The following is a 115,343-nucleotide window of genomic DNA, read 5'->3' as shown; positions in this document are numbered from 1 at the left end:
GCACGATCTGTCATCTCTTGCGCGTTAACCGCCCATTGACCCGACATGGCGCAAGCTGGTGTCGGACATCGGGGCCAGTGTCACGTCAGTATCGCGGCCGCGTTGACCCCACAGGAACTGAACCCGGACAGGTCGAAACAGGACCTGTCGCAGGAACGCTGACATGCAGGCTTTTGAACACTTGCGCCGTGACGGGCGCACCGAACTGCGCGCCGTCTACCGCGAGGGCCTGCCTCTGTGCTGGGTCGTCGGGCTGTTCGGCCTGATCGTGAACATGCTGATGCTGGCCGGTCCGATCTACATGCTGAACGTCTATGACCGCGTGCTGGGATCGCGCAGTGTGGAAACCCTGGTCGCACTCACAATCCTCGTGGCATTCCTCTATGTGGCGATGGGGCTGCTCGACGTCATGCGCGGACGGATCATGATGCGTCTGGCCGCGCGTTTTCAGGCCCGGCTGGATGATCGGGTCTTTGACGCCGTTTTGCAGGCGCATGCGTCACAAGCCGCATCGTTGCAGGCACAGACCGGACTGCGCGACCTTGAAGCAGTGCAAAGGTTGATGGCCTCGCCTGCCTTGCTGTCGGCGTTTGATCTGCCATGGATACCCGTTTTTTTCCTGGGAATATTTGTCTTTCACCCGCTGCTGGGCAGTCTCGCCCTGGCAGGCTGCGCCCTGTTGATCGGCGTGGCGGTGATCAACCGATACGTGACGCGCAGGCCGCTTTCGACGGCACAGACCTCGCAGCAAGAGGCTGAAACCCAAGGCGCATACATCCGCAGCGCCAATGAGGTGATCCGGGCGATGGGCATGCGCCGCGACTGTTTCGCCCGGTGGCAGGTCGCGCGCGACCGGGCGCTGGATGCAGCCCTTGTCGCGACACAGGCCAGCAGCACCAGCAACGGCGTGATCAAGACGCTTCGCCTGTTTCTGCAATCGGCGATGCTGGGACTGGGGGCATACCTCGTGCTGCGCGGTGAACTGACCCCCGGCGGGATGATCGCGGGGTCGCTTCTGATGGCGCGCGCGCTCTTGCCAGTGGAACAGATCGTAGCGCAGTGGACCGTATTCCAACAGGGCCGCGCGGCGTGGCAAAACCTGTCAGTCCTGCTGGGCGTCAATCCAGTGCCGCACAGACGCATGTGCCTGCCACCTCCCAGCGCAGATATGCTGGTCGATCAGATGACCGTCGTGCCGCCGGGTGCGCATCACCCGGTGTTGCGTGCCGTCAGTTTCGCGGTCGCACCCGGCCAGGCCGTCGGTGTCATCGGCGCGTCAGGTGCCGGCAAATCGGCGTTGGCGCGTGCATTGACCGGCATTTGGCGACCTGTCGGTGGAACGGTCCGGCTCGGTGACGCAGCGCTGGATCAATATGATCCCGACGCATTGGGCCGGCACATCGGCTATCTGCCCCAGCAGGTGCAACTGTGCGACGGCACGATCAGGGACAACATCGCCCGCATGTCGATGCAGCCGGACGATGCCGCGGTCGTCACCGCCGCGAGGCAGGCGGGGGCCCACGACATGATCCTGCGCCTGCCAGCTGGCTACGACACCCGTGTGGCGACCGATGCCTGCCCCTTGTCGGGGGGGCAAATCCAGCGGATCGGACTGGCGCGCGCGCTCTATGGCGACCCGGTCCTGCTGGTACTGGACGAACCCAACAGCAACCTCGACGACGATGGTTCTGCCGCATTGAACATGGCCATCCGCACAGCCAAGGCCGCGGGCAAGGCTGTTTTCATCATGGCGCACCGACCGGCGGCAATCCGGGAATGCGACCTGTTGATCGTGCTCGAAGGGGGGACGTGCCGGGCGTTCGGCCCCAAGGATTCGGTGATGCGCAAGGTGCTGCACAATGCGCACGACATCCAACCCCTGCCGGCCAGGGCCGCCGGAATGCCATGACCCGGTGCATCATGGATCGCTGGTCCGCGCGTGGTCCGGTGATCACGGGTGGCTTGACCTTGTTGCTGCTGCTGTGCGGCCTGGGCGGATGGGGCGTGCTGGCGCATATCAGCGGTGCCGTCATCAGCCCTGGACAGGTCGAGGTCGACCGCAGTCGGCAGGTCGTCCAGCATCCCGACGGCGGCATCGTTGAGCGTATCCTTGTCCGCGAAGGCGAGGCGGTTCAGGCGGGCGATCTGTTGATCGCGCTGGACCGCGACGGGCTGGCCGGTGCGCTGGCGGCACTGGATGCGCAGATATTGGGCATGCGCGCGCAGCAAGCGCGTCTTGTGGCGGAACGCGACGGCGGCAGCGCCGTCCGGTTTGCCCATGACCTGCTATCGGCGGGCGGCGCAGCGCAAGACGTCATGGAAGGCCAGCGCAGGCTTTTTACGGCAAGGATCGACACGATCAGCGCCCGGACCGCGCAACTGGACCGGCAACGTCAGCAGATTGCAGCGCAGGTCGTGGGTCTGGACGCGCAACGGGCCGCGCTGACCACGCAGCGCGACCTGATTGCCAGCGCCCTCGCCGACCAGCAATCGCTGCTGGATCGCGGATTGGCGCCGGCCAACCTGGTCATGGGGCTGCAACGCGAACAGGCGGAACTGTCAGGACGCCTGGGGCAGGTGATCGCCGAAACCGCACGGGCCGCCGAACGGATGACGGAAATAGACATCCAGATTTCCGGCCTGACGATGACACGCCGAGAAGAGGCGATCACGCACCTGCGCGATCTGCGCGCCGACATGCTGGATCTGGCCGAACGTCGCAGGCTGCTGCAACAGCGTGTTGACAGGCTGGCGATCCGCGCGCCGGTGTCCGGCGTCGTCCACGGGCTTCGGGTCCATGCACCCCGGTCGGTGATCCAGCCCGCAGACCCCCTGATGTACCTGGTGCCGCAGGACCGACCGCGTGTCATCACCATCCGGGTACAGGTCGGGGACGTCGAACAGCTGTTCTTGGGCCAACAGGCAGTCGTGCGGTTTCCCGCCTTTGACCAGCGCCGCACGCCCGAGCTGTCCGCACGCGTGACCCAGATCAGCGCAGATGCCTTTGAGGATGCACAATCAGGCATGCCGTTTTTCCGTGCAGAAGTTGCATTGAACCCCGGTGAAATCGACCGCCTGCCACCTGACCTGATGCTGCTTCCCGGCATGCCGGTCGAGGTATTCGTCAAGACCGCCGGACGGTCAGCGCTGTCCTACCTGATCAAACCGCTGACAGATTATTTCGCCCGAGCTTTCCGCGAGTCGTGATTGCCCTTTACGCCCTGCCCGCGTAGCGTCGGCCCAAACCCGACAGGAGCGTGCGCACATGAGCAAAATCGAAGAAAAACTGGCCCAGATGGACGTCACCCTTCCGGACGCACCGGCCCCGGCTGCAAATTATGTGCCCTATGTCGTCACCGGCAACATGGTCTATGTGTCCGGTCAGATCTCGCAGGGGCCGCAGGGCAACATGTTGGGCAAACTGGGCGAAACCGCATCCATCGAGGACGGCGTCGCCGCGGCGCGTGCCTGTGCGATCAGCCTCTTGGCGCAGCTCAAGGCGGCCTGCGGCGGCGACATCGACCGGCTGGTTCGCGTGATCAAGCTGACCGGGTTCGTGAATTCGACCAGCGGATTTACCGACCAACCCAAGGTCATCAACGGTGCCTCTGATTTTCTGGTCGCAGCCTTGGGTGACAAGGGCCGGCACGCGCGGTCAGCTGTCTCTGCCGCGTCACTGCCCCTGGGTGTCATGGTCGAGATCGAAGCGATCTTTGAAATCGCGTGATGCTGCCATCATCCTTTCTCGCGCGGCCCATCGCGCACCGCGCCTATCATGACGCAGGCAAAGGCCGCGCTGAAAACGCCTTGTCATCTGTCGCTGCGGCCGTGGCGGGCGGCTACGGGATAGAGGTCGATCTGCAATGCGCCTCTGACGGGGTGCCTGTCGTGTTTCACGACTACGACCTGCGGCGCATGACGATCGAAATGGGGCCGATCGCGCAGCGCAGCAGCGCCCAACTGGCCCAAATTCCACTGATGGGCGACGGCGGGACGATCCCGACCCTGAAACAGGTGCTGGATGTCGTGGCCGGCCGTGTGCCGCTGCTGCTTGAAATCAAGGATCAGGACGGCGGCCTTGGCCCCAATACCGGCCCCATCGGCCGGGCCGTCGCTGCGCTGCTGGAACATTACACCGGCGACGTGGCTGTGATGTCGTTCAACCCGCATCATGTTGCGGAAATGGCCCGTCTCATACCCGATGTGCCGCGTGGTTTGACGACCGGCGGCTTTGACATCGCAGGCTGGCCCACGATCCCGCAGCCGACGCTGGAACGGCTGTCGGGTATTCCCGACTACGATCATGTGGGGGCCAGTTTCATCAGCCATGACCGGGCGGAATTGGATCACCCACAGGTGACAGACCTCAAATCCCGCGGGGCGCAGGTGCTGACCTGGACGATCAGATCGCCCGAACAAGAGGCAGAAGCCCGCAAAATCGCGGACAACATCACATTCGAGGGCTATCCGGCTTGACGCCGTGGGCACGCCGCCCACGTTGCACCCCATGACAGAACCCGCCATTGAACTGACCGCCTTGCCATCGCTGGACGGCATCGACGCCGCCGATTGGGATGCCTGCGCCGCCCCCGAGGGCGACCGCCCCGTTGACCCGTTTACAACCTATCGTTTCCTGCGCGCGCTGGAGGATTCAGGTTCGGTCGGCGGCCGGTCCGGCTGGCAACCGCGCTATCTGGTTGCCAGGTCAGAGGGTCAGGTGATCGCGGTCTGCCCTCTCTATGCCAAGGGGCATTCACAGGGCGAATATATCTTTGATCACAACTGGGCCCATGCCTATGAAAACGCAGGTGGTGCCTATTACCCCAAGCTGCAGATTGCCGTGCCGTTCACACCAGCCACCGGGCGGCGTTTCCTGACCCGGTCAGGCCATGAGGTCGTGGGCATGGCCGCACTTGTTCAGGGGGCCGTGCAGATCGCGGCCGACAACGACCTGTCGTCGGTCCACGCCACATTCTGCACCGAAGCCGAGGCACTGGCAGGTGCTGAAATGGGCCTGTTGCACCGGATCGGCCAACAATTTCATTGGGTGAACAATGACTATGCCGATTTCGATGCCTTTCTGAACGACCTGTCCAGCCGCAAACGCAAGAACATCCGCAAGGAACGCGCCACCGCTCAGGGCTTTGGCGGCCGGATCGTGCAACTGACCGGTGACGCAATCCAGCCGCACCACTGGGACTCCTTTTGGCGATTCTATCAGGACACCGGGAACCGCAAATGGGGCACGCCCTATCTGACACGGGCATTCTTTGACCACGCGCAGAACAGCCTGCGCGACGACATGCTGCTGGTGCTGGCGCTGGACGGGGACCGCCCTGTTGCGGGCGCGCTGAATTTCATCGGGCGCGATACGCTGTTCGGCCGCTACTGGGGCAGCACCGAATACCACCCGGCGCTGCATTTCGAACTGTGCTATTATCAGGCCATCGATTTCGCGATCGCGCAGGGCATGAAACGGGTCGAGGCGGGTGCGCAGGGCGAACACAAGCTTGCCCGGGGCTATCTGCCGGTCCCCACCCATTCACTGCACTGGATCGGTGACCCGGGTTTCCGCGACGCCATTGCCCGCTATGTCCAAGCCGAGAAACGCGCCGTCGACGAAGAAATCGAGGTGCTGACCAGCTACGGCCCCTTCCGGCGCGAAAACAGAGAGGAACAACAATGACCGACAAACTGACAGGCACCGACCGTGATGAGGCCCTCGCCCCACTGCTGGCAAATGGCTGGACCGTTCAGGACGACCGTGACGCCATTCACAAGGAATTCGTGTTCAAAAACTTTGTTCAGGCCTTTGGCTGGATGACGCAGGCCGCGATCCACGCCGAAAAACTCAATCACCACCCCGAATGGTCCAATGTCTATAAAACTGTCCAGGTGACGTTGACGACGCATGATGCAGATGGTTTGTCGCCGCTCGACGCAAAATTGGCGAAAATCATGGACGATCTGGCGAGGACTGCATGAACGATCTTTTGACGACCCCCATTCTGAACGGCAGATCGATCGCCGATCTGCTGACGCTTGAATTCCTCGTGTCGATCCTTGGAAACGTGCTGTCGGCCATCGTGATCCTGATCATCGGCTTTGTGATCGCAGGATGGCTCAGCCGTCGGATTTCCAACATGGGGCAGCGCAACGCGCATCTGGACGAGACGCTGTTCACCTTTCTCAGCAACATCGTGCGCTATGTCATCATCGGCTTTGCGCTGTTGTTCGTCCTCAACACGTTCGGCGTTCAGACAACCAGCGTCGTGGCTGTCATCGGTGCCGCCGGTCTGGCCATCGGTCTGGCCCTGCAAGGCACGCTGTCGAATGTCGCAGCTGGCGTCATGATCGTGTTCTTCCGGCCGATCAAACTGGGCGATTTCGTCGATATCGGCGGGCAGATGGGCACGGTGAAATCCATCAACCTCAATTTCATCGAACTGGCCAGCATCGGGAACGTGCAGATCATCGTTCCCAACTCCGAGGTTTGGGGCAACATCATCACGAACTATTCGGTCTATCCGCAGCGACGTGCCGAATGGACGATCGGTGTCGCCTATGGTGCGGATCTGGCTGTCGCCGAAAAGGCGATCATCGACACGATCATGGCGGACCCCCGGTCCCTGTCCGATCCCGAACCGTTCATCCAGGTCACCAACATGAATGCCAGTTCCGTCGATTTCCTGGTGCGCGTCTGGTGCGAACGCACTGAATATTTCCAATATCAGGCCGACATGACCCGCGCGGTCAAAGAGGCGCTGGACAAGGCGGGCGTCGAAATTCCATTCCCGACCCGCACCCTCGTGATGCAAAACGCGGAATGATATGGTCCTGCGCCGGGACTTTCCCCGGCGCAGGAACCACGGCGTTCAACCCATCTGGTCCAACAGGTTTTCGCCGCCGGAAATATCGCACTGACCGGGGCCGGGTTCCTCGTTCAGGATCGTGACGATACCGTCATCAACCAGCATCGCATAACGCTTGGACCGGTCAATGAAGCCGACCGGCGGGGCAGTGAAATTCATGCCGATGGCCTTGGTGAATGACGCCTCGGCATCGCCCAGCATCGTGATGCCCGCATCGATGGCACCCGTCGCTTCGCCCCAGGCCTGCATGACGAACGGATCATTGACGGACAGGCAGATGATTTCATCGACGCCCTTTTCACGCAGTTGCGGGGCGGTGCGGATGAAACTGGGCACATGCGCCGTGGTGCAGGTGCCTGTATAGGCCCCCGGCAAACCAAAGATGACAACCTTGCGGCCTTTGATCTTGTCGTGAATGTCCACGCCAGTCGGTCCGTCCGGCCCCATGGTCAGAACGGATGCGTTTGGCAGGCTGTCGCCAGTGGTGATGGTCATGGTCGCTCCTTGCGAATTGCGTCTGTACCTCAGACATATAAGGTGCGACGCAGCAGAACCAGAGGACGGGACGCATGCGTAGAATTGTCATCATCGGCGGGGGTCAGGCCGCATCGGCGTTGATTGCAAAGCTTGTCGCCGAAAAGTCGGATGACCGGATCACCCTTGTCTGTGCCGAACCACGCCTGCCCTATCAGCGCCCCCCATTGTCCAAGGCCTATCTGCTGGGCGAGATGGCCGAGGACCGGCTCTATTTCAGGCCTGCCGCCTGGTATGACGAACACGGCATCGACGTGCGGTTGAACAGCCGCGCCGACAGCATCGACAAGGCAGCAAAAACCGTCACGCTGGATGGCGGCGAGGTGCTGGCCTACGACGATCTGGTGCTGACCACCGGTGCCCATCCCCGCACCCTGCCCGCCGCCATCGGGGGGACGCTTGGAAATGTCTTTGCCGTGCGCGATCTGGATGACGCGGACGCGATGGAACCCGCCTTTGTCGCAGGTGCGCGCGCGCTGATCGTCGGTGGCGGCTATATCGGGCTCGAGGCGGCAGCGGTCGCGGCCAAGCGCGGTGTCAGCGTCACGCTGGTCGAGGCGGCGGATCGTATCCTGCAACGGGTCGCAGCACCCGAAACCTCTGATTTCTTTCGCGAGCTTCATCGCGCACACGGCGTCGATATCCGCGAAGGCGTCGGGCTGTCAGCGTTGACGGGCGATGATGTCGTCACCGGGGCAACCCTGTCCGACGGCACGACGTTGGACATTGATTTCGCCATCGCAGGCGTTGGCATCGCACCCGCAACCATACTGGCCGAAGGCGCGGGCCTCGTGATCGACAACGGGATTGCCACCGACGTCCACGGGCGCACCTCTGATCCCCATATCTGGGCGGCAGGCGATTGCGCCTCTGCCCCCTATCGCGACGGGCGCGTGCGCATCGAAAGCGTCGGAAACGCCATTGATCAGGCTGAAATCGTGGCCCACAACCTGCTGGGCCGCCCCGTGACCTATACGCCGAAACCGTGGTTCTGGTCGGATCAATACGATGTGAAACTTCAGATTGCGGGGCTGAATACCGGCTATACCGATCTGCATGTGCGCGACGTGGATGGTGCGCGATCGCATTGGTATTACCGTGGCGACACCCTGCTGGCGATCGACAGCCTGTCGGATACCCGCGCCTATATGGTGGGCAAACGTCTGATCGAGGCGGGCAAAAGCCCCGCCCCCGCCGTGGTCACCGCAGCAGAGACCGACCTCAAGGCATTGTTGCGTGCATGAGGATCGTGGCGGGCACGCATCGCGGCGTCCAGCTGGCCGATGTCGGGGCAGGCGATCCGGCGGCGCACCTGCGCCCCACGTCTGACCGCGTCCGCGAAAGCCTGTTCAACATGCTGGACGGAGGACGTTTCGGCAGCCCGCTGCGGGACGCACGCGTGCTGGACCTGTTTGCCGGCACCGGCGCACTGGGACTGGAGGCGCTGTCACGTGGCGCGCGGCATGCAACCTTTGTCGATAATGGTGCCGCAGCGGGCAGCCTGTTGCAGGCCAATATCACCAAGCTCCGGCGCGCGGCCGACACCACGGTGCTCAGGGTCGATGCGACCGCAATTCCGGCCGCCATCACGGCCTGCGATTTGATCTTTATCGATCCACCCTACGGGCAGCGGCTTGGTGCGCAGGCCTTGCTTGCGGCACGGGCGGGCGGCTGGATCGCCCCCGGCGCATTGATCGTCTGGGAAGAGGCCAGCCCCCAGATCGCGCCGATGGGTTTCAAACGGCTGGACCAACGCCAATACGGCAGCACCTGGATCACCTTGCTGGAGGCACCATGACCAAACTGGTGATATTTGACTGCGACGGGGTGCTGGTCGATACCGAACCCACCACCAACCGGATCATGTCCGACAGTTTTGCACGCTATGGTCTGCATATTTCACCCGCAGAGGTGCACGCCTTGTTCGCTGGTGGCACCATGCGCGGTGCGGCAAGCGCGGCAACACAACGCGGCGCGCAGCTGCCCGACACTTGGCTGGACGACATCCACGCCGAAATCCGGGCGGCACTGCGCGACGGCCCACCCGTCATTCCCGGTGTCGTCGATCTGCTGGACCTGCTGGACGACGCCGGTATCGCAACCGCTGTGGCCTCGAACGGTCCGATGTCCAAGATGGAGGTCAGCCTTGCCTCCTCTGGTCTGTGGGACCGTTTCCGCGGGCGCATCTACACCGGTCATGACCATCGCCCAAAACCTGATCCGGCCATGCTGCATCACGCGATGCAGGTGGCGGGCACAGATGCGGGCGGAACGATATTCATCGACGACATGCCGGCGGGCTGGCAGGCGGCGCAAGCGGCCGATGTCTGCTGTTACGCCTATGTCGCCGATGGTGGTCCTGTCCGCGCCACAGGCTATGCCGTCCAGCCCATCACGGACATGATGCAGGTCGCGCGCGATCTGGGCCTGACGGGCTAGCGCCCCGCCAACATTGTCAGCGGGGCGCGCGCAATCACGCATTGCGGATCAGTTCAGGTTGGTGGCCACAGCTGCCTCTGCTGCCTGAACCAGTCCAGCGCCGTCCAGCCCACGCGCATCCATGTCCGCGATCCAGTCGGCCCGGACCTCTTGGCCCAGCGCCTTGATCGCGTCGGTTTCCAGCTCTGACAGAACAGCGATCTGGTTTCCGCCGTCCTCCATCAGGTCACGCCCTTCGGAATCGCCGGTGTCGTGGGCACCGCCCGCCCATTCGGCGGCCATCTTGCCGGAATTGGCGTCGATGACAGCCTTGAGGTCGTCGGGCAGTGCCGCATAGACGTCTTTGTTCATCGCCCAGACGAAAAACAGGTTATACAGCGCGCGGTCGCCTGCGACATCGGTGTGGCTGTCGGTCAGCTCGTCCAGTTTCAGCGACGGCGACATTTCCCAGGTGATCACGCCTCCATCCACGACACCGCGCGACAGCGCCTCTGGGAATGCGGGAACAGGCATGCCGACGGGTGTGGCCCCCAGCTTTTCCAGCAGCAGCGTCGCAGGGCGCGACGGGCCGCGCACCACCTTGCCGCGCAGATCATCGACCGTTTCGGGCGCTGGACCCTTCAGGTGGATGATGCCGGGGCCGTGCATGTGGGTTGTAATCACATGCACATCTTCGAAATCGTCCATCAGGTAGTCTTGGGTGAAATCCCATGCGGCACGCGACGCCTCTGCGCCCAGCTTGCTGGTCATGAACGGCAGTTCCAGCGCCTCGGCCTCGGGGAAACGGCCCGGCTCATAGCCCGGAATGACCCAGCCACCATCGATGGCACCGTCGCGGATCAGATCATATTGCGACGCGGCGGACCCGCCCAGCTGCATGAAGGGATAAAGCTCGACCTTGATCCGGCCGCCCGATTGTTCCTCGATCGCGTCGGCCCAGGGCTGCATGAAATAGGTCGGGTTCGCCGAGGCAGGCGAAACGAAATGCTGGAAACGCAACGTGACCTCTTGGGTCAGGGCAGCGGTGGGCAATGTCAGACAGGCCGCGACAGCGGCAATCAGTGAACGGTGCATAGCGTGCATCCTCAAATCGAATTTTCATGGGGGGATGTCACCGCTAGTGACGCAGTTGATATGGTTTAGATGCGATCCGTTCGCAAGTGCGCCGGGCAAATTTATCCACTGATGCGCCGAGACAAGGTAATATGTCCCAGCGCCAGCAACCCCAGCAATCCGCCCGTCACCCCCAGCGCCATCAGCCCGCCCAGAGCAATGGCCCCCGATCCCACGGCCGATCCCAATGCCGCCCCGATGTAGATCGCCGCAGCATTGAGCGCGAGAAGAACCGGTGCCGCCTGGATACGCAAAGCGATGATCCGCATCTGCTGGCCCGCCAGGAACGACCACCCCGTCGCGGACCAGACGGCCACCAGCAGCGCCAGCACAATCCCCGGCAGGGGCAAGAGCGAGAAAAGCGGCAGCAGGGCAATCTGCGCGATACACAGGATCGTCAGCGTCCGCGTCGGACCGATGCGGTCGGCCATCCAGCCGCCCATCAGGTTGCCCAACACGGCGCCCACACCAAACATCAGCAACAGCGCCGTGATCCCGTCACGCCCGTAACCCATCCCGTTTTCCATCAGGGGGGCAAAATAGGTATAGACGACATAGACCGCCGCCAGGAACGTCGCGGTGAACGTGACCGCCAGCATCATCGGTCCGTTGCGCAGGATCGCGCCCAGTTCGCGCAGCGAGACCGGCTGAAAATTCAGTCCCCGTGGCACGATCCGCCAAAGCAGCGGCAACATTGCCAATGCCAGCACCGCCACGATCAGCATCGCGGCGCGCCAGCCAAAGGTATAGGCGATGAAACTGCCGGCAGGCACGCCCAGCACCTGCGCCAATGTCAGACCGAACACCACCCAGGCCAGGGTCTTGCCTTGGGTTTGCGGTGTGGACAGGCGTGCCGCGACCGATGCGCTGACCGGGGTGAACATGCCCGCGCCCGCCGCCGCAATGATGCGCGTCAGATGAAGCGTGAATTCAGTCGGTGCGACCGCCGACGCCACATGCGCCAGCGCAAAGATTGCCATTGCGATCGTCAGGATGCGCCTGCGCCCGATGCGCCCCGTGGCCGACACCAGCAAGGGCGAGAGCACGGCATAGGACAAGGCATAGGTCGTCATCAACCATCCGGTGCGACCCGGCGAGATACCAAAGCTGTCGCCCACAGGCACCAGCATCCCGATCAGGACAAAAGCACCCATACCGATGGCGAAATTTGCAACACTCAGGACACCGATCAGACGGCGGCCCGCGCCGGCCTCGGTCACTCGGGCATCGTGGGGTGAAACCGTCCGGCAGGCGACAGCGTGAAAATCTCGCACCCCTGCGCGGTTATCCCGATGGAATGTTCGAACTGCGCGGACAGGGACTTGTCGCGCGTCACGGCCGTCCAGTCATCCGCGAGGATCTTGGTTTCCGGTCGGCCAAGGTTGATCATCGGCTCGATGGTGAAAAACATGCCTTCTTCCAGCACGGCACCGGATCCGGGGCGACCGTAATGCAGCACGTTGGGCGGGGCATGAAACACCCGACCCAGCCCGTGACCGCAAAAATCACGCACGACGGACATGCGCTGCTTTTCCGCGTAGGTCTGAATGGCGTGACCGATATCGCCAAATGTATTGCCCGGCTTGGCTGCCTCGATCCCCAGCATCAGGCAATCGTGCGTCACCTGCACCAGACGCTCGGCCTTGCGGCTCATCTTGCCGGCCCAATACATGCGCGAACAATCACCGAACCAACCGTCGACAATCACGGTTACATCAATGTTCAGGATATCGCCGTCCTTGAGCACCTTGTCACCAGGAATACCGTGGCAGACCACGTGGTTCACGCTGATGCAGCTGGCGTGCTGATAGCCGCGATACCCGATGGTGGCAGAGGTCGCACCAGCAGCCGTGACCCAATCGGTGATCAGTTGGTCAATCACACCGGTTGTCTGACCGACGAACACATGTTCCGCGATATCGTCAAGGATCGTTGCAGCCAGCCGGCCTGCCTTTTCCATACCTGCGAAATCGGATGGTTCATACAGACGGATCCCGTCCTTTGTCACACTCTGCGAAGAGGTCGTCACGTCGTCACCTATCATTACCTGCGAAGCCACATAGGACGTTTTAGCCCTGCATGCCACCCCGGCCCAGCGGCAGCACGCGACCCAGCGCGATCCCGTCGCGGTCCATTGTCGCATCCATGACGATCACCTCGACCCCTGCGGCCACTGCCGCATCAAAGGCCGCGCCGTAAACCGGGTCGATATCGCGGGCCACGTCAAAGGCGTCGCAGTCGGTGCGATTGACCAGAAAAAAGACCGCCGCGCGGTCTCCCGCCGCGACCCGGTCCGCCAGATCCGCCATGTGCCGCGCACCGCGCGCCGTGGCCGTGTCCGGAAATTCGGCGAGACCGGGCGTCCGGCAGACCGTCGCGCTCTTGACCTCGAGCCACAGGGCGGGGCCATCCCCCGTCAGCAGGAAATCGACACGTGAGTTGGCCGCATATTTCACCTCTGACCGGATGTCGGTGTAGCCTGTCAGGCCCGGCACGCGGCCTGCCCGCAACCCTTCGCCCACCACGCGGTTGGCCTGCGCCGTATCCACGCAGACCAATGCACCCCCATCGTCGACCAGCCGCCATGCATACTTCAGCTTGCGCTTGGGGTCGTCATTGGTTTCCAGCCAGACCTGCATGCCCGGTTCGGCCAGCCCCGTCATCTTGCCGGGGTTTGCGACATGCGCCGTGACCTCGGTCCCGTCATCCAGCGTCACATCCGCCAGAAAACGTTTGTAGCGGCGGATCAGCGTGGCGGGGATCAACGGTCTGGCAAAGTTCATGTCGGCAGTTATACCGGGACAAAACGGAGTTTAGAATGACCAATCCCACAGCTGCGATGCTTGTCATCGGCGATGAAATCCTGTCGGGCCGCACCCGCGACAGCAACATGAACCATCTGGCCAAGGTGCTGACCGAAGCCGGGATCGACCTGTGCGAGGCCCGAGTCGTGAGTGACGACCAGCCCGCCATCGTTGCGGCGGTGCAGGCGCTGTCTGCGGCCTACGATCACGTCTTTACGTCCGGCGGGATCGGCCCCACCCACGACGACATCACCGCCGATGCGGTGGCCGCCGCATTCGATGTGCCGATCGACGTGCGCGACGATGCCCGCGCGCTGCTACAGGCGCATTACGATCGCGCCGGAACCACGCTGAACGATGCGCGCCTGCGCATGGCCCGAATCCCTGACGGTGCCACCCTGATCGACAACCCTGTCAGCACGGCACCGGGATTCACCCTGGGCAACGTCAACGTCATGGCAGGCGTGCCGGCGGTGTTCGAGGCAATGGTCGCCAGCGTCGTGTCCAAACTGGCCCACGGTGCGCCCCTGTTGTCACAAAGCTGGCGCGTCATGCGCGGCGAAGGCGATGTCGCTGCCCCGCTAGCGCAGGTCGCTCAGGATTTCCCCGAATTGTCACTGGGCAGCTATCCGTTCCAAAAAGACGGCGTCTATGGCACCAATCTGGTGGTGCGCGGCCGCGATGCATCACAGGTCGATGCGGCCATGGCCCACTTGCAGGCGCTGTTTCCCGCATGACTGATTGGGGCGCGGTGATAGATGCGACCTGGCCCGCCGCCCGGACGCAGCAGGTTGGTCCCTGGCTGATCCGGCAAGGCGACGGCGGCGGCAATCGCGTCAGTGCAGCGACAGCGACCGGCCCCGTCACCCGTCAGGATCTGGCGCTGGCCGAAACCGCGATGCGTGACCTGGGCCAAGAGGTCGTGTTCAGCATCCGGCCCGGTGACGACAGCGCCGACGCAGCACTGGCGGATGCAGGATACACCATCCGCGATGAAACGATCGTCTATGCCTGCCCTGCCGCCGCTCTTGCGACTCCGAAACCGCCCCCTGTCTGCGCCTTTACCGTCTGGCCACCGCTGGCGGTGCAACGCGATATCTGGGACCAGGGTGGTGTCGGCCCTGCCCGCCTTGCGGTGATGGACCGTGTGACGGGGCCGAAAACGACGATCCTTGGCCGCATCGACGACCGCCCGGCTGCTACCTTGTTCGTGGCGATCCATGACGGTGTGGCCATGTTGCACGCGCTGGAGGTCAGCAAATCCCACCGGCGCAAGGGGTTGGCCGCGACCCTGACCCGTGCCGCCGCGATCTGGGGACAGGCGCATGGCGCGCCAACCTTTGCATTGCTGACCACGGTTGCGAACGCAGGCGCGAATGCGCTGTATCAGGGGTTGGGGATGACAGAGGTCGGGCGCTATCATTACCGGGCACAGCCAAAGGACACATCATGACCGAACAGCCGACCGCCCTGGACCTGCCGATGGTCGACCCGCTGCCAGACGCCACGCAGGCCTATTTCGACATCTGCCAGGACAAACTGGGAATGGTGCCCAATGTCCTGCGGGCCTATGCCTTTGACATCGAAAAACTGAACGCCTTTACCGCCCTCTACAACGATCTGATGCTGGCACAATCCGACCTGACCAAGCTGGAACGCGAAATGATCGCGGTCGTCGTCAGTTCGGTGAACAAGTGTTACTACTGCCTGACCGCCCATGGTGCCGCCGTGCGGCAGTTGTCCGGCAACCCGGCCTTGGGCGAAATGATGGTCATGAACTGGCGTGCCGCTGATCTGGACACCCGCCAGACCGCCATGCTGCGGTTCGCCGAAAAGCTGACAGAAACACCATCACGGATCGAGGAAAGCGACCGGCAGGCCTTGCGCGACGCAGGGTTCAGCGACCGTGCCATCTGGGACATCGCCAGCGTGGCCGCTTTTTTCAACATGTCCAACCGCGTCGCGTCAGCCACCGAAATGGTGCCCAATGCCGCATACCACGCCCAGGCCAGATGAAGACACTCACGCTCTGTCTTGGGCTGATCGCAGGCCCGCTGGCCGCACAGGAACTGGCGCTGCCCGGCAACGCGTCGCTGACCTTTGAGACCCGGGACGCCGACGTCCGCTACCTGCTGCCGACGGGGCCTTGGGTGGATGGTGTCCTGCCCAGCCGCCCCGTCGAGGGGGCGCAGCAGATCGAGGTCTGGCGGATCGACGCACCGGGGCTTGATACCTTGCCGATCCTGCGCAGCCTCCGGGATCAATTGACCAACGCGGGTTTTGACGTGATCCATGAATGCGCCGATGTGGATTGCGGGGGCTTTGATTTCCGATTTGCGATCCCCGTGACGCCACCTCCTCAGATGCAGGTCGATCTGGGAGCCTTTCGCCACTTGTCCGCCGTAAACGGGGAAAATGCTGTCAGCCTGCTGGTCAGTCACACGCCGCAGGCGGGATTTGTCCAGATCACCCGGATTGCACCCACATCGGATGACCTGCCGACCCTCACGACCGCGGCACCGACCCTGCGCGCCACCACCGTGAATGGCGATCTTGGGGAAAAGCTGATGGCGCAGGGACGGGCTGTTCTGGACGGCGTCACATTCGCGACGGGGGCGACCGCCCTTGCAAGCGGTGAGAGCGCTGCACTACGTGCGCTGGCCGACTTTTTGGCGGACAACCCGGATCTGGCGATCAGCATCGTGGGCCACACCGACGCCGAAGGCGCGCTGGACGGCAATATCGCGATTTCGCGCAGCCGTGCTGCCGCTGTCGTGGAACGTCTGGTCGCTGATTACGGCGTGCCCCGCGCCCAACTGACACCGGCTGGCATGGGCTACCTGTCACCGGTGGCCAGCAACCTGACAGACGACGGTCGCCGTGCGAACCGTCGTGTCGAGGCCGTGGTCACCGGGACCCGTTGATTACCAGGATTCAGGGCCTTTTTCCGCAAAGGCATTCACCAGAAAATCAATGAATGCACGCACCTTTGGCTGTGTGAAACGGCCGGGCGGATAAACGGCATAGATGCCTTGGGTTTCAACCGGCAGATCGGGGATCGCCTCTTCGACCAGACCCTTGCGCATCGCATCAGCGTAGAGAAAGCTAGGCAGATAGGCGATGCCCAGACCGCCGACGCAGGCGTTCAGCAGCGACTGTCCGTCGTTCACGGTCAGCCAGCCCGCCGTCCGGACCTGCCGCTTTTCGCCCGATGGCGCTGTCAGTTTCCAGACTGCTGAATTGGCGGCATTGGAATAATGCAGCAACTTGTGTTCGTTCAGATCGTCGATTTTTTCGGGCCGGCCGTATTGTTCGAAATAGGCAGGCGAGGCAATCATACGTCGGCTGGTTTCCGTCAGCTTGCGCGCGCGCAGGGTGCTGTCCTCCAGCTCACCGATGCGAATGGCCATGTCGAACCCTTCGGAAATCAGTTCGACGTAGCGGTTGTTCAGCACCATGTTCACGGTAATGTCGCTGAATTCGGACAGGAATTCACCCAGGACCGGTGACAGGTGGTTCACCCCGAAATCCGTCGCGACCGAAATCCGCAGCAGGCCCGACGGGGCGGATTGCATGGATGTGACCAGTGCGTCCGCCTCGCCTGCGTCATTCAACACCCGGCGGGCGCGGTCATAATAGGCCAGGCCGATTTCCGTCGGACTGACCCTGCGGGTCGTGCGATTCAAGAGCCGGGCACCCAGTCGCGCCTCGAGTGACGAGACGTGCTTTGACACGGCGGATTTAGAGATTCCCATCTTCTTGGCGGCGTCGGTAAAGCCACCCTGATCCACGACCGTGGCAAAGGCTTCCATCTCGGTAAGGCGATCCATGTCCGGTCCTAACACTGTTAACTGTTGGACCGTTCTTGCCTGTCAAATCGGGCGGGATTGGGTCACGCGCCTGACAATACCGCGATTTCTCAGCGACTGGCCTCTATTTGGAAACGCCCCGCAGCCGGGTCCGCCATGGCAATGGCGCGGGCAATTTCGCTACCTATCCGCGCACTGCCCAGCGCGGAGGGATGCACCAGATCACCCGCATAGAGGTCAAGGTCTGCCGGGTCGATCGCATCCTTGGCATCAACGAATAGAATGCGCGGATCGCCTTGGGCCAGGGCGGCCAATCGGGTCGATAGTGCGGCCAATTCGTCCGCGCAATCCGCCAGCGGACCACCGGCAACGGATGTGCCGTAATATCCCAGCACCACGACGCGCGGCCCCTGATCCGCGACATCCCGCACAAAGCGGGGCATGGCCCCGGTCTGCCCATTGGCAGAGATCAACGCGTCCAACGTGAAATCGCAGCCATCACAGCCGCAGTCCTGCGCCAGGTCGTTGGCACCACCGTTCACGATGACCCAATCCCAATCAGCCGCGCGGTACTGGGCCGGGATCGCGGTCAGGAACCGCGCCCCCGGAACGGACCGGTTCGCGACCCCACGATCCAGCGCGGCTGCCGCAACGCGCGGAATATCCTGCCCCGAAAGACGGTTCCACGACAGCACGGAATCCCCCACCGCCGTGATGGTGACGGGGCCCGTCTGCGGCGGCGCACAGCCCGCCAGCAGCGCACAAACGACGCAGGCCCCCGCCCGGATCACAGTGTTGCAGCCAGCCGGGTGCCCTGATCGATGGCCCGCTTGGCATCCAGTTCGGCCGCGACATCCGCGCCGCCGATCACGTGATGTGTCACGCCGCGCGCGGCCAGATCAGCGGCCAGCGCATTTTCCGGCACCTGTCCGGCACACAGCACGATGGTATCGGCGGGTATCACGCGCGGATTCTCGCGGGCGGTGCCTTCGCTGATGTGCAATCCTTCGGCGTCGATTCGTTCGTAGTTCACGCCGCCGACCATCTGCACCTGTTTCATCTGCAGCCCGGCGCGGTGAATCCAGCCCGTGGTCTTGCCCAACCCCTTGCCCAGCTTTTGCGCCTTGCGCTGCAACAAGGTGACCTGCCGCGCGGGCGCATGGGGCTGCGGTCCTGCTGGTGCCAGACCACCGCGATGATCGCCGGGATCCGTCACGCCCCATTCCTTCATCCAGTCGGGCAGATCGGTTGTCGGGCTTTGATCCGTGACCAGCGTTTCGGCCACGTCGAACCCGATCCCGCCCGCACCGATGATGGCGACGCGCTGACCGACCTCGGCCTTGCCGCGCAGCACGTCGATATAGGACAGGACATTCGGGCCGTCCTGACCGGGAATCTGCGGGTCGCGGGGGGCCACACCCGTGGCAACGATCACCGCGTCATAGCCGGTCAGATCGTCCGCGCCGACCCGCGCGCCCAGTTTCAGTGTAATGCCCGCAGCTGCGACCGCGGCGCGATACCAATCCACAAGGCCCCAGAATTCCTCTTTGCCCGGCACCTGTTTGGCCATGTTGAGCTGGCCACCGATTTCATGCGCATCATCAAAGATCGTGACAGCGTGTCCCCGTTCCGCCGCCGTCAACGCAGCCGACAGGCCCGCAGGACCCGCGCCGACCACGGCGATGGATTTCGTCTGCGCTGCCGGGGTCACCACCAGTTCGGTTTCGTGGCAGGCCCGCGGGTTGACAAGACAGGACGACAGTTTCCCGCCAAAAGTGTGATCCAGACAGGCCTGATTGCAGGCGATGCAGGGTGCGATCAGATCGGCCTGCCCTGCCTGTGCCTTGGCCACGAAATCGGGATCGGCCAGAAACGGGCGCGCCATGCTGACCATGTCGGCGCAGCCTTCGGCCAGCACATCCTCGGCGACCTGGGGCGTGTTGATCCGGTTCGAGGTGATCAGCGGAATCCCCACCTGCCCCATCAGTTTTTTCGTCACCCAGGCAAAGGCCCGGCGCGGCACCGACGTGGCAATCGTCGGAATCCGCGCCTCGTGCCAGCCGATACCGGTGTTGATGATCGACGCACCCGCCGCCTCGATCGCCTGCGCCAGTTGCACGACCTCTTCGTAGGTGGACCCGTCGGGGACCAGATCAATCATGGACAGCCGGTAGATCACGATGAAATCGGGGCCCACAGCCTCGCGCACGCGGCGCACGACCTCCACGGGCAGGCGCATCCGGTTCTCATACAACCCGCCCCAGCGGTCAGTGCGGTGGTTGGTGTGTTTCACCAAAAATTGGTTGAGGAAATATCCCTCTGATCCCATCACCTCGACACCGTCATAGCCAGCCTGCCTGGCGCGGCTGGCGGCCGTCACCATGTCGCTGATCTGCTTTTCGATACCGGCCTCGTCCAGTTCCGTGGGCACAAATGGCGAGATCGGTGATTTGATAGCCGAAGGGGCGACACAATCCTTGGAATAGGCATAGCGACCTGCGTGCAGGATCTGCATCGCGATCTTGCCGCCTGCATCGTGCACGCGGTCGGTGACGATGCGGTGGTTGGCGATATCGGCATCGCTGAACAGGCCAGCCGCCCCCGGAAACACGCCGCCTTCCTTGTTCGGGGCCATCCCGCCGGTCACCATCAGGCCGACACCACCACGCGCACGCGCCGCGTAAAATTCTGCGACCCGGTTCCAGTCACGGGTTTCTTCCAGCCCGGTGTGCATGGACCCCATCAAAACGCGATTTTTCAGCGTCGTATGGCCCAGGTCGAGAGGCGACAAAAGGTTGGGATAATTCGTCATTGGCGGGTTCCTCCGGTTTGGAGCTACATTACCCACCCGATTGTCTGCGTCACCCCCAACGCCGCGTCAGTGCATCAGTTCCCGGCGGTTTCCACGCAATGCCGCCGAAACGCGCGCTTGAGCATGTCCAGCTCGCCGCGCAACAGGTCCAGTTCCGCGCGAATATCGTTCGACAGCGCCTCGCCCCCCAGAAAGGCAAAACTGGCGAGTGTGTCCCCGGTATCGCGTGTGCTGATCACAAAGGTCTGCACGCCGTCCCCCAAGCGATCAGCCGGAATGGGAACATCAACCAGCCATTTGCCGTCCTCCAGCCGGTTCAGCGTCGGCGCGGGCAAGGCCTCTGCTCCCTGCGACACGATCAGCGCGGGCGGGGTGTCCCCCGTGACACCCGACAATTCGCCCTGCCACAGGCCGGCAATCATCCGCAGCTTGATCAGTTTCAGTTCCGACATGACGGTGGCTCCTTACAGTTCGGCGCGCGGATAACGGCACAAGGTGACGTCGCGCAGGGTGATCTGGTTCATCTCGGCCCCTTCGAAAATCAGGTCCAGCCAGGCTGCCTCGATCCGCCGCTCGTTGATGTCGCTATAGGCAAGGTCGAATTCGACGACCATTTCACCATCCGCATTCTTGATCTCTTGCACCATCTGTTCGGTGTTCGGACCGTGACGGACGTTCAACCGCGCAAAGATTTCCAGCGGCTGTTCCAGTTCCACGTTGACTGCCAACCGGATGATATGCCGTTTCAACAGGCCGTCGATTGCCTCTGCGGGCAAATCCAGCACCAGACTGAGGAAACTGCCGTCAAACCTGAAAACGTCCAGTCGCAGACCATAGGGTGCCATGTCACTGGTGCGCGTATTTCGGATCTGGCGAAGCGTCAGTTCACTGATGTCGCAATCATGAAACACCGTCAGATGATCGCCCAGGCTGGCGCGGTTGCCGACGGCGGCAATGCCCATTTCCGGCAACGGCCCACGCCAGGCACGCGGTCGCCACGACCAGAGTGTACCGCCTGGTCTGACAAATGCGTTTGTGCCGACACGCGGCAAGGCCAGTCGACTGTCGGCAACGAAATTCAGTTCAGACAGGCGCGTCATCAACTGGCTCGCCATCAAGCGCTGCTGATGCAATTTGTCCAGGTCGGCCGTTTCAGCCGCGCGGGCCAGCCGGGTCCAGCGTCGCAGGCTCCACCGATGCAAGAGCCGTCCGATTGCCTGTCTGCCTAAACCCACCAAACGCTCCTTCAGTCTTCTGGGCCGAACTGCGCATGTGCGGCCATGGGACGATCTGCACGACTATTTCCAAAATAGAAACAATGCCAAGTCATCACGTCGTCGATTGTTGCACGCTATTGGCCGCCCGCAACTGCTGCAACATCTGGTCCAGCACCTCGCGCGACTGAACCTGCGTCAACGGAGCCTGGGTCAGGCCGCGCACCGTGATCGTCACGACCCGCCCGCGCAGGTCGGTGAACAAACGCCAGCTTTCGGGTTGGCTGCCGACGATATCGGGGGGGGCCGTGTCGCGGGTATAGACGGTCACGGCATTTGTCGCGGCACCCGTGTTCAGGACCTCGACCGGCCCACCGATGTCGGACACGCCCAGCAGGGTCGCGCCCTGCTGGGTTTCCAGAAAGGCGCGAAAGGCAGGTTCGGACCCTGCCACCAACGCGCTGTTTGCGTCACCGACCTGAACGGTAATCAGCGCCATCAGGTCCGGCAGGGGCCTGTCCGATGCCGCATTGATCGCGGCGCAGGCCGCAAGGAATGCAAACCCGCGCTGCGGGCGCGTCACCTGCGGATCGATGCAGTAACCCTGCGGCGCCGCCACCACGACGCCCCCGGTCAGGCGCAATGTCGTGGCGTCCGGCCCGGAAACTGTCCCCGGCAGGTCGCAAGCTGCAAGTGCGGCCAGCGCCACCGCCAGGATCGATCCGCGCAACACCGCGTTACAGGTCCATGTAAACGTGGGTTTCCGCCTTTGCACCGGGATGGGTCACGGCGCCCTTGCGGGCACCACCCACCAGCTGCGCAAATTTCCAGACCGCACCAGAGGCATAGTTCGTGGGCCGCGGGCCAGGCCAGGCCGCGCGGCGCGCATCCATGTCGGCATCGCTGACATTAACAGACAATTCGCCGGTCAGCGCGTTGATGGTGATGACGTCGCCGTTTTGCAGCAAGGCAATGGGACCACCATGCGCGGCCTCTGGTCCGACGTGACCGACGCAGAACCCGCGTGTCGCGCCCGAAAAACGCCCGTCGGTGATCAGGGCCACCTTCTTGCCCATGCCCTGACCGGACAGGGCGGCGGTGGTCGCCAGCATTTCACGCATCCCCGGACCGCCGGCGGGGCCTTCGTTGCGGATGACGAGGACTTCGCCTTCCTTGTATTCGCGCGCCTTGACGGCGGCAAATGCCTCTTCTTCGTTCTCGAACACACGGGCCGGACCGCTAAAGACCTGCTCTGCATCGGACATGCCCGCAACCTTGACGATTGCACCATCGGGGGCCACGTTGCCGCGCAGGCCGACGACGCCGCCGGTCTTGGTGATCGGGTTGTCGATAAAGTGGATCACTTTACCGTCCGGCTCACCTTTGATCATGTCCAGCTCTTCGCCGATGGTCTTGCCGGAGGATGTGATGCAATCCTCGTGGATCAGGCCGGCCTTGCGCAGCTCTTTCATCACGACGGGAATGCCACCTGCGTCGAACAGGTCCTTGGCGACAGCCTGACCGCCGGGTTTCATGTCGACGAAATACGGCGTGTCCTTGAAGATGTCGCAGACGTCCCACAGGTCGAAATCAATCCCTGCCTCGTGCGCCATCGCGGGCAGGTGCAGACCGGCGTTTGTCGACCCACCGGTGCAGGCGACGACGCGCGCCGCGTTTTCCAGACTCTTGCGGGTGACGACATCACGGGCACGGATGTTTTCGTTGATCAGGTGCATCACGGCGCGGCCCGACGCCTCGCCGTATTGCGCGCGGTCCTTGTAGGGGGCGGGCATGCCAGAGGAATTCAGCAGCGCCAGACCGATCGCCTCGGACACGCAGGCCATCGTGTTGGCCGTGAACTGGCCGCCACAGGCACCAGCGGACGGACAGGCCACACGTTCCAGGATTGCCAGCTGTTCTTCGGTCATTTCGCCGGACTGATAACGGCCCACGGCCTCGAACATGTCCTGCACCGTCAGATCGCGTTCGCCGAAATCGCCCGGCAGGTCCGCACCGGCGGGGGCCTTGCCCGGCAGGATCGACCCGCCATACATGAAGACCGACGGCACGTTCAGACGGATCATCGCCATCATCATGCCCGGCAGCGATTTGTCGCAGCCTGCCAGACCCACCAGCGCGTCATAGCCATGACCGCGCATCGTCAGCTCCACCGTGTCGGCAATGGCTTCGCGCGAAGCAAGCGAGGACCGCATGCCTTCGTGGCCCATCGCGATTCCGTCGGTGACGGTGATCGTCGTGAACTCACGCGGGGTGCCAGCCGCTTCCTTGACGCCGCGCTTGACGGATTGTGCCTGCCAGTTCAGCGCGATGTTGCAGGGGGCTGCCTCGTTCCAGCAGGTCGCAACGCCGACAAAGGGCTGGGCGATGTCCTGCTCGGTCAGATCCATTGCATAGTAATAGGACCGGTGCGGCGCGCGCGCGGGGCCTTCGGTCACGTGACGGCTGGGCAGCTTGGATTTGTCGGGGCGATTGGCGGTCATTGCATTCTCCTCAGGGGCTCGGCACGGGTCTAATTTGCGGACCCCTTCCTGACAAGTCGCAACTGCTGTTGCAGGACCGTGCAGACGCAGCATAACGTGGCGCATGATCTGGCACCGACCTTACCTTGCGATGGCGGCATTCACGGCCCCTGCCCGTCCCGCAGGCAGCCTGTTTCGCATCATCGCCGTCCTCATCATCTTCGAGATCGCCTTTGCGATCATGCCGCAGATCTATTTCGGCCTGCTGGGTCCGGACGCCGATCTGTCGACACCGGCGGCGACGGTGCTGGATTTCGGACTGTTCATCCTGCCCGCCGCCGTCCTGATCCTTGCCGTACGCCTGCTGCACCAACGCGGCCTTGCCAGCATGATCGGTCCGCGCAATCTGGCACTGCAGCAAACCGTCGTGGCAACGCTCGCGGTCTCGCTTGTGTTGCTGGCGCAGGAACCGGCCCTGCTGTGGTTCGACCTGTCCGAGGATCTGGGGCTGCGCAATCCCGCGCTCTGGCTGGTCTGGCTGCTGCCCGGCCTCGTTGCAATCACGATCCAGTGCGCAACCGAAGAGCTGCTGTATCGCGGTTATCTGCAACAGCAACTTGGGGCGTTGTCATCCAGTCGCTGGGTCTGGATGGTGCTGCCTTCGGTCTATTTCGGTTTTGGGCATCTCTATAATGGTGACACGGTGGCTGCCGGCGTGCTCTGGGCCGGCTGGGCCACATTGCTGGGACTGGCCTGCGCCGATCTGACGGCCCGCACCGGCACCTTGGGCGCAGCCGTGGGACTGCATGTGGCCAACAACGTCTTTGCCACCGTCATCATCGCCGAGGCACAGACGCCCTCCAGCGGGCTTGCGCTGCTACTTTACCCTTATGCGGGTGATCTGCCGCCCGATGACGCCGGATTGATGGCACTGCTGACGCCGTTCACATTGTTCGACATCGTGGTGTCGGTCATGGGTGTGCTGGTCATGTGGCTGGCCGCGCGGGTCGCGCTGCGGGTGTAGATTGCATTCATGACGCACGGTCGCTATTTCCAAGTCAATCAAGAGAGGCCGCACCCCATGAACTGGATCACCAATTACGTCCGCCCCAAGGTCAACGCCCTGTTTTCACGGCGCGAAACCCCGGACAATCTGTGGACGAAGTGTGATGACTGCGGCACGATGCTGTTTCACCGCGAACTGGCCGACAACCTGAATGTCTGCGGAAACTGCGGCAATCACATGCCGATCGGTGCCCGCGACCGCCTGTTGTCCTTGTTCGATGGCGGCATCTACACCGAGGTTGCGGTACCGGAACCCGTCACTGACCCGCTGAATTTCCGCGATCAGAAAAAATATACCGACCGTCTGCGCGATGCCCGCCGCAAGACCGGTGAAAAGGACGCCATGCTGGTGGCCGAAGGCGAAATGGGCCGCACGCCCGTCGTCGTCGCGGTGCAGGATTTCAGTTTCATGGGTGGGTCCATGTCGATGTACGTCGGCAACGCCATCATCGCGGGGGCCGAACGCGCCATCGAGCTGGGTCGCCCCTTTATCCTGTTTTCCGCTGCTGGCGGTGCCCGGATGCAAGAGGGCATCCTGGGCCTGATGCAGATGCCGCGCACGACAATCGCGGTGCAGATGCTCAAGGAGGCAGGCCTGCCCTATATCGTCGTGCTGACGCACCCGACGACAGGCGGCGTCACGGCGTCCTATGCCATGCTGGGTGACGTCCAGATCGCGGAACCCAACGCGCTGATCGGCTTTGCCGGGGCGCGGGTCATCGAACAGACGATCGGTGAACAGCTGCCAGAGGGTTTCCAGCGTGCCGAATACCTGCTGGACCACGGGATGCTGGACCGTGTGACACCCCGCACCGAGCTGAAGGAAGAACTGGTCACGATCCTGCGGATGCTGATGAAGATGGAACCGCCCGTTGCAGGTGACCTGCCAGCGCCGCACCTTCCCAGCGAAGCCGAGGTCGCACTGCCGGCCACACCCACAGATCTGGCCGAAACCGAACAGTCCAAATAGCGCGGACGGCCGGCCGCCAGCCGGCCCCGCGGCAACACTCCCCCACAGGATGCGGCCATGACATCTGATCTGATCCTGCAACGGATGATGACGCTGCACCCCAAGGTGATCGACCTGACGCTGGATCGCGTCTGGCGGCTGCTGGCGGCGCTGGACAATCCGCAGGACAGGTTGCCCCCCGTGGTCCACATCGCAGGCACCAATGGCAAAGGCAGCACGCAGGCCATGATGCGGGCTGGTCTGGAACGCGATGGCGCTGCGGTCCACGCATATACCTCGCCGCATCTGGCTCGGTTTCATGAACGCATCCGGCTAGCGGGCGATCTGATTTCCGAAGACGCGCTGACCCGCGTGCTGGACCGCGCCTATACGGCCAACGGCCCCGCACCGATCACCTATTTCGAGATCACGACCGTTGCAGCACTGCTGGCCTTTGCCGAAACACATGCCGACTGGACCTTGCTGGAGGTCGGATTGGGCGGACGGCTGGACGCGACCAATGTGATGACACCGCGTCTATGCGTCATCACGCCGGTCGATCTGGACCACCAATCGTTTCTTGGCGACACCATCACGCAGATCGCGGGCGAAAAGGCAGGTATCCTGAAACGCGGCATCCCTTGCGTTGTCGGCCCGCAACATCCTCAGGCGCTGGAGGTGATCGAGGACCGCGCCGCCCGGCTGGGCGCGCCGCTGCTGGCCTACGGCCAACACTGGCATGTCGGCGTGGAACGCGACCGGCTGATCTATCAGGATGAAACCGGACTGCTGGACCTGCCGCTGCCGAATCTGCCCGGACCGCATCAGATCACCAATGCCGGGGCCGCGATTGCGGGGCTGCGTCATCTGGGGGCGACCGATGCCGCCTGCGAGGCCGCTGTCACCCGCGCCTATTGGCCTGCACGGATGGAACGCCTGACCACCGGCGCGCTTGTCGATTTGGCCGCCCCCGCAGAGCTGTGGCTGGACGGAGGCCATAACCCCGCCGCGGGCCGGATGATCGCCCAGACGCTCGCCGCCTTGCCCCGCAAACCCACGCATCTGGTCTGCGGCATGCTGAACACCAAGGACATCGCAGGCTATCTGTCCCCGCTGGCCGCTGTCGCGGACAGCCTGACAGCCGTCTCCATTCCCGACGAGGCGAATACGATCCCCGCCGATGAAACGGCCCGCATCGCAGCATCAGTCGGGATGACGGCACGCAGCGCCGACAGCGTGCAGGATGCCTTGTCGGGTTTTGCAGGTGGTGATCCGGTGCGCGTTCTGATCTGCGGGTCGCTTTACCTTGCCGGGCATGTGATGCGTCTGAACGATGCGGGTTAGTCTGTTTGCCCTTGCGCTGCTGGCAGGCCCGGCCACCGCCGAGACCCTGAATTTCTGCTGGACCGGTGCGAACGGCTATACGATGACCGGACGCATGACGATTGCGGAAACCGCGATGGCCCGCACCATCGTCACGGAACGCGATGTGACAGGGTTCAAGATTGCGGGCTATCACCGCGGCCAGCTGCTGGGCACATGGGACATGGCAACGCGCGCGCCCACTGCCACCTGGCACCTGCGGTTTGATCCATTGTCGCTGACATTTCTGACGGGCGGCAGTTTTTCGGGGACAAATTCGCAAGGCTGGAATGCCGACGGCAACGTCGAAAACTGCGGAAATCCAGGATTTGGTTTCAATTCAGGCAATTACGCACAGGATATCTGCCTGAACGGGGTCTATGTCGCGGACAGCTCGATCGACCCCACAACGCCACTGCGGGCCACCCGCGCGGCTGTATCACCCCGTTGCCAGGCCGCCATGTCACTGAGCAAGACACGTGACACTGAAAAATAGATTGACTGCGAATCACTCATGATTCACAAAAGTGTCAACGGGACAGAATGGCAGTGAATGTCACGCAGGTCCGGCGATCTTGGCAGGGCGAGGGGCAGGCTTTTGGCCTGCTTTTTCGTCTCAGGCCGCTGGGTTTTCGCCCCATCCATCGCTTTGCATTTCGCGCAACCGACTGGCGGTGCGTTCGAATTCAAAACTGCCCTCGCCTTCGCGATACAGAAATTCCGGCGCGGCGGCGGCAGAACAGATCAAACGCACGCGCCCCTCGTAGAGGGCGTCGATCAGGGTCACGAAACGTTTGGCCTCGTTGAAGTTGTCCCGCCCCAACGACGGAATGTCCTCGAGGATCAGCACCCGCACGGCATCTGCCAGCGCAAGGTAATCCGCAGCGCCCAACGGCCGCCCACACAAATCAAAGAATGACGCGCGCGCGACACCGTTGTGATACCCCGGCAAGACAACCTCGCGCCCCTTGACGTGCAGGGTCAGCGGGTTGTCCGCACCTTGGGTCAGATCCTGCCAGACCTTGGCGATGGCGCTGCGCGCCGCCGCATCAACCGGCGTGAAATAGGTTGGCGTGCCCGCCAGCCGACCCTGTCGATAATCCGTTTCGGCGGCCAGTTCGTGAACCACCAGCCGCGTCTTGAGCAGGTCGATGAACGGCACGAACAACTGACGGTTCAAACCGTCCTTGTACAGGTCGTCAGGCGGCCTGTTCGATGTGGTGATGATTGTCACGCCAGCGGCGAACAACCCCTCGAACAGCCGGCCCACGATCATCGCATCTGTAATGTCCGTAATCTGCATTTCGTCAAAACACAGCAGCCGCGTCTGATCGGCCAGCGTGGCCACCACGGGTTTGATCGCGTCATCGACCCCCTGCCTGCGAGCCTGCGCGATTTCACCGTGCACCCACTGCATGAAAGCATGAAAATGGCGGCGCAACTTTGGCGCATCAATCTGCGCATAGGCCAAGTCCATCAACATGGATTTGCCGCGCCCGACACCACCCCACATGTACAGCCCCGGAACAGGGTCCGGCGCCCGGCGGAACAAGCCACGCTTGACCGGCAGGGCAAGTGCCGTGGCAATACGATCCAGTTCGGGCAAGACCGCACGCTGGGCCGGATCATCATTCAGCGTGCCGTCCCGGACCGCTGCATCATAGGCATCTGAAACACTCATGCCGCATGAAATACGCCGCGACCGATGAATTGACAAACAGGTGTTATAGCCCGTTGGAACCGGTCTGGTTCGATTAAATATTTCTACAGTTTTCGCAGCGATTGTCCGCTCAGGCTCACGAGGGGACCCATGACCGAACTTGTCCGGATTTTCATGACGCTGTTTCAGCCGGTCGGGATCGCGCTCTCTATGGCCTATGTTTATGGCCTGATCGCCCGCCACAAACTGGACGGTGTCGCTGTCCGCCCGATCATGGGGTTGGTGCTGGGGCTCGCGGCGGTCGCATCAATGTCGTCTCCGGTCGAAATTTCGGATGGTTTCCTCATTGATTCCAGGCTCGTGTTCGTTGCGCTGGCCTTTGCCTATTTCGATGTGCAGGGTGGCATCATCGCGCTTGTCATTGCGGGTGTGACCCGTTTCGCGATTGGCGGGGACGGCATGACTGTCGGCTTGACCGCGATGTGTTCGGTCGCGGCATGCGGCCTGGCGTGGTCGAAATTCATCCGATCCAGGGGCGTCCCGAACGTCGCTGCGACCCTCTTGCTGGCAACCGTGGTCGCAATGCACGCGCTGATTGGTCTGCTGCTGCCACAGGCGGCGCGACAAATCTACATGGCCAATATCGCGCCATTTTCCTTTGTGGTTCAGTTTGTCGGGACACTGGCCCTGGGCCTGTTGCTGACCCGTGAACGGCTACAGATCATCCGGGTGCAAACCCTGCAAACGGCCTCTCAGACGGACGGGCTGACAGGTGTTCTGAACCGTGCCGCCATTCGGGAGTTCGTCGACGGCCTGAACAGCCGGCCACAGGCCCCCCGCGGGCGTGCCTTGTTGCTGATGGATATCGACCGGTTCAAAATCATCAACGACACCTATGGCCATCCGGCGGGCGATGCCGTCCTGGTTCAATTTGTTCAAAGGATCCGTGATTGCCTGCGCGAGGGGGATCTGTTCAGCCGCCTTGGGGGTGACGAATTTTCAGTCCTACTGCCGGATACGGCCGCAGGCACAGCGGAAATCATTGCCAACAGATGCAGAAAGGCCGTCAGCGACACGGCCTTTGAGATTGACGATCAGATCCTCGATCTGACCGTGTCGATCGGTGTCTCATGGACTCCGCTTCAGGCGAGTTTCGACCATCATAGTGCCAGCGCGGATCACGCGCTTTATCACGCGAAACGCAATGGACGGAACTATACCTGTGTCGGATCACCGCTTTTGGTGCCAGCAGCCGTTTCATTGGACGCAACGGCCTGACCGTCCATCCAGTCCCGCATCAGATCCGCAACGACGTCGGCGTGTTGCCACGGCAGCGCGTGGGTAGCGTCGGGCACGACCTCGTGGACGACCTTGCGGTTCCACTGTGCCAATTTTCCCATCGCGACGGCCGGGATCGTCGCATCCATGCCGCCCCAGATGGCGAGGACAGGGATTTCGGCAACGGCGACGGCGCGATGGGCATCCTGCATCTGCGCTGACAACGCGCCCCGTAGGCTGGACAGAACAGCGCGCAGATACCCCCTGCGCATCAGTTGATCGTGTTGCACCCGACCGATCGCCGTGCCCGTCGCTGCGACCTGACGCAGATTACCCGCACCGAACCCGCGCGCCAGCCAGTCCCCGACCACAGGCGTATCACGCGCAAACCGCCAGAATGGCGTCAGGTTCAGCCCCATGCCCGCCGAAGCAAGCAGGACGATCCTCTCGACACGCGCCGAATCCCTTGCCGCAAAGAGCGTCGCGATCGTGCCGCCCATGGAATAGCCAACCAGCGTCATGGGGCCTGTCACATCCTGATCGCGCAACAGATCATCCAGCTGTTTGAGAAAAAACGCACCATCTTGCGGTCCCGCAACACCGTCAGACAGCCCCCGACCATACAGATCATAGCAAAGCACGCGATAACCTGACTGCGCCAGATGCCCCGCCAGATCATCGAACACGGGGCTGGGTGTGGTCAGGCCATGGATTGCCACCACCACTGGGCCACGCGATGGCCCGGTCCAGCGATACCACGTGCGCCCCTGTGACAACGCAGCCCATGTGCCGTTCCCGCGAATATCCGCTGTCAAAGGCGGCTTGCGCGCCTCGCTGAGGAATGGCCAGCACGCCAGCATCAGCAGAACCACAAGGACGGTCAGCCAGATCATGCCGCGCCGACCTGACCCAGAATGTAATGCGCCGTCATCAGATCAAGATGCGCGCCGCCGCCGTTCTTGAACAAGGTGATGTCCCCCGGTTCGCGGTCAAACCGGTCAAGGTCGTAAAAATCCGCCAGAACATCATCCGGCCCGATCACACCGCGCGACAGCGGGTCGCGCAACTCGCCGATGTGGTCCATCGTCGTGCTGCGATTGTCGACAAAAATCCGCGCACGTTTCAGGGCCAAGTCATCGGCCTCGCGCATGTCGGGGCGATAGGCCCCGATCAGATCGACATGCTGGCCGGGCTGCAACCATGCGCCGCGCAAAACCGGTTCGGTCGTCATCGTGGCACAGCAGATGATATCGGCGGCCCGCACGGCGGTTTCCAGATCATCGGCCACCCGCGCCCCATGATCGCGGGCAAACCGCGCGGCCCCGTCGGAGGACCGGTTCCAGATCGTGAACGACGCATGCGCGAACACGGCACCATAGGCCTGCACCAGCGACGCCCCCACGGTTCCCGCGCCGATGATCAGGATATTGCGGCTGTCCGGGCGCGCCAGTCGTCGCGCGGCCAGCAGGCTGTCCCCGGCTGTTTTCCATTTCGTGACCAGCCCGAAATCCAGAACGGCCGATAGACTGCCATCCGCGTCCGACATCAGATTCACGGCACCGCCGACCATCGGCCGCCCCTGCGCGGGGTTGTCCGGAAACACCGTTGCCGCCTTGACCAGCACGCCCAACCCCGCGATCCAGGCGGACCGGTTCAGCAGCGTCCGGTTCCCCTGATAAAGGAACACATCCTTGATCTCTGCCGGCGGCAGGTCGTGACCTGCGGCCAGCGCATCCGTCAGCCCCACCCAGTCAAGCCTTGCCTCGGCTTCTGGTCCGATCATCAGGGTCATTGTGCCTGCTCTGCCGTCAGCAATCCTTCGGACACCAGACGATCTGCAAAGGCCTGCGGCCCGTCGAACAGATGCGTCTGCCATCCGCGTTCGGTCGCGGCAGCGATATTGTCGGCGCGGTCATCGGTGAACAACAGGACAGCCGGATCGACGCCGCAATCCACCTCGACCCGGCGGTAGATCTCGGCGTCCGGTTTGATGACGCCCATGTGGCCGGAAATATAGCGACGGTCGAAATCGTTCAGAAAAGGATACACCTTTTCGGCAATCGCAAAGGTCTGAATGCCGAAATTCGACAGGGCGAACACCGGAACACCTGCCGCGCGCAGGGCATGCAGCAACCGGATCGAATGAGGGATTTCGGGGCTCGCCATCTGCGCCCAGTTATCGTGCCACATCATGATTTCGGCATGCCAGGCGGGATTGGCCGCGGCAAAGGCCGTGACGGCCTCCAGAAAGTTGTCGCCACGGTCCACACCGTCATTCATGCCGTGCAGGTCGAGGGCGGCGAACATCGCGCGGCGACGTTCCTCTCCGATCTGCGCGTCATAGAACCGTTCCGGCTGCCATTCGATCAGCACGTTTCCGATGTCAAAGATGACGGCCTCTACAGGCATGGGGGTGTCCTTTCAGGATTGGGCAGCCTTGCGCAGGCTGCGTTCAAGCGCGTCCAGAAAACGGGACCGGTCGGCCTTGGAAAACGCGCGACCACCGCCCTGACGAAACGGATCGGCGGCACGCATGTCAGCCATCAGATCGCGCGTCGCCAGCACATTGCCGATATTGGCCTGCGTCAGCGGCTCGCCATTGTGTTTGAGGACCTGCGCACCGTTTTCCACGCAGCGGGCCGCCAGCGGAATGTCACCCGTAATGACGACATCGCCCGGCCCTGCCCTGTCCGCGATCCACATGTCAGCCACGTCCGGCCCGTCCGGCACCACGATGGTCTGCACCAGCGGGTTTTGCGACGGGCGGATACCGCCGTTGCTGACCACGAACATCTGCACCTTGTGCCGCGTGCCGACGCGTTCGACCTCTGCCTTGACCGGGCAGGCATCGGCGTCGACGTAAATGCTCATGCGTAGAGGGCCCGCGCGTGAAAATCGACGTGGTCCGCGATAAACGACGCGATAAAGAAATAACTGTGGTCATACCCGCTTTGCAGGCGGATTTGCGCGTCTGCACGGGCGTCGGCACAGGCCGCCGCGAAATCGCCGGTGTTCAGCTTGTCATAGAACTGATCCGCGGTGCCCTGATCGACCAGCACCGGCTTGTCGTAGCCCTTGGACCTCATCAGCAGCGTTGCATCGTGACCTGCCCAAGCGTTCTTGTCGGACCCCAGATAGCCCTCGAACTGACGCTGGCCCCAGTCTGACGCCGTAGGATGGCAGATCGGTGAAAAGGCAGACACGCTGCGGAACATGTCGGGGTGTTTCAGTGCCAGCGTCAGGGCACCGTGCCCCCCCATCGAATGACCCGTGATCGACACGCGGTCCATATCCAGCGGGAAATCAGCAAGCGCCTGCATCAGGTCGCGCGTGATGTAGGTTTCCATCTGGTAATGCGGTTTCCAAGGGTCCTGCGTCGCATCGACGTAGAAACTGGCGGCCAGCCCCATATCGAACCCTTCGGTATCGGCCACCCCGTCTCCGCGCGGCGAGGTATCGGGAAAAACCAGCGCAATGCCCTGTTCGGCAGCATAGGCCTGCGCGCCGGATTTGGTCATCGCGTTTTCATGGGTGCAGGTCAGACCCGACAGATAGATCAGGACAGGCACAGGGCCGTTCGCGGCCTCTTCCGGCAGGAACAGGCCGAATGTCATGGTGCCACCCGTAGCCGCTGACGCATGGGAATAGACGCCCTGCGTCCCGCCGAAACACTTGTTTTCCGAAATGGTATCCATCGTCGTCTCCTTGGTTTGCACCAGTGCTAACGCGCCCCCGGCCCGGTGTCACGTCACCAGCGCGATGACCACGGACACGGTGATGATCGACAGCGTCGTCGATACCAGGATTGCCGCTGACACGCGCTGGGGTGCGACCCGGTAATGCTGCGCCAGCATATAGACGTTGCCGGCCACAGGCAGGGCTGCCAGCGCGATCATCACACTGGCCTCGTAGGCATCCACGGTAAAGATCAGCAGCGCAAACACCGCCACCGCAGCCGGATGCAGCACCAGTTTGCAAAACGTCAGCCATGACGCGACCGACAGTTTTTCCGCCGATTTGCCAGCGAGCGATGCACCGATGGCAAAGAGCGCGCCGGGCGTTGCGGCCCCCCCCAGCAGCGTCACGAATTCATTGACCGGCTTTGGCAGGTCCCACGCCAGTGCGGATACCGTGAGGCCCAGCGCAATCGACACGATCATCGGGTTGGCCAGCAATCCCAGCGCCACGGTTTTCAACACACCCAGCTGGATGCGCCCGTCACGGCTGCCGGTGATCAGAATGACAATCAGGCTGCCGAACACGATCAGATCGACCGCCAGCACCATCATGTTCGGGCCAATCGCGGCGGGTCCCAGCAGCAAGGTCAGCATCGGGATCCCCAGAAAACCCACGTTGCCGATCACGGCGACCTGCGCCTCGACCGCCGCCTCGGCCACCGGCAATCGGCGGACCATCGCGACAATGGTGGCCAGCACGTAGATCAACATCGTGCCGCACAGATAGGCCCCGACGAACGACCAGTCCCAAACCTCTGCCAGCGACAGGTTCGCGGAAAACCGGAACAGCATCGCCGACAGCGCAAAATAGAATACGAATTTCGTCAGATAGGCCGTCGCCTCGGCGCTGAAAAATCCTGACCGCCCCGAGGCATAGCCCAAGCCGATGATGGCAAAGAATGGCAGTGTCTGGATGAAAATCGCGATCATCAGTCGAACACGCCGCTGACACGCGCCACGATCATGAACGCCCGCGCCGACCGCGTATCGGCCAGCGCGATCATCTCGGCATCACTGGCATCCGGTTCGACCTGCGCCAGCATACGGTCGAACAGCCGCAGAAAATGATGTGCGGCGTCGCGGAAAATCACGTCCTCGCGCATCCGTCCTGCCGTCAGCGCAAGGCTGGACCGGTCCCGGATGCCACCAAGCGCCGCGACCGCCCGACCCCGTTCACCCTGCGCGAACCTGCGCCACAGATCGGGTTTTGCGCGGTCCGGTTTCAGGTCATCCATATAGATGCCGTCCTGGCTGAGCAGCGTCAGCACGTCCTGGCTGGCCTTGATGAGCTTGCCCGCCGACCGATCCTTGAGCGCGCGGCGCAGCGCGCCGAAACCGGCGGTGTCGCGCTCGTCCTCGGGGAAATTGAGCGCGCGGATCAGCTCGGCCGTTTCCAGGGGAACGGCCATGTCCTCGGCCGAGGTGCCCAGCGCCAGCGTTGGCTGGTCGTCCGGCACCGTCTTGATCGAGGTGATCGCCAGCTTGGACCGTGCCATGTCCCGTGAACTGGTAAACGTTGCGACCGTCGCTTCGGTCTTGCGCGCTGTCTGGGCGATTTCCTCCAGCCGTGCCTCGACCGTCTTGGGGGACATGGCCGACGATTGCGGCGTGACGCGCAGTGCCGCCAATGCATCATCCAGACGGTTGATGCGCCGTTTGGTTTCGCGCTGCGCGTCCATGATCAGATGACACACCGCCAGCAGCGCGGGCGGCAGGACCAGCGCCAGCAAATAGAACAGCGTGACGGCCCCGCTGAACCCCTCGGGTGCGGCTGGCTGCAAGACCCAGATTACCAGAACAAGGACGACCCAGACAACGCCCAGCCCCGCCAAGAGAGGCCCGGCGACACCGGATTCCTCTGGCTCTGGACGAAATTGCGGCATGTGTTTGCTACTTGTATTCGATTTTCAGGATTTCATAGGACCGTTCGCCACCCGGCGTGCGGACCTCGACGCTGTCGCCCTCGTCCTTGCCGATCAGGGCGCGGGCCAGTGGCGATTTCATGTTCAGCAGACCTTTTTCGATATCGGCCTCGTATTCGCCGACGATCTGATAGGTCTTTTCCTCGTCCGTGTCCTCGTCCACCAGATGCACGGTCGCGCCAAATTTGACGTTGCCTGACATCTTGGCCGGATTGATCACGTCCGCCAGCGACAGCACGCCCTCGATCTCCTTGACGCGGCCTTCGATGAACGACTGTTTTTCCTTGGCGGAATGGTATTCGGCGTTTTCAGACAGGTCACCGTGTTCGCGCGCCTCCGAAATGGCGCGAATGATGGCCGGGCGTTCAACCGACTTCAGGTGCTTGAGCTCATTGTCCAGTTTTTTGAAACCGGCAGCGGTCAGCGGAATCTTGTCCATGTTGGCACCCTCTTGGCCTGTGCGAATTCATCGCACGTTCATAGCGTATTCGCGCGTGGTAAAGTCAAGCGCCCGCCAAAACGCCGCGGCGGAACCGCGCCTTTGACGCATCGTTGTGATTGCGACGCCCCGGCGCGTCCTGTAACCCTTCGCGCAACTTTATTGCTGCACATGCAAAAGGATGGATCATGGCTGAACGCGAATCAATGGAATATGATGTTGTCATCGTCGGCGCCGGCCCTGCCGGGCTGTCGGCGGCCATTCGCCTGAAACAGATGGACCCCGATTGCAATGTCGTCGTTCTGGAAAAAGGGTCCGAGGTCGGCGCGCATATTCTGTCTGGTGCCGTTCTGGACCCATCGGGCCTGGATCGCCTGATCCCCGACTGGAAGGACCGCGGCGCGCCGCTGAATGTCCCCGTCACCGACGATCATTTCTACATGCTGGGCGAGGCCGGAAAAATCCGCGTGCCCAATATGCTGATGCCACCGCTGATGAACAACCACGGCAACTACATCGTCAGCATGGCAAACGTCTGCCGCTGGATGGCAGAACAGGCCGAGGAACTGGGCGTCGAGATATTCCCGGGCATGGCCTGTTCCGAACTGGTCTGGGGCGACGATGGCCGTGTGGCGGGCGTTGTGGCCGGTGAATTCGGGCGCAACCCCGATGGAACCGAGGGTCCGGGCTACGAGCCGGGGATGGAACTGCTGGGCAAGTACGTGTTCCTGTCCGAAGGCGTGCGCGGATCGTTGTCCAAGCAGGTGATCGATAAATTCGACCTCGACGCCAAGAGCGATGTGCAGAAATACGGTCTCGGCATGAAGGAAATCTGGGAAATCGACCCGGAAAAACACAAGCCCGGCACGGTCGTGCACACGATGGGCTGGCCGCTGAACGAATCCGGTGCCGGTGGCGGATCGTTCATCTACCACCTCGACAACAATCAGGTGTATGTCGGTTTCGTCGTGCATCTGGGCTACAAGAACCCGCACACATTCCCCTACATGGAATTTCAGCGGTTCAAGCATCACCCGATGGTCAAGGACCTGCTGGAAGGCGGCAAGCGTGTCGCCTATGGCGCGCGCGCGATCTCAGAAGGCGGGTTCCAGTCCATCCCGCAGACGGCGTTTCCCGGCGGCTGCCTGCTGGGCTGTTCCGCAGGGCTGGTGAACGTCCCCCGCATCAAGGGTAACCACAACGCCATGCTGTCGGGCATCCACGCAGCCGAGGCCGCGATCGAGGCGATGCAGGCCGGACGCAGCGGCGACACGCTGACCGACTACGACAAGGTGCTGAAAACAGGCCCCGTCGGCATCGACCTGAAAAAGGTGCGCAACGTCAAACCGCTTTGGTCGCGTTACGGGCTGACGACCTCGCTTGCGCTGGGTGGTTTTGACATGTGGACCAACACGCTGACCGGTATTTCGGTCATCGGCACGCTGTCGCACGGCAAATCCGACGCCGAGGCGACGGAACCCGCAGATCAGCACAAGGTCATCGACTACCCCAAGCCGGATGGCAAACTGTCGTTCGACCGACTGACGAACGTGGCCTTCAGCTTTACCAACCACGAAGAAAGCCAGCCCGCGCACCTAAAGCTCAAGGATCCGTCGATCCCTGTTGCGGTCAACCTGCCGAAGTATGCAGGCCCATCTGCACGATATTGCCCGGCCGGGGTGTACGAGTTTGTGGGCGAAGGAGCCGAGACCAAGTTCCAGATCAATTTCCAGAACTGCGTCCATTGCAAGACCTGCGATATCAAGGACCCCAGCCAGAACATCGTCTGGACCGTGCCGCAGGGTGGTGACGGTCCGAACTATCCCAACATGTGAGCGCGGCGGCGGTGACCCGCACGTTCAACCGCTCGTGACATGTGATTGATTGCACGCCATTGGACCTGCGCCTACGGTGCAGGTCCAAACGTTCTTGCAGGCGAGTGTCATGACGAAACGCATTTCCATCGCGGCCCTGATGGTGGGTCTCATGTCGTTCGGCCCGCCAGCGCAGGCACAGGTCGATCCGGGGGCTTATCTGGCCGCACGCAGCGCCGCCGGCGTGCGCGATTATGCGCCCGCTGCGGAATTCTACGAACAGGCCCTGGTCGAGGATCCCCAGAACGTCGCCCTGCTGGAAAGTGCTGCCGTGTCCTATGTCGCACTGGGCGATTTCGAACGCGCGGCCATTTTTGCAGACCGTCTGCGCGAGGCAGGCATCAGCTCCCAGGTCGGTGCTGCAATCACGGTCAGCGTCAATGCGGTCAATGAAAACTGGGATGCGATACTGGACGCGGACCCGCTGGGCGTCAGCCCGCTGTTCGACGCGCTTGCCCGGGCGTGGGCGCTGGTCGGCACGGGGCAGATGACGGACGCGCTGACCGCCTTTGACGCGGTGGCCGACACCGACGGCATGCGCAGCTATGGCCTGCTGCACAAGGCTTATGCACTGGCGACCGTCGGCGATTACGAAGGCGCGCTTGCCATTCTTGCGAACCCCGGTGACGGCACCAGCGCATTCAGCCCCCGGGCGGCCATCGCGCAGGCGCAGATCCTGTCCCAGCTGGACCGAAACGATGATGCCGCGGCCGCGCTGACTGACGTGTTCGGCGCGACGCTGGATCCGGGCATCGTGGACATGCAGGGCCGTTTGGCCGCTGGCGAAACACTGGCCTATGATGTCGTGACCAGCGCAACAGAGGGCCTGGCCGAAGTTGCGTACATGATCGGCAGCCTCCTCGCAGGTGAGGCGCGCGACGACTATATCCTGCAATACGCCCGGATGGCGCAGTTCATGGCCCCCGACAATGTCGATGCCGCCATGCTGACCGCAGCCCTCTTGCAGGAAATGCGTCGCTACGACCTGGCCGGAGAGGCCTTTGCAACCGTCCCCACCGACGATCCTGCCTATCCCTCTGCCGAATTGGGACGCATCGACAGTTTGCGGTTGTCCGACCGCAACGAGGCCGCGATCGAGGTCGCACAAGCCCTCGCGAGGGCACATCCCGATCTGCCATTTGTGCAATCCCGGCTGGGTGATGTCCTGCGGGACAATGATCAGCTGGATGCAGCCCATGACGCCTATTCCCGCGCCATCGACCTGTATCCGCAGGATGACCCCAATCTCTGGATCGTCTATTATTCGCGCGCCGTGGTGTCGTTCGACAGCGACAACTGGCCTGCCGCCGAGGCTGATTTCCGCGCGGCACTGGCACTGGAACCGAACCGCCCAGAGGTGCTGAACTACCTTGGCTACAGCCTTGTGGAACGCGGTGAAAAACTGGACGAGGCGCTCGACATGATCGAACGCGCCGTCGAGGGACGCCCCGACAGCGGGGCCATCATCGATTCACTCGGATGGGTCTATTTCACGCTTGGCCGCTACGAAGAGGCCGTCGCACCGCTGGAAACCGCCGCAGCGCTCGAGGCGACCGACCCGATCGTCAACGATCACCTGGGCGATGCCTATTGGGCAGTGGGTCGCAAACGCGAGGCACGGTTTCAGTGGCAACGCGCCCTGTCCTTTGATCCCGACGAGGCGCTTGCCGCGCGGATCAGGGCGAAACTGGCGGACGGCCTGGATGCCGTCCGCGCCGCCGAAGGCCAGCCCCCCATCACACTGGCCGACGATCCGACCCAATGATTCCGAATGCGGCGCTGGCCCCGGCCAAGATCAATCTGACCCTGCATGTGACAGGACGCCGCGATGACGGCTATCACCTGCTGGATTCGCTTGTCGTGTTCGTCGATCTGGGCGACCGCCTGCGGGTTGGCCCTGCACCGGACCTGCGCCTGTCCGTGACGGGACCGTTCAAACCCGGCGTGCCGACCGACGGACGCAACCTTGTGATGCGGGCGGCCCGTCTCTTGGCACAGGTGACGGGCACGACACGTGGCGCTGCACTGACCCTGGACAAGATCCTGCCGCACCCTGCCGGAATTGGCGGTGGATCGGCCGATGCCGCACTGGCGCTGCATTTGCTTGCGGATTTCTGGAAAGTCGATCTGGATCAGCTGACACGTGATGACGTCCTTGGCCTTGGGGCGGACGTGCCGGTCTGTCTGGCGGGGCCAGCCCCCATGCGGATGCGCGGGATCGGCGAAGATCTGTCCAGTGTGCCGCGCCTGCCGGATTGCGCGCTTGTGCTGGTCAAGCCTGATGTCGATGTGCCGACGCCCGCAATCTTTCGCGCGCTGGACCGGACGGACCTTGCGCCAATGGACGCGGTGCCACAGGGGTTGGATGTCGCAGGTTTCGCAGCCTGGCTGGAAACGCAGCGCAACGACCTTTTGCCACCGGCACAGGCGATGGCCCCCGAGATTGCGCAGGCGCTGACGGATTTGCGTGGCCTGCCACAGGTCAAGGCCGTGGGCATGTCCGGATCGGGTGCGACCTGCTGGGGCCTTGTCGCGCATACCGCGGATGCGAAACTGGCGGCGAAATCCATGCAGCTCCGCCATCCGCGCTGGTGGGTCGCACCGGGCGGGGTGTTTCAGACCAGCCGTTCCACCACGTAGTCGGCGAGATCGACCAGCATTCCCTTGATCTCGTGATCCGGAATCGGGTCCAGCGCCGATTTGGCACGCGCGGCCCATGCGATTGCCGTGTCTTTTGTGCTATCCAGCGTGCCATGCCGCGCCAGGATGTCCTGCGCCTGTGCCAGATCGCCGTCCTCTTGCACGCGTTTTTCCAGCGTGCGGGTCCAGAACACGCGCTCGTTCGTGTCACCTGCCGCAATGGCGCGGATGACCGGCATGGTCAGCTTGCCCTCGCGGAAATCATCGCCGACGTTTTTGCCGATGCCCGCCCCGCCCTGCCAGTCCAGCAGGTCGTCGACGATCTGGAACGCAATGCCCAGCGCGTCGCCATAGTCGAACAAGGCCCTGACCTGATCCGCGGGCGCATCCGCGATCACACCACCAACCTCGGTCGCGGCGGAAAACAGCGCTGCTGTCTTGCCGCGCACCACCTTGAGGTATGTGTCCTCGGTCGTGGCAATATTGCGGGCGGCGGTCAATTGCAGCACCTCGCCTTCGGCGATGGTCGCGGCGGCGTTGGACAGGATGCGCAGCACGTCCATGTTGCCGGTTTCCGTCATCAGCTGAAAACTGCGGGCGAACAGATAATCCCCAACCAGAACCGAGCTGGAATTGTCCCACAGCAGGTTGGCCGTCGGTTTGCCGCGGCGCTTGTCGCTTTCGTCCACGACGTCGTCGTGCAGCAGCGTGGCGGTATGGATGAATTCCACCGTTGTCGCCAGATGCACGTGATAGGGCCCCGCGTAGCCGCACAGGTTGGCCGCGGCCAGCGTCAGCATCGGGCGCAGACGTTTGCCACCGGCGCCGATCAGATGAGCGGTCACCTCGGGGATGCGGGGTGCGTTTTCCGACGCCATGCGCGCCGCGATCATGTCATTCACAGCGGACAGGTCCGCAGACAGGGCCTGCGCCAGTCGTTCGTGCGGCTTGGTGGCGGCGTGGTCGAGGCTCATGTCGTGTTCCCGTGTTGTGGGTGGCGCAGATGCGGCTATGGTGGCGTCATGAAGGAACTGCTGCGCACAAACGACCCCACGGTCATCGCCCTCGCCACGGCCCTGCTCAAGGCCGAGGAGATACCCTGTTTCACCTTCGACGTAAACATGAGCGTGCTTGACGGCAGCTTGGGCATCTTGCCACAGCGGGTCATGGTCGCCGACCGCGATCTGTTCATGGCACGCGCCGTCATGCGTGACGCAGAGATCCACACATCGCCATGACCGATGCCGACACGGGCGTGACCCACGATGCCTTTCTCGGGGGGCGTCTGACGCTGCGCCAGCCCCGGCAGGGATACCGTGCCGGGGTCGATCCTGTGCTGCTGGCAGCCAGTGTTCCGGCCGCACCGGGGCAACACATCCTGGATCTGGGATGCGGCGTGGGGACGGCGATGCTGTGCCTGCATGCGCGTGTGCCTGACCTGTCACTGACGGGGGTCGAGGTGCAGGCGGATTATGCAGCACTTGCGCGTCTGAATGCCGCTGACAGCGGCGCAGATGCCGTGGTGCATACGGCCGATCTGACAGACCTGCCGGATGCCGTGCGCCAGCAAACCTATGATCACGTGATCATGAACCCACCCTATTTTGACCGCGCTGCGGGCGCGGCCGCCGCAGATCCGGGGCGGGATCTGGGGCGCGGTGGCCCCGTCGGTCTGTCCGCCTGGCTGGACTGCGGCATCCGCAGGGTCAGGCCCAAGGGCATGTTGTCGGTGATCCATCCTGCCGGGCAGTTGGATCTGATCCTGTCAACACTGTTCGGACGGCTGGGGTCCATGCAGGTCAGGCCGCTGTCAGCACGGGCTGGTCGCGCCCCCAGTCTGGTCATCGTTCAGGCCCGTCACGGTGGTCGTGCGCCGCTTGCGCTTGCCGCACCTCTCGTCCTGCATGCCGGCGCGATACATAAGGATGATCGCCCGGATTACACCCCGCAGATCGCTGCAATGCTGCGGGATGGCATAAAATTGCCGATGCAGGATTAATAATTTGGCAAGAATTGCGCAGCAGGCTGGCTCTGCGCAACGCATCTCACGAAACAGATGACAAATCGATGACGCTGTGCTGAACTGACATTGTTCTAAATCAACCAAAGGAGCGGATCATGAGCCTCACTTCCCACATTGCAGAGTTGAAGAAGAAGCATCAAACCCTGTCGGACAGTGTCGAACAGTTGCAGCGCAGTGCCGGTTCGGATGACTTGGAAATCGCGCGCCTGAAAAAGGAAAAGTTGATGCTGAAAGAGGAAATTTCCCGTCTTTCGGCCTAACCTCGCGCGGCGCTGGCCCGTGCTGCCAGCGCCGCCCCGGCCATGATCAGGGCGGTCGCGCCCGCCAGTGTCCACGTCGCGGGCGACAGGCCCGCAACAACCAGTGCAACGGTCGACAACAGCGGTGCTGCATAGGACGCAGCACCCAAAACCTGAATGTCGCCGCGTTTCATCCCGACGTCCCAGACAAAAAACGCGATCCCGACAGGTCCCAGCCCCAGCCCCATGATCGCCAGCCAGCCGCTGGCCGTTGGTGTGACCCAGCTTTCCGTCAGCAGATGCACGCCACCCGACAACACCGCCGTCGCTGCGCAAAAGACGGTGACACTGACTGTCGGCACATCACCGAACCTGCGGGACAAAACCGAATAGCCAGACCAGAACAACGCGCAAAGCAGCGCCAGACCGTAACCGACAAAGGCCCCGCTACCCGGTGTGCCGCGCCCTGCCCCGATGATCAGCGCGGCCCCGGCGAACCCCAATATCGCCCCGACGATATGACCCCGACGCAGCACCTCGCCCGGCAGCAGACCAGACAACAGGACGATCAGCAGCGGCCAGAGGTAGGCGATCAGCCCCGCCTCGGCTGGTGGGGCCAGCCGCAGAGCCGAAAAATATAGCGCGTGATAACCGAACAACCCCACGGTGCCAAAGACATAGATGCGGGCAGGCACCCGGGACAACTGGCGCAGCGTGCCGCTGCCCCAGCCCCAGCCCCACATCAGTCCGACACCGGCCCCGATGGCAAACGTCAGCGCGGTCAGCTGGAACGGCGGGACCGGATCGGTCGCAACCGTGAACAGCGCCAAAAGTGCCCAGAGAAGGACGGCAACGAAACCGGTCAATGTGGCAGTGCGACGTGTCATGAAACCAAACGCAAAAGAGCCGGGGGTCAGTCCCCCGGCTCTCTTGGCATATGCGGTGCGCCTGCGAAAGCGTCAGGTCATGTATTGGCCGCCGTTGGCCGTAATCGTCGATCCGGTGATGAACCCCGCGTCATCAGAGGCCAGGAACACGACCGCGCGGGCGATCTCTTCGGCTTCGCCCAACCGACCCACGGGAATTGCACCAACGATGCTGTCCATGACCTTTTCGGGGATCGTGCTCATCATGTCGGTGTTGATGTAGCCCGGTGCAACGACGTTCACGGTGATGCCGGCGCGCGCGCCCTCTTGTGCCAGCGCCTTGGTGAAACCGATGTCACCGGCCTTGGCCGCGGCATAGTTTGCCTGCGCGAACTGGCCCTTTTGGCCATTGATCGACGAAATGGTGATGATACGACCGAACTTGCGTTCGCGCATGCCCGGCCAGACAGGGTGGGTCATGTTGAACACGCCGGTCAGGTTGGTGCCGATCACCTCATTCCACTGGTCTGGTGTCATCTTGTGAAATGGCGCGTCGCGGGTGATGCCGGCATTGTTGACCAAAACCTCGATGGGACCGACCTCTTCGGCGACCTTTTGCAGGCCGGCAGCGCAGGCATCATAGCTGCCTACGTCCCATTTATAGGTCTTGATTCCAGTTTCATCGGTAAAGGCCTTGGCCTTTTCGTCGTTGCCCGCATAGGTCGCGACGACCGTGTATCCCGCCGCCTTGAGGGCATGACTGATCGCGCCCCCAATGCCCCGCGTGCCACCCGTCACAAGTGCTACTCTCGCCATGTCTTTTCCTCCCTTGAGTCGATCTCCGCCCCTATCGTAGTGGATCAGCCCATCAGGTCTATCACCTTATGGGCAAGTCCATGGAAAAATTAGGTTTTTGCTGCACCTGCAAACGAAATCCGGCCGCCAGACAGCTGGCGACCGGATCATGTTCAGGCTGATGGGGACGGCGGGCGCGCCCCGACGTGTTGTCAGGGACGCTCTACACAGAGCGCGACACCCATGCCGCCGCCGATGCACAGCGTTGCAAGGCCCTTTTTGGCACCGCGACGCTGCATTTCGAACAGCAGGGTGTTCAGGATACGCGCGCCAGAGGCACCGATCGGGTGACCGATCGCGATGGCGCCACCATTGACGTTCACGATTTCGGGGTCCCACCCCATTTCCTTGTTGACCGCACAGGCCTGGGCGGCAAACGCCTCGTTCGCCTCGACGAGGTCGAGGTCCGACGCTTTCCACCCGGCCTTTTCCAGCGCCTTGCGGCTCGCATGGATGGGACCCACCCCCATGATCGTGGGGTCCAGCCCGGCAGTTGCATAGGATACGATCCGCGCAAGCGGCGTGATCCCACGTTTTTCCGCCTCGGCATCGGTCATCAGGATCACACCGGCTGCACCGTCGTTCAGACCTGACGCGTTGCCGGCCGTCACTGTCCCGTCCTTGGTAAACGCGGGGCGCAGTTTCTGCATCCCCTCGACCGACGCGCCGTGGCGGATGTATTCATCCTCTTCGACGACCGTGTCACCCTTGCGGGTCTTGACCGTAAAGGGGATGATTTCGTCCTTGAACTTGCCAGCCTTCTGCGCGGCCTCGGCCTTGTTCTGGGATGCCGCGGCAAAGGCGTCCTGGGCGTCGCGCGTGATCTCGAACTTTTCTGCGACGTTTTCAGCCGTCTGGCCCATGTGATAGTTGTTGAACGCGTCCCACAGACCGTCACGGATCATGGTGTCCACGAATTTCGCATCACCCATCTTGTAGCCGGCACGCAGATGGGCGGCATGGGGGGACAACGACATGTTTTCCTGACCACCCGCTGCCACGATATGCGCGTCACCCAACTGGATGTGCTGGGCACCCAACATCACGGCACGCAAACCGGACCCGCAGACCTGATTGATGCTCCACGCCGAGGATTCGATCGGCAGTCCAGCGTTGACATGGGCCTGACGGGCAGGGTTCTGACCCTGTGCCGCGGTCAACACCTGCCCCAGGATCGTCTCAGATACCTCCGATTTGTCGATACCGGCACGCGCGACGATCCCTTCAAGCATTGCCGTCCCCAGATCATGGGCGGGGACATTGGCAAATGCCCCGTTAAAGCTGCCGACGGCCGTCCGCCCTGCGGATGCGATCACAACATTGGTCATTTCATACCTCTTTCACTGGACTGCCCGCGCATCGCGCGCGCATTTCCACTGGACGGTATGGCGACAGCAAACCAGAGGCAAACCAAAAGCGGTCACACCAGACGGAAATTGGGCACGCCAGTATGATACCCCTGCAGGCAATCCACGCCGATTCGGGTCAGGATCTGCGCGTCGCGTTCCGATTCCACCCCCTCTGCCACGACAAACATCTCGAATTGGCGGGCGACGTTGGTCAGCGCCTCGACCAGAACCTGATTTTCGGGATGCTGCGCCAACTGCGCGGTAAATCCCTTATGCACCTTGGCCAGATCGAAATAAAAATCCCGCAGATGCAGAAATGACGTCAGCCCGCCGCCAAACCCATCCAGTGCAAAACATACGCCGCGCGGCTGCATTTCGATCATGAACCTGATCACCACCTCGTGCAGCAGCATCGCGGATTGTTCGCTGATTTCCAGTATCAGCCGGTCACCCAGATTGCCCCGCGCCGCCAGCGCATCGGCCATCGTGCTGCGCCAACGCCAATCTGCCAGCGACCGGGCCGAGACATTGATGGACAGACGCGCATGTGGGGTGTCTGCCAGCAATCGCAGCGACAGTTTCAGTGCCAGCGTGTCGATGCGCCGCCCGACGTCGGTATCGGCCACCTGCGGCATGAATTGTGCAGCTGGCAAGACGCGCCCACCGTCGTCCAGCAAACGGATAAGCCCCTCGTAGAAACAGACCCTGCGATCTGTCGTCGCCGAAACCACGGGCTGAAACGCCAGTCGCGCGCGCCCCGCATCCAGCGCCTCGGACACAAGGGTCTGGATGTCGGCATCACGACTGGCAAAAGCCGCCATCAGCGGGTCCGAAAATTCAGGTACGCCCCCGTCGGCGTCAATGATGGCAAGCATGGCTAAGTCGTCCGGTTTAGGTGATGTCATCCTGACGCACCACGGGCTAAGATGGCGTTAATGCGACACGAGGACTGCGAAATGACCCTACGACGCTGCGACTGGGCCGGGGATGACCCTGTTTATCAGGCCTACCATGACACCGAATGGGGGGTGCCGGACTACGACAGCCGCGCCTTGTTCGAAAAGCTGATCCTGGACGGGTTTCAGGCGGGGCTGTCTTGGATCACCATCCTGAAAAAGCGCGACAATTTTCGCGCTGCTTTTGCCGGGTTCGATCCTGACATCATCGCCCCCTGGGGCGATGCAGAGGTCGCGCGACTGCTTGCCGATCCCGGCATCGTGCGTCACCGCGGCAAGATCGAGGGGGCGATTAAGAACGCCCGCGCCTACCAGAAAATCGAGGCGGATCAGGGCTTCAGCACATTCCTTTGGTCCTATGTCGATGGCAAACCGCTACAAACCTATCGTGCAACCATGGCGGATGTGCCTGCGCAGACCGAGTTGTCGCAACAGATGTCAAAGGACCTCAAAAAGGCCGGCTTCACGTTCTGCGGTCCGACGATCGTCTATGCGTTCATGCAGGCCTGCGGCCTCGTGAACGATCATATCGTTGACTGCCATTGCCACGCGGGCCTCACCAACGATTAAGCGCCGCCTCGTCGGCATCCTTGGCAGCGACCCAATCCGCACCGTCGGCGGTCACTTCCTTTTTCCAAAAGGGCGCGCGGGATTTCAGATAGTCCATCAGAAAATCGGCTGCCGCAAAGGCATCAGCCCGGTGCGCCGAAGCGGTCGCGACCATCATGATCGGATCACCGGGGGCCAATTGCCCGAACCGGTGTATCACCAGCGCGTCGGTCAGGTTCCAGCGGGCCACGGCCTCGGACACCAATGCTGTGATCGCGCGTTCTGTCATGCCGGGATAGTGTTCGATCAACATGTGTCGCAGACCGCCGTCCACATCGCGCACCACGCCCGTGAAACTGACCACGGCACCGGCACCGGGCGCATCGGCCGTGAACCGGTCCAGTTCGGCACCGGCACCGAATGCCGCCTCTTGAATGCGGACCGCCATCAGCCGCCTGTCATCGGCGGAAAGAAAGCGACCTCGCGCACACCGGCCAGAGGCGCATCAAAATCGGTCAGCTCCTGATCCAGCGCCACCCGCAGCGCCGTGATATCGGCAAAGGCCACCGCATACCGGTCCTCGCGGGCGCAGAGTTCCGCCACCAGATCGGCCACGGTAGCGGCCTCGGTCTGGATCGTCTCGCGTGGCAGGCCGATGCGTTCGCGCACCCATGCAAAATACAAGATATCCATGTCAGCTGTCCTTGAGATGGGGCAATGCCTTGCGGAAGTAATCCCATCCCGTCAGCAATGTCAGCAGTGCCGCGATCCACAATCCCGTGATGCCCGCATACCATGACAGCATCATGCCCCAGTATTTCCAGACCAGGCCCAGCTCGTCCGGCAGATCACCCGTCAGCACCGCGTCACGGGTCTGGGCATCCATGCCAAAGGTCTGCATCCCGAGATAGTGCTCGAACGCGCCCGTTGCGAACAGCAGGGCAATCGCGATCATCTGCGCGGTGGTTTTCCATTTCGCCATCTGGGTCACCTTCAGCGTCCCGGCGGTATCCCCCAAAAATTCACGCAGCCCCGATACGAAAACCTCACGGAAAATGATCAGCGTGGCAGGCAACAGGATCCACGGATTCATACCTGAAAATCCGGTAATCACGACCAGGGCAATCACCACCATCGCCTTGTCCGCGATCGGATCCAGCATCGCACCCAGCTTGGTTTCCTGCCCCCAGGCCCGCGCCAGATAGCCGTCCAGAAAATCCGTCAATGCTGCGCTGCTGAACAACAACAGCGCGAACCAATCCGCCCAAGGCCGGTTGAAATACAAAAACATGATCGCCACGGCAGGTGCCGCGAGCAGACGCAAGATCGTCAGGATATTCGGCAGGTTCAAGGTCATGGCGTAGTCATAGCCGGACCTGCCCACTTACGCCAGATCACGCAGCGGGTCAGTTATCGCTGTTTTCGAAATATCCCGGGGGGCGGCCGCAGGCCGGGGGGCAGCGCCCCCTCACCCGTTTTCGTGAAAATAATCATAGATCGTCTGGGCGATATTCTGACTGATCCCGTCAACGGCCTGCAAATCAGAGACATTGGCGCGCGTCACCGCCTTGGCCGATCCGAAATGCGCCAGCAGCGAACGCTTGCGCCCGGCACCCACGCCCGGCACGTCGTCCAGCGGCGTGGCCCCGATCGCCTTGGACCGTTTCGCGCGGTGCGTGCCGATGGCAAAACGGTGCACCTCGTCCCGCATCCGCTGAATGAAATACAGCACCGGATCGTTGTGGCGCAGCGCCATGACAGGTTTGCCGGTGCGGTGGAATTCCTCCTTGCCGGCATCGCGGTCGATGCCCTTGGCCACGCCGACCATAGGCACATCGCCGACGCCCAGATCTTCCATGATCTCGCGCACGGCGCTGACTTGCCCTGCCCCGCCGTCGATCAGCAAAAGGTCGGGCCAGCTGCCTGCCTGCCGGTCGGGATCCTCTTTCAGCAGACGCTGGAACCGGCGGGTCAGCACCTCTTTCATCATGCCGAAGTCGTCACCGGGCGTCAGGGCATCGCCACGGATGTTGAACTTGCGGTACTGGTTTTTCTCGAACCCTTCTGGCCCCACGACAACCATCGCACCCACCGCATGCGCCCCCTGGATGTGAGAGTTGTCGTAAACCTCGACCCGCTGCGGCACCTTTGGCAGATCGAATGCGTCAGCCACGCCTTTCAACAGCCGGCCTTGCGTCGCTGTCTCGCTCATCTTGCGGGCCAGGCTTTCGCGGGCGTTGCGCAGCGCACCTTGCACAAGGTCGGCCTTTTCACCGCGCTGCGGCACGATGATCTCAACCTTGCGGCCCAGGCGGTCGGACAACGCCTGCACCATCAGATCGTCGTTATCCAGACCGTGGCTCAGTATCAGCGCGCGCGGCGGGTCACGGTCGGAATAGAATTGCCCGACAAAGGCCTCGATCACCTCTGACGGGTCCTCATCGCCGCTGATCCGGGGATAATAGTCGTGATTGCCCCAGTTCTGACCGGCGCGGATGAAAAACACCTGCACGCAGGCCTGCCCGCCATCGATGTGCAGGCCCATGACATCGGCTTCTTCGACATTCTTGGGGTTGATGCCCTGGGTCGATTGCACCTGCGTCAGCGCCTTGATCCGGTCGCGCATGGCCGCAGCGCGTTCGAATTCCATCGCCTCGGATGCGGCGTTCATGTCCGCGGCCAGTTTTTCCTGTATTCCCTTGGTCCGGCCTTGCAGAAATGCCTGCGCGTCCTTCACCGACCGTGCGTAGTCCTCAGGGCTGATATGCCCGACACAAGGACCGCTGCACCGTTTGATCTGGTATTGCAGGCAAGGTCGCGTGCGCGTCTCGAAATCCTGATCGGTGCAGTTGCGCAGCAAAAATACGCGCTGCAACTGGTTCAGCGTGCGGTTCACGGCACCAGCCCCCGCAAAGGGACCGTAGTAGTCGCCCTTTTCCTTTTTCGCCCCGCGATGTTTCTTGATCTGCGGATAGGGGTGGCCTGTCGTGACCAGAATGTTGGGAAAGGATTTGTCGTCACGCAACAGCACGTTGTAGCGCGGCTTGAGCTGCTTGATCAGGTTCTGCTCCAGCAGCAGCGCCTCGGTTTCCGTCTTGGTCGTCAGGAACATCATCGACGACGTTTCCTGGATCATCCGGGCGATCCGGCGTGAATGCTGCGGCGACGGTCGGGAATAATTGCTCACCCGCGCCTTGAGATTGCGCGCCTTGCCGACATACAGAACCCGGCTTTCGTCATCGAGCATGCGGTAAACGCCGGGCGAGGAATCCAGCGTCCGCAGATAGGATGCGATCAGATCATAGCCGGTCTTGGCGGGTTTGCTCTTGGCGTCGGTCATTCCGGGATCCGTCAGATGGTCTGCGATTCGAGGCCGCCATGTAACGATAACCGCGACATCGCAAGATGAAAGGCATCCACCGTTTCTGTGGATAACTCCGTGGGCAAAAGCCTGTGAGGTGGGAAAAAGTTAACGATTACGTCGACTTCAGCAACCTGCCTTATTTTGAGGCACAGATTTAATACATTGAAATTAAAAGTATTATTTATCACAGATTTGTAAACTGCTGTTGTTAAACAGAATTTATTAACGCCACGGAAGGCTGCTATCCAAAGTGCACAACTCAAGTGTCAGACTACTCTGACACCATCGCGTCAGGCGTTTCCCAACCCAGATGCTGACCGCCGTCCACGGTCATCAACTGCCCGGTGACGGCGCGTGCGTCCAGCAGATAGCCCAGCGCTGCGACGATTTCTTCGGGGCTCGCCCCTCGCGACAGCACCGTGGCAGCGCGCTGCTGCGCGAAATCCGATGCGGATTGCCGTGCGCCCTGCAACGTCGGTCCGGGTGCGATTGCGTTGACCCGAACGCGGGGGGCCAGCGCCTGTGCGCTTGTCTGGGTCAGGGTCCACAATGCGGCCTTGGCCAGCGTGTAGGTCGTGAACTGGGGCGTCAGTTTCAATACGCGCTGGTCGACCATGTTCACGATCAGCCCTTGCGCCAGCGGCTCGCCCCGGTCGTCGGGTTGCGGTTCCGCAACCTGGGCTGCGAACCCTTGGGTCAGGACGAACGGCGCGCGCAGATTGCTGCCCATGTGCCGGTCCCAACTCTCGCGCGTGGCGGTTTCGAAATCGTCACCCTCAAAGATCGAGGCATTGTTGATCAGCACCGTCAACGGCCCGCCCAAGGCGCGGGCGGCATCCGGGATCAACGCCGCTGTCGGCCCGTCATCCAGCAGATCGGCCTTCAGGCAGACGGCCTGCCGGCCCAAGGCGCGGACCATGTCCGCCACCTCATGCGCGGAATCCGCCGAAGTATTGTAGTGGATAGCCACATCATAGCCCCGTGCCGCCAGCCCCAGCACCATGGCACGCCCCAGCCGCGCGCCGCCGCCTGTCACCAGGGCACGGGTCACAGCAGCGACCAGACATAGACGATATAGCCCAGCGTCAGCGCCACGCCCCAGATCCGGGTGATGTTCATCCGCATGAAGACGAACGGGATCAGCAGCAGGGACGCACCGGCCATGACCCACAGATCGAACCGCAGGAATTGGGCATCCACGGGGATCGGTCCGAACAGCGTCGCAATGCCGATGATGGCCAGCAGGTTGAACATGTTCGACCCGATCACGTTGCCCAGGGCCACATCGGCCTGACGGCGCAGGGCTGCCATGACGGTCGTCGCCAGTTCGGGCAAGGATGTGCCAAGCGCCACCAGTGTCAGGCCGATCACGCTGTCAGAAAGGCCGAAATCCTGCGCGATCTTGGTCGCACCCCGGATCAGCATCTCGGCCCCGACCGGCAGGCCGATCAGGCCTGCTATCAGGAACAAGGCAATCAGTTTCCCGCTCATGTCGGGATCGGCCCCTTCCAGCTCGTCGGTATCGTCCAGTGCCGCAGCAGCGGCGTCGGCTGCACGTGCGCGGCGCGCCTGCTGGAACGACCAGCCCAGCATCAGCGCAAGGCCCACCAGCAGAACCACACCCGAAATCCAGGTCAGCACGCCCACAAAGCACAGCGCGATGAACAAGGCAGAGGCGACCAGCATCTGCACGTAGCTGGACCGCGTGTCATGTTCCGCCGTGTGCATCGTGGCCAGCAGCGCAGGCACGCCCAGCACCAGCAGGATATTGGCGGTGTTCGACCCCACGACATTGCCCAGCGCCAGCCCCGGCACACCCTCGATCACCGATTTCACAGAAATCAGCAGCTCTGGCGCGGATGTGCCGAATGCCACGATGGTCAACGACACGATCAGCGCGGGCACACCCAGCCGCAGCGACAGGTTGACCGCGCCCTTGACCAATGCGTCACCTGCAAACAGCAGGATGACCAGACCCACGATGACAAGAATCCATTCCATCAGGGATGCCCTTTTTCACAGGGGCAAGGCCCCTTGCCGATGCGGTAGCGACCGCAGTTTTTACATTTGGCGTCCGCCAGCCGTTGTTGCCCGGGAAATCTCAGCTTGCCGAAAATGCCAAGCACGACCATGCCGACCAGAAAGATGGCGACCGCTTTGATGATCATCTACAGACCGAACCGTGCGAATGCGGCGCGGTCCTCGACCGTGCCGATTGCGTCGCCGATGATCCGCGCACCCAGACGCTGAAACAGTGATTTTTTCGGGCCATAGCGGCGGAACCGCGTCTTGTCGCCGAATTCGGCCTTCATCACCGGGATCAGGTGACCCAGACCATCGACCAGACCCTTGTCCACCGCCTTTTGCCCGATCCAGACCTCGCCGGAAAAGATCGCAGGATCATCGTCCAGATGCGCCTCGCGCCGGGATTTCACATATGCGATGAAAATGCCGTGCAGATCGTCCAGCCAGCCTTTCAGCCGAGTGACGTCCTCTTCCTTTTCGGGGCGAAACGGGTCCAGCATGGATTTCGATGTGCCCGCCGTATGCACCCGACGTTCCACGCCGTAACGCCCAATCAGGTCATGCAGGCCAAAGCCTGCGGAAATCACGCCGATGGACCCCACGATACTGCCTTGATCGGCATAGATTTCATCCGCGGCACAGGCCAGCCAGTAACCGCCAGAGGCGGCCACGTCCTCGACAAAGGCATAGACCGGCACGTTCTTTTCCTGCGACAGCCGCCGGATCCGCGCGGCGATCAACGATGACTGCACAGGGCTGCCGCCGGGACAATTGATCTGCAAGGCAACGGCCTTGGGGCGGCCCTTGGTAAATGCTTTTTGCAGCACAGCCGCGAGGCCGGGATCGTCCAGGCCACGCCCGGTGGTCGTGATCGCGCCTTGCAGGCGCACCACATTCACCACGGGATCGGATTTCATAAACGGGAGGATGTTTTTCATCCCCCCGATCTAGGCTCCCGATGGCCCCGCGACAAGGCTTACTGGCGGATGCGCCAGCCAGTGCGGAAAATCCACCATATCGCGGCCAAGCAGGCGGCCATGAAAAACGCGATGGCCGCAAGGCTGATCGCCACCGGCACATCCGCCGTGCCGAAGAACGCCCAGCGGAACCCTGAAATCAGATAGACCACCGGGTTGAACATCGTGATCGTCTGCCAGATCGGCGGCAGCATCGTGACCGAATAAAATGACCCGCCCAGAAACACGAGTGGCGTGATCACCAGCAAGGGGATCAGTTGCAGCTGTTCGAAATTGCCCGCCCAGATGCCGATGATGAACCCCAGAAGGGCAAAACTGACGCAAGTCATCAACAAAAACGCAATCATCGCGAACGGGTGCTGCACGGTAATATCGACGAAAAAGAACGCGGTGACAAAGATGATCACACCGATGAACAACGCCTTGGTCGCCGCGGCCCCGACATAGCCCAAGGTGATTTCCAGAAAATTTACGGGTGCCGACAGCAGTTCATAAATCGTGCCGATGAATTTCGGGAAATAGATGCCGAAACTGGCGTTGCTGGTGGCCTGCGTCATGACCGACAGCATGATCAGCCCCGGCACGATGAACGCGCCATAGCTGACATCCTCGACCGTTTCGATCCGGCTGCCGATGGCGGTGCCGAACACCACGAAATACAGCGATGTCGACAGCACCGGACTGATCAGTGATTGCGTCAGCGTCCGGAAAAAGCGGGCCATCTCGAACACATAGATGGCGCGGATCGCGGTCCAGTTCATGCGCTTTGCTCCTTGACCAGCGTGGTAAAGATTTCTTCCAGGCTGGATTGTTGGGTTTGCAGGTCCGCCATGCGCAGCCCCGCTGCGTCGAGGTCGTTCAACACGGTGCGGATGCCGGTCCGTTCGGCGCGCGTGTCATAGGTATATGTGACGGCCCGACCATTCGGGGCCAGCACCAGATCGTATTTCGTCAATGCGTCCGGGATAGTTTCCACCGGTTCGACCAGATCGACACGCAACTCCTTGCGGCCCATCTGCGCCATCATCTCGTCCTTGTTCTGGACCAGCAGGATTTCACCCTTGCTGATGATGCCTACACGATCGGCGATCGCCTCGGCCTCTTCGATGTAATGCGTCGTCAGGATGATCGTCACGCCATGTGCCTTGAGGTCGGCCACGACGTTCCACATGTCCTTGCGCAGCTCAACATCGACCCCGGCTGTCGGCTCGTCCAGAAACAGGACCCTTGGTTCATGCGCCAGCGCCTTGGCGATCAGCACACGGCGTTTCATGCCGCCCGACAACTCCTTGATCTTGGATTTGGCCTTGTCGTCAAGGCTTAGCATTTTCAGAACCTCTGCCACACGGGCCGGGTCCTTTTTCTTGCCGAACAACCCGCGCGAAAACGATACGGTGTTTTCGACGGTCTCAAAGGGTTCCAGATTGATCTCTTGCGGCACCAGCCCGATCAGACTACGGGCCGCGCGGTAGTCCGTGACCGTGTCATGACCACCGACCGTGATTTTGCCGGACGTCGGGACGGTGATACCGCAAACGGTCGAAATCAGCGTGGTCTTGCCCGCACCGTTCGGCCCCAGCAACGCCAGGATTTCGCCCTCGGCGATATCCAGATCGACGCCGCGCAGTGCGACGAATCCACTGTCGTAGGCCTTGTGCAGGTTCTTGATGGAAACGATGGCATTCATCGGGACGGTCCTTTGCCAATTTGCCGCACCCTACACAGGCGCTTACTAATGGCAAAGCTGCAATGCCGCACAGTCGCGGCACAGCTGACGCGCACCAACTTGCCCTGTGGTCAACCTGCATTAGGTCAAATGACACAGTAACAAACAGAGGATCGCGCAATGGCACAGTCAACACAAAGACCCGGCAGCCGCTTGATGGATCGGCCTGAATACAAGTCCAAGCCAAAGCCACTGACGCGCAGCCCCGAAACCACGGTTTTCGATGCCGTGGCCGCAATGTCGGACAAGAATTATGGCTCTGTGATGGTGGTCGATGCCGACGACAAGGTAATCGGCGTCGTGACGGAACGCGACGTGATGAACAAACTGGTTGGCAAGGGCATGGACGCCAAGACGACCAAGCTGTCGGACATCATGACCGCCAATCCGCGGCTGGCCGTGGAAACCGACGACGTGACCGACTGGATGCGCCAGATGTCGAACGAACGGTTCCGCCGCCTGCCCGTCGTCGACGCCGAAGGCCGCATCAAGGTGGTCTTTACCCAAGGCGACTTTGTGTCCTACAGCTGGCCCGAACTGATCTATCAGGCGCGCACGATGGCCACGGCGAACGTGACGCGCAATTTCCCCTACTACCTGATCGGCGGTGGTATCGCGCTGTACTCGATCATCATGGTGATCGTCGTCAGCATGCTCTGACACCCGCCGGGTTCGTCCAAAGCCAAAGGGCCGGGGTTTCCCCCGGCCCTTTGTCCATCAGAAGTTGAGCGAGATATCCCGGTGCCGCGCGGAACAACCCGCGACATACAATGCCGTCTCGCGGGGCAAACGTGACTGCTGACGCAGACCGATGGTTCCCTGGATCGCCTCGTCATAGGCAATCAGACCGGGCAAGAGTTCGGTCGCAGCACGGGTCCGCCATGCGACTTCTGCCGCGAACAGTTCCTGGGCCTCGACCACGTATTCCAGACCACGCTCGGGATCTGGCGACCTGTCGTCGATCTCGTTGCGGGCATCCGACAAGAGGCCCCGGATATCGCGGGCACCCGCGACATCGCCCAGCGCGCTCTCGACTTCGCGGAACCGGACATCGGCCGTTTCCGCGTCCATCGTCAGCGCATCAGCGGCAAGCGCGTCGATCTGCGGACCCAGTGCCGCCAGCGCGTCAGCAGAGGCGATGATGCCGCGCAGTTCCGGCACAGGTTCGTAGGCCTGATCGACATTCCGGCGGTACATGTTGCGCGCCGTCTGGTTTTCCCGGTTCAGCACAGCATAGGCTTCTTGGGTTTCGGGCCAGGTTGCCGGGATCTGTGCCAAGAGCGCGTCGCGCTCTGCCTGCAGCATGTCGGCGCGGGCCAGTTGCGCCTCTGGGTCGCCGAACCCACGCGAGGCCCGCAAACGCAGCTCCTCAATCTCGGGCTCCAGCATGCGGGCGTCGCGTTCAAGTGCCCGCACAAAGGTATGCGGCTCGCGGTAGTCCTCGGCGGCAGCGTATTGTGCTGCGGTCGCATCCACGATGCGTTGCATCATCGGCATCGCCTGTTCGGCCTTGTCCAGACCATCGGTCCAGTCGTCAACCAGATCCTCTGGCAGATAGGACACGTCCAACGCACGCGCCTGCTGGATCGCCGAAGAAATCGTCGCTGAATTCGCCGCGAATTGTTCGGCCACGAATTCCTCGATGCAATACTGCAATGCCGGGTTCACCGGAGGCGGCGCGTTTTCGGATATGAGCGAGGTCCGGGCAGGCAGATAGTTCACCAGCGGCGGGTTGAACGCCACGATGACCAATGCCGCAAGCTGCAATCCGATAAAGGCCACGACCCCCTTGTAGATCTGGATGGTCTTGACCGCCGCGGGCGCGACACCGCGCAGGTAGAACAGTGCAAATCCGAACGGCGGTGTCAGGAACGACGTCTGAATGTTCAGACCGATCATCACACCCAGCCAGACGGCCGTGATATTCGCCTCTGGATCGGCCAACAGGATCGGAGCCACGATCGGCACCACGACCACCGCGATTTCGATAAAGTCGAGGAAGAAGCCCAGCACAAAGATCACCACCATGACGATGATGAATTTCGTCCAGAAACCACCCGGCAGACCTTCGAGGAAGTGTTTGACCAGTTCTTCGCCGCCAAAGGCGCGGAAGGCCGCGGTCAGCATGGCCGCACCCAGCAGGATGATGAACACCAGCGATGTCGTCTTGGCTGTTTCGACCATGACACCGCGCAGCGCGTCTTCGTTAAAGAATGCACGGATGCCCGACCAGATGATCGAGATCGTCAGCAGCGCCACACCGACGGCCGCGATGGTGACGCCGGTGCGGTCCTCTGCGGTCTGCATGTTCAGCACGTTGGTGTCGTAATTGGACAGGGCGTAGGTCACGACGCCCAGACCGACGATGGCGATGATGGCTGGCGTGAACCTCTGACCGCGCCCTTCGGGATGCAGGCGGTATCCGGCCATGATCATGGCCCCCACCGCACCGATGGCCCCGGCCTGGTTGACCGTGGCGATACCCGCGATGATCGACCCCAGCACCAGCAGGATCAGCGCCAGCGGCGGGATCATCGCCAGCAGCACGTTACCCAGGAACGCCGTGTCGTATTTGCCCTCGTATGGAACGGCAGGTGCCAGTTTGGGCCGCACGATCGCCACCACGAGGATGAACACGATATAGAGCAGGACCAGCAGCAGGCCGGGGATCATGGCCCCCAGGAACATGTCACCGGCGGATGTGGAACTGACCGCGAATTCCGTCGGCATGGACAGCTCGCCGGTTGACGACCGGTACAGGGCCTGACGCGCCTGCCCCGCCTGATCGACGGCACTGGCCAACTGGTCGGCCAGAATGATCAGCACGATGGATGGCGGAATGATCTGGCCCAAGGTCCCAGAGGCGGCAATCGTGCCCGTGGACAGCGCATTGGAATATCCGTTGCGCATCATCGCGGGCAGGGAAATCATCCCCATCGCGACCACCGTCGCCCCCACGATACCCGTGGTTGCGGCCAGCAGCGCACCCACCACGACAACCGAAATACCCAGACCACCCGGCACCGGACCGAACAGCTGCGCCATGGTGACCAGCAGATCCTCGGCGATCTTGGACCGCTGCAACATGATCCCCATGAAAATGAACAGCGGAATGGCGATCAGCGTATCCCGTTCGGGTTCCCAATAGACCCCGCGCAGGTTCGTCACCCCCGCCGACAGCCATTGTGACGGCCCGGAGTTCGAGAAATACGCCGACGTATCACCGGCAAAGACATAGCCCGTCGCGGCAGCCGCACCGATCGTCAGGATGGCAGCACCGGGCAGCGCAAACGCCACCGGATAGCCCGACCCAAGCGCCCCAGCCATGATGACGACCAGCATCAAAAGGAAGAAAAGTTCCATATCAGTATCCCTTGGATGCGATTACATCGTGCCGGCGTGCGCGTCGCGCCCGCCCGGCTCACCGCGTTTGTCAGCGATGGAATCCATAAATTGCGCCACGAACTGCACCATCATAGTGATCGCAAAGACAGCGAGGAAACCCGCCATGAAATATTTGACGTAGAGGCCAAAGCCCGCCTGCGTCACCTCAAAGACAAGGATCGGACCGACGATCACGCTGCTCGCCGTGCCAAAGCCAACGATCAGGATCGTCCAGCACAGTGTCATCCCCATGATGACGGCCCCGACAGAATTGACGCGGCCCTTTGTCTCGCGCCGCATCGAGGCGTAGAACAGGTCGACGCGCACGTGACCATCCTCGAGCAGGGTATAGGCCGAGGCAAACAGGAACAGCGCCCCGTACCAGAACCGCACAAGGTCGGACAGAAACGCCTGTTCGTAGGAAAACACAAAGCGGCTGAACACGATGGCCAGTTCGGCAATCACAACCATCAGGGTCAGCCAGGTAAACCCAAGTCCCCGGGTCACGGCACCAATGACGATACCCAGAATAATCAGCGGCACATGCAGGTAAACGCCGCGGAAATCGGCCCGCGCAAGGCTGCCGGCAAGGTCATCGCCGACGATCCCCTCCAGAAAGCCCTGCACGCGCAGGAACGACAGGATCGAATCCCCGATCCCGACCAGCAGCACCACCCAGAACGCGGCCCGCACCAGAAACCGGTTGAAATCACTGATCCGCGCCGCATCCGCCCGCAGACTGACGTCAGGGCTGCGAAGCACGTACAAAACGGCGACAGCCGCCAGCACTGCAAACACGGCGACCTGCACCAGGGACAGCGGGTTTTCCAGCCCGGCGGTGACACCCGGAAAATCGAACCAGAAGTTCAGAACAACGTTGACCATGTATCCGGCCGTCACGGCCAGCACCAACCATCCGAACCCGCGCGCAACCAATGCACGCGACGCTGACTCTTTTTCCATTCCAGTGTCTCCTGAAAATTTGTGTCTGATATCCGATCAGGGCAGACATGATATCTGCCCTGATCTGTCCCACCCCAGACCGGGCGGGGTCAGTCCCGATGGGACGATTTAGATGTCCAGAATACGGTTACGCTTCGTGACATAGGGTGCGTCCGAAAGGTTCGACCATGCACCAACCGACGCGCGCGCGTTCAGGTGGCTGTCGAAAATTTCGGCGGCCAGCGGGCTGTGATCGCGGGCCTCCTCGATCACCTCGGCAGAGGCCGAACCAAAGGCCTCGTAGACGTCATCGTTGAATTCACGCAGTTCCACGCCGTATTCGTTGATCAGACGGTTGAGGTAGACACCGTTGTTTGCATTGGCTTCTGCCATGGACACGGCGTTTTCCTCGGCACAGGCGACCTTGATGATTTCCTGGTCGATGGACGACAGACCGGACCACCAGGACTTGTTCATCCCCAGGCAAAGCTGCGATCCGGGCTCGTGGAAGCCGGGCCAGTAGTAGTACTGTGCCGCTTCATAAAGCTTGAGGAAGAAGTCGTTCCAAGGACCGACCCATTCGGTCGCATCAATCGCACCCGAGACAAGGTTTTCGTAGATCTGGCCGCCCGGGACGGACACAGGCGAGCCGCCCAGCTTGGCGATGACGTCACCACCCAGACCGGGGATACGCATTTTCAGGCCGCGCAGGTCATCGGCGGATTCGATTTCTTTGTTGAACCAGCCGCCCATCTGCACGCCGGTGTTGCCTGCCGGAAAGCCGATGACGCCGAATTCGTCGCCCAGCTTTTCGTACAACTCCTGACCGCCGCCGAATTTCATCCAGGCGTCGATTTCGGTATAGGTCAGACCCATCGGGATCGCGGTGAACGGCGACCAGCCGGCGTGCTTGCCCTTCCAGTAGTAGTCGGCACCGATATAGGCCTGAGAGTTGCCGGACGCGACTTCGTCAAAGCTGTCGAACGCACCGACGCGCTCGCCTGCCGCAAAGTAGTTCACGGCGATCCGACCCTCGGTCAGCGCCTCGATCCGTGCAGCCAGGCGCTGCGCGCTCGTGCCCAGACCAGGAAAGTCACGCGGCCATGTGGACACGATGTTCATTTCGGTCGCCGATTGCGCCAGTGCCGGTGTGGCCAGCGCAGTCGCCGCGCCACCAATGGCAGCGGACGTCAGAAATTGTCTGCGTTTCATATAGAATTCCTCCTGTTGGGCGGGCCCATCCTCCAGACCTTCGCCTCGCCCGACTATAAGGACAGTCCGCAACCGGTCCAGCATGAATTTTAGGCAACTCACGCCACAGACCTGTTTGTCGCAGGGGCGACAAAAACTTCGCCTCAAACTGCAGATTTCCGCTTTACGCCCCAAAACCACACCGCTATAGAGCCCGCAGGTTTTCCGACGTAGCTCAGCGGTAGAGCAGTTGACTGTTAATCAATTGGTCGTAGGTTCGATCCCTACCGTCGGAGCCAATTCTTCCTCAAGGTGCTGAAAAGGCTCGACTTCGGAGTTTAACTCCGATGGTTTTGACCGACATCTCCGCCGATGTTGCACACAGGTTGCACACGGCAGACACTTCGGTTGCACAGGTCAGGTCCGGGTGCCCTCGTCAGGAGGGCAAGATGCACCAATCCAGATACCTTTTCCGCAAGGGGCGCCACTACCACTTCAGGCGCCGGATCCCGGGGTTATCCACATCTATCCGCTCGGTGCAGGTCGCCTTGGGGACGACAGATGAAAACGCGGCGCATACCTGGTCCAGAACACTGACGACAGAGTTCGACGCCATGCTGAACGCCTTCTCCTTCCTGATCGACCCGCTGCCGGAAGAGCTGATCGCATCCTACATCCAGACGCGGATGCAGGTGATCATCGACGAACTGCGCCGCGAGTTGCGGATGGAACGGATGTCCGGGCGGAAGAACGCGCCCCACGCAACCCATCGCGTGCAGCGTGCGGTCCTGCGGGCATTGGTCGAAGACGGCATCGCGCCCGCGCTCGAACCCGCGCGGATCAATCCGTCGTGGACCGCGGACGAAGTGCAGGGTGCCGTGACGCTTTACGCGAACGATGTACGGGCATTGCGCGATCAGGATCAGCGCCGGCGCCTGATCCGCGATTTCGAAATTGCCACCGGCGTCAAGGCTGCGTCTCGCGAACACGAATATCAGATCATCGAGGCCCATCTTCACGCAAGGCTCGCGGCACTGGACGCCGAACAGGATTGTCGGGACCTGCGCGCGCAGGTCTATGCCGATCTTGCAAAGACGTTCATCAGCCGCGGCGAAACATTGTCTCCTGTCGCGGTGCGTGAAGTTCTGACAGAAACCGTGACTCCGCCTCCCGCAGCTCCAGCCCCATCGAAGGTCGCGGTCCTGCCGAAGCAGGTTCCGACGCAAGCGATCGAGCCTGCCCGCGCGACCCAGATCACTGCCGACGAGCGCAAGGTGTGTTTCACGCCCGGCGTCGACAAAATCCGCGAACCGTTGACGATCGACGCGCTGCGCGCACAGCAGGCCCAAGCCGAAGCGGTGGCACGGCACCACGAAAAGGTCATCGATGGTCCGGACATCGCCGGTGTCTTTTGGCGGATGGCAACGACAGACGGATTGAGCAAGGAAACGATCGCGCAGCGCGCCGCAAGCCTCCGTCTGTTCTGCCTGATCACCGGTGTTCAGCGGGTCGATGACATCCGTCAGCATCATCTGTCGGGATTCCGGGATGCCCTTGCGACCTTCCCGATCCATTTCATGAGGTCTCCGCAGGACGGTTCGAGGACAATCGAAGAGGTCATGGAGCAGGCACGTTTCTTGCCCGACTCCGAAAAGGGGCCCCACGTCTCCACACGCCAGCGCCACATCAAGTCGGTCGAGCTTCTGCTGGAGCGGGCGGCATCGGAAGGCCACGATCTGGACCCCGCCCTGAACACCAAGAAAATCAAACCGAAAGCCAAGGGAAAGAGCGCGAAGCACAAGCAGAGACCCGTGTTCACTGCGGAGGAGCTGAAAACGGTCTTTGCGCATCACCTGTGGCAAGGTGCCCAGAGCGAAGGGAGTCGACATGAGCCGGGATCGGTAATTGTCCGGGATTCGCGCTATTGGATCCCTCTCATCTTGGCCTACACCGGAGCACGCCGGGCAGAAATCGCAGGCCTCAAGATCAGTGACCTCAAGGATATCGACGGTCATCCCTGCATCGTGATTCAGGCAAACGAGTACCGTTCCATCAAGGGTGAGGAACCGGGGGAAACTGACGCGCGATTCCAAAAGACCCGCATCGTGCCGCTTCATCCGCACCTCATCGAACTTGAACTATGCAGACACGTTTCCGAGATGGCGGATCGCGGAGAAAAACTGATGTTCCCGGATGTTGTCCCAGTCCCCCGAAAGAAATCTCGCAGGGCAGCGGCTACCGACCCCGCCTTGATGGTCGACAAATTCGGCGCGTCCATCGACTACATGTGGCGCACATCGCTGGAAGCCGCCTTGGATGGCAATCCCAGAAACCTGTGCATGCATTCCATGCGTCATTACGTGAACGATTTTTTCCTGTTTTCGTCCGATGTTCTTGGAGCCGTACGCTTCGATCTAGTTGGACATGTGAAATCCGAAAATGAAGATACGAACACCTCCGTCTACCGTGGCGAAGCCCCGATCCACCTGAAGGTGGCGGCCATCAACAAGCTCCCGCGGCTGTTCTGATCACACGAGCGTCGGGTCGTCGTTCTGCGTGACGGCATCCGGGATCAGGTCAATCGTGCAGCCGGCATCTCGGACAAGGCGATCAAGGAAGCCGCGCCATGGGCCAAGCGGGATGTCGCTACCGGTGATGATGATCTTCTCCGTGATGTCGAGGATCGCGCGTTCTCCGCTTGTCCCCATGAGCATTATCGCCGAACCTTGCGCGACAAACCGGTGCCGCAGGCGCAGCCCGGCGCGGCTGGCCAGCCGATAGATCAGCGTGACCCATCCTCCACGGGATCGCCGCTCCCCATCAGGAAGGCCATGTCTGCCTGAAGGTCGTCCAGCTGCGACCGCAGGCCGGACATTTCCGCCGTTTGTGCCATGAACGCTGCGGTCTGTTCCGTCAGCCGCTCTTCGACTTCGACCAGCAGCCCGATCAACCTGACCGCGAATTCCGTCGTGATGTCCGCCTGATCCGGGTCGAGGAGCTGCAGCAGCGGGTGCAACCGCCGCACGTCCTCGCGCGTCTTGTCGAGCATCGCGTGCGTGCGGTCGTGGCCCGTATTCAGGTCTGTCATGCGAGGGTCCTTTCAAGGTGTGCGTCAGTCCAGGGAGGTTGCGGATCGCCTCGGCGACACGGCGCAGGAATACCGTCAGCGCCACCGCTCGAATGCGCGCGGCCAGTGCAAGAAGATTCAAAATCAGCACCGACGAGTATGCGCTGCCCGCGAGCTTCGGGTTGATGGTCTTGCCCGTCAGGGCGTTGCGCGGGATCAACAGACCCGGACAATCTTCGGACAAGGTCAGCGACCAAGGGGAGCCTCGTGCCCGAAGGACGTCGTTGAGCGCAGAAAGGCTGGCAGGTCGGGCCTTGAACATGACCGCGTTCAGGTCGCCCGCGAACCATGCCGCCTGTCCGGATTTCCGCCGCGCCCCGCACTGTGATCGGAGGCGCCAGAACCATCTCCGGATCAGGACGCCACACGGGTTCCGGTAGTCCAAGGAACTGGCACACGTCGCGCTCGATGCGATCAGTTTCTCGAACTGAAGTCGCGATCTCGAGATGGCGTCCGGTATAGGTCTGCCGGGCGGCAACGAGGTGGATGTGGTCGCATCGCGTGGCTTCCCTGCCCCACATCACCCAAGGCACCATTTCGGACGGCAGCCCACTAGCGGTCAGAACCCTGCGCGCGACGGCGAGCCAGACGTCGTCGGCCAGGGTCCAACCGACGGGCATCGAAAGCGTCAAATGAACAAGGCCACCGGCCTGCGGGGCCTCGAACGTCTGGAACAGGTCGCACGCCTGCCGCCATGACCGGACCGGCATCGAACCCGCCATCATCTGACCATCCTTCGACAGGTAGGACAAGATCGGGAAAGCTTGGGACGGGAATGTCGTGTAGCGCCTCATCCGGCGTTCCGGTCGATGATGGCGTTCAGCGCGGCCCTGGCGCGACGGCCGATGTCGTCGATGGCGCGCGGCTTGAGAAGATGCAGACGCCCCGCGGCCGCGCGGTCGAGTTGGTGCAGCGCGTAGCTGATCCAGGAGAGTTCGGCGACGATGGCTTCATCCCCACCGCAGCCGTAGGTCAGAGCCGCATGCGTCATGAATTTCGCACGCGTGGCAAACCCGTTCTTTTTCGCCATGTCATCGATCTGAGAAGCGACCTCCGGTGCCTGGCGGATCGTGTAGGAGATGGTTTTCGCGGGCATGACCGATCCTCTTTTCAATAACCCAGCTTACCAAGGCGGGTGGCATTGACCGAGGGCGGAGATTTCGCGCTGTCAGGTATCGAGGAGCATCTTGAATAAATACAATGCCTTACCGCAGCCGCCTCCTATCAGCGAAATCCAGACGGCAGCGATTTTCGTTCACGGAGGCGATCTGATGAAAAACAATTTCACGGGAGAATGGGAAAATGACGTCACGCCTTAGGTTCTCAAGATCAGCCTTACAGACCGCGACGGTTTAACGATAACAGAGGTCGAGGACTTCATCGCGGCTAGCGCTTGCACCTTCGGACCACCAAGTGCCCAATCCGATTAACGGACCACCCGGATTTCGATACACCTCAATCCTCTTGTCCGTTTCAATCCCGAGACAAGCTTTCTCGAATCACACGGGGAACATCATAAAAACGACCGCCAGTATTTACTCGAGAATGATCTCCGGCAAGACAATCTCCCAACTGGTCCTGCGAAGTTTCGGGCGATGGTCCTCGCCGCTTTCATAGGCATGACGGACCACGATCGCGCCGACTTCCGCCGACACGATCCGGCGTCCCGCGGGCAAGGCCCAGCCACCCTTCATGGCACCCAGCTTTCGCCCTTGCGCGTCCCGCACGGACCAGCGGCCGCCGTCGTCGGTCAGCGTGACGGCGTCGCCGACCTGTGCGGCGTTGATCGCGGACACCGATGAGTCGTGCTCCGCTAACCGTCCGGCCCAGTCGATGAAGACCTGCGCCAAGTCAGGCATCAGATAGGTCCGATCCGGCGGCATGTCAGACAGGTCGGGCGCGGGCGGGCGGCGTTGCAGGATGCCGTCGGTGCCTGCCCGCAGGAAGGGGTGCGCGCCTTGCGTGACGACCGACAGGCTACGGCGGGCGCGGGTCATCGCGACGTAGAACAGACGGCGCGGCGCGTCCGGGTCCTCGCCCTGCGATGGCCTGTCCCAGCCGCCGTCGAGGATCACCACGTCGTCGAACTCCAGCCCCTTGGCGCGGTGGGCGGTCATCAGCATCAGGCCTTGCTGTTCGCTGCGGGCATCGCGCGACCATTCGCCGAACCATTCCACAAGGTCCGGCACGGACACCGCCCCTGCCCCGACCTCTTGCGCGAGGGCCGCCACACCCACCGCGATGAGATCGGTCCAGCGGTTGCGCGGCAGCCCGTTCGCGATATCCAGCAGATCGCCCACGTCCAGAAGCCGTGTCCGGTCGGCGCCGATCCGGGCGATGAAGGTCTGCATCTCGCGCAGGCGCCACAGGCTTGGCAGGCTTTCGTTCGCCATCTCGACGGGGATGCCCTGCGCCTCGGCGTAGGACCGCACTGCGGCAAGCTGCCGCCAGTTCCGCGCGATGATCGCGGTGCGCGCCCAGGTCCAGCCGGTGTCGAGTGCTGCGAGGCGCTGCAACTCTCCCACCGCGACGGCGGCTTGTGCCGGGTCGCCCTGCACCGCCTGCAACAGCTGCACCCGCCCCTGCCCGACCGGATCGCATTGGGCCATCGCCCCGCCCGGCGGGTCGTGCCGCCGCGCACGATTGACCGTGATGTCGTGATCACGCTTCATCCGATCGGTCGCCCCGGCGATGACGGTGTTCGAGGCGGCGACGATGTGGGCGGTGGAGCGATAGTTTTCCACCAGATATTCGGGCTTGGCCCGGTAGTCCTGTTCGAACTGCCGGATGTAGCGGATCGAGGCGCCGGCGAAGGCGTAGATGTTCTGGTCGTCGTCACCGACGGCGAACAGGCTGAGCCGCATCTCTTCGTCCTCGATCGTGCGGCCTGCGACGGCCGCGATCAGGGCGTATTCCTCTGGCCCGATGTCCTGATATTCGTCCACCAGAATCCAGCGGTAGCCTTCAATCAGGGTCTCGCGCTGTGCCTCCGCCTCCGACTTGGTAAGGCCCTCGCCGTTCAGCTGGCGCACGGCCTCCATCACCAGGCCGTCGAAGTCGCGGGTTTCGGCCTGACCGCCTGCGAAACTCGCCCCGACCAGCCGCATGGCCAGCGCGTGGCAAGTCGATACCGTGACGCCGAAGGCATCGTCCCCGATCAGGTGGCGCAGCCGCGCGCGGATTTCCACCGCCGCGTGGCGGTTGTAGCTGAGCACGAGGATGCTGCGCGGATCTTCGCGGCGCACGCGGATCAGGTAGGCGATGCGATGGACCAGCACGCGGGTCTTGCCGGACCCAGGCCCCGCCAGCACCAGCACGTTGGTGGCGTCACGGTCATCGGCGACGATGCGCTGCTGCACCGGGTTGTCCAGCACGTCGACAACCGCCTTCCACGACCTGGCCGTGGTCTGGCGCTTCACCTCAGTCGCGCGGCCTTTCATCCAGCGGCCCATGAAGGCGTCCTGATCGAGCGTGAAGTAATCCTGCGACAGCCGCGCCGCGTCATCCATCGAGGCGAGGCCGCGTTCCGCATAGGCCGCCATGACATGCGTCTGCACGGTCTGCTCGGCGTAGTGTTCCTCCAGCGGGGTGAAGTCCTTGACCAGAAACCCCGCCTTGCCCGGTGCCAGTTGCAGGGTCATCGCGGGGCGGAACACGGTCAGCCCCTTGCCCAGCGTGACGACGCCCTGTTCGTGCAGCCACATCACGGCACGATCCATCATCCGCGTCATGTCACGAACCTGCCCCCGCAGAAGCGCATCCCCTGTCAGGCTGGCCAGCATGTCGCCGAGAGTCGTCTCGACCTGAAGGTCCTTCCCTTTGACGCCCTTCTCGAGCTTGCCCAACAGGTGATCGAGCAGCGCCCCGCCCGCCTGCCGCCGCAGATCGGCGGTCGTGGTCAGCACCGACCACGACCGTTGCAACGCCACAAACAGCGTCTGTCGGTTGACCTTGCGCAGCCGGATATTGCCTTTGCCGCCGTCAAGGTCCTTGCCATCATGCGCCATGCCGCGCAGCAGCTTTTCGACTACATCGGGGCGCACGTCCGCATGTCCGCCGTCGCGCAGGGTCTGGCAGGCCTGTTGCAGGTTGAACGGCAAACTCACGCCATCCTCTGCCTCTGGTGCCTGTTCGCGCATCAGGGCGACAAGGTCGGTTTCCAGCCGTGTCGCCTGTGCCAGACGCCCGCGGGAATCGTCGCGCACGCCCGCATGGACAAAGACCGTCACGGCGGTGTCGTTGCGGGCAATCCCCAGAACTTCCAAATCGGCCATTGCCTTGGTCAACTGCCCGCCCGTCAGGCCGCTGACGCCCGTCAGCTCGTCGGTCGAGATGCCGATGTCCTTGGGCGCATTCATCAGGTGGCGCACGATGTCGCTGAGTTGCGTGCGGCGCGCGCCGGTGATCTGCGCCGCTTCCAGCCGCGCCTGCGCCTCCTCCAGCGTGCGGATCCGCAGGGACGACGGGAAGACCTGCACCCGATTCTCCTCGCGCGAGAGGAGTTTCGATTCCTCCAGCCATGACAGCGCCGTCTTGACCCGCGTGTCGTCGGTGGCGCTTTCGCGCTGAAATTCGCGGTCGTGTTCGTGGCGCACGATCTCTCCCGCGGTGGCGACCACCGTGCCGGTGCTGCGCGACCGCGTGTCCATCCGGCGGATGGCCTTCAGGATCGCACCGATTTCGTGCCGCGCAAGGCGGGACCGCGCGGACAGGGAAAACTGCCGTTCCACATCGTCCTGCGCGAAGAGCAGCACGCAACTGGCATGGTCGCGGTCACGTCCTGCGCGGCCTGCCTCTTGCAGGTAGTTCTCAAGCGAACCGGGAATGTCGCCATGCACCACCAGCCGGATGTCCGGCTTGTCGATACCCATGCCGAAGGCGTTGGTGGCGGCGATCACCCGCAGATCGCCGGTGCGGAAGCGTTCCTGGATCGTCTTCTTTTCGTCGGGGGTCAGTCCGGCATGAAACCGTTCCGCCGCTAGCCCCTGCTGTTGCAGGAACTCCGCCACCTTTTCGGTCGCGCCACGGGTGGCACAATAGACGACCGCGCCTGATGCGCCTTCCGTCGGCAGGCGTTGTTCGATAACGTCGAGGATATCGCTGAGCTTGGTGCTGCGCCCAGTCGTGCGCACCTCGAAGCTGAGGTTGGTGCGGGACGCCCCGCCGTCCAGCAGCATCAGCTCGGTCCCCAGCCGCTCTTGGAAGTGATCGCGGATATCCTTGACTACCTCCGGCTTGGCGGTGGCGGTCAGGCAGATGACCGGCGCGGGGTCCATGTCGCCCGCCGTCTCCTTGATGAAGCGCGAGACGTAGCGGTAATCGGGCCGGAAATCGTGACCCCATTTCGAGACGCAATGCGCCTCGTCCAGCACCCAGAGTCCGATTTCACGCTGCTTCAGCACGCTGCGCACACCGACGCTGCGCAGCTGTTCGGGCGAGATCAGCAGCATCGCGGCCTCGCCCATCCGCACCTTTTCCAGCGCATCCTGCCGTTCAGGCACGGACAGCAGGCCGTTGACGGTGACGGCGGCGGAAATGCCGGAACGTTCCATCCCGGCCACCTGATCGGCCATCAGGGCCACGAGGGGTGAGATCACGACTGTCAGCGCGCCGGTGCGGTCGTATTTGGCCAGCGCCGGGATCTGATAGCAGACCGACTTGCCCGTGCCGGTCGGCAGGATGCCCAGCAAGCTTTGGCCCTGCATCCCCTCATCGACGATGCGTTCCTGCAAGGGGCGGCCTGCGTCATCCACAGGGGTCGGCCGATAGCTCTCAAACCCGAACCAGCGCGACAATGCCTTGACCGGATCGCCTTTCTCGCGGCACCAGGTGCAATCGGCATTGTCGCAGGCGGTATCGCGCAGGCGTCTGACCATGCGCGCGGCATCCGGAAACTGCAACCGCACCCAAGGCGGCATGACGGACTCGCCGCCCGCGACCGAGATCCACGCCATCGCATAGGCCAAGGGCCACCGTTGTATGGGCGACCCGACATTCTCCATCACAGCACCCAAGGCTTCGGTGCAGCTGTGGCCTGACAGCACCCGTGCGATGGCGTGCTGTGCCTCTGACGGCGTAGGTACAGCTGCCCCCCGGACATGGCCGAACACCGCGTCGAACCCTGCCCCCTGCGCCCCACGGGCGGTCAGGAAATGATAGGCGGCGACCACATGGGGCGACCGGGCGTCGAGGGCGCGGAACGCTTCCACCTGATTGCGCAGCACGTCGAAGACCAGACGGGCATCCGCCTCTGGATCGTTCACATGGCCCGACAGCAACCGCCCGTCGTGATAGTGTTTGACGAGGTGGTGATACGGGTTGCGCGGAAACGCCAATGGGTTAAGCCACAGCGTATCGATCGGCGCCTCCGCCAGCCGCGCCAGCCGTGGCCGGATCGCCAGCAGATGCGGCAGGTCGTGGCGCAGGATATTGTGGCCGATCAGGTGCCGCATGTCCCCGGCGGCGGCTTCGATCTGGTCAAGGGCTGCGTCAACCTGCCCCCGCTTGGCCCGGATCGCGTGGCCCCCATTGCCCGACACCGCCGCCAGATCGAAGACGCGCGCGGTCTTGGGATCGACCTCCAGATCCACGGAAAGGCAATGCGTCAGAAGCGCTGCGTGCTGATCGGCAGAATGTGACAGACATCACCAACAAGGTTTTCAAAACACATATCAGTCGATCCAAGTCGCGCCCGTCAAGGATCGAAACAATTCGCGCTGAGGACCGGGTTAGTATGTGGCCTGAGAACACACATTCCTTAATGCACCTTGCCGAATTTCTTGGTGAGGTCACGTTACTTCAGTATTTCAAAAAACTAGACGCGTGTAAGATCTTTACCTTCTCTTGCGTGTTACTCGTTGCGGAATGGTACTTCGTTCAACCTGGCTGTGACTACCGCCCTTTAATAACCTTTCGGTATCCAAGGACCGCTCACGGCCCAGAGCGGACCTTGACCAAGGTCAATGACGCTGCGGTGCGGCGTCACCGAACCGGACACTCGTGCATCGCGCAGCATTTTGAGATTGCGAGTGACGGCAAAGTGGACAAAGCGCCCATTTACTGCAGTTGCGCCATTGGCTGCTTTTCATAAGATGCTCCGGCTTTGCCCTGAAACTCTCAACTAACCCAAAGCGAGCTGAGGGTAATTATAGGCCTCGGGATACTCCATTGGCTTGAAAGGGCCTTTGGGCACTACTCCATTCCAGCTGCGTCCAAAATAGCCTTGGCGGCAGTGTATGAGTGATCCTGCGGTCGAGATGCCGGGCAATGCGTGGACACGGCAGAGCCAGCGCCACAAGTGGGCGTAGTCAAGGATTCGCGCACCGTTAAGTTTCATCCGAACATAGTAGACGGGATCGTGCCGATAGAGTGTCGGGAACAGGCGCAGGTCCGTCTCGGTGAACTCCGCCCCGGTCAGAAACGGGCGACCATCCGACAAACGGCCGTCAAGCGCGGCAAGGGTCTCGAAATATGCGTCAAAAGTGGCGGCATAAATCGCTTGATCGGACGAAAACCCGGCTTTGTAGGCGCCGTTATTGATTGTCGTGTAGACAAGTTCATTCAGCGTTTGGATCTCCTGCCGACGTGTCGGATGATCGGGGTAGAGCCACACCCGGTCAGCGCTTGGGATCGTGCTCCCCAAGGCTTCGGCATGGACATCAAGCATGCGGATGACCTCTGCACTTTCGTTGTTGACGATCCGACCGGCGACTTTGTCAAACAAAATGGGAAGGGACTGCTCTTGCGAGCCTTCGGCCAGATAGATTTGCCTGGCCAAACGCAGGCGTTTTCCGGTGCCCGTCTCATGTGTGCATTCGGGCAAGGCATTCCCGGTCAATGTCGCAATCCTGTCGGGCGCGAACTGCCACAGGTTGGGACCTTCGGGGTCGTCATCACCCGTCCGGTTCGGGAACGCCACATCCATCGTGATGCCATTCTGAAGGCCCAGCACATTGCGCGCGAGGGTCACGCGGTGACACCATGGGCAGTTCAGCGCAACGAACAGGTGATACCGGCCTGACTCTGGCGCAAAATCCGGATCGCCGATGGCATTGCGAAAGCCGCTGACGCCGCGCACGAACTCGCCCCGCGCGCGGCGTTCCCTGGCGTTTGACTGGTCTTCTTGTGTCGAGATGTCCTTGGTCATGGCTATCCTCTCAGCCGGTGGTGCAGGATGATCGGCACGGCGAGGTCTTCTTCATCCGTCAGGTGACGTTTCAGAAAGGCCTCGATGACCCGGCTGGTGTCATGCACCACACCGGCCTCGTCGCGGGCCTGCGCCTCATCGAGCGCTGACAGCTTGATCACACGGTTGGCTTGCCGGGTAAACTCATCCAGTACCCTGTCCAGATCGGCGTGATCCTGTTCCAGTACGTCCAGGCCGGCGGCGAACCGCGGATCCGCCGCCGCAAGTTCCGGGAAATAGCTGCGGTCTTCCCAGCCATGATGGCCATGCAGGTTCCCGACTAGGTTGCCGCCATAGTATGAGAGACGCCCGGCATAATCATCCAGCGAAACGTCCTTGGCCAGCACAGCTTCGGTATCCAGCCGGATGCGTTCCGCCACGCGGCGGAACATCTGATGCGCACCCAGCCAGTGCATGGTCTTTTCCCGGAAACCGGGATGGGCTTCCCAGCTGTCGCGGGGATCGCGCGCCAGCAGGGTTTGCATCTCGGCGGGCATCGCGCTTTCGCGGATATGATAGGTATCGAACATGGCACACTTCCTTTCGGGGCACAGATGGGGCCGGTTTCGCCGCCCCACCAGCCTTCCTGCGGCCATGGCCGCTATGCGCTTGGCGAGACGCCTGCGAAGCGAATGCCGCTCAACTCGGCGACATCGCGTTTCCACGCGGTGACGTCGCGCGGGGTGAAGCCCGACAGGTTGTCGTGGCCGCAGGCGCGGGCAAGCACCTGCATCAGTTCAACGCTCGCTCCGAAATACCGCGCCAGACGCTCGGCACCGATTTGCACATCCAGCCGCTTGCGTAGTTCCGGCTTTTGCGTGGCGACGCCCGTGGGGCAGTTGTTGGAATTGCACATGCGGGCGGCGATGCAGCCCACGGCCTGCATGGCGGAATTGCTGACCGCGATGGCATCCGCACCAAGCGCCATGGCCTTGGCAAAATCCTCAGGCATTCGCAGACCGCCGGTAATCACAAGCGTGACGTCGCGCCCTGTCCTGGCGTCGAGGTGCCTGCGCGCGCGTGCCAATGCTGGGATCGTCGGCACCGAGATGTGGTCGCGGAAGATCAACGGAGCCGCCCCCGTGCCGCCGCCGCGCCCGTCAAGGATGATGTAATCGGCGCTGGCCTCGAGGGCAAAGTCGATATCGTCCTCGATATGGTTGGCCGACAGTTTGAAGCCGATCGGAATGCCACCAGAGCGTTCGCGCACCTGATCCGCCAACCGCCGGAAATCGGCAGGCGTATGCAGGTCAGCGAAAGTCGCGGGCGAAATCGCAGCCTGACCCGGCTCCAGGCCGCGCACCGTGGCGATTTTGCCTTGCACCTTTTCCCCGGGCAAATGACCGCCAGTGCCTGTCTTGGCCCCTTGGCCGCCCTTGAAGTGAAACGCCTGCACGTGCGCAACATGATCCAGCGACCAGCCAAACTTCGCCGAAGCCAGTTCGTAGAAATAACGGCTATTCTCTGCCTGTTCTTCGGGCAGCATCCCACCCTCGCCCGAGCAAATGCCAGTGCCTGCCATCTGCGCGCCCCGCGCAAGGGCCGTCTTGGCCTCCTCCGATAGCGCGCCAAAGCTCATGTCGGACACAAACAGCGGAATATCGAGCTGCAAAGGCTTGGCCGCGCGCGGACCGATGGTGACCGACGTTGTCACCGGCACATGATCCAGCAAGGGTTTGCGCGCCATCTGTGCGGGCAATATCTGGATGTCGTCCCAATGCGGCAGGTCTTTGCGCGGCACACCCATCGAGCTCATCTCGCCGTGGTGGCCCAGCTTTGACAGACCGTCTTTCGCCAGGGCATGGATGCGCGCGACAGTGGGTTCTTCGGGCGTCGGTCTGGCTTGCGGAACATCCGATTGCGGTGCCGGTGCCGCATCTCCGACCCCGGCCGCCCCGAGGCGTGTGTGGGAGCCGTCACAAAAGGGGCCGTTGGCGGTGGCTTTGCACTGGCACAAGGCCGCATCGCCATCCTTGTCAGCAGTGAATTTCAACGGGCCGATGTCGGTGCCTGAATGGCTGCCGTCGCAGAACGGCTGGCTTTTGGACCTGCCGCATTGGCACCAGAAATAGTCTTTCCCTCTTTCGAGCGTCACCTTGATCGGTGATGTTCCGGCGATGATGGACACGGCTTGGGTCATGATGGGCCTCCTTGATGATGTGCGAAAGGTCCGCTCCCACGTGGGTCGCGCTTTGGTAAACGGCGGGATGGAGCGGGCGTTTGATCTTCCCATTTCCAAAGCTTGCTGATCTGAAGATTGCGACTGTCGGTCTTATGCCACCGGTATGTCCCGCCCGCGCAGGCCCCCGAAATAGGCAACAAGGCTCAGGATAATGGCAGCGCTGGAAACAAGCGTCATGACAGTTCCGGGAACGAAATTCACAAAGCCGCCCATATCCATGAAGACAAAATAACCGATATCAGCCAGCCCGCCGATGATACCGGTAAAGAACAACGCCGTGATCGAGCTGCGCCAGATGTAGACAGCCCCCACCAAGGTGAAGGTCCCGACCCAAAGCAGATTGAACCCGTGCTGGTTGATCAAGGCCCCGATCGCTTCGTGATAGGGGCCGGCAAGCAGCGCGGGATCGACCGCGTCTGCAATGCCCGCAACCGCATCCGGCGTATCGAACGAGATAGTGAGGACGCCCGCCAGCATGTGGACGAGGCCCCAAACTGACCAAAGACCAGCAGCTATTTTGAGGAGGAGTGAGGTTGTGGACTGAGACATGAGATTATCCTTTTCGGAGTTTAAGCGTTTGCAGGCACGGCGTCGTGGAATGCGGCAATGGCCTCGCGCAGCTCAAGCGCAAGTTCCGGCGTTATTAGCTGGTCAGCTTGCCGATCAAAATGTTCTTTGAAGGGACCAAAGCTGAAGTGGGAAGTGATGTTCGCGCCCAATTTCGGGAAGTCTCTCATCGCCACGGCAAGCAAATTCTGGCCTCCATGTCCGCCAATGGATGTGGCCAACAGCATCACGGGGCGATTTTGAAAAATCTTCATCTTGATGCGGCTGCACCAGTCTAAGATGTTCTTGAACGAGGCCGTATAAGCGCCATTGTGTTCGGCGAGCGAGATAATCACCCCGTCAGCCGCCCCCAGCTCAGCGTAGAAATTCTGTGCAAGCTGCGGGATGCCCTGCGCCTCGCGCTCGGGGCTGTAGATAGGCATTTCGTAATCATTCAGGTCCAAGGCCTTAATTTTCACCTGGGACTTGAACTCATCCTGAAGAATGCTGACGGCATGCAAGGCAAGTCTTTTGTTGATCGACTGCGTGCTGTTGCTGGCGGCAAAGACGACGATATTTAATTGTTCAGACATGACGCTTTCCGATCAGGATGGAGAGGTGTTGGTACGACCCAGAACTTCTGGAATTTGAGCGCGGTGGATGTAAAGAACCGTCGCACAGAGCAGGCCAAGAACGATCGCGGGAACTGCTGGCGGGCCAAGTATGAACCAATGCGTCAGCACCGCACCGACCATTGTGCCCCCTAGAGCGGCGGCACCGATGACCTGACGACGGGGCAGCCAGAGCAGTGCCGCGCCAGCAAGCTCGACAGCGCCGGTGAAATAGCGAAACCCCTGACCAAAGCCGATTTGATCGAAGGTTGCGACCATCATCTCGACACCGGCGAGCTTGGCGCCGCCTGCGCCAACGAATGCAAGGGTCAGCAGGATACGAAGGCCGAGTGAAAAGTAGGTCATGGGATGGCTCCAAGGAATAATGTTTGTCTTGGCGTCTTAAATGCTATGTACACTATGGAGATCAACGCGCGGGAATCCTGCACTTGATGCGCGCAAAATAGGCATATGAACAATGGACAAATGGGCTGAGCTACGAACGGCATACCAGGTCGCCAAGTTGGGAACCGTAAGTGCTGCCGCTGGCGCGCTTGGCTTTCACCGCGCGACGGTCAACCGTCACATAGACTTGCTTGAGGCGGAGCTGGGCGGACGACTCTTTATCCGCCACGCGCGGGGCTACGCGCTGACAGAGCTGGGCGAAGACGTGCTGCGCGTCGCGCAAAAGACAGAAGAATTGATCGACGACCTGGCAGGCCGTGCAAACGGTGCCAAAACCGAGATTTCAGGTGAGATCAAGCTGACGATCCTTGCGCCTTTTGCCGGGCTGTTGATGGGCGCAATCGCGCGCTTCAGAGCGCAGAACCCCAACTGCCTCGTCCATATCGACACGAGCGAAGACCTTGCCCGGCTTGAATACGGCGAGGCGCACATCGCCCTCCGCGCAGGGGCGAAGCCGGACCATCCGGACTATGTTGCGAGTTTCTTCGGGCGCTTCGGTTTCAACCTTTATGCACACGAGAGCTATATTCGCCGGTTTGGCCTGCCGGAAGACCCGCGTGATATGGAGGGCCATCAATTTGTCGTTTCAAGTGTCGAAGGCGGCCGTCTGCCGTTCCGGTCGTGGATAAACGACCACACGCGTCCTGACATGATTGCGCTGTCGTCCCGCAACATCGAGGTCAACATCGCAGCAATGTCCGCGGGCATCGGAATGGGCTTTATCCTGGACCACGAGGCAGAGTCCCGTGGCGGTTTCCACCCCGTACTGCCGGCAAACAAGGACTGGACCGCGCCGCTATGGCTTGTCACGCATGTTGATCTGCACCGAACAGAAAAAGTGCAGGCAATGCTTGGATGCATCAGGTCTTCCCATAGGCACAAATGACCAGACATTCCTTCACGCGTCCACACATAGCTGATTTCGCCTGCCCACTTCTGGTCGGGTGCATCCGCCGCGAAGTCACGATCCAGCAAGTTCGGCACAATGTTGAACTTGTGATCGCTGTCCGTCGTCACCTTGTGTTTGCGGGTTCGCATCACTGATATGCCGCTCTGACGCATCAAACGGCCAACACGGCGATGCCCCACGTCCAAGCCGATCTCCTTCAACTCTTCCGTCATCCGTGGCCTACCATAGCTGCCGGACTGAGACGCGACTGTTCCTTGATGTGAGCAAGCGTGACCAAGTCAGACCGCTGTCAGCGGCTGGCAAGACTGCTGCGGAATGCGCGTAGCCCGCGTGTGCTGACACCCACGACATCGCATAGGCGATTGACTGGAAAGCTGGCTCTGTGTTCTTCGATGAACCTGAATCTCATTGCTTTAGGCCCGCGAAGAACTTGGTGGCCTTTTTATGACGGAACTCGTCCGTCCGTTTTAGTCACATAGTCAGTCTCCTTCGGCGCAGAAAATGCTATCAAAGGAGCGGCATCAAACCGCGACAGGTCCAGATGTCCAAGAGCCTCACGCTGATAGGATGTTCGATGGACTGTTCCGGTGGCACGATGTTCTGCGGGCTTTCGACCGGCCTCTCGCACTCGCATTTGCCCAATTCGCGATGATCGCTGCCTTGATACGTCCAGTATTCGAATTGCTTCCAGGATTTGTCGATGGTTTAGCCACGGACGGCCTCGATCATGCCCAGGCGTTTTCGCTCCTCACGTCGGCGCAAGGGTTCGGCGCGATGATAGGTGCTCTGGCAGTTTCTTGGCTGCTTCGGAAATGGTCCTTCGCGGTCGTTGCCATGATCTTTGGCATGCTGGCAATTCTTTCCGAGCTTATTTTCCTTGGGTCCGGCGGGTTTTTCGTCGCGCTGATCGCCATGGCGCTGCTCTCGGGAGCTGTCCTGATCAACGGGATAGCGACACAGGTCGCCCGACAAACGCAGCTCGTCTTGCAAGTTCGAGGGCGGGCACTTTCGCTCTATACGATGACCTTCCGTGGCATGCCCGCCGTCGGAGCACTTCTTGTCGGCGCAACCGCAGAGATCTTCTCCCTGCGAGCTGTTTCGTCCTCGCTTGCTATATTGGCGTTCTGCGTGATGCTTTGGATTATCGCGGTGAGGGCAATGAAGTAGTCCTGCACATTGAAGCAGCCTTCCGGCTGTGTGAACTTAGGTTGCCAGTCAAGATTTCAGAATGTCCGCTTTACTGTAACGCAGCATCATGGGCTCGCATCCGCAGCGAACTTCCGGTTTCCGCCCAAGTTCACCGCAGTCATTCACATCCGAATACCATACAATTCACGCAAATGAACAGGGGCCGGCTCGGCGATATCCCATTGCACCGTTATCGGTGAGTTGCCCTCCCAGCCCGCAAACTGCACCAATCCAGCATAGCGGAACGGTGCAGCGCGGCCTTCCCGCAATTTGGACTTGCGCAGGAATAGGTGAACTGTCCAGCCAGGTTCTGCGCCCGAGATGATGCGACCGCGCAGGTCGTCGCGGCGGGTGCTGGTCTGAGTTTGCCAGACAAAGCGCGTGGGGCTGGCGAACCGGTCGGCGTAGTGGCCACCGACCGACATGCTGCCCTTGTCCATCGTCACTAGAAGGATCATTGACCGGACGCCCTTGAGCACCACGATACCTGCGTTCCACGCGCCGGTGTTGAACACGGCACCGAAATGCGGTGCGATCTGGTCACGCTGGTATTCGTTCCACAGGGTCAGCCCCTTCGCCGGGGCGACCGGAGCAGGTGCCGCATCTTCGGCGGCCTCCGCCACGCTGCTACCCTCAGGCATCGCGTAGGTGAGCTCCCGTGTCTGCAAGTATCGCAGAAGCCGCCAGTCCACGAGCTCCGAGGCAAGCGCCTCGAGTGCCGCGTTCTCGGTCACGGCAAACGTCGTCTCGAATGTGCCAGGCCCCAACCTGAACCAGTCCGTTTCGGACAGGATTTTCAGCGGCTGTTGCATCAGAAGTGTCCGCAGCCGAGCCGCGTCATCCGGATCGACGCTCAGGTCCGCCTTGATCTGAGGATTGCGGCGGGCAAGTCGGCCGACGCGCTCGACCAGGTCGGCCAGCGCGATGCGGCCTGGAAAGGTGCCCGCTTCAATCATCGCCCGCAAAACCAGCATCTTGTAGCTGCGGGTCATGCGGGTTGTCTCGATCTCATCCAGAAGCGCTCGATGCGCGGTCCATGCCTCGCGTCGCGTCGAAGACATGTCGCCCATGTCATCGACGAACCCGAGCCAGCCGGCATGGCCCGTGCGGCCAGGGTTGAAGCCGGCGTGCTGCACCTCGGAGGCTGTCGGCCGGGAGCCGTGACGATCACGGAAATCACGGTAGAAGGCGGCCAATTCCTCGCCATCGCGCGGTTGGCGGATCAGGGATCGCAGGATGTCTAGCGCCTGGAGGTCATAGGTAACCTCGCATCCTGCCGGGAACTGGATCAGATGGTCGGTCAGCCGCTCGAGTGCCAGCCGCAGCGCACCGTCGCCCGCGCCTACTTTCAGCAAGGTCCGGAACTTGGTCAGGAAAGTCCGGTGGTTCCCGATATAGTCGATCACCGCCAGATGCGATTTCTCCGCCGACCGTCGCAGGCCCCGGCCCAGTTGCTGCAGCCAGATGACCGGACTCTCGGTCGGACGCAGCATCAGCACCGTGTCGATGGAGGGGACATCGACGCCCTCGTTGAACATGTCGACGGCAAAGACGATGTCGAGGTCGCCATCCTCCAGCGCAGTCAGCGCGCTGGCACGCGGGGCAGACGTATCACCTGAATGGACAGCCACGGCCCGCAGGCCGCGGGCCTGTGCGAAATCGGCCATGAAATCGGCATGGCGGCGTGAGACGCAGAAGCCGATGGCCTTCTTGCCGCCGCGCTTGGCAAGTTGCTCAAGTGCGTTTTCGGCACGGGCTTGCGTCGCGACGGCTTCGGTTAGGGCTGCCTCGTCGAAACGGCCACTGCGCCAAGGTATCTGGGAGTACTCGACCGGGTCGGGCACGCCGAAATAGTGGAAAGGTGCCAGAAGTCCTCGGTCGATGCCCGACCACAGATCACACTCGTAGACGAGGTTTTCCTCGCACAGGCCCAACAGGTCGCCACCGTCACAGCGGTCGGGCGTGGCGGTCAGGCCCAGCAGGAAACCGGGCTGGAAATGGTCGATGATCTGCCGATAGGTGGCAGCGGCCGCATGGTGAAATTCGTCGACGACGATGTAATCGAACGCCCGCGGATCGAACCGGGTCAGATGCGCATTTCGCGCGAGAGTCTGGACAGAGGCGAAGACGATGTCAGCCTCGGCGTCCTTTTCCTCACCTGAGTAGCGCCCAAGCCGGGCGCGAGGCCGGACAGCGCGGAAGGCGGCCATGGCTTGGGTCAGGATTTCCTCGCGATGCGCGACGAACAGGACGCGGGCCGCATCCGCGCTGTCGAAGGCCGCGAGGAATGTCTTGCCAAGGCCCGTGGCCAAAACCACAAGCCCGGCACCATAACCCTTCGCCCGGGTCGCGCGCAGGGCCGCCAGCGCCTCCGCCTGAACTTCATGCGGGGTGGGAGCGGTTTCCGGGGCTTCCACCGGTGCGCCGCTGGCCGTGGGCAGGGGTGCGATGCGACGCGCCTCGTAAGCGTCGATCCAGGCGGGCGTCAGCTCTGTGACCTCGGGCCGGGCGAGCAGCGCCTCGAAGGCCTCGCGGGCGGCCAGAAGCGGCGCAGGATCGACCGGATCGACATGACGTAGGTTCCATTCGATGCCGTCTGTCAGCGCCGACCGGGATAGGTTCGACGATCCGACGATCAGCGCTCCGCCGTCGCCCGCAAATGTGAACATCCAGGCCTTGGGGTGAAACGGGATCTGCGCAGCCTGAAACACATGCAGTCTGCGTGCGCCCTCAAGGTCGGCAATCAGTCGTAGCGCCGCCGGTTCCGTCACGCCCAGATAGTCGCCAGTCAACAGCCGCAGCTCGCCTCCCCGATCCAGCAGGTCGCGCAGATGCGGCAGGACCAGACGCACGCCGGAGGTCATCAGAAAGGACACCGACAGATCAACGGCACGCGCCCGGTCGATCAAGGGGCGCAAATGAGCATGGAGCGCATCTTCGCCGCCCGAGATCAGCGGCCGGTCGTGCGGCATGCCCGGCAAGAGGCCGGGTGCCGCCAATGGTGGATCGAGGCGCAGGTGGACATGGCCACCAGTCTCGACAAGCGTCACCCGCGCGGTCGTGCCCTCGGTCTCGAGGAGGGCTTGCGCCGCTCCAATCCTGGCGGCGAGGGCCGCTTGCTCTGCGGAGGAAAGGTCCCGCCAGCGCGCCAAGTGACGACGGGGTGCGAGGGCGAGACCCGCGCCGTGGCGGATTAAGATGGTCTCGGCGTCACATTCCACGATGGCGCTGGCGGCGGCATCGCAAACAGTGCAGGCAGGAGTGCTTGCCACCGCAGCAGGGACGCCCGATCCGCCGGTCACGCCTTTTTCACCACTGCATTTACCCACACTTCCGCCGCGCGACCCGGGCGACAATCGTCGCTTTCCCAAACGTCAGGTTGGCTGAACTCGCCGCATTCTTCGAGAAATGCTCCTAGAGTTTTTGTCGTCATGTCAGTAAACCGGCGTCCGTCTTTCACCCGCTCGCCAGTACCGCGTTTGAAGGACGTATAAAGCGCGCCGCCTGTAACAAGATGGGCGGCAAGGCGGGCGATGACCTTTGGCAAGTCAGCCTCAGACACATGCAGCAAAGACGCGCATGCCCAGATCCCCTCAAACGGATGCTTCCATGCAAAATCTTCGAACCTCATCTGTCGTGCCGGGACCGACGCATGAGATTGCGTGGCAGCAACCATCGCAGACGATGCATCGAAAGCCTCCACATCGTAGCCCAGGACGCGGAAAGACAACGCGTCGCGCCCTGCCCCCGACCCAGCGTCAAGTATACGTGTTGCACCATCCGCCCGCGGAGGTACAACCGATAAGAACCGTTGCCTTGCATGCGACATGTCGACATCGCGCGTGGTCGCGATGAACGTTGTCGCCTGTTGGTCATAGTAGTCGGGCAATATCGCTCTCCGTCAGGTCAGGTCCTATACCTTCGTCATAAACCAAGGATTTGACCAGGTACGGCGGGATCGTTTCTTTTGCGAAGTTGATGAAAGAAAACCGGTGCGACGTAGAAAACAGTTTGACAGGTCCTCAGCCAAGGCTTTTCGACGAGCCTGTGTTTCCTCTTCGCTGTCATGGTTACAAGATCGCTGAACTCTGGACTTACAGCATCCAGCGAATCAGACCTCCTACTTTCCAGTGTCGCAGCCTCTGGCATGAGGTTGTCCTTGCCGAAATCCTGGCACTTCTTCTGGATGGAAGGCTAGGCACGCTATCCGGCGATGGACGCTCCTTTCGCGTCGCGGCTAGGAAACGCACGAGGGTGTAAATGAGAAACTGACCTGGAGCGATATCGATATCGATATCAGACCCACCTCCCGCGCCCGCACTTTCACGAGGCGCTCCGGCAGCCTTCTCGATAATGCGTATCTCGATATCAATATCGATATCGATATCGCACGAAACCACGCCAGTGGCTCAAGCCGTTTCAGCGCCAAACCGAGAAGGTATCAGGCCATAGACCCCGAGCTGGCAGTCGTCAAATTTGACCGAGCCCATCTTGGCTCGATCCACCAGCAAAGCTAGTGCTAGCAAATACAGGAACTTCTGCGTTGTCTGTCGTGCGACCGGCTGCCCACGATCCCAACGAGCAATATGGCGCCTGCGGGAGATGGATGACTACTGACCGCGGAATTCAAATCCGCGAAGTCTGATGACAAGATGACCCGACAATGCCATCATCTCCCGACCAGCCGGTTGCACTTCGGTTGCACACAGGTTTCACAAAGGACACTCAGGGCACCAAGACCAACCATAAAAACCGTTACTTTTCAGACACCTACTAAATCGGGTAAATTTTACCTCCGATCCCTACCGTCGGAGCCAATTCCTCCTCAAGGTTTTGGAAAGGCTCATTTTCGGAGTTTAACTTCGATGTTTTTTGCAGCTCAACCCGCCGATGTTCCACTCAGGTGTCACACAGGCATCGCGCAGGTTGAACATGGCAGGTTCGGGTACCTCTTCAGGAGGGCAACATGCCACAGCCTACTCACCTCTACCGGCCGCGCCGCCATTTCCACTTCTGGCGCCGCGTCTCAGGGTTATCTACATCTATCCACCCCGTTCAGGTCGCCTTGAGGACGACAGATGAAAAAGCGGCGCATACCTGGTCCAGAACACTGACGACAGAGTTCGACGCCATGCTGAACGCCTTCTCCTTCCTGATCGACCCGCTGACGGAAGAGCTGATCGCATCCTACATCCAGACGCGGATGCAGGTGATCATCGACGACCTCCGCCGCGCGTTGCGGATTGAACGGATGTCCGGGCGGAAGAACGCGCCCCACGCAACCCATCGCGTGCAGCGTGCGGTCCTGCGGGCATAGGCCGAAGACGGCATCGCGTCCGCGCTCGAACCGGCGCGGATCAATCCGTCGTGGACCGCGGACGAAGTGCAGGGTGCCGTGACCCTTTATGCGAACGATGTCCGCGGATTGCGCGACCAGGATCAGCGCCGGCGCGTGATCCGCGACTTCGAGAACGCCACCGGCGTCAAGGCTGCGTCGCGCGAGCACGAATATCAGATCATCGAGGCATACCTTCACGCACGGCTCGCGGCCCTGGGCGCCGAACAGGATTGTCGGGACCTGCGCGCGCAGGTCTATGCCGATCTTGCAAAGACGCTCGTCAGCCGCAGAGAAGCACCGCCCCCTGTCGCGGCGCGTGAAGTCCTGACCGAAACCGTGACCCCGACACCCGCCACCCCCGCCACATCCCCGGTCGCGGTGATGCCGCAGCAGGTTCCGACACGATCGCTCGAACCTGCCCCTGCGATCCGGATCAGCCCGGACAGGCGCGAGGGGCGCTTCACCCCCGGCGTCGACGAAATCCGGGAACCGCTGACGATCGACGCGTTGCGCGCGCAGCAGGCGCGCTAATCTTGACGCAGGCGGCCCTGTTTTCCGATCGCGCCAATTCGACCTTCCGCCACGCGAACCTCTCCCTGACCTCACGTGACGCTCTGACCGTGCTCCATGACATTTGAACCACTTGGCTTAGTTATACCCTAAACGGATCAAGCAAAGGACCCCGCCATGGCCACGACCGGAAAACAACTCTTCACCACGCTGGAGGCGGACGGAACGTTGACTGTCGCGCTGGAGGACGTGACCTTCGACGAACCGACCGGCAACCAGGTGCTGGTGCGCATGGAAGCCGCCCCGATCAACCCGTCCGACCTTGCGATCCTCGTCGGTGGCGCGGACATGGAGAATGCAACGTACACGCCCGGCAAGTTCGTCGCGAAAATGCCGGAGAACGTCAACGCGGCGTCGAAGGCCCGTCATGGCTTGAAGCTGCCTGCCGGCAATGAGGGCGCTGGCACGGTGATCGCCGCCGGCGACAGCGACGCAGCGCAAGCCCTGATGGGGCAGCGCGTCTCATGTGTTCCGGGCAATGCCTATAGCCAGTATTGCATCGCCGATGCCGGAATGTGCCTGCCTCTGGGCGAACATTCGGCGGAAGAAGGGGCGAGCGCTTTCGTCAACCCGATGACCGCACTGGGCTTTGTCGAGAACGCCAAGGCGGACGGGCAGAACGCCATACTGCACACTGTCGGTGCCTCCAACCTTGGCCAGATGCTGACCCGGATCTGCCAGGAGGACGGAATCGGCCTCGTGAACATCGTCCGCAAGGACGAACAGGTCGACCTGCTGAAGGATATTGGCGCAAAGCACGTGGCCAATTCCTCCGACGACGACTTCATGGACCAGCTGATCGCCGGCATCCGCGACACGGGTGCCTTCTACGGGTTCGATCCCGTGGGCGGTGGAAAGCTCGTCGATACAGCGTTCAGGGCCATGGAGCGTGTCGCGGTCGAACGGATGAGCGAATATTCTCGCTACGGCTCGAACCAGCAGAAACGCATGTTCATCTACGGCCGCCTCGACACCGGCGCGACTGTGCTGACGCCAAGCTACGGCTTCGGCTGGACCTTGTCGGGTTGGCTGCTGTTCCCCTTCCTTCAATCGGCCGGGCAAGAGACAATGGGGCGTATGCGCCAACGTGTGCGCGACAACCTCACAACGACCTTCGCCAGCCATTACAAGGCGCACGTCACACTCGACGAGATGCTGACGAAGGAGGCCGTCATGGACTACCGCACGATGCGCACCGGTGAGAAGTACCTCGTCACCCCGTGGGGGTAATCAAGCCGAGAAGCATCGCCGCAGTTCCAGCAAGGCGGTGCTTCTCAGTCAAACTGACAAATATAGTAGCCCGTCGAACTCAAATCGTTTTCCGCACCAATTGGCGCATGACAGATGGTGGCCTCCCCCCTCTGTGCAAGAGCGTCGGTCTCGGCCCAAACCTGCCCTTCGCCTCACCGTCGCAATGCTGCGTCCGCAGTCCGCATAGCGGACCTTGGTCGGGATTGCTGCATTCCAGGATGTCAGATGACCGCAAGGCGGGACAAAGTGGACTTATGCAGATGCGGCCAATGCTGACGCAGCATTTCCTTTAATGTGCGACAGTGCGCTTTTTGCAGCGCGGGCGATCTCACCAAACCAGCCATTTACAGGGTCTAAAGTCGCGCATCAACAAACTGCCATTTAGTTCTGCCCAAGCGTAACAAACAGGACGCAGGAGGAATCCGACTTTTGCAATTGCACCTAAGCCATTGATGCACCGCGGCCTGCGCGCCGTCCGAAGACTGCCCCAGAGGTCAGCCCCGAGCCGCCGGGATAGCCGTTGTAAAACACGCCGCCAACCATTTCACCACAGGCAAACAGATTGGGGATGACAGTTCCGTCAGCGCGCAGGACACCACCGTTTTCGGCGACCTGAACACCGCCATAAGTGAACGTGATCCCGCCCGTGACCGGATAGGCACGAAACGGTGGAGTATCGAGGCGCTGCGCCCAGTTTGATTTGGGCAAAGGCAGGCCGCGCGTGGCTTTGCCGTCCAGTGCCGTAGGGTCAAAAGGGGTGCCTTCATCTACGGCATCGTTGAAGGCATCCAGCGTCGCCTTTGCGCCTGTCGGATCAACGCCGTCGAGTTTGCCACAAAGCGCGTCAAGCGTATCAGCCTCGACGAAATGAGCATCATGAAAGCGGTATTCCGCATAAAGAAGATCGTCGACTTTTGCGTCAAACACCTGCCACGCCAAGTGGTTTGGTTGCTCCAGCACGGCACGCCCGAATTGCGCGTAGGTATAGTTGCGAAAGTTTTCGCCCTCATCCACGAACCGCTCGCCGTTCGCGTTTAACATCACGCCAAGGAAATAGCTGATCTTTCGGTAATTCTTTCGCTCGCCCGGCGGCAAGTGGAGGCCGCCGAAATCAGCCATATGCAGATCCATCGGTGTGGCGTGGCACCCCTCATAGAGCCCGTATTCAGCCGCACCAACGCCAAATGCCATCTTGTGTCCGTCGCCGGTGTTGTGCGGCGTGCCGCGAACCTTTGCCTTGGACCAATTCGGTCCGATGTATTGTGTGCGCATGTCGCCGTTTGCTTCGAACCCGCCGCAGGCAAGGATCACGGCATCGGCGCGGATCGCCTCTTCGCCAACCATGACGCCGCTGATAATGTCGTCTTCCATGATCAAACTGGTGACGCCACTTTCATACCGCACAGTGCCGCCAAGGTTTTGAAAGGCGGTCATTTCCATTTCCCAAAGACCGACGCCTTCGTTTTCGGCCGCCAGTGTCAGACCACCCCAAAACACATACTTGCCGTCTTTTTCAAAACTCTGGCGGCTGTAAATTGGCTCAAACGTGACGCCGTGGCCTGACAGCCATTGCATCGTCTCAAGCCCCTTGGTGACCAAGTTCGTCTGTTCGGGCGACAGGGGGCGACCGTCGTTAAACCCGAGCAGGTCTTCGGTCATTTTGGCCTGCGTGTAGCTGCCGAAATCGGTGTCGGGCAGTCGCGGATCATCCGGGTTGCGCAACAGCGGGATGAGGTCTTCGCCACTGTCATACGGAAACCGCATTGCGCCTGCGGTGTATTTCGTGTTGCCGCCCGCCAGCGCCTCATCCGCCTTTTCCAGCATCAAAACGTCCGCGCCCTGTTCCAATGCGGCGATCCCGGCGCAGAGGGCGGCGTTTCCTGATCCGACGACTATGATTTTCTTCTTTGACATGATGCGCTTCCTTGGCTACCACCATATTGTATCCAAGCGGATACAATTTTGAAAGCCTGAATATGCAGACACCCGACAAATCCGAAATGTCCCAAGGCGAGGTGGCCTATGCGACCCTGCTCGAGGCCATCCGCGGCGGTGTATTTCAACCCGGTGACCGTTTGCGCGAGGAGGATGTCGCAACACGATTGGCGTTGTCTCGCACCCCGGTCCGTGAAGCCCTGCGCAAGCTCGAATCTGACGGTATTGTTGAACATCGCCCGCGCCTGGGAGCGGTCGTACGCGCGCTCAACCATACCGAGGTAGTCGAGCTGTATGAAATGCGTCTGGTGCTGGAACGCACGGCAGCCGAAATGGCCGCGAAACATGCGATAGCCGCCGAAATTGACGAGTTGGAAGAATTGAACGAGGCAATTGCCAATGCCGTGGCTGATCCGGCCCAGGCGGCGTCGATCAACCAACAGTTTCATCGCTGCATCTACCTTGCCACGCGCAACCGGTTTCTATTGGAATCCGCGCGTGCATTGAACAACGCCCTTATGTTGTTGGGCCCGACAACGCTGGCCGATGAGGCGCGGATCACGGTCGTGTGCCGCCAACATAAGGACATCATCGATGCAATCCGCAATGGGGATGCAGAGGCGGCAGGTGCATCAGCCGAGGCGCATTTGCAAACGTCGCTGCGACACCGCTTGTCGGTCATGCGAGGATGAAACGTCTTGGCCTGACCTATGCAGTGGCGGGTACGGGTGTCGTGGTTTTCCAGCTGTTGAACCTGCCGTTGCCGTGGCTGCTCGGGCCGATCTTTGCCTGCCTGGTTGCCGCTCTCGCAGGGGTGCCGCTCAAGGGAAACAAACTGGTCAATGATGCGATGCGGTCCATCCTCGGGGTCGCGGTCGGCGCGACCTTTACGGTCGCCTTGCTCGGTTCGATGGGCGCAATGTGGCCGACGTTGCTCATGATCCCCCTGATGATCGCCAGTATTGGTTTAATTGGCGTGCCCTATTTCCAGAAAATCTGGGGATTTGATTTCGCGACCAGCTATTATTCGGCGATGCCGGGGGGCTTGCAGGACATGTTGGCCTTTGGAGAAGAGGCAGGAGGTGACGTGCGTGCGCTGTCGCTGATCCATGCCACGCGGGTCATGGTGATTGTCGTGGCGCTGCCCTTCATCTTGCAGGGTGTGTGGGATGCTGACTTGTCCAACCCGCCCGGCGCGCCCGCGGCGTCGATCGCGCCATCCCAACTTTTGCTGATGGCTCTTTGCGGCCTGGTCGGTTGGCGCGGTGCCAAGGCCGTGGGCATGTTCGGGGCGTCCATTCTCGGCCCCCTGATCGTTGCCGCAATCCTATCTCTGCTGGGTATTTTGCAACACCGCCCTCCTGCCGAAGCAATCTGGATGGCCCAGTTTTTCATCGGGATGACTGTCGGAACCAAATACGTTGGCGTGACGATGCCAGAAGTGCGCCGCGATGTTACCGCAGCCCTTGGTTTGTGTGTGATCCTTCTGGTGCTGACAGTGATCTTCGCCGAGGCAATCTATTTGATGGACCTGGCACCGCCCATGGAAACGCTTCTGGCCTTTGCGCCCGGCGGTCAGGCGGAAATGACGGTTCTGGCGCTCATTGTCGGGGCAGACATGGCCTTTGTGATCGCACATCACGTCTTGCGAATTTTCGTGGTCATTCTTGGCGCACCGCTCGCGGCGCGATTATTCAGATCCAGATCGACGGATTGATCATGTGTATCGGCGCGCCGGCTGCATAAGCGTTGATCTGATCGAAAATGTCGTTGAACTGCATGTTGAACTCGTCTTCGGTGACATATCCGATGTGCGGCGTGGCTAACACGTTGGGGTGGGTCGCAAGGATATGGTCCGGGTCGCGCATCGGTTCGGTGTCGAACACATCCAGGGCCGCAAAGATGCGACCCTTTGCAATTTCAGCCTCGAGCGCACCCGGCACCACAAGCCCGGAGCGTGAGGTGTTCACAAACAGGGACCGGGCCGGCATGGCCGCCAGATCATCGGCTGTTATCAGCCCCCTGGTTTCCGGTTTCAGGCGAACATGCACACTGACCACATCCGAGGTGGCAAAAAATGCCTCACGAGATGCCGCAACGATTTCGCCATCGGCCGCCGCCAGCGCGCGGCCGGCCTCTGACCCCCACCATTGCACGTTGACGCCCATGGCCTTGGCATATTGCGCAACGACCCGCGCTATTCGCCCATAGCCATAAAGACCCAGCGTGCGGCCACGCAGCGTCCGTCCCACGCCCATCTGCCATGTCCCGGCCCGCAGCGATACTGCCTGCTGCGGGATCTGGCGATAGCTGGCAAGGATCAACGCCAGCGTCATCTCCGCCGCCGCATAAGACGGTGTCTCACTGCCCATGTTCGAACAAAGCAGGACGCCATTCTCGGTGCAGGCCTCCACATCCACATGCGGATAGACCGACCTCTGGCTGATCAGTTTTAGCTTTGGCAACCGTGCAAGCAGGTCTGCACCGATCCGCGTGCGTTCGCGGAACAGAACCAGACATTCGGCATCCTGCACCCGCTGGGCAAGCTGAACCGGATCGGGTTCGTGGTCTGTCCACACCGTCACTTGATGGCTGTCCAGTTTGGCAAAGCACGGCAGGGTGCGCAGGGTGTCAAACCAATCGTCAAGGATATGGACTTTCATCTCAACCTTCCCAAATGCGTCTCGGCACCATCACCTCGCCCCGCGCAAGCAATCGGGCCGTCCGCACGAGGCCCGCAGAATTCAAGGTGATCCCGTCATTGTTCAAAGCATAGTCAACCAACACGTCGATCATGCCGGAGGCATGTTCCAAAGTGATCGGCGCGGGAGATTCGTTCGGAATTGCCGCAAGCCCCTGGGCGACAGTGCCAGGTGTCAGCACGCAGGACGCGAGACATTGCGCGCCCGTGACAGCCATGGTCGGATGCGCGGTCCAGGGCATGAAATACCGCGCAGCGACCGTACCGCCGTCACGGGCGGGGGCCAGCAAACCGAATTTGGGTGTCACGGATGCTGCGACGTCCTTGATGCCCATCGCCTCACCCGCCTGGATGCGGACAGCCTCCATCCGGGCGAAAAAATCGCGGTTCTCATTCAATTCGGCGACGGTCTCGTAGCCCGTCAACCCAAAGGCATCAGCGCGGGCGATCGCCATAGGCATTGCGACATCCATGCAGGTCACGTCGACACCTTCGAAGGTGTCGATCAGGTTGCCCGTGGGCAGGAAGGCCCCCGTCGCGCCGCCGACCGTATCCATGAATTGCAAGCCCACGGGGGCCGCTGTTCCGGGAACACCGTCAATTTGGGCGCGACCGTCATAGACAACGCCGTCCGGCGCGGTCTGAACGTTGGCGACAACCCGCGCGCCGGTGTTGGTGGCCAGAATTTTCACGCGGGTCTTGGTGCCCGTGGCCTTGACCAATCCCATTTCGATGGCGGCCGGACCGACCCCGCTCAGGATATTGCCGCAAGTGGGTTTGAAATCGACCGTGCCGTCTTCGACGCTGACCTGTGCAAAGAAATAGTCGATATCAGCCCAGTCGTCGTCAGACAGCGACAGCATCGCGACCTTGGTCGTGACGGCATTGCCGCCGCCGATCCCGTCGATATTGAGAGGATGGCCCGAGCCGACTGCCGCAACCAGGACCTGCGCGAGCGTGTCGCGATCGTCGGGCAGGTCCGCGCGATTGAAATATGGCCCTCGGGATGTACCGCCGCGCATGAACAGGAATGGGATTGCTGTCTGGGTCATGTTGTCACCTACGCCAGGGGCCAAGGAAGTCGCACGAACTGCTGCAAAAGCCCGGGCGGGAAATCGCGGTTCAAAGACCACGCCATTGCGCAGATGAAGACGATACCCGCGGCGCCATAGGCGACGGCATACACCCAGCTTTTCTGGGCGCGATACCTGATGAACCCCACAAGAAAGACCGCAAGCGCAAGGATGAACCCGACGATTGCCGTTCCCAAGAGAAGCCCGCCAAACCATGCCAGGGTTGACCACAGCCCGTGGGTGTTGATGTCCGCATCCTGGGCTTCGCGGTCGGCGAACAGCGAATGTGTGTCGGGAAGGAACCGCATCTGAACCAAAAGGATTGCAAGGCACACAAGTGTCACGGTGGCGACAAATACAGGGAAAACCCGGTCCATCCGCGCATAGTCGGGGATCAGCGACGCATTGACGTAGGCGAAAGCCACGTAGGCCGTGATGACCAGGAGGAAGAGCAATGGCGCGCGCTTGGAACCTGCGTTCACATCGCCCTCGGCCATGATGTTTTTGGCGTTTTTCAGGCCGACATAGACGGAGATGATTGTGATGATGATCAGCACAATGACGATCGGGCTAAAGATATAGTCGATGCCATCCTCAAAGCTGCGGCGGAACCGCGATGCTGCGATCTGGTAGGCCTGGTTTGTGTAGCGTTCCGCGGGCGAGGCCAGCACGAAACCGATCAAAAAGGCTGGGCGCGACCAGTCGAAGCGGCGGAGCATGATCCCAAGAAAACCGATGCCGAACAGCGCGACGAGGTCCATGATGGACTGGCGCGACTGGAATGCCGCGAAGGCGATGATCATGAACAGGAACGGCGCCAAGAGAGCGAAACGGATGTTGGTCAGTCTGGCAATACCACCCGAGGCCGCGATGCATACCAGGGTGCCTACGACATTTGCCAGCGCCAAAAGCCAGACAATCGCATAGGTGAAATCGAGGTTGTTTTTCAGCATCGAAGGTCCGACTTCGATGTTTCCGGTGCCCAGCAGGGCAATTCCCGAAATGAAGATCGCCATGGAACCCGACCCGGGGATGCCGAACAACAAGGTGGGAACAAGCCCCCCACCCTCCTTGGCGTTGTTGGAACTTTCAGGCCCGATCACGCCGCGCACGTCGCCGTTACCGAACTGGGATTTGTCTTTTGCTGTCTGGACCGTGTGGCCGTAGGCGATCCAGTCCACCACCGAGCCGCCAAGGCCGGGGATAACGCCAACCATGACGCCGATCAGTGAACAGCGTGCGGACAACCAGATGTTGGTCCACCAGTCCTTGATGCCCAGCAACCAGCCTCCGCCGATCGTTCTGCGGTCTGAAATGGCTTTGTCCTGGCGCAGCAAGGCCACGATTTCGGGAATCGCAAATATGCTGAGGCCAACAATGACGAGTTTCAGGCCGTCCATCAGATAGGGCATATCGAATGTCGACATGCGCAAGGCACCCGCGCTGGACCCCTGGCCAATTGTCCCGATCAGCAGACCCAGACCGGCGGCGGCGATCCCCTTGATCGCGACACGGCCCGCGAGGATACCGACCATCGACAAACCGAAAATTGTAATCATCAACAGTTCGGGTGTCTGAAACAAAAGAACGATCGGACGGGCGATCAGGATAAAGACCGACAGGAACGCAGCGCCCAGCAGACCGCCAAAGAGTGACGATGCAAATGCGGCCGACAACGCGCGCGCGGCCTGACCTCTCTTGGCCATAGGGAACCCGTCGAGCACCGTGGCCTGCGACGCCGAGGATCCGGGAATACCCATGAGGACGGATGAAAACGTATCCGATGTCGGAACCACCGCGACCATGCCGACCATCAGGGCCAGACCTGTCAGCGGCTCCATTCCGAACATGAAGGGAAGAAGGAGGGAAAGCCCCGCGATACCGCCAAGCCCAGGAAAGACCCCGATGCACAGGCCCATCAGAACCCCCAACACCAGATACCCCATGACATGAGGTTGCAGTATCATGCCAAAAGCGTCGCCGAGCGCGGGTAGCGCTGTTGCCAAAACGTCCATCGGACTCCCCAATGTTAAGATAAAAGAGAGCCTCGCCCCATAGACGGGGCGAGGTTCCAGTCATCGGCGCCGTTACTCGAGAACGATGCCGTAGCTGTCCTGAAGCCATTCACGCACGAACGCGCGGGCTTCGTCCGGAACGCTCGTTGCGTCCGATTTGGCGCGCTCTGCGCCTGCACCCGTCAGCTGCGGGTAAAGGCCGAGGGCGGCCTCTGAGATTTCAGCGTAGTCGGGGCGATCCTTGATCGATGCAAAAGCCTCGGTGAACGTCGCGACAGCCTCTTCAGGTGCGCCGTTGGCGAGAAAGACCATCTTTTGTGCCGGGAAACCCGCCACGAAGAAGGCTTTCCAGGCGTCCCATGTCGTGCCGCTCGTTTCACAAACGGGACTGGCTTCGCAGACTTCCTTAAAGCTTGGCATGTCGGGGAATGTCGGATCGCGAACGATATTGCCGTCGCCATCAAGCGCACCAAAGCTGAACCAAGGTGTTGCTGTTCCGGCCTCGACCAGCGGAGCGACGCCAGACAGATAGGACGACGATGTCTGATAGTCGATATTGGCTTCGCCACGCTCGAACATCAGGCGACCATCACCGCGACCTTCGATCCCGAACACAGGTTCGACGTTCAGGCCAAGCATTTCCCATGCCAGCAACGGCACAAGATCAAGGCCAGTCGCTGATTGAGCGCCATAGATAAAGTTTTCGTCGTTCAGAGCTGTTGGATCAGCCGCATAGGCTTCGGCCATGGCTGGCGGCAGATAGGCGACGCCGCCGGTGCCTGATGCCAGCACAACTGGCCAATCGCCATATTCGTAGCGGACCCGCGGATCACCCAAAAGATACGGGAACTGTGTCGAACCCGACGACCCGAATAGCGTTGTGCCGTCTTCGTAGCTCAGGCCCTGAAAATGGTTTGCGCCTGTCGTCGAACCTGCACCAGGCATGAACTTGACCACAACCGTCGGGTTACCAGGCAGAGCTTCGCTCAGCAGGGGGGCGTAAAAGTTTGCCCAACGCGCAGAGCCGCCGGTTTCGGAAAACGGAATGATCCATTCCACGGTTTCGCCGGACAGATCCAAACGGTGCGCATCGGCCAGAGCCGTCGTTGCGCCCAACGCAGCCGCACCAATTGCGCCCGCGCGCATAAATGAGATAAGTGTCATATTGTCCTCCCAGACAGTTTGCCCTGACTACTCAGGGCGACGTTTTAGAATCAGCACAGCCCTCCCAGCCTGCTTGATCAGTTAATGCTAGGTCGCCAAACTTGCGCGAACCTTGCATCGGGCATTTTTATGAGAGGCACACCACATGCGCATTGTCATCGTCGAAGACAACGAAGCGGTCGCAAATGGGATCGCTTATGTGTTGCGGGATGAAGGGCATGCCGTCGATCTTATCTTTGACGGTTGCGAGGCCGCGCAATTTCTGTGTGACGACGACGCTGACATCGTGATCCTCGACGTAAACCTGCCGGGGCAAAGCGGCATGGACGTGTTGCGCGAAATGCGCAGACGCGGCGACATGCGCCCGGTTCTGATGCTGACGGCCCGGTCCGCGCTGGGTGACAAGGTCGAGGGATTGGACGCTGGGGCTGACGACTATCTGGCCAAACCCTTCGAGATGTCCGAGCTGCGTGCGCGCCTGCGGGCGTTGCTACGGCGCGGCGCTTCTGCGCCTGTTCAGACGCTTGCCTTGGGCGAACTCCGGTTCGACACCCAGGCACGACAGATCATCGGGCCGCAGGGGCCGCTGGAGCTTCCACGGCGTGAAGTCGCGATGTTCGAAGCCCTACTCATGGCGCAGACAAGGACGGTGTCCAAACAGATCCTCTTGGACAAGGTTTACGGGACAGGGGCGGACGTGGATGAACAGGTTGTCGAGGTCTATGTTTCAAGACTGCGCGGGCGACTGAAACCCTTTAATATCGAGATCAAGATGCAACGCGGATTGGGGTACAGTATGCAAGCCAGCACCCCATGAGAAAGACAATGTCACTGCGCACGCGGCTGATCCTGATCATTCTGACACCTTTGATGTTGATCTCGCTGGGCCTCGGGAATTTGGCGTTCAGGGATGCACAAGACCGCGCCAACGATCGGTTCGACAGATCATTGCTGTCTACGGCACTCGCCATTTCACGGGATACGGCGCTGTCAGGGGGCGATGCGCTTAGCACGTCCACGCGTGATTTGTTGCGCGACACATCCGGCGGTCCGGTGTTTTATCACGTCTATGCACCAAACGGTTTCTACGTGACCGGCTATGCAACTCCGCCCGTGCCGGATGATCCCGCAGCGCTGCACGGGCAGCGTCAGGCCTATTTCTATGCGACCTACCGCGGGAATCCTGTTCGGGTGCTTCGCTTTGTCGACGCGATGTCGATCAACGGGCTGACAGGGGATTTCACATTCACTGTCTGGCAGGACACAGCCATTCGTGATCGTTTCGTAGGTGACAGCACCAGCCGCACGTTCGGAATGATTGCCGTCATTGTCGCTGCGCTGGCCCTGATCGTCTGGTTCGGCGTCAGGCTTGGCCTACGTCCTCTGCTGGATTTGCAAGACGCGATCGCGCAGCGATCTCCGCAGGAATTGCATTCGATCCAGCGTCCGGTGCCCGCCGAGGTTCGCGGCATTGTTCGTACATTGAACAGTTTGCTATCAGAGCTGAGCGCGACTTTTCGGACGAAAGACGAATTTATTTCAAACGCAGCGCATCAACTTCGAAATCCAATAGCAGGCGTCCTTGCAATGTCTGAAGCCGTGCAGTCTGCCGCGACTATGCAAGATGTCCAGGATCGCACCGACGTTCTAATCGGTGCTGCGCGTCGTGCTTCGGCATTAGCAAATAACCTTCTGGCGTTTGAGCGCGCCAAAACGCCCAAGAAGGTTTCCGATTTCCCCGTCATTCCGATCAATCCGATCGTCGAGGATATCATTGCGACGCTTTCGGATCGCGCTACCAGCCAAGGTGTATCACTTGTCTTTGATCGCTCGGAAACGGAAGGCTCCGTTCAGGCTGACCCTGTGCTGTTGCGCGAGGGTCTGTTGAACCTCTTTGACAACGCTCTGACCCACGGCGGCAAAAGCCTGTCAGTGATCCACGCTGCAACCACCGTGACCGACACGGAAATCAGAATCAAGATCAGTGACGACGGTATTGGCATTGCGCCTGAAAAGGTTTCCATCGCAATTGCCCGCTTTGGGCAGGTATCCCAATCTGAAGGAACAGGCCTCGGTTTGCCGATTTCGATGGCCGTCGCGGATAGTTTTGGTGGCGAAATGACTGTCACATCGCAGGAACGCGGCCTGAGTGTCACAATGCGGCTTCCGCGCAAGAGAGAGTTAAATTCATGAGCAATTCAGACATCGATCCAGCCGTGTTGGCAGAGCTGGCACCGACTGGCACTCTGCGGGCCGGCATTAATCTCAGCAACTTTCTGTTGGTGACCGGCGAAGCAGAAAATGGTGACCCTGTCGGGGTCTCGCCGGACGTAGCTGCAGAAATTGCGCGCCGGCTGGGCGTTGCCGTGCAGTTCGTCACCTATCCTTCTCCTGGCGCACTGGCAGACGCAAGTGATCACGACGAGTGGGACATCGGGAACATCGGTGCAGAACCGCAGCGCGCGGAGACAATCACCTTCACTGCCGCCTATAGCGAAATCGAGGCGACCTATCTGGTCCCCGCCGGATCGCCAATAAAGATCATAGCCGACGTGGACCGCCCCGGCGTTCGCGTCGCGGTGAAAGATCGTGCCGCATACGGACTTTGGCTTGAAAACAACTTGCAATTTGCCGAGCTTGTGCGGACTGAAACGATTGACGCATCATTTGACGTATTCGTGGATCAGCGGCTGGATGTGCTGGCCGGCTTGCGACCGCGCCTGATCTCGGATGTTGCACGCCTTTCCGGCGCACGCATTCTTAGTGGCCAATTCAGCGCCGTGCAGCAAGCTGTCGGAACGCCACAAAAAAATGTAGCGGCAGCAATTTGGCTGCGTGACGTGGTTGAAGACCTGAAATCGAGCGGCTTTATCGCCAAACTGATTAAGAGACATAATGTAAAAGGTCTAAGCGTAGCACCCCTCGCTTGAGACGGGTCGTTGTCCACTACTTGCGTAGCATATTTGCATCAAAAAGAGCGCCGATTAAGAGGGTGATCCTATGCGACCCATTTGGGTCAGTCGCGATGGCGACGATCTTGATGTTCAGGGCGCGCCGGCTGTCGCACGCAGAGCTAAACTTCCTCCGACAATTCTTAGTCATTCGCAGGTGAATCAAACGGCATGAATGACCGATACCGACTCTTTAATGCAGCAGCCATTTCGCGGCCGCGCGGCAATTTTTCACGCTGAGCGCGCCCGCAAAGGTTGTGGCATAGTGTCAGGTGATCGCCACGCGTCGCCCCGTGACAAGCCTTTGACACAGAGATGCTACGGCAAAATTTGGTGTCGTCACCAAATGTCAACGCAGGCTTTGGACTGCGCCGAACGGCCGGCGCAATCAACGACCGTGGCTGACCGACCTGTCAGGTCAAAGCGCGTCAAACGCCTCGGACAGTGTCGTCAGCGACGCCTGCATGACGGACACGAAATCGCCAGCGGCGGGTCGATTGGCCAGTGGTGGGAATACGACATCCGTCAGACCGATCTCTGCCATGCGCGCACGCGCGCCAGGGCTTGGTTCTGCTTCCCAGACGAACACCTTTGCGCCCGTCTGCGCCACGAGCGCCTCGAGTGCTGCCCATTGATCCGGGGTCGGGTCCATGTTCGCATCCCATTCCAGCGCCGAGATATCCAGCCCATAGGCCGCGCCAAGATATTGATAGCGGGGATGTGACGTGACGACGGGCGGCAGATCCGCCATGTCGCCGATTGCACGTCCTTGTGCATCAAGCGCCGCCAGGTCCCCCATCAGGCCGTCACGGCTGGACGTGATCGTCTCGGCCAGGTCCGGCATCTGTCGCGTCATCGCCTCGGCAATAGCCGCCGCCTGCTGTTGCGCCAGTTCGAAATCGAGCCAGACATAGTTTGCCGTCGCCTCGTGCGAATGTTCGCCATCGTCCCCGTGCGAATGCGTCACCGTATCGGTCTGGATCAGACGATCAGACAGACCGGCCGTGGTATCGAAGGTGCGTGATCGCGGCAGCGAGGCCTTGGTCGGCCAGGTGGAAAAACCCGCCCCGTTCAGCGCGATGACATCCGCCGCCTGAATAGCGGTGATATCCGCGATTCCCGGCCGCCAGAACGACGGATCAACATCGCCGGGCACCGTGAACAGCACGTCCACGCCCTCCCCGCCAAGGCGTTCCGCAAAATAGGCCAGCGGATAGTTGTCGGTTGCGACGACCGGACGATCCTGCGCTGCGACAGGCAGGGCTGCGGTCGATATGATCAAGGCCAGCGCGGCACGACGGGTCAGGTTCATAGGGTCAGCTTTCGGATCCGTTTGCGATGTCTTCTGGCGTCAGTATCCAGTAATCGTCGTGACCTTCGCCGGTCATGACTTCGATGGTCAGTCCACCCGACGCGGCATCAGGATCCAACGGAAACCGGACCGTCCCGTCTTCTTGCAACGGCAATGTCAGAACTACCTCTGATGCGGCGTTCAGAACGCGCACCTCGCCGGATACCGGGATCTTGCCGGTCGAAAACTTGGTTTCGACAACGACCGTTCCGTCCTCGACGAATGCGAATACGTTCAGGTTATGGGCCTGTGCGGCGGTTGCAAAAGCAACCACCGCCAGTGCTGCGAACAAACGGCGCATCAGTCGTCCCATTCTTCGAATTCGACCCAGATTACGGCACCCAGTTCGACGGCTTTCTCTTCGCCCTCAAAGGCCATGGTTTCCGGTGCGGTGTTCAGCGCGGCAAAGCCCCACCAACCGTCCGTCGGCGCCGCATAGGTGAATACACCGTTGGCGTCGGCCTTGACCGTTTGCGTGATCATCAACTCGCTGGGGACGGATGCCTCACCGTCTTCGTTGTAGTATTCGACCTCAACCTCGGCATAAGGGACGGGCTCACCTTCCAGCATGACGGTGCCCTGGAACACGTTGCCTTCCCACAGGCCAAAGGGTTTGCTGAGTGGCACGATTTCGGTGCGCAGACCCAGTTCGGTGTCCCAGCCTTCGTCATCATCGAAGGCACTGACGTAGGTTTTCGTGTAATGGACGATATAGCTGTCCTCGGCCGGTTCCCAATAGGGCTGCGGTTCCATCGCAAAGACATAGGTGCCGGGGCGTTCCAGCGGATAATCAAGGGTATAGCCGGGCTGACCCATGATCTGTGCTGCCGTCAGATCACCCAGCAGATCGGTCGTTTCACCGGCATGGGTCACCGTAAAGGAGACGGGTTCGACCAGTTCCATGCCCAACAATTCGAACGGGTGCGAAAACGACATTTCCAGCTGCACGGACCGGCCGTCCTCTTGGCTGATCATCGGATCGTTCGGGATAATCATCCCGTAGTGCGCCAGTGCCGTCGTCCCGCTGAGTGCGGTCAGCGCCACTGTCGCTGCGAATGTCTTTTTCATTACTCAAAACTCCCGTTTTCTTGTTCGGTTTCAGGTCGCCAACAACCAGGCGACGATGGTGCTGCCGTTTGTCTGAACGGCGAACGTCAGTGCGATGGCGATGACGCCCGCAATACATAGAATTAGAATGGTCTCGGCCCCGATAAATTGCAGGATCATGCTTTTGCGGGCACCGATCTTGAACGCGGTCTGCATTTCGCGCGCGCGCAATCGGTAGCTGAGGAAAATCGCCAGACCCACGGCCGCCAAGGCCGCGCCGCCGACAATCAGTGTCACCGCATCCAGCAGCGATTTGATCCGAAAAATGCGCCCGACCAGTTCGCCGATCACGTCACGCGGGACGATGATCTGAACGGGATTTTCCGCATCCAGATAGCGCCCCCGCAGCATGGTTGCGGCGCGGGCGTCATTGGGAACCAGCACGACCGCCGACACCGGATAATCCGCAGGATCGCCGTGAAAATGAAAACTGTCGATATTGTCGTCGGTAATGCGGTTGAATTCGACGATCGCGGCGTTGGCGACGATATCGCCAGAGGTCGCTCCCTCGGCCAGCACGCCGTCGTGGCCGTGTCCGATCCCGGCGATCACCCACGACGTCTTGATATCGACAAAAACGGCTTCGTCATCGGGGGTGCCGGTCGGTGCGAGAACACCCACGATGTTCAGCTCCAGCGGGTAGACACCATCCAGATCGAACAGGTTCTGCGGGGCCGACACGACCGTGTCGCCGGGGGCCAGCCCCAGACGTTCGGCCACGGATGCACCCAAAACGGCCTCTCCCAGCAGGGCGATCTGGCGGCCTTGCGCGACATTCAGGCCCCTGAACTCGAAATATTCGACCGAGGTGCCGATGATCCGCGCGCCATTGGTTTCAAATGCCGTGTTCAACGGGATCGGCAGACCCAGCCCCGAATCCCAGATTGCATCGGCATCCGCCATGGTCACAGGGTTTGCGCGGTCGTCGGAAAAATACAGCGCATTCATCGCCAGATCGAGCTGGCTGCCCCGACTACCCAAAACCAGCGGTGTCGCCTCTGCCCTCTCGGTCAATGCGGTCTGCGACCCGTTCAGCAACACCTGACTGATGATCGGCACGGACAGAATCAGCGCGGTCACCACGATCAAGACAAGCGAGCGTGCCCAATGAAACCGCAGATAGGAAATCGCCAGAAAAAACGCGTTCATGCGGCATGTTCCCCTGTATCGCGGAATGTCGCAAAATCGATGACGCGGTCGAACCGCGGCAGCAATTCGTGATCATGGGTCACAGCCAGCAATGTGGCACCTTGTTCGGAGGTGCGCGCAAACAGCAGGTCAAGGATGGCAACCTTATTCGCGGGATCCAGATTGCCCGTCGCTTCGTCCGCCAGCACCAGGTCCGGCTTCATGATCAGCGACCGGCACAGGGCGACGCGCTGCTGTTCGCCCTGGCTCAATGCGCCGGGTCGGCGGTCCAGCTTGCCGTCCAGCCCGCATGACTGCGCCAGTTGAACAGCACGGGTCCGCGCGGCGTCATCGATTTTCGCACCGGCCGCGATACGGTAGGGAAACAGGATGTTTTCCCGTGCGGTCAGATATTCCAGCAGCGCAAAATCCTGAAACACGAAACCGATGCGGGCGGCCCGCAGGCTCCGGCGGGCGGCATCCCCCATGTTCGACACGGTGACGTCGCCCAGCCGCACCGTGCCAGATTGCGGCACGGTAATGCCAGCGATCAGGTTCAGCAGCGTCGTCTTGCCAGTCCCGCTGGGGCCGACCACAGCGACCTTTTCGCCCGGCTCCAGCACCAGGCTGGGGATGGTCAGCCGGAAATCACTGTCCGGATAGGCAAACGAGAGATCGTTGATTGCAATCATTCCGCAGCCACCATTTCACCGGCATCGGTGCGATCCACGTCGGTCAGCTCGAAACTGGTCATGCGCCAGGCGCCATCCACGGGTTCGATCATCAGATTGGCGGAATAGGTGTTGCCACGCACATGGAGGTGGGTGGCGTGACCGACCGTGCCGACCACCCGCCATGTGACGTTCATGTCAAATGCCTCGCCGTCCTGACGTGATGTCAGACCTTCCAGTTCCATCGCGTGCAATTCCTGGTCCGCAGCCTCCAGACCGCCGCCGGCCATCGCACCCACCCGTTCAAGATAAAGCGTTTCAAGCGCGTCACGCGCCGAGACCTCTGACAGGCTGTCGTAGATCTGCGATTCATCCGTTTCCGCAAAGGCGCGGTAAACGACCGCGAGGATTTCAGGGACAATCTGAAATGAAACCTGGCGGAATTCATCCGCTGTTACAGCGCCGGTCCCCGGTGCCGCATAGGCTTGCCCGCTTGCGCCGCCGGGTCGCGCGACGAACACGACGGCCAGTAGCGCGACCATGGCGATGCAGCCCGAAACGACGATCTTTAACGTCTTACTCAATTCCTGTCCTCGTCCTGTCGCGCGCCCGGGGTCGCTCTGCGGGTATTCGGGGACTATCGGATGCCTTCAGGGCCAGCACAAGTCAGCCGAACCGGTTTGGCGGATCACAGATGCGACAGGCTGTCTGCAATTGGTGCAGGGCGAGACCTGCACGCGCCCAGGTATGCCCCGTTTAAACAGATGGATCACACGAACCTGACGCTAGCCGCGCATCAGCATCAGACCGGCACCGCCAAGTGCCGCGACAATCACGACACCCCAGGGCGGCACTTTCCAGGCTGTCAGCAACACAAAACAAACGAGCGCCAGCGCAAAGTCCGACATGTCGCTGATCGCGTTGGTGAAAACCGGCGCATATAGCGCGGCCCCCAGAATACCGACGACAGCAGCATTCGCGCCCTGCATCAGCGACTGCGCCCGGGCCATAGACCGGAACCGGTCCCAGAACGGCAGAACACCGATCAAAACCAAAAATCCCGGCAGGAATATTGCAAAGGTCGCGATGACTGCCCCTGCCAACCCATATGCTCCCCCTCCCAGATAGGCTGCGATCGTAAACAGCGGCCCCGGCACCGCCTGCGCCGCGCCATAGCCCGCAAGAAATGCGTCCGGCGTCATCCAACCCGATTGCACCACCTCTGTTTCCAACAGCGGCAGCACCACATGCCCGCCGCCAAAGACCAACGCCCCCGCGCGGAAGAAACTGTCCAGGATCGCCAGCCCCTGCCCTTGCCCCGCAACCAGTGGCAGGCAAACCAGCAGCGCCACGAAGATGAACAGGGCAAATCCTGCGACGCGGCGCGACACCGGCACGATGACATCACCGCCACGGGGCGCGCCGATGCCCCGCCCCAGCGCAAGGCCAACCAGCGCTCCCACGGTGATCGCCCCCATCATCCCCAATGTGCCGGGCAAAATGGCCAGCATCACCACCGCCAAAACCGCAATCCCCGCGCGTTCGCGGTCGGGGCAGAGGTTTCGCGCCATCCCCCAGACCGCCTGTGCCACGATCGCCACCGCGACGATCTTCAGCCCGTGCAGGACCCCTGTTCCTACGGGTCCCGAAATCCGCGTTGCGGTCATGGCAAAGGCGAACAGGACCACCGCCGACGGCAGGGTAAACGCGGCAAAGGCAGCCAGCGCCCCCAGCCATCCCGCGCGCAGCAAACCGATTGCGAATCCCACCTGCGACGAGGCCGGACCGGGCAAAAACTGACACAAAGCGACCAGTTCGGCATAGGCACTGTCAGACAGCCACCTGCGCCGGATTACCAGTTCATCGCGAAAATAGCCAAGATGCGCGACCGGTCCGCCAAAGGACATCAGGCCCAGCTTTAGAAAAGTGGCAAAGACCTCTTTGGGATGTCCCCGCAGGTGCGCCGCCTCAGCCTGATCTGCCTCGACATTTCTACGCACAAGGCCTCCTTTGCCAGTGCCCCCGACCTAAGCGGCCCATGTGTCACCAGCGTGACCACGATTCCGACGTTCCGCATGGATACACAAATAACGCGGCTGCATCTGTCGAAAACAAGTGCACCAGTCGGACTGTCGGATCATCCCGTTTGTGCTGTCTGGCCCCGCGTCAGGCAAGCGTCTGAATGGTTCTGACGCTACACATGGCCCGGCGGAACGGCAGTACGGGCCGCGTTGACACAGCGCGGCAAAATTTTCACCCGATCGCGTGCATTCAAAGGTGCGGCTGCTATGGTCGCCATGCCACCCCAACAAGGCCGACGCATGACCATTCGCAAGCAGACCAGAGCGATCAGCAAATCCAACCAAGCCGAGATCGATAACATTCTCGGGCTGTTTCGTGCGGGACGATTTGATGCGGCACGCGATGGTGCCGAAAGTCTGGTCAAACAACTGCCCGGATCGACGCTGGTCTGGAACATTCTGGGCTCTGCCTGCCACGAGTTGAAACAGACCGACCGCGCCCTCGAGGCATTTGCGAAATGGATTGCGATCAAGCCCAACGACCCGGACGCCCACTATAACATGGCCACATCGCTGATGCAGGCCGGGCGTTACGAGGATGCTTTGACTCATCTCGAAAAAAGCACCGCCATCCGGCCTGACAATGCCTATGCTCACTACAACCTCGGAATCTGCTACCGCGAAACGGATCAGATGATCCCTGCGGCGACCCATTTTGAAACGGCGATCCGGCTCAAACCCGACTACCTGCCCAGCTATACAGCGCTTGGTCAGGTCAAGAAGCTGACGCTGGACGATCCTCAGATCAAATACCTGCAACAAGCCGTGACACGCAGCGATATCAGCCTCGAAAATCGGACCAAAATACATTTCTGCCTCGCGGGCGCCTATGAAAATGCAGACATGGCGGCGGAAACCGTGTCGCAGCTCAAGAGCGGGAACGCCACCCGGCGGAAATTGATCGGTTACAGGTTCGAGGACGACATCCGACATTTCGACAGCCTGCGCCGCACGGCAGACGCGATCATGGATACCGAATTCGACCCTGTTCCGATCGGTTCAATGCCGGTCCCTGTGTTCATCGTGGGCATGCCACGGTCAGGCACCACGTTGTTCGAACAGATACTGGCCAGCCATTCGCAGATCAGCGGTGGCGGCGAACTTCCCTATGTCGCAAACCACGGCAACGCGCTTTCGACAGGCCGCAAGGCCATCACGCCGCGCGCGCTTGCGATCTTTCGCAAAAGCTATTTGCGCGCAGCGGCCAGCCACGCTGACGGCAAGGCCTATGTCACCGACAAGATGCCCAGCAACTTCAGGTATTTGCCACTGATCGCAAAAGCCCTGCCAGAGGCGGTGATATTTCACGCAACCCGCGATCCACGCGCCGTTGCATGGTCCAATTTCAAACACAACTTTGGTTTCGATGGTCTGGGGTACAGCTACGATCTGGACGATATCCTGAATTATCACGCACTCTACCGGGATCTGATGGCAGAATGGCATCATCGTCTGGGCGGCCGCATCCACACGGTAAACTACGAGCGCCTGACGACGGATCAACTACAGATGTCGGAACAGGCCATCGCACATATCGGCGTCCCGTGGGAGGACGCCTGCATGCGGCCGCATGAAACCAAACGCCGCATCGCCACCGCATCCAAGATGCAGGTCCGCAAAGAAGTTTATCAGGGCAGTTCTGAAAAATGGCGCAAATTCGCGCCGTTTCTCGATGGTGCCTTGGACACGATGCCCGGTGATTGGGGACGCGACGCGCCAACCGCAGCGCCTGCGCCCCGTCGGGTGTCACGTCCGTCTATCCCGGATGCAGCGCCGGTCACGACCGATTTCGCATCGGCATTCGCAGACGGCAGGTATCAGGCCGCATTCGACATTGCGTCGCGGCAAATTGCGACCGGCGACAGAACCGCCGCAACCTACACCAATGCAGCACAGGCCCTGATGCGTCTGGGCCGCATCAAGGAGGCCCGCAAGATGGCAGCCCATGCGCTGGCATCGGAATCCGAAAACCTCGCGGCACTGGACCTGATGGCTGACGCCTCTGGGAAACTGGGGATCACGGCCCATGTCGCATTATACGGCAAAATGGCCCTGACCGTGCGGGGTGCAGACGCGACCAGAACGCCGTCCGTCAACCTGCCGATGCAGACCAGATCACCGCAGGCCTGCAGCAATATCATCGCGTTTTCGATCCACGGCGATCAGGCGAGGGATTGCGAACCGGCAGTCATGAACGCCCAAATCGCAGCCCGGATCTATCCGGGCTGGATCTGTCGCTTTTACAGCGACGATACCGTGCCACAGAACGTGGTGAACCGCCTGCGCGCCGCTGGCGCAGAGGTCGTGCAGGTGGACGAGGCCGTCGCCCGATGGCCCGGCAGCATGTGGCACCTCGCGGCAGCAGACGATCCGGCCGCGGACCGGGTGATTTTCCGCGACGCGGCAGCACTCTTGACCACGCGCGAAGCCGATGCCGTGCGCGACTGGATCAATGGCGATGCGTCATTCCACGTCATGCGCGATCATGCGACGCATACCGACCTGTTGCCGACGGGCTTGTGGGGCCTGCGACGCGGCGCGCTGCCAAGGATTACGGATCTGGTTGGCCATTGCGAACAGCAGGCAAAGCTGTCGCATCAACATTTTCTGCAACACCATATCTGGCCATACGCACAAGCAAATCTGACGCAGCACGATTCCGTTTTCGGGTTCGGCGATGCTCGGCCCTTTCCCGACGGGGTTGATGCAGCGACGGCTCAAGTCGGCCGCGCGGTGGAACTTTCCCATCTGTCCCTGAAAACCGATTTGCCCGACGATACACCCGTTGTTTGGCACATCACAGAAACCACCGCGGATGGTCCCGTCACCATCTGCCGGTATCCGGCGGTGGTGAAACACGGGACGGTCATGGACCTCGTACCCAAGACCTATCTTGCGCAACTGGCGACTGGCCACCTTGCGGCGCAGGTTTCCCCCATCACGCAACAAGCCGTGCCGCAGCCCGGGCCGAAGGCAAAACCCAAGGCCAAGTCCGCGCAAGTCACCGCGCGCGCGCTTGATCAGGCCAAGGCGTCGTTCATGCAGCACTACCGCGCAGGGCGCTACGCCCAGGCGCTGGCCGTGTCGAACGGTCTGATCGCCAAGGGCGTCAGAAACGCAAACATCTATGCCGATGCAGCCGTTGCCGCCCTTTACCTCGAACGGTGGCAGGACGCGCTGGATCATGCCGAACAGGCCGTTGCACTGGGACTGGACACCTTTGGGATATACGACACGATCGCACATGCGCATGGCGCTTTGCGCCAATGGGACGCCGCACGCGCCGCCGGGCATAAGGCATTGACGCTGCGCGATGCGGCTGTCCCGGCAACAGCGCCAATCAAGCTGCCATTGGCTGTGCCCGCAGCACAGGCCCAGACCGATGTCATCGCGTTTTCACTGTTCGGCGGACAGTCGAAATACTGCGAGACAGCCGTGTTGAACTGCATCGACCAGCCCCGGATCTATCCCGGATGGGTCTGCCGTTTCTACATCGACGATACCGTGCCTGATCATGTCACGACCCGCATTGCGGATGCAGGCGGCGAGGTCATTCATGTCGACGATACGCTCTTGCGCTGGCCCGGGCCAATGTGGCGTTTCGCAGCTTATGACGCACCTGATGTGCGCCGCGTGATTTTCCGCGATGCGGATTCCGTGATCTCTGAACGCGAGGCCGGCGCGGTCAGGGAATGGATCGAGGGCGGTCAGGCCTTTCATGCGATGCGCGATGCGGGCACCCATACCGAACTACTGCTTGCGGGGCTTTGGGGGGTTCGCAAGGGCGCACTGCCCGCAATGCGGGCACTTGTGGCCGATTTCCTCAAGACGCCCGTCAACAGCGCGCATTACGCAGACCAGGAATTTCTGCGCACCTACGTCTGGCCTTACGGACGGCAGGATATCATGCAGCATGACAGCGTTTTCGGCTTCATGGACCCCCGCCCCTTTCCCGAGGGTCCACACCGTGATGATTTCCACACCGGCTACGCAGAAGGCTCTCCGGTCGTGCGCATTTCGACACCGCAACCGGACGGTGCAATGGTCCATTGGCAACTGGTCGATCATCGCAGCGGAACGCCCCGGATGATCTGTCGCTATCCGGCGCGTGTTGAAAACGGGCATGTGACGGCCAATATCCCGGCCCGCCATGCGGTTCTGCTCAACTCCAACGCCGTGACGATCTTTGTGGAAAAGCCGCGCTAGGTCTCAGCGTTCGCGCAGGGCTTCACCCGCCCTGTTCAACGGTTTCAGCAAATATTGCAGCACGGTGCGCTGGCCCGTCAGGATGTCGGTTGTCGTGACCATGCCCGGAATGATCGGCAGCCGGTCGCCGTTGGGCGTGTCGAAATAGGTGCTTTCGGATTCCAGCGTGACCGCGAAATAATATTCGCCGTTGTTCAGTTCGTCCTGAAAACTGTCAGGCGACACGCGCAAGACCTCGGCCTCCAGACCGCCATAGATCGCGAAATCATAGGCAGACACCTTGATCCGCGCGGTTTGCCCCGGCGCGATAAAGGCGATGTCACGCGGGCTGAAACGAGCCTCGATCAGCAAACGGTCCTCGATGGGCACGATTTCCATGACCGTACCATTCGGCGGCAGAACGCCGCCACCCGCAGTGCTGACCAGAATATCCTGAACCACACCCCGGCGCGGTGACCGCAATTCGCTCCCGCGCGACAACCCCTGCTGCGCCAGCAGCCGGATTTGCAACTGCCGAGTTGTACGGATCACCTCGTCCAGCTCGATTTGCAGGTCACTCTTGAAGGTCTGCCGCTGACTGTTCAACCGCGTGGTCACTGATGCGATTTTCTGGGACAGACGCAGTCGTTCGATTTCCGTGCCGCCACCCAACTGCGATGCGCGCTCGAAAATCGCCATTTCCTGATTGAGCAGATCCAGCTCGTTTTCCAGATCCTGCACCGCCTGAATCTGGTTTTCGCGCATGTCGTTGAACAGTGCCGTTTTCTGCCGGATCAGCACCTCTTGCCCCTCTGGCAGCCCGGTGATGGTCAGGGTCGGTCGGTCCGCCAAAAGCGCCTCGAGCACCTGTTGCTGCGCGATGCCGTCGTTGACCCCGCTGGCAAGCTCTTCTGTTTCGGCGTCATCGCGGGTCGTGTCGAGAATGGCCAGCAGCTGTCCTTCCTCGACGATATCGCCCTCGTTCACCAACAGTTCGACCACGCGGCCGCCCTGCACGCTTTGAACCAGTTGCAACTGTGAAGATGGGATGACGCGGCCCGGTCCCACCGCCACCTCTTCCAGCGGGGACATCGATGCCCAGGCAAAGAACGCGGCAACAACCACCGTGATCGTCACGATGATCCGTTTCTGCCTGCGCCCCGCCATGGGGGGCGTATCTGTCATGACGGCCATGGATCAACTGCCCCCATTCGATTTCAGTTTGGCGATGACGTCGTCTTTTGGTCCATCGTTGACGATCCGTCCCTCATTGATGACGATCAGTCTGTCGCAGATGCTCAGCGGTCGCAGACGATGGGTTGCAATGACGATGGTCTTGCCCGCCCCCCATTCCGAGAGTGACGCGATGAATTTCGCCTCGGTCTGGTCATCCATGGATGCCGTAGGTTCATCCATCAGCACCACCTTGGGCTGTCGCAGGATCGTGCGGGCGAGGATCAGCGATTGTTTCTGCCCCCCCGATAGCCCCTGCCCGGCCTCGTTGATCATCAGGTCCAGCCCCTGCGGATTGCTCTTGATCAGGTCCAGCACACCCGCAACCTTGCAGGCCTCGATCATCTCGCTGTCACTGGCAGAGGGACGCGCAATCGCAAGGTTGTCGCGGATCGTCCCGCGCAGCAACATGGAATCCTGCGATTGATACCCGACAGCACGGCGCACGTCAGAGGGGCTGACGGTTTTCATCTCGGTCCCGTCCAGCAGGATCGTGCCGTCGCTGGGTTCGACGATGCCCGACAGCAGACGCAGGAACGTCGATTTGCCGGAACCGATGCGACCGACAATGCCGATCCGCTCTCCGTATTTGATGTGCAGCTTGGGGATGATCAACGCGGTATGGTCGTGACCCGGATAGGCATATTTCAGGGCACGGATCGCATAATCCGGGCTGTCCAGATCGCGGCGCAGATGGTTGGGATTGGCCGTATCCGCGGGGCGGCTGGTCAGCTCGTCAATGCTGCGCTTGGCCATGATGCTGCCCTGGATCGCCCCCATCACCGCCGACACCTGCGTCAGTGGCGCGATGGCCCGGTTCGTCAAGATCGAACAGGCAATGACCTGACCCATCGTCAAATCACCATTGATGACGCCGATCGCACCGAATGACACCACCGCGATATAGCACAATTGCTGGAAAGACTGGGTGGTGTTCATCAACAGGTTGCGCCACCAGCGTTGCTTGTTGCCGATGGTATTTGCGACATCCACCGTGCGTTCCCAACGCAACAGCATGGTGGACTCGGCTTCTTGCAACTTGATCTCGTCGGACTTGAGGATGGATTCGACGATCAGACCGTTGCGCAATGATGCCTCGGACAGACCCTGTTTCGCCAACCGCGCCAGCGGGACCTGCGCGATGATCCCCATGATCACGATGACCGGAATGACGATCAGGATCGGGAACACCAGCGCGCCCCCGATCAGGTAGATGATCGCAACGTAGATCAGCAGGAACGGCAGATCGATCGCGGCACTCAGCATCGAGGACGATATCGCCTCGCGGATCTGGTTGATCTCGCGGATCTGGGCGGCCATGGCCCCCAGACTGGCCGGGCGGCTATCGGCCTTGAGGTTCAGCATGTGCGAAAACACACCTGCCGAAATCCTGTGGTCAACGGTCTTGCCGACATCGTCGATCAACGCGGCCCGTTGCAATCGCAAGATCAGCTCGAACAGGACGGCGAAACCCACACCAATCACCAGCACGGTCAGCGAATTGACCGATTGCGCAGGGATCACGCGGTCCCAGACCTGCAAGGCAAACAGCGATGCGGCCACAGCCAGGATGTTTCCCACGATGGCGGCCAGAACCAGATAGCGCATGCTGGAAAACAGCGGACGGATGGAATCCCAGAACCACCTGCTGGCATCCTTGAAGGTCGAATCCGTGGACCACACATCCAGCGGCACCGCGTCCTGAAACATCACACCATCGGCGAACCTGCGGCGTAACTGCCGGGACGTGATCGTGTCCTCGGTCATCGTGCCGTCGGGACCGGGTGCCGCAATCCGGTAACGGCCACGCAGCGTCCGCCCCGTCACTAGAAACGGTCGGCGCGCGTCGTCCCAGCACAGCACGGCCTGTTGCCGCGCGGCCTTTGCGATGTCGCCGAAATCGACATAGGTCACGTCTTTTCTGAATGCCTCGCCAAAGGCATCAGCGATCAGGCTGGCAGAGGCTTCTTCGCGGATGACACGCGATATCTGGTCGGGCAAAAACGGCTTGCTGTAATCAGTGCCTTTGACCTGTGCCAGATGATTGGCGACGACCATCCACTGCGCGTATTCATCGCCTGACTTGCCCGCGTCCGTCATTCCGGTGCGCTATACAGTTTTCCAGAGGCCTGATCGTAGGCAAAGATCATCCGGGTTAGGTTTTGCAGATTGACGCGCCGCGCCTCGTTCAGGTCGGCACGGGCATCGTAGATCCGTTCTTCCGCATCCAGCAGGTCACGCAACGCCCGGTTCCCGACCTCATAATCACCCAGCATGATGTCGCGGGTCCGTATCGAAATGTTCACCACATCCTTGAGCTGCTCGACACGCTGATTGCTGTTCACAAATGCCGTCCGGGCATTCTGCGCCTCGAGCTTGAGCAGCCGCAGTTCTTCGGTCAGGTTCTGTTCGGCGATCGCAATTGCCAGATCGGCATTCGCGACGGCCTCCTTGCGACCACCCCCCAAAGGAAAGCTTTGCGACACGCTCGGACCGGCCACGATTCCGTTATTCACGAAATCGCCGTCCGTGTTCAAACCGCCACCGATCCCCAGTTTGACCCCGATGGCGGGAAACAGGCCCGCCGCAACGGCGTTCCGTTCGGCCCGCGCGATTTCGATTTCGGACTGCCGCGCCAGGTAACGCGGATGCGCCATCAGGCTGTCATCCGCGATCAAACCCGTCCGCGTTTGCAATTGGGCGTAGATCTGCTGCGGCGACAGCACCGACCCCACGGAAATCCCCAAGGCTGACGACAATGTGTTGCGGGCAGCGGCCGTTTGCGCCTCTGCGTTGCCAACTTCGGTCGTCGCGCGGATCAACGACGTGTCGAAATCGTTGGTATCCACCTCGGATGCCGCACCAATCAGCACCCTGCCGCGCACGCCATCCTCCAGCAACCTGATGCTGTCCACATAGGACCGGGCATCTGCGAGACCCGCAGTCTCGATCGAAAAATCGATGTAATCCGACAGGATATCCTCTGCCGATGTCTCGATCTCGGTGAACAGGGCATAGCGCGACTGATCGACCGTCGCGATTGCACCGTCCACCTTGGCCGCACGCTCGCCGAAATCGAACAATGTGTAGCGCAGCCCGGCCTCGACGCCGACCGGCGTCGTGCTGCCTGCACTGACGGACGCAGAGGCATAGAGCTCGGGGTAATACAACGCACGGTTGATAATGACCTCGTTGTTGGACTGCCGTATCGCGATGGCCGAATTCTGCACGTTCCGCGATGAAATGATCCCGATCCGCACCGCGTCCTCGACGCCAAGCGGGCTGGTCCGGACGGCAACAGGGTCCAGCGCCCCGGCAATGATCGCCTGTTCGGCCTGAAATTCCGGCACCTCTTGCGGACTGCACGCAACCAGTCCCAGAAACACCGCAGCCATCGCCAGGGGCCCGCGTGCGGGGCCGGCGCGTCGCGCATGCCGATCCAAAGTATTCACTGCCATCTCAGACTTTTCCTGTCCCCGACCCACCGCGCGGTGCTGCTCTTTTCATTGTGCCGGTTGATCGGCCATTGCTCAACTTTGTATCCGATATTTGAACCGGTGGCGTCAATCATGCTGTGTTTTGCGCGAAACATCCACACCCGTGATGAAGACCCGACAGGATAACCGCCGTTATTGATGCCGGTGACAGGCGCTCTTGCCCGACCCGCACCATTCAATGCCGCTGAAACAAAGGGCGCGCACCGTTTCGGATGCGCGCCCTGTTCTGGATTATTCAGCAGACCTTAGGTGATCACGCTGATGTCTTCGTCGATGACCAGTGTGGCATCGTCCAGCGCATAGACATCATAGACCTGACCTTCAATCGACTGCTGCTCACCCGTATAGGTTGCATCCGTCACGGTCACGCTGTCCTCTGCTGTCCCTGCGATGACCAGCAGACCCGAGGGCGCTGCCTCGATCACATCCTCAAAGGAGAGCGTGATGTGATCCGCACCTTCGTCGGACAAATCGATCGCGTCGAAATCATCCATGACGACGGTATCATCGACGCCCGCCAGATCGACAGTGTCATCCGTCAGGTCCATGTGGAACGTGAACTGCGTATCCTGAACCAGCACGGTTTGCCCATCCGCTGTTTCGGCGGTCGTGGACCCCGTCACATGTACCGTTTCGGTCGGATCGGCGCTGATGCCATCGCTGATCAGGTTGATCGACGTGATCCCCAGGTCCGTCAAGGAGAAGACCTCCCCTTCGTCCGACACGCCGTTGACGTTCGCATCCTGCCAGACCGCAAAGTCCGCAAAACCGTCATCCTGCGCATCGAACACGCCGTCCCCGTTCAGGTCATAGGTCATCGCCAGACCTTCGAGGTCGGTGGAACCATCCACGCTGAACGCATATTGCGCCGAGCTGCGGACAGATCCGTCCCCGTGAACATCGTGGAACAGGATGCCGTCCTCGGCCCCCGTCCAGCCGATGGTGGCAAAATCACCCTCGCCTGACAGATCCACGTAGTTCTCGCCGTAGCTGATCACCCCGTCGCCACTCAGATCGATCGCGATTGGCGGCACGATACCGACAAAGGTCTCGATCTGCGAATAGTTGACGGTGACCGTCTGACCCGCCGCATTTTCATACGTGAACTGACCAGCCTCGCCCGTGTTGGACACACTGATGACATTGGTCAGCCCGGTCGTATCCAGCGTGTCGCCAGCGATCTCTTCGTCTTCGCCGCCCGTGACGGTAATGGTCGCATTCCCCGTCAGCGTCCCGTCAAAGAAGATCGTGTCGTCACCCAGACCGGCCGCGATCGTATCCCCGGCACCGCCAAAGATCTGATCGTTGCCGGCACCACCGATGATCGAGTCGCTACCCTCGCCACCGATCAGCGTATCGTTGCCGCTGCGCCCGTCGATCGTGTCGTTGCCTTCACCACCGTCGAGGTAGTCATCGCCACTGGCCGCATCCTGGTAAACCATCTCCAGTCGGTTGGCACCCAGGTTGGTTCCATTCACGGCATCAATGTCCGAAATCAGCCGGATCGACTTGATCGGCTTGCCCAGCAACAGATCGGAATCTGCGCCCTGACTGAACTCCGGTGCCAGGTAGAAATCACCGTCCGTTGTCTGGAACACAACCGCAGAGAAAGTAAACGCGGTGGTTTCACCCTCGAACACAACCTCTGCGTTATAGGCATCGGCACTGTCCATGATCTTCGATACGCCATCGATGATCATCGGCTCGTTGTTGCCATTGCCGTTCGTCGTGTTGTTCCGGTCAATGATCCCGTCATTGTCGGCATCGTTATTGTCGACGAACACCACCTGTCCGCTCAACGGCGCTGCGGTCGATCCATATGTGCCAAGCAAAAGTCCGGGGTTTTCGTTCGCGATTGAACCCTCGTTTGTATCGACGTCGGCCGCATTGCCCAGGAAGATAGCCTGCCAATCCGGGACGCTCTGGATCGTCGCCGGTACAGGATCGGGGTCCTGATCACCGATCAGCGTGTCACCACCGGCACCACCGAACACCGAATCGTCACCGCGACCACCGTTGATGCTGTCGTTGCCGCCACCACCAAAGATGTTGTCGTTCGTCGCGGTCTCGCCGTCGGGTCCATCGACGATATCACCCTGGGCGTCCGGCGTACCGGGCCCGATGATGTCGTCCCCGGTGGTCCCCTGAACCGACCCATCCGGCACCGCCGTATAGCTGTCCGTAGCCTGGGGCGACGGACCTTCGCCGTTGATATCGACCTGCGTCGCCGTCACCGGACCATCCGACTGTGGTTCCGTCGACGTCGCGCTGTAGCTGCCGTCGATCGGATCCGCGATCGCCGTCACCGTCTCGCCGTCCGGCATGATGACCGTGACCGTGGCACCGAGTTCACCGACACCCGTGATCGTCAGTGTGGCATCCGGGTTTGCCGGTCCAACCACGATGGTCGGTGCCTCAGGCGCTGTCGC

Annotated in this window: 105 protein-coding genes, 1 tRNA gene and 2 pseudogenes; 40 read left to right on the top strand and 68 right to left on the bottom strand. The window is 61.4% G+C overall.

Annotated features, from left to right (window positions below; translation table 11 throughout):
- The first annotated feature begins 163 nt into the window (after positions 1–163).
- From AN189_RS12905 to AN189_RS12875, 7 genes are read left to right on the top strand one after another with little or no spacing between them, the layout of a single operon-like run.
- Positions 164–1,909 (top strand): type I secretion system permease/ATPase, encoded by a 1,746-nt coding sequence (locus tag AN189_RS12905; protein ID WP_056036541.1) that lies wholly within the window; start codon positions 164–166, stop codon positions 1,907–1,909.
- Positions 1,906–3,207 (top strand): HlyD family type I secretion periplasmic adaptor subunit, encoded by a 1,302-nt coding sequence (locus AN189_RS12900; protein WP_056036540.1) that lies wholly within the window; start codon positions 1,906–1,908, stop codon positions 3,205–3,207. The genes AN189_RS12905 and AN189_RS12900 overlap by 4 nt, the downstream gene beginning before the upstream one ends.
- A gap of 58 nt (positions 3,208–3,265) precedes the next feature.
- Positions 3,266–3,727 (top strand): RidA family protein, encoded by a 462-nt coding sequence (locus AN189_RS12895; RefSeq protein ID WP_056036538.1) that lies wholly within the window; start codon positions 3,266–3,268, stop codon positions 3,725–3,727.
- Positions 3,727–4,476: a glycerophosphodiester phosphodiesterase family protein gene (locus AN189_RS12890; protein WP_056036536.1), complete on the top strand. Its 750-nt coding sequence runs from the start codon at positions 3,727–3,729 to the stop codon at positions 4,474–4,476. The genes AN189_RS12895 and AN189_RS12890 overlap by 1 nt, the downstream gene beginning before the upstream one ends.
- A gap of 31 nt (positions 4,477–4,507) precedes the next feature.
- The gene (locus AN189_RS12885; protein WP_056036534.1) at positions 4,508–5,686 is read left to right on the top strand and encodes a GNAT family N-acetyltransferase; all 1,179 of its coding nucleotides are present in this window, start codon (positions 4,508–4,510) and stop codon (positions 5,684–5,686) included.
- A complete protein-coding gene (locus AN189_RS12880) occupies positions 5,683–5,985 on the top strand; it encodes a 4a-hydroxytetrahydrobiopterin dehydratase (RefSeq protein ID WP_056036531.1) in 303 nt (100 codons plus the stop codon). Before AN189_RS12885 ends, AN189_RS12880 begins: the two co-directional genes overlap by 4 nt.
- Positions 5,982–6,830, top strand: coding sequence for a mechanosensitive ion channel family protein (locus AN189_RS12875; protein WP_056036529.1), 849 nt, complete (start codon positions 5,982–5,984; stop codon positions 6,828–6,830). The genes AN189_RS12880 and AN189_RS12875 overlap by 4 nt, the downstream gene beginning before the upstream one ends.
- A 45-nt stretch (positions 6,831–6,875) precedes the next feature.
- On the opposite strand, the gene AN189_RS12870 is transcribed toward AN189_RS12875, so the two are convergent.
- Positions 6,876–7,367: a peroxiredoxin gene (locus AN189_RS12870; protein WP_056036527.1), complete on the bottom strand. Its 492-nt coding sequence runs from the start codon at positions 7,365–7,367 to the stop codon at positions 6,876–6,878.
- Between the two features lie 74 nt (positions 7,368–7,441).
- Between AN189_RS12870 and AN189_RS12865 the strand changes: the two genes are divergently transcribed.
- Genes AN189_RS12865 through AN189_RS12855 form a run of 3 tightly spaced genes read left to right on the top strand, consistent with a single transcriptional unit; the run spans position 7,442 to position 9,845 of the window.
- Positions 7,442–8,650 (top strand): NAD(P)/FAD-dependent oxidoreductase, encoded by a 1,209-nt coding sequence (locus tag AN189_RS12865; RefSeq protein ID WP_056036525.1) that lies wholly within the window; start codon positions 7,442–7,444, stop codon positions 8,648–8,650.
- Entirely contained in the window at positions 8,647–9,204 is a 558-nt protein-coding gene (gene rsmD, locus AN189_RS12860) for a 16S rRNA (guanine(966)-N(2))-methyltransferase RsmD (protein ID WP_056036523.1), read from the top strand. Before AN189_RS12865 ends, rsmD begins: the two co-directional genes overlap by 4 nt.
- Positions 9,201–9,845 carry an HAD family phosphatase gene (locus tag AN189_RS12855; protein WP_056036521.1) on the top strand — a complete coding sequence of 215 codons (645 nt, stop codon included), beginning with the start codon at positions 9,201–9,203 and terminating at the stop codon, positions 9,843–9,845. The genes rsmD and AN189_RS12855 overlap by 4 nt, the downstream gene beginning before the upstream one ends.
- 48 nt (positions 9,846–9,893) lie before the next feature.
- Here the strand turns inward: AN189_RS12855 and AN189_RS12850 are convergent, their stop codons facing one another.
- The 4 genes from AN189_RS12850 to sfsA form a co-directional block, all read right to left on the bottom strand.
- A complete protein-coding gene (locus AN189_RS12850; RefSeq protein WP_253279618.1) occupies positions 9,894–10,919 on the bottom strand; it encodes a TRAP transporter substrate-binding protein in 1,026 nt (341 codons plus the stop codon).
- Positions 10,920–11,020: 101 nt separating this feature from the next.
- On the bottom strand, positions 11,021–12,178 hold the full coding sequence (locus AN189_RS12845; RefSeq protein WP_056036517.1) for an MFS transporter: 1,158 nt from the start codon (positions 12,176–12,178) through the stop codon (positions 11,021–11,023).
- On the bottom strand, positions 12,175–13,002 hold the full coding sequence (gene map / locus AN189_RS12840) for a type I methionyl aminopeptidase (protein WP_056036514.1): 828 nt from the start codon (positions 13,000–13,002) through the stop codon (positions 12,175–12,177). The genes AN189_RS12845 and map overlap by 4 nt, the downstream gene beginning before the upstream one ends.
- Before the next feature lie 25 nt (positions 13,003–13,027).
- Positions 13,028–13,741, bottom strand: a complete 714-nt coding sequence (sfsA, locus tag AN189_RS12835) for a DNA/RNA nuclease SfsA (RefSeq protein WP_056036512.1) — start codon at positions 13,739–13,741, stop codon at positions 13,028–13,030.
- 35 nt (positions 13,742–13,776) lie between these two features.
- On the opposite strand from sfsA, the gene AN189_RS12830 reads away from it, so the two are divergent.
- The 4 genes from AN189_RS12830 to AN189_RS12815 are packed head-to-tail and all read left to right on the top strand — an operon-like array spanning position 13,777 to position 16,686.
- Entirely contained in the window at positions 13,777–14,499 is a 723-nt protein-coding gene (locus tag AN189_RS12830) for a molybdopterin-binding protein (protein WP_056036510.1), read from the top strand.
- Positions 14,496–15,215: a GNAT family N-acetyltransferase gene (locus AN189_RS12825; RefSeq protein WP_056036508.1), complete on the top strand. Its 720-nt coding sequence runs from the start codon at positions 14,496–14,498 to the stop codon at positions 15,213–15,215. Before AN189_RS12830 ends, AN189_RS12825 begins: the two co-directional genes overlap by 4 nt.
- Entirely contained in the window at positions 15,212–15,778 is a 567-nt protein-coding gene (locus AN189_RS12820; RefSeq protein ID WP_056036506.1) for a peroxidase-related enzyme, read from the top strand. The genes AN189_RS12825 and AN189_RS12820 overlap by 4 nt, the downstream gene beginning before the upstream one ends.
- Positions 15,775–16,686, top strand: coding sequence for an OmpA family protein (locus AN189_RS12815; RefSeq protein ID WP_056036503.1), 912 nt, complete (start codon positions 15,775–15,777; stop codon positions 16,684–16,686). The genes AN189_RS12820 and AN189_RS12815 overlap by 4 nt, the downstream gene beginning before the upstream one ends.
- Here the strand turns inward: AN189_RS12815 and AN189_RS12810 are convergent, their stop codons facing one another.
- The 7 genes from AN189_RS12810 to ilvD all read right to left on the bottom strand — a co-directional run bounded on the left by AN189_RS12810 (position 16,687) and on the right by ilvD (position 24,098).
- Positions 16,687–17,592 (bottom strand): LysR family transcriptional regulator, encoded by a 906-nt coding sequence (locus AN189_RS12810; RefSeq protein ID WP_056036501.1) that lies wholly within the window; start codon positions 17,590–17,592, stop codon positions 16,687–16,689.
- Positions 17,593–17,681: 89 nt separating this feature from the next.
- The gene (locus tag AN189_RS12805) at positions 17,682–18,362 is read right to left on the bottom strand and encodes an SGNH/GDSL hydrolase family protein (protein WP_056036499.1); all 681 of its coding nucleotides are present in this window, start codon (positions 18,360–18,362) and stop codon (positions 17,682–17,684) included.
- Positions 18,359–20,383: an NADPH-dependent 2,4-dienoyl-CoA reductase gene (locus AN189_RS12800; RefSeq protein WP_056036497.1), complete on the bottom strand. Its 2,025-nt coding sequence runs from the start codon at positions 20,381–20,383 to the stop codon at positions 18,359–18,361. The genes AN189_RS12805 and AN189_RS12800 overlap by 4 nt, the downstream gene beginning before the upstream one ends.
- A 74-nt stretch (positions 20,384–20,457) precedes the next feature.
- A complete protein-coding gene (locus tag AN189_RS12795) occupies positions 20,458–20,835 on the bottom strand; it encodes a hypothetical protein (protein WP_056036496.1) in 378 nt (125 codons plus the stop codon).
- Between the two features lie 12 nt (positions 20,836–20,847).
- On the bottom strand, positions 20,848–21,621 hold the full coding sequence (locus tag AN189_RS12790; protein WP_157057488.1) for a DUF6478 family protein: 774 nt from the start codon (positions 21,619–21,621) through the stop codon (positions 20,848–20,850).
- 91 nt (positions 21,622–21,712) lie between these two features.
- On the bottom strand, positions 21,713–22,327 hold the full coding sequence (locus tag AN189_RS12785; protein WP_157057487.1) for a dihydroxy-acid dehydratase: 615 nt from the start codon (positions 22,325–22,327) through the stop codon (positions 21,713–21,715).
- Between the two features lie 7 nt (positions 22,328–22,334).
- Positions 22,335–24,098, bottom strand: coding sequence for a dihydroxy-acid dehydratase (gene ilvD / locus AN189_RS12780; RefSeq protein WP_056036491.1), 1,764 nt, complete (start codon positions 24,096–24,098; stop codon positions 22,335–22,337).
- 103 nt (positions 24,099–24,201) lie between these two features.
- On the opposite strand from ilvD, the gene AN189_RS12775 reads away from it, so the two are divergent.
- Genes AN189_RS12775 through AN189_RS12760 form a run of 4 tightly spaced genes read left to right on the top strand, consistent with a single transcriptional unit; the run spans position 24,202 to position 27,949 of the window.
- A complete protein-coding gene (locus AN189_RS12775; protein WP_083484401.1) occupies positions 24,202–25,101 on the top strand; it encodes a CPBP family intramembrane glutamic endopeptidase in 900 nt (299 codons plus the stop codon).
- Positions 25,102–25,158: 57 nt separating this feature from the next.
- Positions 25,159–26,112 (top strand): acetyl-CoA carboxylase, carboxyltransferase subunit beta, encoded by a 954-nt coding sequence (gene accD, locus AN189_RS12770; RefSeq protein ID WP_056036487.1) that lies wholly within the window; start codon positions 25,159–25,161, stop codon positions 26,110–26,112.
- A gap of 57 nt (positions 26,113–26,169) precedes the next feature.
- Complete coding sequence (locus AN189_RS12765) at positions 26,170–27,435, top strand: folylpolyglutamate synthase/dihydrofolate synthase family protein (protein WP_056036485.1); 1,266 nt, start codon at positions 26,170–26,172, stop codon at positions 27,433–27,435.
- Positions 27,425–27,949, top strand: coding sequence for a hypothetical protein (locus AN189_RS12760; RefSeq protein WP_056036483.1), 525 nt, complete (start codon positions 27,425–27,427; stop codon positions 27,947–27,949). The genes AN189_RS12765 and AN189_RS12760 overlap by 11 nt, the downstream gene beginning before the upstream one ends.
- A 120-nt stretch (positions 27,950–28,069) precedes the next feature.
- On the opposite strand, the gene zapE is transcribed toward AN189_RS12760, so the two are convergent.
- Positions 28,070–29,134 carry a cell division protein ZapE gene (gene zapE, locus AN189_RS12755; RefSeq protein WP_056036481.1) on the bottom strand — a complete coding sequence of 355 codons (1,065 nt, stop codon included), beginning with the start codon at positions 29,132–29,134 and terminating at the stop codon, positions 28,070–28,072.
- 129 nt (positions 29,135–29,263) lie between these two features.
- Here zapE and AN189_RS12750 point away from each other — a divergent pair, with 129 nt between their 5' ends.
- Entirely contained in the window at positions 29,264–30,391 is a 1,128-nt protein-coding gene (locus tag AN189_RS12750; RefSeq protein WP_056036478.1) for a diguanylate cyclase, read from the top strand.
- Here the strand turns inward: AN189_RS12750 and AN189_RS12745 are convergent.
- From AN189_RS12745 to greA, 8 genes are read right to left on the bottom strand one after another with little or no spacing between them, the layout of a single operon-like run.
- Entirely contained in the window at positions 30,328–31,284 is a 957-nt protein-coding gene (locus AN189_RS12745) for an alpha/beta fold hydrolase (protein ID WP_056036476.1), read from the bottom strand. The genes AN189_RS12750 and AN189_RS12745 overlap by 64 nt on opposite strands.
- Complete coding sequence (locus AN189_RS12740; RefSeq protein WP_056036474.1) at positions 31,281–32,183, bottom strand: ornithine cyclodeaminase family protein; 903 nt, start codon at positions 32,181–32,183, stop codon at positions 31,281–31,283. The genes AN189_RS12745 and AN189_RS12740 overlap by 4 nt, the downstream gene beginning before the upstream one ends.
- Positions 32,180–32,800 carry an HAD family phosphatase gene (locus AN189_RS12735; protein WP_056036471.1) on the bottom strand — a complete coding sequence of 207 codons (621 nt, stop codon included), beginning with the start codon at positions 32,798–32,800 and terminating at the stop codon, positions 32,180–32,182. Before AN189_RS12735 ends, AN189_RS12740 begins: the two co-directional genes overlap by 4 nt.
- A gap of 12 nt (positions 32,801–32,812) precedes the next feature.
- Positions 32,813–33,262, bottom strand: a complete 450-nt coding sequence (locus tag AN189_RS12730) for a YaiI/YqxD family protein (protein WP_056036470.1) — start codon at positions 33,260–33,262, stop codon at positions 32,813–32,815.
- Entirely contained in the window at positions 33,259–34,086 is an 828-nt protein-coding gene (gene fghA / locus AN189_RS12725; RefSeq protein WP_056036467.1) for an S-formylglutathione hydrolase, read from the bottom strand. Before fghA ends, AN189_RS12730 begins: the two co-directional genes overlap by 4 nt.
- Before the next feature lie 48 nt (positions 34,087–34,134).
- On the bottom strand, positions 34,135–35,058 hold the full coding sequence (locus tag AN189_RS12720) for an AEC family transporter (RefSeq protein ID WP_056036465.1): 924 nt from the start codon (positions 35,056–35,058) through the stop codon (positions 34,135–34,137).
- Positions 35,058–36,011: a hypothetical protein gene (locus tag AN189_RS12715; RefSeq protein WP_056036463.1), complete on the bottom strand. Its 954-nt coding sequence runs from the start codon at positions 36,009–36,011 to the stop codon at positions 35,058–35,060. The genes AN189_RS12720 and AN189_RS12715 overlap by 1 nt, the downstream gene beginning before the upstream one ends.
- Positions 36,012–36,018: 7 nt before the next feature.
- The gene (gene greA / locus AN189_RS12710; RefSeq protein WP_056036460.1) at positions 36,019–36,489 is read right to left on the bottom strand and encodes a transcription elongation factor GreA; all 471 of its coding nucleotides are present in this window, start codon (positions 36,487–36,489) and stop codon (positions 36,019–36,021) included.
- Between the two features lie 188 nt (positions 36,490–36,677).
- On the opposite strand from greA, the gene AN189_RS12705 reads away from it, so the two are divergent.
- From AN189_RS12705 to AN189_RS12695, 3 genes are all read left to right on the top strand, one after another.
- The gene (locus AN189_RS12705; RefSeq protein WP_056036458.1) at positions 36,678–38,324 is read left to right on the top strand and encodes an electron transfer flavoprotein-ubiquinone oxidoreductase; all 1,647 of its coding nucleotides are present in this window, start codon (positions 36,678–36,680) and stop codon (positions 38,322–38,324) included.
- A gap of 109 nt (positions 38,325–38,433) precedes the next feature.
- Positions 38,434–40,128 carry a tetratricopeptide repeat protein gene (locus tag AN189_RS12700; RefSeq protein WP_056036637.1) on the top strand — a complete coding sequence of 565 codons (1,695 nt, stop codon included), beginning with the start codon at positions 38,434–38,436 and terminating at the stop codon, positions 40,126–40,128.
- Positions 40,125–41,003, top strand: coding sequence for a 4-(cytidine 5'-diphospho)-2-C-methyl-D-erythritol kinase (locus AN189_RS12695; protein WP_056036456.1), 879 nt, complete (start codon positions 40,125–40,127; stop codon positions 41,001–41,003). The genes AN189_RS12700 and AN189_RS12695 overlap by 4 nt, the downstream gene beginning before the upstream one ends.
- Here the strand turns inward: AN189_RS12695 and AN189_RS12690 are convergent.
- Positions 40,979–41,977, bottom strand: coding sequence for a polyprenyl synthetase family protein (locus AN189_RS12690; protein WP_056036455.1), 999 nt, complete (start codon positions 41,975–41,977; stop codon positions 40,979–40,981). The two genes, AN189_RS12695 and AN189_RS12690, sit on opposite strands and share 25 nt — an antisense overlap.
- A 48-nt stretch (positions 41,978–42,025) precedes the next feature.
- Here AN189_RS12690 and AN189_RS12685 point away from each other — a divergent pair, with 48 nt between their 5' ends.
- From AN189_RS12685 to AN189_RS18820, 3 genes are all read left to right on the top strand, one after another.
- Positions 42,026–42,241, top strand: a complete 216-nt coding sequence (locus AN189_RS12685; RefSeq protein WP_056036453.1) for a DUF2007 domain-containing protein — start codon at positions 42,026–42,028, stop codon at positions 42,239–42,241.
- Complete coding sequence (locus AN189_RS12680; RefSeq protein WP_056036451.1) at positions 42,238–43,002, top strand: tRNA1(Val) (adenine(37)-N6)-methyltransferase; 765 nt, start codon at positions 42,238–42,240, stop codon at positions 43,000–43,002. Before AN189_RS12685 ends, AN189_RS12680 begins: the two co-directional genes overlap by 4 nt.
- Positions 43,003–43,121: 119 nt before the next feature.
- Positions 43,122–43,286, top strand: coding sequence for a YdcH family protein (locus AN189_RS18820; RefSeq protein WP_083484400.1), 165 nt, complete (start codon positions 43,122–43,124; stop codon positions 43,284–43,286).
- Here AN189_RS18820 and AN189_RS12675 read toward each other — a convergent pair.
- From AN189_RS12675 to AN189_RS12660, 4 genes are all read right to left on the bottom strand, one after another.
- Positions 43,283–44,152, bottom strand: coding sequence for a DMT family transporter (locus AN189_RS12675; protein ID WP_056036449.1), 870 nt, complete (start codon positions 44,150–44,152; stop codon positions 43,283–43,285). The genes AN189_RS18820 and AN189_RS12675 overlap by 4 nt on opposite strands.
- Before the next feature lie 72 nt (positions 44,153–44,224).
- Positions 44,225–44,947, bottom strand: coding sequence for an acetoacetyl-CoA reductase (gene phbB, locus AN189_RS12670; RefSeq protein WP_056036447.1), 723 nt, complete (start codon positions 44,945–44,947; stop codon positions 44,225–44,227).
- 191 nt (positions 44,948–45,138) lie between these two features.
- Positions 45,139–46,314 carry an acetyl-CoA C-acetyltransferase gene (locus tag AN189_RS12665; RefSeq protein WP_056036445.1) on the bottom strand — a complete coding sequence of 392 codons (1,176 nt, stop codon included), beginning with the start codon at positions 46,312–46,314 and terminating at the stop codon, positions 45,139–45,141.
- 92 nt (positions 46,315–46,406) lie between these two features.
- Positions 46,407–47,210 carry an EAL domain-containing protein gene (locus tag AN189_RS12660; RefSeq protein ID WP_056036443.1) on the bottom strand — a complete coding sequence of 268 codons (804 nt, stop codon included), beginning with the start codon at positions 47,208–47,210 and terminating at the stop codon, positions 46,407–46,409.
- Between the two features lie 81 nt (positions 47,211–47,291).
- Between AN189_RS12660 and AN189_RS12655 the strand changes: the two genes are divergently transcribed.
- A complete protein-coding gene (locus AN189_RS12655) occupies positions 47,292–47,861 on the top strand; it encodes a DNA-3-methyladenine glycosylase I (RefSeq protein ID WP_056036636.1) in 570 nt (189 codons plus the stop codon).
- Here the strand turns inward: AN189_RS12655 and AN189_RS12650 are convergent.
- From AN189_RS12650 to AN189_RS12605, 10 genes are all read right to left on the bottom strand, one after another.
- Positions 47,848–48,288 carry a molybdenum cofactor biosynthesis protein MoaE gene (locus AN189_RS12650; RefSeq protein WP_056036438.1) on the bottom strand — a complete coding sequence of 147 codons (441 nt, stop codon included), beginning with the start codon at positions 48,286–48,288 and terminating at the stop codon, positions 47,848–47,850. The genes AN189_RS12655 and AN189_RS12650 overlap by 14 nt on opposite strands.
- A complete protein-coding gene (gene moaD / locus AN189_RS12645; RefSeq protein ID WP_056036436.1) occupies positions 48,288–48,533 on the bottom strand; it encodes a molybdopterin converting factor subunit 1 in 246 nt (81 codons plus the stop codon). The genes AN189_RS12650 and moaD overlap by 1 nt, the downstream gene beginning before the upstream one ends.
- A gap of 1 nt (position 48,534) precedes the next feature.
- Complete coding sequence (gene pgsA, locus AN189_RS12640) at positions 48,535–49,197, bottom strand: CDP-diacylglycerol--glycerol-3-phosphate 3-phosphatidyltransferase (protein WP_056036434.1); 663 nt, start codon at positions 49,195–49,197, stop codon at positions 48,535–48,537.
- A 111-nt stretch (positions 49,198–49,308) separates the two neighbouring features.
- Entirely contained in the window at positions 49,309–51,180 is a 1,872-nt protein-coding gene (gene uvrC / locus AN189_RS12635) for an excinuclease ABC subunit UvrC (protein WP_056036432.1), read from the bottom strand.
- A 295-nt stretch (positions 51,181–51,475) separates the two neighbouring features.
- Positions 51,476–52,255, bottom strand: a complete 780-nt coding sequence (locus tag AN189_RS12630; protein ID WP_083484399.1) for an SDR family oxidoreductase — start codon at positions 52,253–52,255, stop codon at positions 51,476–51,478.
- Entirely contained in the window at positions 52,252–53,208 is a 957-nt protein-coding gene (locus AN189_RS12625) for a calcium/sodium antiporter (RefSeq protein ID WP_056036430.1), read from the bottom strand. The genes AN189_RS12630 and AN189_RS12625 overlap by 4 nt, the downstream gene beginning before the upstream one ends.
- Entirely contained in the window at positions 53,205–53,372 is a 168-nt protein-coding gene (locus AN189_RS19375) for a hypothetical protein (RefSeq protein ID WP_056036429.1), read from the bottom strand. Before AN189_RS19375 ends, AN189_RS12625 begins: the two co-directional genes overlap by 4 nt.
- Positions 53,373–54,167 (bottom strand): S49 family peptidase, encoded by a 795-nt coding sequence (locus tag AN189_RS12615; protein ID WP_056036427.1) that lies wholly within the window; start codon positions 54,165–54,167, stop codon positions 53,373–53,375.
- 38 nt (positions 54,168–54,205) lie between these two features.
- Positions 54,206–54,967 (bottom strand): ABC transporter permease, encoded by a 762-nt coding sequence (locus AN189_RS12610; protein ID WP_056036425.1) that lies wholly within the window; start codon positions 54,965–54,967, stop codon positions 54,206–54,208.
- Complete coding sequence (locus AN189_RS12605) at positions 54,964–55,893, bottom strand: ABC transporter ATP-binding protein (RefSeq protein WP_056036423.1); 930 nt, start codon at positions 55,891–55,893, stop codon at positions 54,964–54,966. The genes AN189_RS12610 and AN189_RS12605 overlap by 4 nt, the downstream gene beginning before the upstream one ends.
- A gap of 159 nt (positions 55,894–56,052) precedes the next feature.
- Here AN189_RS12605 and AN189_RS12600 point away from each other — a divergent pair, with 159 nt between their 5' ends.
- The gene (locus AN189_RS12600; protein WP_056036421.1) at positions 56,053–56,592 is read left to right on the top strand and encodes a CBS domain-containing protein; all 540 of its coding nucleotides are present in this window, start codon (positions 56,053–56,055) and stop codon (positions 56,590–56,592) included.
- 57 nt (positions 56,593–56,649) lie between these two features.
- On the opposite strand, the gene AN189_RS12595 is transcribed toward AN189_RS12600, so the two are convergent.
- The 3 genes from AN189_RS12595 to AN189_RS12585 all read right to left on the bottom strand — a co-directional run bounded on the left by AN189_RS12595 (position 56,650) and on the right by AN189_RS12585 (position 61,470).
- Entirely contained in the window at positions 56,650–59,295 is a 2,646-nt protein-coding gene (locus AN189_RS12595) for a TRAP transporter large permease subunit (RefSeq protein WP_056036419.1), read from the bottom strand.
- A 21-nt stretch (positions 59,296–59,316) separates the two neighbouring features.
- Positions 59,317–60,279 carry a TRAP transporter small permease subunit gene (locus AN189_RS12590; RefSeq protein WP_056036411.1) on the bottom strand — a complete coding sequence of 321 codons (963 nt, stop codon included), beginning with the start codon at positions 60,277–60,279 and terminating at the stop codon, positions 59,317–59,319.
- Positions 60,280–60,387: 108 nt separating this feature from the next.
- Entirely contained in the window at positions 60,388–61,470 is a 1,083-nt protein-coding gene (locus tag AN189_RS12585) for a TRAP transporter substrate-binding protein (RefSeq protein ID WP_056036409.1), read from the bottom strand.
- 203 nt (positions 61,471–61,673) lie between these two features.
- Between AN189_RS12585 and AN189_RS12580 the strand changes: the two genes are divergently transcribed.
- A tRNA-Asn gene (locus AN189_RS12580) sits at positions 61,674–61,748 on the top strand.
- A 150-nt stretch (positions 61,749–61,898) separates the two neighbouring features.
- Positions 61,899–63,977 carry a hypothetical protein gene (locus tag AN189_RS12575; protein ID WP_157057486.1) on the top strand — a complete coding sequence of 693 codons (2,079 nt, stop codon included), beginning with the start codon at positions 61,899–61,901 and terminating at the stop codon, positions 63,975–63,977.
- Here the strand turns inward: AN189_RS12575 and AN189_RS12570 are convergent, their stop codons facing one another.
- The 10 genes from AN189_RS12570 to AN189_RS12515 form a co-directional block, all read right to left on the bottom strand.
- Positions 63,978–64,163, bottom strand: coding sequence for a hypothetical protein (locus AN189_RS12570; protein WP_157057485.1), 186 nt, complete (start codon positions 64,161–64,163; stop codon positions 63,978–63,980).
- Between the two features lie 68 nt (positions 64,164–64,231).
- Entirely contained in the window at positions 64,232–64,537 is a 306-nt protein-coding gene (locus tag AN189_RS12565; protein ID WP_056036404.1) for a hypothetical protein, read from the bottom strand.
- Positions 64,538–65,366: 829 nt separating this feature from the next.
- The gene (locus AN189_RS12555; RefSeq protein WP_056036400.1) at positions 65,367–65,672 is read right to left on the bottom strand and encodes a hypothetical protein; all 306 of its coding nucleotides are present in this window, start codon (positions 65,670–65,672) and stop codon (positions 65,367–65,369) included.
- Positions 65,673–66,111: 439 nt separating this feature from the next.
- Complete coding sequence (locus tag AN189_RS12550) at positions 66,112–71,028, bottom strand: RecQ family ATP-dependent DNA helicase (RefSeq protein ID WP_216597747.1); 4,917 nt, start codon at positions 71,026–71,028, stop codon at positions 66,112–66,114.
- A gap of 668 nt (positions 71,029–71,696) precedes the next feature.
- The gene (locus AN189_RS12540) at positions 71,697–72,722 is read right to left on the bottom strand and encodes a glutathione S-transferase C-terminal domain-containing protein (protein WP_056036394.1); all 1,026 of its coding nucleotides are present in this window, start codon (positions 72,720–72,722) and stop codon (positions 71,697–71,699) included.
- A 2-nt stretch (positions 72,723–72,724) separates the two neighbouring features.
- Complete coding sequence (locus tag AN189_RS12535; RefSeq protein ID WP_056036391.1) at positions 72,725–73,291, bottom strand: hemerythrin domain-containing protein; 567 nt, start codon at positions 73,289–73,291, stop codon at positions 72,725–72,727.
- A 71-nt stretch (positions 73,292–73,362) separates the two neighbouring features.
- Positions 73,363–74,901, bottom strand: a complete 1,539-nt coding sequence (locus tag AN189_RS12530; protein WP_056036390.1) for a glutamate synthase-related protein — start codon at positions 74,899–74,901, stop codon at positions 73,363–73,365.
- Positions 74,902–75,033: 132 nt separating this feature from the next.
- Positions 75,034–75,492 (bottom strand): hypothetical protein, encoded by a 459-nt coding sequence (locus AN189_RS12525; protein ID WP_056036387.1) that lies wholly within the window; start codon positions 75,490–75,492, stop codon positions 75,034–75,036.
- A 20-nt stretch (positions 75,493–75,512) separates the two neighbouring features.
- Positions 75,513–76,082: an NADPH-dependent FMN reductase gene (locus AN189_RS12520; protein WP_056036384.1), complete on the bottom strand. Its 570-nt coding sequence runs from the start codon at positions 76,080–76,082 to the stop codon at positions 75,513–75,515.
- A gap of 12 nt (positions 76,083–76,094) precedes the next feature.
- On the bottom strand, positions 76,095–76,466 hold the full coding sequence (locus tag AN189_RS12515) for a DoxX family protein (RefSeq protein WP_056036382.1): 372 nt from the start codon (positions 76,464–76,466) through the stop codon (positions 76,095–76,097).
- A 112-nt stretch (positions 76,467–76,578) separates the two neighbouring features.
- On the opposite strand from AN189_RS12515, the gene AN189_RS12510 reads away from it, so the two are divergent.
- Positions 76,579–77,451: a LysR family transcriptional regulator gene (locus AN189_RS12510; RefSeq protein ID WP_056036380.1), complete on the top strand. Its 873-nt coding sequence runs from the start codon at positions 76,579–76,581 to the stop codon at positions 77,449–77,451.
- Positions 77,452–77,459: 8 nt separating this feature from the next.
- Here AN189_RS12510 and AN189_RS18815 read toward each other — a convergent pair.
- A pseudogene (locus tag AN189_RS18815) lies at positions 77,460–77,917 on the bottom strand (IS3 family transposase); the annotation flags it as partial.
- A 125-nt stretch (positions 77,918–78,042) separates the two neighbouring features.
- Between AN189_RS18815 and AN189_RS12505 the strand changes: the two are divergent.
- Positions 78,043–78,642 (top strand): MFS transporter, encoded by a 600-nt coding sequence (locus AN189_RS12505; protein ID WP_056036378.1) that lies wholly within the window; start codon positions 78,043–78,045, stop codon positions 78,640–78,642.
- A 143-nt stretch (positions 78,643–78,785) separates the two neighbouring features.
- Here AN189_RS12505 and AN189_RS12500 read toward each other — a convergent pair whose 3' ends face one another.
- Both AN189_RS12500 and AN189_RS12490 read right to left on the bottom strand, forming a co-directional pair.
- Positions 78,786–81,935: a DUF3427 domain-containing protein gene (locus AN189_RS12500; protein ID WP_172794914.1), complete on the bottom strand. Its 3,150-nt coding sequence runs from the start codon at positions 81,933–81,935 to the stop codon at positions 78,786–78,788.
- Positions 81,936–81,961: 26 nt separating this feature from the next.
- Complete coding sequence (locus AN189_RS12490; RefSeq protein ID WP_056036374.1) at positions 81,962–82,552, bottom strand: bifunctional 2-polyprenyl-6-hydroxyphenol methylase/3-demethylubiquinol 3-O-methyltransferase UbiG; 591 nt, start codon at positions 82,550–82,552, stop codon at positions 81,962–81,964.
- A 1,077-nt stretch (positions 82,553–83,629) separates the two neighbouring features.
- On the opposite strand from AN189_RS12490, the gene AN189_RS12485 reads away from it, so the two are divergent.
- The 3 genes from AN189_RS12485 to AN189_RS12475 all read left to right on the top strand — a co-directional run bounded on the left by AN189_RS12485 (position 83,630) and on the right by AN189_RS12475 (position 85,801).
- On the top strand, positions 83,630–83,980 hold the full coding sequence (locus tag AN189_RS12485; protein ID WP_172794913.1) for a hypothetical protein: 351 nt from the start codon (positions 83,630–83,632) through the stop codon (positions 83,978–83,980).
- Positions 83,981–84,088: 108 nt separating this feature from the next.
- Positions 84,089–84,532: a hypothetical protein gene (locus AN189_RS12480; RefSeq protein ID WP_172794912.1), complete on the top strand. Its 444-nt coding sequence runs from the start codon at positions 84,089–84,091 to the stop codon at positions 84,530–84,532.
- 156 nt (positions 84,533–84,688) lie between these two features.
- Positions 84,689–85,801, top strand: a complete 1,113-nt coding sequence (locus AN189_RS12475) for a zinc-binding dehydrogenase (protein ID WP_056036368.1) — start codon at positions 84,689–84,691, stop codon at positions 85,799–85,801.
- A 462-nt stretch (positions 85,802–86,263) separates the two neighbouring features.
- Here AN189_RS12475 and tcuA read toward each other — a convergent pair whose 3' ends face one another.
- Positions 86,264–87,736 carry an FAD-dependent tricarballylate dehydrogenase TcuA gene (tcuA, locus tag AN189_RS12470; RefSeq protein WP_056036366.1) on the bottom strand — a complete coding sequence of 491 codons (1,473 nt, stop codon included), beginning with the start codon at positions 87,734–87,736 and terminating at the stop codon, positions 86,264–86,266.
- 62 nt (positions 87,737–87,798) lie between these two features.
- On the opposite strand from tcuA, the gene AN189_RS12465 reads away from it, so the two are divergent.
- Together AN189_RS12465 and AN189_RS12460 are read left to right on the top strand one after the other, a co-directional pair.
- Entirely contained in the window at positions 87,799–88,449 is a 651-nt protein-coding gene (locus tag AN189_RS12465; protein ID WP_056036363.1) for a GntR family transcriptional regulator, read from the top strand.
- On the top strand, positions 88,446–89,474 hold the full coding sequence (locus AN189_RS12460; protein WP_056036361.1) for an AbrB family transcriptional regulator: 1,029 nt from the start codon (positions 88,446–88,448) through the stop codon (positions 89,472–89,474). The genes AN189_RS12465 and AN189_RS12460 overlap by 4 nt, the downstream gene beginning before the upstream one ends.
- Here AN189_RS12460 and AN189_RS12455 read toward each other — a convergent pair.
- The 4 genes from AN189_RS12455 to AN189_RS12440 all read right to left on the bottom strand — a co-directional run bounded on the left by AN189_RS12455 (position 89,452) and on the right by AN189_RS12440 (position 94,692).
- Positions 89,452–90,420: a D-2-hydroxyacid dehydrogenase family protein gene (locus AN189_RS12455; RefSeq protein WP_056036359.1), complete on the bottom strand. Its 969-nt coding sequence runs from the start codon at positions 90,418–90,420 to the stop codon at positions 89,452–89,454. The two genes, AN189_RS12460 and AN189_RS12455, sit on opposite strands and share 23 nt — an antisense overlap.
- A gap of 1 nt (position 90,421) precedes the next feature.
- On the bottom strand, positions 90,422–91,510 hold the full coding sequence (locus AN189_RS12450; RefSeq protein ID WP_056036630.1) for a 4-oxalomesaconate tautomerase: 1,089 nt from the start codon (positions 91,508–91,510) through the stop codon (positions 90,422–90,424).
- Positions 91,511–91,518: 8 nt separating this feature from the next.
- Complete coding sequence (locus tag AN189_RS12445) at positions 91,519–93,546, bottom strand: tripartite tricarboxylate transporter permease (protein WP_056036357.1); 2,028 nt, start codon at positions 93,544–93,546, stop codon at positions 91,519–91,521.
- Between the two features lie 72 nt (positions 93,547–93,618).
- Positions 93,619–94,692: a tricarboxylate transporter gene (locus AN189_RS12440; protein ID WP_253279617.1), complete on the bottom strand. Its 1,074-nt coding sequence runs from the start codon at positions 94,690–94,692 to the stop codon at positions 93,619–93,621.
- A gap of 163 nt (positions 94,693–94,855) precedes the next feature.
- Here AN189_RS12440 and AN189_RS12435 point away from each other — a divergent pair, with 163 nt between their 5' ends.
- The 3 genes from AN189_RS12435 to AN189_RS12425 are packed head-to-tail and all read left to right on the top strand — an operon-like array spanning position 94,856 to position 97,640.
- Positions 94,856–95,527: a response regulator transcription factor gene (locus tag AN189_RS12435; RefSeq protein WP_056036352.1), complete on the top strand. Its 672-nt coding sequence runs from the start codon at positions 94,856–94,858 to the stop codon at positions 95,525–95,527.
- Positions 95,528–95,535: 8 nt separating this feature from the next.
- Complete coding sequence (locus AN189_RS12430) at positions 95,536–96,903, top strand: sensor histidine kinase (protein ID WP_216597742.1); 1,368 nt, start codon at positions 95,536–95,538, stop codon at positions 96,901–96,903.
- Entirely contained in the window at positions 96,900–97,640 is a 741-nt protein-coding gene (locus AN189_RS12425) for a transporter substrate-binding domain-containing protein (RefSeq protein ID WP_056036346.1), read from the top strand. Before AN189_RS12430 ends, AN189_RS12425 begins: the two co-directional genes overlap by 4 nt.
- A gap of 439 nt (positions 97,641–98,079) precedes the next feature.
- Here the strand turns inward: AN189_RS12425 and AN189_RS12420 are convergent, their stop codons facing one another.
- The 7 genes from AN189_RS12420 to chrA form a co-directional block, all read right to left on the bottom strand.
- Entirely contained in the window at positions 98,080–98,973 is an 894-nt protein-coding gene (locus AN189_RS12420) for a metal ABC transporter substrate-binding protein (protein WP_056036344.1), read from the bottom strand.
- A gap of 4 nt (positions 98,974–98,977) precedes the next feature.
- On the bottom strand, positions 98,978–99,313 hold the full coding sequence (locus AN189_RS12415; RefSeq protein ID WP_056036342.1) for a hypothetical protein: 336 nt from the start codon (positions 99,311–99,313) through the stop codon (positions 98,978–98,980).
- Positions 99,313–100,080 (bottom strand): DUF4198 domain-containing protein, encoded by a 768-nt coding sequence (locus AN189_RS12410; RefSeq protein ID WP_056036341.1) that lies wholly within the window; start codon positions 100,078–100,080, stop codon positions 99,313–99,315. The genes AN189_RS12415 and AN189_RS12410 overlap by 1 nt, the downstream gene beginning before the upstream one ends.
- Positions 100,081–100,110: 30 nt before the next feature.
- Positions 100,111–101,268, bottom strand: a complete 1,158-nt coding sequence (locus AN189_RS12405; RefSeq protein WP_056036339.1) for an ABC transporter permease — start codon at positions 101,266–101,268, stop codon at positions 100,111–100,113.
- The gene (locus tag AN189_RS12400; RefSeq protein ID WP_056036336.1) at positions 101,265–101,939 is read right to left on the bottom strand and encodes an ABC transporter ATP-binding protein; all 675 of its coding nucleotides are present in this window, start codon (positions 101,937–101,939) and stop codon (positions 101,265–101,267) included. Before AN189_RS12400 ends, AN189_RS12405 begins: the two co-directional genes overlap by 4 nt.
- Positions 101,936–102,502 carry a hypothetical protein gene (locus tag AN189_RS12395; protein WP_157057480.1) on the bottom strand — a complete coding sequence of 189 codons (567 nt, stop codon included), beginning with the start codon at positions 102,500–102,502 and terminating at the stop codon, positions 101,936–101,938. Before AN189_RS12395 ends, AN189_RS12400 begins: the two co-directional genes overlap by 4 nt.
- 201 nt (positions 102,503–102,703) lie before the next feature.
- Entirely contained in the window at positions 102,704–103,918 is a 1,215-nt protein-coding gene (chrA, locus tag AN189_RS12390; protein ID WP_056036331.1) for a chromate efflux transporter, read from the bottom strand.
- A gap of 321 nt (positions 103,919–104,239) precedes the next feature.
- On the opposite strand from chrA, the gene AN189_RS12385 reads away from it, so the two are divergent.
- Positions 104,240–108,205 (top strand): sulfotransferase family protein, encoded by a 3,966-nt coding sequence (locus AN189_RS12385; protein ID WP_172794911.1) that lies wholly within the window; start codon positions 104,240–104,242, stop codon positions 108,203–108,205.
- A gap of 3 nt (positions 108,206–108,208) precedes the next feature.
- Here AN189_RS12385 and AN189_RS12380 read toward each other — a convergent pair whose 3' ends face one another.
- The 4 genes and pseudogenes from AN189_RS12380 to AN189_RS12365 form a co-directional block, all read right to left on the bottom strand.
- Positions 108,209–109,369 carry an HlyD family efflux transporter periplasmic adaptor subunit gene (locus tag AN189_RS12380; RefSeq protein ID WP_172794910.1) on the bottom strand — a complete coding sequence of 387 codons (1,161 nt, stop codon included), beginning with the start codon at positions 109,367–109,369 and terminating at the stop codon, positions 108,209–108,211.
- 12 nt (positions 109,370–109,381) lie between these two features.
- On the bottom strand, positions 109,382–111,517 hold the full coding sequence (locus AN189_RS12375; protein ID WP_056036325.1) for an ATP-binding cassette domain-containing protein: 2,136 nt from the start codon (positions 111,515–111,517) through the stop codon (positions 109,382–109,384).
- Positions 111,514–112,875, bottom strand: coding sequence for a TolC family protein (locus tag AN189_RS12370; RefSeq protein ID WP_083484397.1), 1,362 nt, complete (start codon positions 112,873–112,875; stop codon positions 111,514–111,516). The genes AN189_RS12375 and AN189_RS12370 overlap by 4 nt, the downstream gene beginning before the upstream one ends.
- A 284-nt stretch (positions 112,876–113,159) precedes the next feature.
- Positions 113,160–115,343: pseudogene (locus AN189_RS12365) on the bottom strand (Ig-like domain-containing protein); the annotation flags it as partial.

The sequence above is a fragment of the Loktanella sp. 3ANDIMAR09 genome (assembly GCF_001420005.1).
Classification (GTDB): Bacteria; Pseudomonadota; Alphaproteobacteria; order Rhodobacterales; family Rhodobacteraceae; genus Loktanella.
The sequence above is the reverse complement of the archived record's forward strand: the minus strand, read 5'-3'. Positions and strand labels throughout refer to the sequence as shown.

Excerpts from the sequence above, each read along its gene's own strand:
- AN189_RS12905 (WP_056036541.1), top strand. The coding sequence starts at position 164 with ATGCAGGCTTTTGAACACTTGCGCCGTGACGGGCGCACCGAACTGCGC.
- AN189_RS12900 (WP_056036540.1), top strand. The coding sequence starts at position 1,906 with ATGACCCGGTGCATCATGGATCGCTGGTCCGCGCGTGGTCCGGTGATC.
- AN189_RS12895 (WP_056036538.1), top strand. The coding sequence starts at position 3,266 with ATGAGCAAAATCGAAGAAAAACTGGCCCAGATGGACGTCACCCTTCCG.
- AN189_RS12890 (WP_056036536.1), top strand. The coding sequence starts at position 3,727 with ATGCTGCCATCATCCTTTCTCGCGCGGCCCATCGCGCACCGCGCCTAT.
- AN189_RS12885 (WP_056036534.1), top strand. The coding sequence starts at position 4,508 with ATGACAGAACCCGCCATTGAACTGACCGCCTTGCCATCGCTGGACGGC.
- AN189_RS12880 (WP_056036531.1), top strand. The coding sequence starts at position 5,683 with ATGACCGACAAACTGACAGGCACCGACCGTGATGAGGCCCTCGCCCCA.
- AN189_RS12875 (WP_056036529.1), top strand. The coding sequence starts at position 5,982 with ATGAACGATCTTTTGACGACCCCCATTCTGAACGGCAGATCGATCGCC.
- AN189_RS12870 (WP_056036527.1), bottom strand. The coding sequence starts at position 7,367 with ATGACCATCACCACTGGCGACAGCCTGCCAAACGCATCCGTTCTGACC.
- AN189_RS12865 (WP_056036525.1), top strand. The coding sequence starts at position 7,442 with ATGCGTAGAATTGTCATCATCGGCGGGGGTCAGGCCGCATCGGCGTTG.
- rsmD (WP_056036523.1), top strand. The coding sequence starts at position 8,647 with ATGAGGATCGTGGCGGGCACGCATCGCGGCGTCCAGCTGGCCGATGTC.
- AN189_RS12855 (WP_056036521.1), top strand. The coding sequence starts at position 9,201 with ATGACCAAACTGGTGATATTTGACTGCGACGGGGTGCTGGTCGATACC.
- AN189_RS12850 (WP_253279618.1), bottom strand. The coding sequence starts at position 10,919 with ATGCACCGTTCACTGATTGCCGCTGTCGCGGCCTGTCTGACATTGCCC.
- map (WP_056036514.1), bottom strand. The coding sequence starts at position 13,002 with ATGATAGGTGACGACGTGACGACCTCTTCGCAGAGTGTGACAAAGGAC.
- sfsA (WP_056036512.1), bottom strand. The coding sequence starts at position 13,741 with ATGAACTTTGCCAGACCGTTGATCCCCGCCACGCTGATCCGCCGCTAC.
- AN189_RS12830 (WP_056036510.1), top strand. The coding sequence starts at position 13,777 with ATGACCAATCCCACAGCTGCGATGCTTGTCATCGGCGATGAAATCCTG.
- AN189_RS12825 (WP_056036508.1), top strand. The coding sequence starts at position 14,496 with ATGACTGATTGGGGCGCGGTGATAGATGCGACCTGGCCCGCCGCCCGG.
- AN189_RS12820 (WP_056036506.1), top strand. The coding sequence starts at position 15,212 with ATGACCGAACAGCCGACCGCCCTGGACCTGCCGATGGTCGACCCGCTG.
- AN189_RS12815 (WP_056036503.1), top strand. The coding sequence starts at position 15,775 with ATGAAGACACTCACGCTCTGTCTTGGGCTGATCGCAGGCCCGCTGGCC.
- AN189_RS12810 (WP_056036501.1), bottom strand. The coding sequence starts at position 17,592 with ATGGATCGCCTTACCGAGATGGAAGCCTTTGCCACGGTCGTGGATCAG.
- AN189_RS12800 (WP_056036497.1), bottom strand. The coding sequence starts at position 20,383 with ATGACGAATTATCCCAACCTTTTGTCGCCTCTCGACCTGGGCCATACG.
- AN189_RS12795 (WP_056036496.1), bottom strand. The coding sequence starts at position 20,835 with ATGTCGGAACTGAAACTGATCAAGCTGCGGATGATTGCCGGCCTGTGG.
- ilvD (WP_056036491.1), bottom strand. The coding sequence starts at position 24,098 with ATGACCGCCAATCGCCCCGACAAATCCAAGCTGCCCAGCCGTCACGTG.
- AN189_RS12775 (WP_083484401.1), top strand. The coding sequence starts at position 24,202 with ATGATCTGGCACCGACCTTACCTTGCGATGGCGGCATTCACGGCCCCT.
- accD (WP_056036487.1), top strand. The coding sequence starts at position 25,159 with ATGAACTGGATCACCAATTACGTCCGCCCCAAGGTCAACGCCCTGTTT.
- AN189_RS12765 (WP_056036485.1), top strand. The coding sequence starts at position 26,170 with ATGACATCTGATCTGATCCTGCAACGGATGATGACGCTGCACCCCAAG.
- AN189_RS12760 (WP_056036483.1), top strand. The coding sequence starts at position 27,425 with ATGCGGGTTAGTCTGTTTGCCCTTGCGCTGCTGGCAGGCCCGGCCACC.
- zapE (WP_056036481.1), bottom strand. The coding sequence starts at position 29,134 with ATGAGTGTTTCAGATGCCTATGATGCAGCGGTCCGGGACGGCACGCTG.
- AN189_RS12750 (WP_056036478.1), top strand. The coding sequence starts at position 29,264 with ATGACCGAACTTGTCCGGATTTTCATGACGCTGTTTCAGCCGGTCGGG.
- AN189_RS12745 (WP_056036476.1), bottom strand. The coding sequence starts at position 31,284 with ATGATCTGGCTGACCGTCCTTGTGGTTCTGCTGATGCTGGCGTGCTGG.
- AN189_RS12740 (WP_056036474.1), bottom strand. The coding sequence starts at position 32,183 with ATGACCCTGATGATCGGACCAGAAGCCGAGGCAAGGCTTGACTGGGTG.
- AN189_RS12735 (WP_056036471.1), bottom strand. The coding sequence starts at position 32,800 with ATGCCTGTAGAGGCCGTCATCTTTGACATCGGAAACGTGCTGATCGAA.
- AN189_RS12730 (WP_056036470.1), bottom strand. The coding sequence starts at position 33,262 with ATGAGCATTTACGTCGACGCCGATGCCTGCCCGGTCAAGGCAGAGGTC.
- fghA (WP_056036467.1), bottom strand. The coding sequence starts at position 34,086 with ATGGATACCATTTCGGAAAACAAGTGTTTCGGCGGGACGCAGGGCGTC.
- AN189_RS12720 (WP_056036465.1), bottom strand. The coding sequence starts at position 35,058 with ATGATCGCGATTTTCATCCAGACACTGCCATTCTTTGCCATCATCGGC.
- AN189_RS12715 (WP_056036463.1), bottom strand. The coding sequence starts at position 36,011 with ATGCCGCAATTTCGTCCAGAGCCAGAGGAATCCGGTGTCGCCGGGCCT.
- greA (WP_056036460.1), bottom strand. The coding sequence starts at position 36,489 with ATGGACAAGATTCCGCTGACCGCTGCCGGTTTCAAAAAACTGGACAAT.
- AN189_RS12705 (WP_056036458.1), top strand. The coding sequence starts at position 36,678 with ATGGCTGAACGCGAATCAATGGAATATGATGTTGTCATCGTCGGCGCC.
- AN189_RS12700 (WP_056036637.1), top strand. The coding sequence starts at position 38,434 with ATGACGAAACGCATTTCCATCGCGGCCCTGATGGTGGGTCTCATGTCG.
- AN189_RS12695 (WP_056036456.1), top strand. The coding sequence starts at position 40,125 with ATGATTCCGAATGCGGCGCTGGCCCCGGCCAAGATCAATCTGACCCTG.
- AN189_RS12690 (WP_056036455.1), bottom strand. The coding sequence starts at position 41,977 with ATGAGCCTCGACCACGCCGCCACCAAGCCGCACGAACGACTGGCGCAG.
- AN189_RS12685 (WP_056036453.1), top strand. The coding sequence starts at position 42,026 with ATGAAGGAACTGCTGCGCACAAACGACCCCACGGTCATCGCCCTCGCC.
- AN189_RS12680 (WP_056036451.1), top strand. The coding sequence starts at position 42,238 with ATGACCGATGCCGACACGGGCGTGACCCACGATGCCTTTCTCGGGGGG.
- AN189_RS18820 (WP_083484400.1), top strand. The coding sequence starts at position 43,122 with ATGAGCCTCACTTCCCACATTGCAGAGTTGAAGAAGAAGCATCAAACC.
- AN189_RS12675 (WP_056036449.1), bottom strand. The coding sequence starts at position 44,152 with ATGACACGTCGCACTGCCACATTGACCGGTTTCGTTGCCGTCCTTCTC.
- phbB (WP_056036447.1), bottom strand. The coding sequence starts at position 44,947 with ATGGCGAGAGTAGCACTTGTGACGGGTGGCACGCGGGGCATTGGGGGC.
- AN189_RS12665 (WP_056036445.1), bottom strand. The coding sequence starts at position 46,314 with ATGACCAATGTTGTGATCGCATCCGCAGGGCGGACGGCCGTCGGCAGC.
- AN189_RS12660 (WP_056036443.1), bottom strand. The coding sequence starts at position 47,210 with ATGCTTGCCATCATTGACGCCGACGGGGGCGTACCTGAATTTTCGGAC.
- AN189_RS12655 (WP_056036636.1), top strand. The coding sequence starts at position 47,292 with ATGACCCTACGACGCTGCGACTGGGCCGGGGATGACCCTGTTTATCAG.
- AN189_RS12650 (WP_056036438.1), bottom strand. The coding sequence starts at position 48,288 with ATGGCGGTCCGCATTCAAGAGGCGGCATTCGGTGCCGGTGCCGAACTG.
- moaD (WP_056036436.1), bottom strand. The coding sequence starts at position 48,533 with ATGGATATCTTGTATTTTGCATGGGTGCGCGAACGCATCGGCCTGCCA.
- pgsA (WP_056036434.1), bottom strand. The coding sequence starts at position 49,197 with ATGACCTTGAACCTGCCGAATATCCTGACGATCTTGCGTCTGCTCGCG.
- uvrC (WP_056036432.1), bottom strand. The coding sequence starts at position 51,180 with ATGACCGACGCCAAGAGCAAACCCGCCAAGACCGGCTATGATCTGATC.
- AN189_RS19375 (WP_056036429.1), bottom strand. The coding sequence starts at position 53,372 with ATGATCATCAAAGCGGTCGCCATCTTTCTGGTCGGCATGGTCGTGCTT.
- AN189_RS12615 (WP_056036427.1), bottom strand. The coding sequence starts at position 54,167 with ATGAAAAACATCCTCCCGTTTATGAAATCCGATCCCGTGGTGAATGTG.
- AN189_RS12610 (WP_056036425.1), bottom strand. The coding sequence starts at position 54,967 with ATGAACTGGACCGCGATCCGCGCCATCTATGTGTTCGAGATGGCCCGC.
- AN189_RS12605 (WP_056036423.1), bottom strand. The coding sequence starts at position 55,893 with ATGAATGCCATCGTTTCCATCAAGAACCTGCACAAGGCCTACGACAGT.
- AN189_RS12600 (WP_056036421.1), top strand. The coding sequence starts at position 56,053 with ATGGCACAGTCAACACAAAGACCCGGCAGCCGCTTGATGGATCGGCCT.
- AN189_RS12595 (WP_056036419.1), bottom strand. The coding sequence starts at position 59,295 with ATGGAACTTTTCTTCCTTTTGATGCTGGTCGTCATCATGGCTGGGGCG.
- AN189_RS12590 (WP_056036411.1), bottom strand. The coding sequence starts at position 60,279 with ATGGAAAAAGAGTCAGCGTCGCGTGCATTGGTTGCGCGCGGGTTCGGA.
- AN189_RS12585 (WP_056036409.1), bottom strand. The coding sequence starts at position 61,470 with ATGAAACGCAGACAATTTCTGACGTCCGCTGCCATTGGTGGCGCGGCG.
- AN189_RS12575 (WP_157057486.1), top strand. The coding sequence starts at position 61,899 with ATGCACCAATCCAGATACCTTTTCCGCAAGGGGCGCCACTACCACTTC.
- AN189_RS12570 (WP_157057485.1), bottom strand. The coding sequence starts at position 64,163 with ATGCTCATGGGGACAAGCGGAGAACGCGCGATCCTCGACATCACGGAG.
- AN189_RS12565 (WP_056036404.1), bottom strand. The coding sequence starts at position 64,537 with ATGACAGACCTGAATACGGGCCACGACCGCACGCACGCGATGCTCGAC.
- AN189_RS12555 (WP_056036400.1), bottom strand. The coding sequence starts at position 65,672 with ATGCCCGCGAAAACCATCTCCTACACGATCCGCCAGGCACCGGAGGTC.
- AN189_RS12550 (WP_216597747.1), bottom strand. The coding sequence starts at position 71,028 with ATGCGGCACCTGATCGGCCACAATATCCTGCGCCACGACCTGCCGCAT.
- AN189_RS12540 (WP_056036394.1), bottom strand. The coding sequence starts at position 72,722 with ATGACCAAGGACATCTCGACACAAGAAGACCAGTCAAACGCCAGGGAA.
- AN189_RS12535 (WP_056036391.1), bottom strand. The coding sequence starts at position 73,291 with ATGTTCGATACCTATCATATCCGCGAAAGCGCGATGCCCGCCGAGATG.
- AN189_RS12530 (WP_056036390.1), bottom strand. The coding sequence starts at position 74,901 with ATGACCCAAGCCGTGTCCATCATCGCCGGAACATCACCGATCAAGGTG.
- AN189_RS12525 (WP_056036387.1), bottom strand. The coding sequence starts at position 75,492 with ATGTCTCAGTCCACAACCTCACTCCTCCTCAAAATAGCTGCTGGTCTT.
- AN189_RS12520 (WP_056036384.1), bottom strand. The coding sequence starts at position 76,082 with ATGTCTGAACAATTAAATATCGTCGTCTTTGCCGCCAGCAACAGCACG.
- AN189_RS12515 (WP_056036382.1), bottom strand. The coding sequence starts at position 76,466 with ATGACCTACTTTTCACTCGGCCTTCGTATCCTGCTGACCCTTGCATTC.
- AN189_RS12510 (WP_056036380.1), top strand. The coding sequence starts at position 76,579 with ATGGACAAATGGGCTGAGCTACGAACGGCATACCAGGTCGCCAAGTTG.
- AN189_RS12505 (WP_056036378.1), top strand. The coding sequence starts at position 78,043 with ATGTTCGATGGACTGTTCCGGTGGCACGATGTTCTGCGGGCTTTCGAC.
- AN189_RS12485 (WP_172794913.1), top strand. The coding sequence starts at position 83,630 with ATGCCACAGCCTACTCACCTCTACCGGCCGCGCCGCCATTTCCACTTC.
- AN189_RS12475 (WP_056036368.1), top strand. The coding sequence starts at position 84,689 with ATGGCCACGACCGGAAAACAACTCTTCACCACGCTGGAGGCGGACGGA.
- tcuA (WP_056036366.1), bottom strand. The coding sequence starts at position 87,736 with ATGTCAAAGAAGAAAATCATAGTCGTCGGATCAGGAAACGCCGCCCTC.
- AN189_RS12465 (WP_056036363.1), top strand. The coding sequence starts at position 87,799 with ATGCAGACACCCGACAAATCCGAAATGTCCCAAGGCGAGGTGGCCTAT.
- AN189_RS12460 (WP_056036361.1), top strand. The coding sequence starts at position 88,446 with ATGAAACGTCTTGGCCTGACCTATGCAGTGGCGGGTACGGGTGTCGTG.
- AN189_RS12455 (WP_056036359.1), bottom strand. The coding sequence starts at position 90,420 with ATGAAAGTCCATATCCTTGACGATTGGTTTGACACCCTGCGCACCCTG.
- AN189_RS12450 (WP_056036630.1), bottom strand. The coding sequence starts at position 91,510 with ATGACCCAGACAGCAATCCCATTCCTGTTCATGCGCGGCGGTACATCC.
- AN189_RS12445 (WP_056036357.1), bottom strand. The coding sequence starts at position 93,546 with ATGGACGTTTTGGCAACAGCGCTACCCGCGCTCGGCGACGCTTTTGGC.
- AN189_RS12440 (WP_253279617.1), bottom strand. The coding sequence starts at position 94,692 with ATGCGCGCGGGCGCAATTGGTGCGGCTGCGTTGGGCGCAACGACGGCT.
- AN189_RS12435 (WP_056036352.1), top strand. The coding sequence starts at position 94,856 with ATGCGCATTGTCATCGTCGAAGACAACGAAGCGGTCGCAAATGGGATC.
- AN189_RS12430 (WP_216597742.1), top strand. The coding sequence starts at position 95,536 with ATGTCACTGCGCACGCGGCTGATCCTGATCATTCTGACACCTTTGATG.
- AN189_RS12425 (WP_056036346.1), top strand. The coding sequence starts at position 96,900 with ATGAGCAATTCAGACATCGATCCAGCCGTGTTGGCAGAGCTGGCACCG.
- AN189_RS12420 (WP_056036344.1), bottom strand. The coding sequence starts at position 98,973 with ATGAACCTGACCCGTCGTGCCGCGCTGGCCTTGATCATATCGACCGCA.
- AN189_RS12415 (WP_056036342.1), bottom strand. The coding sequence starts at position 99,313 with ATGCGCCGTTTGTTCGCAGCACTGGCGGTGGTTGCTTTTGCAACCGCC.
- AN189_RS12410 (WP_056036341.1), bottom strand. The coding sequence starts at position 100,080 with ATGAAAAAGACATTCGCAGCGACAGTGGCGCTGACCGCACTCAGCGGG.
- AN189_RS12405 (WP_056036339.1), bottom strand. The coding sequence starts at position 101,268 with ATGAACGCGTTTTTTCTGGCGATTTCCTATCTGCGGTTTCATTGGGCA.
- AN189_RS12400 (WP_056036336.1), bottom strand. The coding sequence starts at position 101,939 with ATGATTGCAATCAACGATCTCTCGTTTGCCTATCCGGACAGTGATTTC.
- AN189_RS12385 (WP_172794911.1), top strand. The coding sequence starts at position 104,240 with ATGACCATTCGCAAGCAGACCAGAGCGATCAGCAAATCCAACCAAGCC.
- AN189_RS12380 (WP_172794910.1), bottom strand. The coding sequence starts at position 109,369 with ATGACAGATACGCCCCCCATGGCGGGGCGCAGGCAGAAACGGATCATC.
- AN189_RS12375 (WP_056036325.1), bottom strand. The coding sequence starts at position 111,517 with ATGACGGACGCGGGCAAGTCAGGCGATGAATACGCGCAGTGGATGGTC.
- AN189_RS12370 (WP_083484397.1), bottom strand. The coding sequence starts at position 112,875 with ATGGCAGTGAATACTTTGGATCGGCATGCGCGACGCGCCGGCCCCGCA.